This window comes from Roseateles sp. GW821-FHT09G09 (assembly GCF_059415965.1).
Genome location: NZ_JBWKOG010000013.1, coordinates 1 through 115,343, shown reverse-complemented (window position 1 = coordinate 115,343; position 115,343 = coordinate 1). Strand labels below are relative to the sequence as shown.

Genomic DNA, 115,343 nt, shown 5'->3' with positions numbered 1-115,343 from the left:
TCGTCCAGGAAACGCACCGGGTGCTCGACCAGCGTTTCCGCGCCCGGCTGGCGACCACGATCGACCGCGAGGTCCTGGTCTTCCGCGGCCTGACGGAGCAGAGCAAGGCGATGGGCGCGCTGCGGCTGGCGGGACGCGTGGACCAGGACCTGAAGACCGCCGCCCTGCTGACGGACCTGCAGCCCGCCCTGCGCATGCGACCGGCCGCCCACACGCTGGCCGCGATGAACGATCAGCTCGGCGCGGACGTGACCTTCGTCGTCAATCGCCAGGGCATGATCGTCGGCGAATGGAACCGGGGCCTGCAGCGCTCGCCGATGGGCCTGGACGTGACCCACCGCGAGTATTTCCGCGAGGCCATGGCCGGCCGCACCGCGGTGTCCATGGCGCTCAGCCAGTCGACGTCGCGCCGGGCGATCTTCCTGGCGGCGCCCGTCTACCGCGACAGCGAGGCGCGGGGCCCGGTGATCGGCGTGGTCGCGACGCAGTTCTACGGGCCGTCGCTGGACCGCTTCCTGACCGCCCGCCCGGACATCACCTCGCTGATCCTGTCGCCCGACGGCGTGGTGATGGCCTCGACGCGGCCCGAGTGGGCGCTGAACCTGGCCGGCCCCGCCTCGGCGGAGCGCAGCCGCCGGCTCACCGCGGGACTCCGCTACGGCCGGCAGCTGGAGGATCCGTCCCGCACGCCGTCGCTGCCCTTCGATCCCGGCGGCGGCGATGTCGGCAATGTCGCCAATGTCGTCGACAGCGGCGACGTCCGCGGCGCGCGGGACGCGACGATCGACGGCCGGCCGCATGCGGTGGTGTCCCGCGACCTGGGCTGGCGCGACAGCGCCGGACCGTGGCGCATGGTCTTCGTCGCCGATCTGTCGGGCGTGCTCGGCGCGCCGGCGCGGGCGGGCGTGGGCCTGCTGTCCGCGCTGCTGTGTTTCGTCGCGCTCGCCGCGCTGCTGCGCAACCTCGCGGTGCGCAGCGCGCGCCACGCCCAGGAGACCGCGCTGCTGCGCCAGGGCGAGCGCTTCATGGGCCTGATCGAGCACGCGCCGATCGGCGTCGGACTGATCTCGGACGGCGTGGTGAGCATCGCCAATCCGGCGCTGCGGCGCCTGGTCGACGTCGAGGTCGGCCTTCCGTGGCCGGACGCCTACGCCGACGACGCCAGCCGCGACCGCGCGCGGGCCTTGCTGGAGCGCCACGGCTCCGGCAACGACATCGAGCTGCAGATCCTCGATCCCGAGGGGGCGCCCCGCGCCTGCGTGGCGGCGTTCCTGCCGGTGCACTTCGATCGCTCGGGCATGCTGGTGTGGCTGATGGACCTGACCGACCGCCTGTCCGCCGAGCACGAGATCCGCGTCGCGCGCGAGTCCGCCGAGGCCACCACGCGCGCCAAGGCCGACTTCTTCGCCAACATGAGCCACGAGCTGCGCACGCCGATGAACGCCATCATCGGCATGTCCGAGCTGGCGCTGCAGACCGAGCTCGACGCGCGGCAGCGCAACTACGTCGACAAGGCCTGCCGCGCGGCCGAGACCTTGCTCGGGGTCATCGACGACATCCTCGACTTCAGCCGCATCGAGGCCGGCCGGCTGGTCCTGGAGCAGATCCCGTTCGAGCTCGACGAGGTGCTGGCCCACCTGGTGCAGGTGATCGGCCTGGGCCTGGAGGAAAAGGGCGTGGAGCTGCTGCTGAGCGTGCCCGCCGGGTTGCCGCGCACGCTGGTCGGCGATCCCTTCCGCCTCGGCCAGGTGCTGGCCCACATCGGCAAGCATGCGGCGCGCCGCAGCGAACAGGACGAGGTGGTGGTGGCCGTGTCGGTCGTGTCGGTCGTGTCGGTCGTGTCGGCCGGATCAGCTGGATCGGACGCGTCGCCCGCATCGCCCCCGACCGACGCATCGCCGCCGTCCGACGCATCGCCTCTGCCCGACTCATTGCCTCTGCCAGACGCGTCGCCTCCGCCCGACGCGTCGGGCGACGGCGACGCGCCGTCCGGGGGCAGCATCGTGCTCCAGTTCAGCATCCGCGACAGCGGCCCGGCCTTGACGCCGGCCGAGCTGGCCCGGCTGATCCGACGCCCCGCGCAGGCGGAGGCCGACGCCCCCGACCGCGGCGATCTGGCGCTGGCGGTGTGCCGGATGCTGGTGGAGATGATGGGCGGCACGCTGCGCGTCGAGTCGATGCCCGGCGCCGGCCTGACCCTGCACTTCACGGTGCGGCTGGGCGTACCGGCGGAAGCGGTCGACGGGGTCGATGGGGTCGATGGGGTCGATGGGATCGATGGGCACGAAGGGCGCGATGGCCGCCACGTGGGGACCGCGGGGACCGCGGAGACCGCGTCGTCCCTGGCGCTGGCCGTGCTGCGCGGCCGGGCGCTGGTGGTCGACGACAACCGCGTCGCCCGCGAGGTGCTGGCCGCGCTCTGCCAGGGCCTGGGCCTGCAGGTCGAGCAGGCCGCCGACGGCCCGCGCGCGCTGCGGGCGGTGCAGGCGGCGTCCCGCGAGCACCGTCCTTTCGACTGGGTGCTGATGGACTGGAAGCTGCCGGAGATGGACGGTCTGGCCACCGCGGCCCGCCTGTTCGAGGAAGCGTCCCCGGTGCCGCGGATCGTGATGGTGACCGCCTTCGGCAACGACGACGGGCTGTACGAGGCGATGACGGCGATGGCGGCGACCGGGGCGCTGCCCGACGGCCAGCCCCTGCCCGTCCTGGCCAAGCCGGTGACGGCGGCCCTCCTGCGGGACGCGATGGGCGGGGCGGCCACGTCCGGCGCGGTGTCCGACCCCCACGCGCGGCGCGCCGCGACGCGGGCGACGATGGAGTCGCTGGCGGGGGCGCGGCTGCTGGTCGTGGAGGACAACCAGGTCAACCAGGAACTCGCCGAGGAGTTGCTGACCAAGGCCGGCATCGCGGTGACGCTGGCGGGCAACGGCGCGATCGCGCTGGACCTGCTGCAGCGCTCGCCCGACGGGTTCGACGGCGTGCTGATGGACTGCCAGATGCCGGTGATGGACGGCTACGACGCCACCCGCAGCCTGCGCCAGGACCCGCGGTGGCGCGAGCTGCCGGTCATCGCGCTGACCGCCAACACCACCGGCGCCGACCGCGCCCGCATCCTGGCCACCGGCATGAACGACCACATCGCCAAACCGCTGAACGTGGACACGCTGTTCGAGGTCCTGTCGCGCTGGGTGCATCCGGCCGACCCCGCGGCGGTCCCGCCGGACGAGGGCTTCGCGGACACGATGACGCCGGGAGGGATCGCATCGGACGACACCGCACCGGCCCCCGGCGCACGGGCCGGGCAGGCCCGGCCGGGACCGATGATCGCCCCGGCGCTTCCTGTCGTCGACGGCCTGGAATCGCGATCGGGCCTGGCCTCGGCCGCCAACAACGCCGGCCTGTACCTGCGATTGCTGCGGATCTTCCTGCACTCCCAGCAGGACACCGGCGACCGTCTCGCGCAGGCGGCGGCGTCGGACGACGCGGCCGCGCTGGAGCACCTCGCCCATTCGCTGCGCGGCTCGTCCGCGACCATCGGCGCGCTGCCCTTGAGCGAGGCCGCCGCCGCGCTGGAGACCGCCTGCCGCGCCCAGGCGCCGGCGGCGCAGCGCCGCGCACTGACCGGGGCCGTGCGCGCCGCGCTGGACCGCCTGTTGAACGCACTGGGCGAGACCCTGGCCGACGACACCCCGCCGACGATGCCGGGCCCGCTGGACGACCCGTCGCAGCCGGCGGGCGGTCTCCGTCTGGAGGAGCGACTGACGCGTCTGCGGCGCCAGTTGACCGAGCATGACGCCGCCGCGGTGGACACCGCCGAGCGGCTCAAGGAACTGATGGCCAGCGGCCGTCACGGCCTCGACGACCGACGCGCCGCCGCACTGCGCGAGGTCCTGGAAGCCGCCGCGCGTTTCGACTTCGACACCGCGCGCCGCGGTCTGGACGACGACGCGGCCGCTGGCGCCCGATCGATGGAGGAACCCTTGCCATGAGCATCTCAAACGGAGACCCTCGCCCGACGATCCTGATCGTGGACGATTCGCCCGAAGTCCTGTCGCAGCTCTACGAGCTGCTCAAGGAGCGGCATCGCGTCAAGGTGGCGACCACCGGCGACCGCGCGCTGCGCATCGCGGCCGAGGCCCCGCAGCCCGACCTCATCCTGCTGGACGTGCTGATGCCCAACATGGACGGCTACGAGCTGTGTCGCTGGCTCAAGGCGGACGCGGCCACGCGCGACATCCCGGTGCTCTTCCTCACCGCGCGCTCGGATCCCGCGGATGAGAGCCACGGCCTGTCGGTCGGCGCGGTGGACTACATCACCAAGCCGATCAGCCCGCCCATCCTGCTGGCGCGCGTGCGCACCCACCTGCAGCTCAAGGCGACCGCCGACCTGCTGCGCGAACGCGCCGCCCACCTGGAAGCCGAAATCGCCCGATGGGCGGGGGGCGAAGCGCCGACCGATTGAGTCGGCGCGGCGCTCCGGGATAATCGCGCGGTCCTCGGCAACCGCTCCGATCGTCATGCCCTTCCGGCCGCGTCAGGTCTTGCGTTTCCCTGCTTGCGCCGCCTTCGTCGGCGCCGTCTGCCTGTGCGCCGCCGCACACGGGCAACCGCGGCCGGTCACGCCGCGCGGCCCGCTCGACGCGCAGGAACAGAACAACATCGCCGTGTTCCGCAGGCTGTCGCCCTCGGTGGTCCACATCACCACGCTGGCGCAGCAGCGCGACTTCTTCTCCCGCAACGTGACCGAGGTGCCCAGCGGCACGGGCAGCGGCTTCCTGTGGGACGACCAGGGCCACATCGTCACCAACTTCCATGTGATCCGCGGCGCCTCGTCGGCCAAGGTCACGCTGTCCGACCAGAGCGGGTACGACGCGAAGCTGGTCGGCGTCGATCCGGACCGTGACCTGGCCGTGCTGCGCATCGCCGCGCCGCGCGAGAAGCTGTCCCCCGTGCCCATGGGCAGCAGCCGCGACCTGCTGGTCGGGCAGACCGTCTATGCGATCGGCAACCCGTTCGGCCTGGACCAGACGCTGACCCGCGGCATCGTGTCCGCGCTGAACCGCGAGATCGAGTCGATGACGCAGCGCACGATCCGCGGCGCCATCCAGACCGACGCCGCGATCAATCCGGGCAACTCGGGCGGTCCGCTGCTGGACTCGGCCGGGCGGCTGATCGGCGTCAACACCTCGATCTTCAGCCCGAGCGGCGGCAGCAACGGCATCGGCTTCGCGATCCCGGCCGACGAGGTGAACCGCGTCGTGCCGCAACTGATCCGGCACGGCCGCGTGATCCGGCCGGCCCTGGGCCTGACCGCCGGCAGCGAACAGCTGCGCCAGGTCCTGCGCCTGCCCAAGGGCGTCGTGCTGATCGGCCTGCAACCCGGCGGCGGCGCCCAGCGCGCGGGGCTGCAGCCCTTCCTGCGCGGGCGCGACGGCCGCGTCGTGGGCGGCGACGTCATCACCGCCGTCAACGGCAAGCCGGTGGCCGACCTGGACGACCTGCTCGCCGAACTCGAAGAGCGTCAGGTCGGGGACAAGGTCACGCTGACCGTCTGGAACGGCGGCAAGACGCGGCAGGTCCAGGCCCCCCTCACCACCGACTGAACGGCTCCCCCGCTCCCTACCCCAGTTCGCGATAACCCTCCCGCGGCCCCGGTCCGGGCGGCGCGCCTAGACTGCGCGCCCATGCAAGCCCGACTTTCGATCCTCGACCTCGCCTTCATCGTCGAAGGTGGTTCCGCCGCCCAGGCGCTCCACGACAGCGTCACGCTGGCGCAGCACGCTGAACGCCTCGGCTACACGCGCTACTGGGTGGCCGAGCACCACAACATGGACGGCGTCGCCTCGTCGGCCACGGCCGTGCTGATCGGCCAGATCGCGGGCGCGACCTCGACGATCCGCGTCGGCTCCGGCGGGATCATGCTGCCCAACCATGCGCCGCTGACGATCGCCGAACAGTTCGGCACGCTGGCCACCTTGTTCCCGGGCCGCATCGACCTCGGCCTGGGCCGCGCCCCCGGCACCGACGGACCGACGATGCGCGCGCTGCGCCGCCATCTGGCGACCGCGCACGAGGACCGCTTCCCCGAGGACGTGCTGGAGCTCATCAGCTACCTCGCGCCCGAGCAGGAGGGCCAGGTCGTGCGCGCCGTGCCCGGCCAGGGCACCGAGGTGCCGGTCTGGCTGCTCGGCTCCAGCCTGTACGGCGCGCAGCTGGCGGCCTACCTCGGCCTGCCGTTCGCGTTCGCGTCGCACTTCGCGCCGGCGATGCTGATGCAGGCGCTGGAGATGTACCGCGCCCAGTACCGGCCCAGCCCCCGCCATCCGCAGCCCTATGCGGCGGTCGGCCTGAACGTGGTCGTGGCCGACACCGATGCGCAGGCGCAGCGCCTGTTCACCTCGATCCAGCAGCGTTTCCTCGGCATGCAGCGCGGCCAGCGCGGCCTGCTGCCCCGTCCGATCGACAGCATGGACACGCTGTGGACCGCCGGCGAGAAGCTGGGCGTGGAGCGCATGCTGTCGGAGTCCATCGTGGGCTCGCCGCGCACCGTGCGCGAGGGCCTGCTGGCGACGCAGGAGCGTACCGGCGCCGACGAGTTCATCGTCGCGTGCGCGGTGCACGACGCGGCCGCCCGGCGGCGGTCGTACGAGTTGCTGGCGGGGATCGCCGCGGAGACGGGCGCCGCCTGACTGCGCCGCCTGACCGCGGAGACGGCGTGCGGCGTGCGGCTGGCGCAGGCCGCTGACGGCCATCGGGACGCGGATGGCCGCGATGGGGCACCGCGGGACGACGCTGCCATCAATTTCGCGGATGGGTGAGGTGCTTCGGCCTTGAGAGGATGACCGGCTTCACGCTCATGGAGTTCCCGCCGCATGACTCGCCGCATGACTCGCCGCATGACTCGCCGCATGACCCGCCGCGCCCCGTCCGCCCAGTCCTCCCCATGCGCCCCGGCCACGCCGCCGTCCCCGTCGCCAGGCCGGCAGTCGGGGTTCAGCATGATCGAGGCGTCCATCGTCCTGGTCGTCATGACCGTGACCTGGCTGGGCGCGTTGCAGTTCCAGCAGTTCCAGCAGTTCGTCGAGAACGGACGTCATGCGGGGCTTCGCCTCGCCGCCTTGCGTGACGGCGTCGAGCGCTATGCGCGCGATCACGGCGAGGCGCTCTCAGCGATGCTGGCCGTCCCGGCCTGCGTCGATGTCCCCTTGTCCGCCTCCTTGTCGCCGGCCCCCTCGACGGCCATGTCGACGCCTCAGGCGTGCGTGCTGAAGCTCCAGGTCGCAGGTCAAGCCGTCGAGCAGACGGTGGCGGTCAACGCCCTCCAGCCGACCGTCCCGGAGTTGCGCGCCCTGGGCTACGTCGCGCACGACGACCACCTGCCGTTCCCGCACGGCAGCGCCGTCATCGACGGGCGTACCGGCCAGATCGCCGCGCCGCGCTGGGCCGTGTCCGTGCAGTGCCACGGGACCTGCGGGACGGGCGCGGATGCACGCGCCGCGATCCTGCGCGTCACGCTCTACAACACCCAGCCCTTCTTCGCGCAAGACACCCTGCCCTTCGGCTACGGTGCGCAACTGAGGGCGGCGCTGCTCGCGTTGGGGCCCGACGCGCGGGTGTCGCTGCCCGGCGAGTCGCCGCAGAAGGCCGCACAGTTGCGCGGCCGGGGCGCCGACCCCGTTCCCAATCCGCTCAAGGGCGAAAGCGCGGACGTCGGCGTTGCCGGTGTCGTGGCGTCGTCCCGACTGGTCCACCTGGGCAGCGGCGCCGCGACCCGGAGCATCGCCGCGCCCCGGGCCGTCGCCTGCGGCGTTCCCACCGGCGCCAGCGGCCCCGGCGCCAGCGGCGCGGCCTGTCTGGACGGCAGCTCGAAGCCGACGGCGCGCTGGGACTTCAACGACCAGACCCTGGACCAGGTCGGGCAGTTGTCGGTCAACCGCGATGCGTCGGTGGGCGGCCGGGTGAGCGCCGGCGGCCTGCACATCCGCCGGCCTGATCGCGACCCCACCCGTCCGCATGGGCCGCCCGTCGTGCACGTCGAGGGCGGCACGCATTTCGCGGCCGGGGTGGCGATCGGCGACACGCCGCGCCAGGCCGACTGGTCGCAGCCCGGACTGAAGCTCTACGGCGGCATCCTCGCCGTCCAAGGGGGCGGCTATGGGGACTTCTCCGGCCCGGGTGCGGACTCCCGTCAGGGCGGGATCCGCATTCCGGTCCGGCGCCCCAACACCCCCTGCAACGCCCAGGGCCTGCCTGCGAGCATGTCCGGCGGCAACATCGCCCTCTACCAGGACGCCAGGGACATCTACGTGATGGTCTGCCGCAACGGCACGGGCACCGGCGACGGCGTCTGGGTCAAGGCGAAGGCGGGCTGACGCCCCTCAGCCCACCCACTTGCGCGCGTTGCGGAACATGCGCATCCACGGGCTGAACGCGTCGACGTCGCCGCCGGTCCAGCTCATCTGGATGTTGCGGAAGACGCGCTCCGGATGCGGCATCAGCGCGGTGAAGCGGCCGTCGGCCGTGGTCACCGCGGTCACGCCCTGCGGGCTGCCGTTCGGGTTCAACGGGTACTGCTCGGTCGGCTGGCCGTCGCCGTCGACGTAGCGCATCGCGCGCAGCACCTGGTCCGGGTTGCCGCGCTGCGAGAAGTCGGCGAAGCCCTCGCCGTGCGCGACCGCGATCGGCAGGCGGCTGCCGGCCATGCCGGTGAAGAAGATGCTGGGCGAGTCGACGATCTCGACCTGCGCCAGGCGGGCCTCGAACTGCTCGCTGCGGTTGCGCACGAACTTCGGCCAGTCCTGCGCGCCGGGGATCATCGGCGACAGCGCGGCCAGCATCTGGCAGCCGTTGCACACGCCCAGCGCGAAGCTGTCGGAGCGCGCGAAGAAGGCCTCGAAGGCCGCCTTCAGCACCGGGTTGAACAGGATGGAGCGCGCCCAGCCCTCGCCCGCGCCCAGCGTGTCGCCGTAGCTGAAGCCGCCGCAGGCGACGAAGCCCTTGAAGTCCTTCAGGTCGACCGCGCCGGCCTGCAGGTCGCTCATGTGCACGTCGTACGCGTCGAAGCCGGCCTGCGCCATCGCGTAGGCCATCTCGACATGCGAGTTGACGCCCTGCTCGCGCAGGATCGCGACCTTCGGGCGCACGCCGCCGGCGATGAGCGCGGCGGCGACGTCGTCCCGGACGTCGAAGCTCGGGGACCAGTGCAGGCCCTTGCCGGGCGTGCCGGCCAGCGCATGTTCCTGGTCGGCGCAGGCGGGGTTGTCGCGCTCGCGGGCGATGCGCCAGGAGACCTTGTCCCATTCCTGCTGCAGCTCGTTCAGCGGCGCGGCGAAGACCTTCTTCGCGTCGCGCCAGACTTCGGCCTGCTTCGCGTCGTTGGTCTTGCCGACGACGTGCGAGATCTTCGACAGGCCGTGTGAACGCAGCGTCTGCAGCACCGCGTCGCGGTCGCCGGTGGCGACCTGCAGCACGACGCCCAGTTCCTCGTTGAACAGCGCCTTCAGCGTCAGTTCCTCGCGGCGGGCGCTGACCTGCGAGGCCCAGTTCTTGGAGTCGCCCACCTCGGCGCGGCTGTCGCTGATGCCGTCGCCTTCGGTGATCAGCATGTCGACGTTGAGACTCACGCCGCGCTGGCCGGCGAAGGCCATCTCCAGCGCCGCGGCGAACAGGCCGCCGTCGCTGCGGTCGTGGTACGCCAGCAGCTTGCCTTGACCGCGCAGGTCGTTGACGGCGGCGACCAGCGCCTTGAGCAGCGCGGGATCGTCGAGGTCGGGGACCTCGGGGCCGAACTGGTTCAGCGTCTGCGCCAGGATCGAGCCGCCCATGCGCATGCGGCCCTGGCCGAGGTCGACCAGGACGAGCGTCGTGTCGCCGTCGCGCAGCTGCGGCGTCAGCGTGCCCCTCACGTCGGCCAGCGAGGCGAAGGCGGTGATGATCAGCGAGACCGGGGCCGTGACTTGCCTGACCTGCTTGCCGGTGCCCTCGTCCGTCCAGCGCGTGCGCATCGACAGCGAATCCTTGCCGACCGGGATCGAGATGCCCAGCGCCGGGCACAGGTCCATGCCGACGGCCTTGACGGTGTCGTACAGCGCGGCGTCCTCGCCGGGTTCGCCGCAGGCGGCCATCCAGTTGGCCGACAGCTTCACGCGCGACAGCTCGATCGGCGCGGCCAGCAGGTTGGTGATGGCCTCGGCGACGGCCATGCGGCCCGAGGCCGGCGCGTCGACGGCGGCCAGCGGCGTGCGCTCGCCCATGCTCATCGCCTCGCCGGTGAAACCCTGGAAGTCGGACAGCGTGACGGCGACGTCGGCCACCGGCACCTGCCACGGGCCGACCATCTGGTCGCGGTGGTTCAGGCCGCCGACGGTGCGGTCGCCGATGGTGACCAGGAAGCGCTTGCTGGCCACCGTCGGGTGGCGCAGCACGGTGCGCGCGCTGGTCGCGAGGTCGACGCCGTCCAGCGTCAGCGCGCCGCCCGCACGGGCCACGCGCGTCACGTCGCGGTGCATCTTCGGCGGCTTGCCCAGCAGCACGTCCATCGGCATGTCGATGGCGCGCTCGCCGCCGGTGCCGTCTTCCAGCACGAGTTCCCGCTGCTCGGTCGTCACGCCGACGACCGCGAACGGGCAACGCTCGCGCTCGGCCATCGCGGTGAAGAGTTCCAGGCTCTCCGGCGCGATCACCAGGACGTAACGCTCCTGGCTCTCGTTGCACCAGATCTCCTTGGGCGCCAGGCCGCTCTCCTCGAGCGGGACCTTGCGCAGGTCGAAGATCGCGCCCCGGCCGGCGTCGTTCACCAGTTCCGGGAAGGCGTTGGAGATGCCGCCCGCGCCGACGTCGTGCACGGCCAGGATGGGATTGCGCTCGGCCAGGCCCCAGCAGTGGTTGAGGACTTCCTGCGCGCGGCGCTGGATCTCGGGATTGCCGCGCTGGACCGAGTCGAAGTCCAGGTCGGCGGTGTTGGTGCCCGCGGCCATCGAGCTGGCGGCACTGCCGCCCATGCCGATGCGCATGCCGGGGCCCCCCAGCTGGATCAGCAGCGACCCCGCGGGGAAGGCGATCTTCTTGGTCAGGTCCGCGCGGATCGCGCCCAGGCCGCCGGCGATCATGATCGGCTTGTGATAGCCGCGGCGGATGCCGTCCACGTCCTGCTCGAAGACGCGGAAGTAGCCGCCCAGCGCGGGCCGGCCGAACTCGTTGTTGAACGCGGCGCCGCCCAGCGGGCCCTCGGTCATGATCTGCAGCGCGCTGGCGATGTGCGCGGGCTTGCCGACCGGGTTCTTCTCCCAGGGCTCGGACAGGCCCGGCAGGTGCAGGTTGGAGACCGAGAAACCGGTCAGGCCGGCCTTGGGCTTGGCGCCGCGGCCCGTGGCGCCCTCGTCGCGGATCTCGCCGCCGGCGCCGGTGGACGCGCCGGGATGCGGCGAGATCGCCGTCGGGTGGTTGTGCGTCTCGACCTTCATCAGCACGTGGGCCGTCTCGCTGCGCGCCTCGTACTTCGGCGCGCGCCGGTCGCCGGCCGCCATCCAGCGCTCGATCACGTGGCCTTCCATCACCGCCGCGTTGTCGGCGTAGGCGATCACCGTGTGCTGCGGGTGCAGCTTCTCGGTGTTGCGGATCATGCCGAACAGCGACAGCGGCTGCGCCTGGCCGTCGATGGTGAACTGGGCGTTGAAGATCTTGTGGCGGCAGTGCTCGCTGTTGGCCTGCGCGAACATCATCAGCTCGACGTCGCTGGGGTCGCGGCCCAGCTTGGTGAAGGCGGCCACCAGGTAATCGATCTCGTCGTCCGACAGCGCCAGTCCCCAGGCGCCGTTGGCTTCCTCCAGCGCGGCGCGGCCGCGGGCCGACACGTCCACGTGCGCGAGCGGCTGGGCCTGCTTCTCGTCGAACAGGTGCGCGCCGGCCTCGCGCGACAGCAGCACGCTCTCGGTCATGCGGTCATGCAGCAGGTCGGCGCAGGCGAGGACCTCGGCCTCGGTCAGCGCTTTGGCGCCACCGGTCAGGCCGGCGGTCAGGCTGCTCAGCAAACCCGACTTCAGCGTCAGGCGGAACTCGGTGACGCGTTCGACGCGGTGGATCGGCAGGCCGCAGTTGTGGGCGATGTCGGTGGCCTTGGAGGCCCAGGGGCTCAGCGTGCCCAGGCGCGGGGCGACGACGATCAGCGCGCCATCCGATGCGCCCGACGGGCCTTCATAGGCGTCGCCGTAATCCAGCAGCGCGGCCAGCTTGCCCCGGCCTTCGTCATCGAGGGCGGCGTCGGTCCAGACCCAGTGGACATGGCGCGCATGCACCGCGGCGATGCGGTCGCTGACGGCCTGCAGTCGCGCCAGCAGCGCCGCGGCCCGGAAGGACGAGAGGGCATTGCCCCCCTCGAAGTGAATCAGATGCTTGGAGGAGGTGGTGCTGGCCATGGGGTCCCAGGGGGTTTGCGCCGCGCGCGCCGCGACGGTGAGCCCGCCATTCTAGCCAGCGCAGTCGCCCGGCCCGGGTTTACCCCCTCCGCCGCGCCTGCGGGTGTGGCCCGGGGCCCGGGGCCCGGGGCCCGGGGCCCGGGGCCAGGCTCAGCGGCAGTCGGTCAGGCGATCCAGCGCCACATGCAGTTGCTGATCGGCCAGCTTGCCGCGCTGCGGCTGGACCCAGGCGCCGGGTGCGCCGGTGGTCAAGGGCCTCAGGGCCAGGACCTTGACCGGTTCCGGTTGCTCCGGACGCTCGCGGTCCAGCGACCACCAGCCGTCCGGCACGGTGCAGGTCATGCCGACATCGACCGCCGGGGCCGCCACGGCGCCGGTCGCAGCGATGGCCAGAGCGCACGACCCGATGACAGAGGGCCACACGCGGCTGATAACACGAAACTTCACACCAACTCCCTGGAACGTTATTCGAGTGACGGAATGTATCGACGTCCTGCAACGTAATCGCTCTCAAATTCCACCATTCGCCCGTTTTTGTGTCCCCCATTTGTGGGGGGTTGCGCGGCGGCCTCCCGCCCCTGTGGCACCGGGCTCTTCCGATCGGCGGATGGCAGGGGTCATGGCTTGTCGCTACATTGGTCGGTTCTCGGATCCGGCGTGCGCCTTCGACGAAGCGGGCGCACGCGGGTCGTTCATTGACACTGGAGACCACCATGTCCCGCAAGACCCCCATCGAGCTCTACCGCAACATCGGCATCTCGGCGCACATCGACGCCGGCAAGACGACGACGACGGAGCGCATCCTGTTCTACACCGGGGTCAATCACAAGATCGGCGAAGTGCATGACGGCGCGGCGACGATGGACTGGATGGCGCAGGAGCAGGAGCGCGGCATCACGATCACCTCCGCGGCGACGACCTGCTTCTGGAAGGGCATGGACCGCTCGTACCCGGAGCACCGCATCAACATCATCGACACCCCCGGGCACGTGGACTTCACCATCGAGGTGGAGCGCTCGATGCGGGTGCTCGACGGCGCGGTGATGGTGTACGACTCCGTCGGCGGCGTGCAGCCGCAGTCGGAGACGGTCTGGCGTCAGGCCAACAAGTACAAGGTGCCGCGTCTTGCCTTCGTGAACAAGATGGACCGCGTCGGCGCGGACTTCTACCGCGTGCGCCAGATGATGGTGGACCGGCTCAAGGCCAACCCGGTGCCGGTGGTGCTGCCGATCGGCGCCGAGGAGCACTTCAAGGGCGTGATCGACCTGCTGAAGATGAAGGCCATCCTGTGGCACGACGCCACGCAGGGCATGACCTTCGATTACCAGGAGATCCCGCCCGAGCTGAAGGCGCAGGCCGACGAGTGGCGCGAGAAGATGGTCGAGGCGGCGGCCGAGGCCGACGAGGAGCTGATGAACAAGTACCTCGAGACCGGCGAGCTGACCGAGGACGAGATCCGGCGCGCGATCCGCAAGCGCACGATCGCGGGCGAGATCCAGCCGATGCTGTGCGGCACGGCGTTCAAGAACAAGGGCGTGCAGCGCATGCTGGACGCGGTGATCGACTTCATGCCCTCGCCGGTGGACATCCCGCCGGTGCACGGCACGGACGACGACGAGCAGGACACGACCCGCGCGGCCGACGACAACGAGAAGTTCAGCGCCCTCGCCTTCAAGCTGATGACCGATCCGTATGTGGGTCAGCTGACCTTCGTGCGGGTGTATTCGGGCATCCTGAAATCGGGCGACTCGGTCTACAACCCGACGCGCGGCAAGAAGGAGCGCATCGGCCGGATCCTGCAGATGCACGCCAACCAGCGCGAGGAGATCAAGGAGATCCTGGCCGGGGACATCGCCGCCTGCGTGGGCCTGAAGGACGTCACGACCGGCGAGACCCTGTGCGACCCCGAGGCCATCATCACGCTGGAGCGGATGATCTTCCCGGAGCCGGTGATCTCGCAGGCGGTGGAGCCCAAGACCAAGGCGGACCAGGAGAAGATGGGCATCGCCCTCGGACGCCTCGCGGCCGAGGACCCGTCCTTCCGCGTGCGCACGGACGAGGAGTCGGGCCAGACCATCATTTCCGGCATGGGCGAGCTCCACCTGGAAATCATCGTGGACCGGATGAAGCGCGAGTTCAGCGTCGAGGCCAACGTCGGCAAGCCGCAGGTGGCGTATCGCGAGACGGTGCGCAAGGCGGTGACGGACGTGGAAGGCAAGTTCGTGCGCCAGTCCGGCGGCAAGGGCCAGTACGGGCACGTGGTGTTCTCGCTGGCGCCGCAGGAGCCGGGCAAGGGCTTCGAGTTCGTCGACGCGATCAAGGGCGGCGTGGTGCCGCGCGAGTTCATCCCGGCGGTCGAGAAAGGCGTGATCGACAGCCTGCCCAACGGCGTGCTGGCGGGGTATCCGGTGGTGGACGTGAAGGTCACGCTGACCTTCGGCTCGTACCACGACGTGGATTCGAACGAGAACGCGTTCAAGATGGCGGCGTCGCTGGGTTTCAAGGAAGCCTGCCGGCGCGCTAGTCCCGTGATCCTGGAGCCGATGATGGCCGTGGAGGTCGAGACGCCGGAGGACTACGCCGGCACGGTGATGGGCGACCTGTCCAGCCGCCGCGGCATGGTGCAGGGCATGGACGACATGGTCGGCGGCGGCAAGATCATCAAGGCGGAAGTGCCGCTGTCGGAGATGTTCGGGTACTCGACCTCGCTGCGCTCGGCCACGCAAGGCCGCGCGACCTACACGATGGAGTTCAAGCACTACAGCGAAGCGCCGAAGAACGTGGCGGACGCGATCATGACGGCGCGGGCCAAGTAAGCCTCCCGCTGATTCGTTCAAACGGGCGCCCCGACGGGCGCCCGTTTTTCATGGCGGAGCGTCTCGTCGTTGATCGACTACAGCCGCTCGATGTCAGCGATGACCTTGGCGGACACCACCAGCACGCGCACCGGTCTGGCATAGCTCGGGCTGTTCGCGCGCAGCGTGGACAGCAGCGCGTGGGCGACGGCAGGGTCCGCTTCGCGCAGCATCAACAGCGTGGCCCGGCGCGGGCGGAACGCCTCGGCGGGACCCAACGGCCCCTCGCGCCACCAACCGCAATCCCAGGGATCTTGGGCCCGAGCGTCGCGCGCGGCCAAGGACTCGCGCCACAGGAGCTGCAGGCGCCACCCGAGGCCTCGCCAGCGGCCCAGCCGCGCCAACTCATGGCTGCCGTCCAGCTCGCGGGCGGCCCCATTCAGACCGGCGTGCGGCGCGATGCTGGCCACGCGCAACCGCTCGGTCATCCGCGGGAAGGCACCGCCCTCGCACCAAGCTCGAAGCACCGCCAGCAAGGCGGCATCGACCGCGATGGGCGCGTCGGACGCATCGGGCGCGCCGGCTGCGTCGGGCACGCCGGGAGGAGTCATCAGGGCGTCGTCGAAGCGACGGGGCGCTTGCATCAACGACCGTCCGACCGCCCTGCGTTGGCCGAGGCCGCGGTCGGGCTCGGCTGGGGAGACACGCCGATGGGGATGACGCGCACGCCGGAGGCGATGGCTCCGACGTCCGCCGGACGGGCCGCTTGCGGATGCTTCGCCGGCGAGCTCAGGCGGATGACGGAGAACATGTTGACCACGCCCTGGCGCGCTTCGGAGGCGAAGAACAGTCCGGCGATGGCGAGGGTGACGGCGGCGATTGCGGCGACGATCTTCACGGGAGAAATTTTCAGCATGGCCGCGGATCACCCACCGATGATGGTCTTGGCGTAGGTCTCGCGCTGGATCTCGACGACCTCGACCGACACCTGAACGTGGAGTTCCGGTGTGGCGGGGACGCAGGACGCGAGCGCCTTGAGCGCGATCGCGCCCATCTCGCGCCGCGTGTCGTCGCTGCGCCCCGTCAGCACGGAGAGCGTGCCGGCGACGAAGGCGCGGCCGCCTGCTTGCACGCCGACCAGGAATTCTTCCGCCTTGAACGCGCGGCTCTTGATGTCGATTTCATCGAAGTGGCCCGACTCGGCTAGCGCGGCGTTCACGGCGGAGAGACAGCGGCTCACGTCGAGCTCGGCGAGGTTGGCGCTGTGATGAAGGATGAAATGGGGCAAGACGGGTCTCCAGTTGCGCCAATGATAGGGGGCCGGCATCGACGTCCGCCTGGGCACCTCGCTTGCTCGCATGACAGACGCGTCTTCGCGCAAAGCTGAAAGGATCTCCATGAAGTTGGCCGCAGTCTCGATCCCCCTGCTGTCCGTCGTCCTGGCCGCCTGCGACGGCGCGGGCACCTCGACCACACCGGCAGCCCCGCCGCCCGCGTCGTCGACACAAGCGACGTCGACCGCCCCGGCGTCAACGACTGACCCCGGACAAGCCTGGCTCGGCCGCTGGAACGGGCCGGAAGGCACTTACCTGCAGCTGGACGCCACCGGCGGTGGCAGCTATGACGTCCGCATCAAGGACCTGGATGCCGAACGGACGTTCAAAGGGATCGGGCAGGACGGCGCCGTGCATTTCGAGCGGGACGGCAGGAAGGAATCGATCAAGGCCACGGACGGCGACGCCACAGGGATGAAGTGGCTCGCGGGCAAGACGAAGTGCCTGACGGTTCATCCGGGGGAAGGCTATTGCCGGGATTGAGACGGCAATCGTCTTCAGGTCTCACTCAGCGTTCTTCGCAAGTCGGGCGGCGAGCTTCATCAGCGTGGGCACGCGCTTGCGGCCGTGCATGGAACGCAGCCGCACCTTGGCTGCGCCGATGTCGATGCCGGCGCAGGTCACGAACAGCGGCGGGGTTTCCTCTTCCCGCATGACCTCGAATTGCGACGGCAGGCCCGGCAGGCCCTTCTTCGACACACCGACGACGGGGATGCCGCCGCCCAGCGCGTGATACAGGTGTTGGCCGAGGCCCGGCGTATCGTCGGCATCCAGGTGGACGAAGCCGTCGATCAGGATGAGCTCAGGCTCCAGCCTGTGCTCGCGCAGCAGCTGCATCACGCAGGGCAGTTCCCGCAGGTCGAGCTCGCCGCGCACGGCCTTCTCGACGTGGGCGATGCGCGAGACATAGGTCTTGGTCGCTTCCGAGGCGTCCCAGGCGTCGAACGCCACAGCGGCGGCAGTCGCCTCCGCGCCATCGAAGTGAATTGCGACGATGAGTTTCATGCGGGATTATGAGTCGCTCATTTCGGCTCGAGGAACACGTACGCCCGGTCGATGCAGTCATCGGAGCTGTTGGAGGGCTGCCTCGGCCGCGATCGATGCCGTTCCGATGGAGGCCAGGAGTTCCAACGCCGCATCGGGTTGTCGACAGACGTCAACGCTCCGTCTGGACGACATGGACGGTCAGACGGGCCCCCCCGAGCTCCATGCTCTTCGTCCAGACGTGCGTCACGCCGGAAACGGGTTCAAACGCCCCGTCATAGGCACGCTTCACCAGCTCTTTCCTCAAGGCGGGCGAAAGTGACCGCATGGCAGACGACGGGATGGATCCAGCCCACGTCATTGCGAAACCGGTGAAGTTGCTGTGGCTGCCCTGAGCCACGTGGGAGTCGTTCCGATAGCTGACGAGGTAGGTGTAAAGCGGCATGGCAATCTTCAGGTTGAGTCGCGAGCCATGACATGTCGGGCGTCATCGCCCCTTCTTCGAATCGCGCGATCTTAGAGGTGGCATCACTGATCGAAGCCATCGCGCATACTGGTGGCAATGAGCACCGCCCTCCAAGATCAAGCCCGCGCCTTCGCCGTTGCCGCGCACGGCGGACAGATGTACGGAGAGCACCCCTACGTGCACCACCTGGACGCGGTGGCCGCGATCGCCGGGCCTTTCGGCGAGGCCGCCGTCGTGGCCGCGTACCTGCACGACACCGTGGAAGACACGGCAGTGACCCTGACGGACGTGGCCGATCGATTCGGACCGCACATCGCGGCCTGCGTGGCGCTGCTCACCGACCAGCCCGGCGCCAACCGCAAGGAACGCAAGGCGGCGACCTATGCGAAGCTGGCCCAGGTCACCGGGCCTCTGGAACTCGCGTTGATCGTGAAGGCGGCCGATCGGCTGGCCAACGTCAGAGCCTCCGTGAAGGACGGCAACGCGCGCATGCTGGAGGTGTACCGCGGCGAGCATCCGACGTTCCGGCAGGCCGCCTATCGGCCGGGGCTCTGCGATCTGTTGTGGTCCGAACTGGACGCCCTGCTGACATCCGGCCATGACTTCGACAGGCTCGAGGAGACTCGACGGTGAAACTGCTGCTGCTCGGATCCTCGGGCCTGGTGGGAAGCCAAGCACTGCAGCTCGCTTTGGCCAGCGAGGCGATTTCCGAAGTGATCGCGCCGACTCGCAAGCCGTTGCCGCCGGCCGACAAGCTGGTGAATCCTGTCTGCCCGCGACTCGATGACTTCGTTCCGATGCTGGCGTCTTATGGGCCACAGGCGGTGATCTGCGCGCTTGGGACGACTCAGGCCAAGGCCGGATCGAAAGAGGCGTTCCGGCACGTCGATCACGAGCTCCCCGTCGCACTCGGGAAGGCGGCGCACGCCGCGGGCGCACAGACCTTCGCGATCGTGAGCGCCGTGGGCGCTTCCGCGGATTCCAGGTTCTTCTACACGCGGACCAAGGGCGAGATCGAACGCGACATCCAGGCCATCGGGTTCCGATCACTGACGATCTGCCGGCCCAGCCTGATCGGCGGCGAGCGAAATGAAACCAGGCGCGCCGAACATGCGGCGATGGCGCTGATCCGCGTCCTGACGCCGGTGCTGCCGAAGCGCTTCCGCATCAATCCCGCGAGCAGCATCGCGACGGCCTTGCTCAACGCCGTCACGCAGGCAAGGCCGGGGCTCCGTTGGATATCGTCGGACGAGATGAACTGATGGCCGTGTTGAATCAGTCAGACACCCTCTGACCTATTCGGCGGCTGACGAAGTCGCGCAGCGAAACTCGAACAATCAAATGCGGGCTCCGATTTCGCTCGCCAATGGATTTGCTTTCATCACCGCCAGAAGCCTTTTGGCTTCGGCAATCTCCGTTGAAGTCGCCACCTGAACAGCGCGAGCTTGAAGTGCAGCGGTGTCTACATCATTCCCTGCGATTTCCGCGTAGCGCCCCAAGACGACAAGCGCCATGACTGGATCCTTCTTTCCGAGCGTGCCGTCCAGATAATACCCAGCGGTTCGGGAAAATGCTTCCAGAATGCCATTTGAAACGAGCGAGAACAAATATCCTCTCGCCTTTCTCTCAACCGAGGCACGCTGCTCCACCGAAAGGCCCTCTCGCGCGGACAGCAGCGTCTCGGCTTGACCGCCGTAAAGCCACATCGCGTAAAGATCGCCGTGTCCCGCCGCCGCCTCAAGCCAATCAAATGATTCACGCCGCAGCAGACCCCAATCATCGATTGAGTAGGAGGGCAGAGTCTTCAATCCGCGCGCTCTATTGGCCACGGCCATGAACGCTGCGGCTGAGACTGCCAACCCGCCACTCCGAGCCCCGGCAATAAACCTTCCCAAATCGGAGAAAACTTCTGGCTGAAGTCTTTCCGAGGCGATTTTCTGTAACGAGAAATCACTTTCCTTCAATTGAATATCCGTGTCAATTGCAATGGAGAGCAATATACCCACACTCGACACACAATCTATTCGGGCCAGAACTTAGAAAATTAATGTTATCGACTGACAGTCAAAAGCCGGCGGAGCAACAAAAGATAATCAGTTGAGCGAACAAACTGGGCACTTCATCGGATTACCGCAAATAGGCGCCAACTCAATCAAGTCAGTTTCAACGACTTCGACGGGCACCGCCCGGACACTTGCGGCAACTCCGATCCATTGACCGCACGGCCATTCGTCATGTCCTCGCAAACCCGGTCGGGTTTGCGCGTAGGCCGCCTCTATGCTGCCGGCACTCTTCATCCCAGGGTGCCCCATGACGAACAAGATGCTCACGAAGCAGGCCTCGCCGACCACCGTCCTGACCGCTTTCTCCGTCACGCCCGCACGCGCGGGCGTGCTCGCTTTCGGACTCGCGTTGCAAGCCGCCGCATTCGCGGCTGACGCGCCTGTCTCAGCGCCCTCGCCCGCCGCTGCCGCGTCGGCCCCCGCCGCGAAGTGGAACGTCAACCAGCCCCCCGGCGACAAGAAGATCGCCACCATCGACGTGCGCACCGGCACCTGGATGTCGGTCGACGTCAGCCCCGACGGCAAGCAGATTGTCTTCGACCTGCTCGGCGACCTCTACGTGATGCCCGTCGGCGGCGGCGAAGCCAAGGCGCTGACGCATTCGATCGCCTGGGAGATGCAGCCGCGCTTCTCGCCCGACGGCAAACAGATCGCCTTCGTCTCCGACGCCGGCGGCGGGGACAACATCTGGGTCATGAACGCCGACGGCTCCAACGCCCGCGCGATCTCGACCGAAGACTTCCGCCTGCTCAACAACCCCGTCTGGCATCCGGGCGGCAAGTACATCGCCGCCCGCAAGCACTTCACCGGCACCCGCTCGCTGGGCAGCGGCGAGATCTGGCTCTATCACGTCGACGGCGGCAAGGGCCAGCAGCTCAACGAGAAGCCGAACTGGCAGAAAGACCTCGGCGAGCCCGCGCTCTCGCCCGACGGCAAGTTCCTTTACTACTCGCAGGACAGCACCCCGGGCCGCCAGTTCGAATACAACAAGGACAGCACCGGCGAGATCTTCCGCATCTACCGCCAGGACCTCACCGACGGCACCAGCGAAGCCTTCGTCACTGGCCCCGGCGGCGCGATCCGCCCGACGCCTTCCCCCGACGGCAAGTACCTGGCCTTCATCCGTCGCCTGCGCGACGCCACGGGCAGCCGCACCACGCTCTTCCTCAAGGACCTGAAGACCGGTCGCGAGTTCCCCGCCTGGACCGGCATGGAACGCGACCTGCAGGAGTCCTGGTCCGTGCACGGCGTGTACCCCGGCATCGCTTGGATGCCCGATTCCAAGCAGGTTGTCGCGTGGGCGCAAGGCAAGCTGTGGCGCATTGATCCATTCAAGTCCAGCGCCGCGGAGATCCCCTTCCATGTGAAGGACGAGCGCCAGATCACGCCCGCGCTGCGCTTCGCGCATGAGGTCGCGCCCGCCAGCTTCGACTCGAAGATGCTGCGCTGGGTCAAGGTGTCGCCGGACGGCAGGCGCGTGGTGTTCTCCTCCGCCGGCTACCTGTACACGAGCGAGCTGCGCGACGGCCAGCCGGTCGGCGAAGCCCGCCGCCTGACCTCGCAGACGGAACGCTTCGAGTACTTCCCGGCGTTCTCGCGCGACGGGAAGCAGATCGTCTACCTGAGCTGGTCCGACGCGGACCAGGGCCGCGTGCGCGTGCTCGATCTGGCCGGCGGTCGCGACACCGTCGTCACGCCGGAGCCGGGCAAGTACCTGTCGCCGGCGTTCTCGCCGGACGGCAGGACCATCGCGTACCAGAAGGCCAAGGGCGGTTTCCTGACCTCGCCCTGGAACAGCCTGGAGCCCGGCGTCTACGTCGCCGCCGCCGACGGCAAGGGCCAGCCGCGCCGCGTCACCAAGGACGGCGAGGCGCCACAGTTCGGCGCCGACAACGACACGCTCTACGTCACGCGCAAGCAGACGACCGGCGAGGTCGATTCGAATCACCAGCTCATCCGCCTGAACCTGGTCGAGCGCAGCGAGTTCGCCGTCGCCAAGAGCGAGTTCGCAACCCGCTTCACCGTGTCGCCGGACGGCCAGTGGCTCGGCTTCACCGAACGCTTCCACACCTACGTCACGCCACTCGCGCCGGCGGGCAAGCTGCAGACCGTCGGCCCGAAGGCCGAAGCCATGCCGGTGAAGAAGCTCGACGTCAACGCGGGCGATGACCTGCAATGGTCGGGCGACGGCAAGTCGCAGCCGTATGCGCTGCATTACGCGCTGGGCAACGAGCTATTCACCGTGCCGCTGGCGCAGGCGCTGCAGCCGGGCTTCAAGCCGGCGGAGCGCGGCGTGCCCATCAAGCTGACGCTGACCGCCGACAAGCCCAAGGGCCGCATCGCGATCGTCGGCGCGCGCATCGTCACGATGAGCGCGAGCAAGCCCGACGAAGTCATCGAGGACGGCGCGATCCTGGTCGACGGCGACCGCATCGCGGCGATCGGGCCGCGTGCGTCGGTGACGATCCCGGCGGGCACGGAGACGATCCAGGCGGCCGGCAAGACGGTGATCCCGGGCCTGATCGACGCCCACTGGCACGGCACGATGGCCGAGAGCGAGATCGTCCCGCAGCAGAGCTGGATCAACTACGCGTCGCTGGCCTTCGGCCTGACGACGCTGCACGACCCGTCCAACCGCACCAGCGACATCTACACGCAGTCGGAGATGCAGCGCACGGGGCGCGTGGTCGGGCCGCGGATCTTCTCGACCGGCACGGTGCTGTACGGCGCGAAGGCCGATTTCTCCGCGGTCATCAACAGCCTCGACGACGCGCAGACGCATCTGAAGCGGCTGAAGTCGGCGGGCGCGATCAGCGTGAAGAGCTACAACCAGCCGCGGCGCGACCAGCGCCAGCAGGTGCTCGAAGCGGCGCGCGAGACCGGCATGATGGTCGTGCCGGAAGGCGGCTCGCTGTTCCAGCTCAACATGTCGATGGTGGTCGACGGTCACACCGGCGTGGAGCACGCACTGCCCGTGGCCAAGGTCTACGACGACGTGAAGCAGCTGTGGCCGCAGACGCAGGTCGGCTACACGCCGACGCTGAACGTCGCCTACGGCGGGCTGGACGGCGAGCACTACTGGTACGCGCGCACGGACGTGTGGCGCCATCCGATCCTCAGCAAGTTCGTGCCCAAGGCCGTGCTGGAGCCGCGCAGCGTGCGCCGAGAGACGGCGCCGGAAGAAGACTTCAACGTCATCCAGGTCGCCAGGACCGCGACCGAGCTGCAGCGCGCGGGCGTGCCGGTGAACATCGGCGCGCACGGCCAGCGTGAGGGCCTGGGCGCGCATTGGGAGCTGTGGATGATGGGCCTGGGCGGCATGACCTCGCTGGAGGCCATCCGCACCGCGACGCTCAACCCGGCGCGCTACCTCGGCCTGGACAAGGACATCGGCTCACTGGAACCGGGCAAGCTCGCGGACCTGGTGATCGTCGACGGCGACGTGCTGAAAGACATCCGCCAGAGCGACCGCATCAGCCAGGTCATGCAAGGCGGCCGCGTCTTCGCCATCCCGTCGATGAACGAGGTGTGGCCGGCGAAGAAAGCGCGCAAGCCGTTCTTCTTCGACGGCGCCAATGCCAGCGCGCCGGTGGATGCGGCAGCGGCGGGCGTTGAAGAAGGACACGGGCACGGGGACTGACCCCGTTCACGTCGGTCGGCCAAGCGCGGGCTCTCCACGGGGCATGGGGCCTCCCTCCGGGAACCCCAAGCCCCATTCCGGCCCCACACTCACTCGCTGACTCCGGACTGCGATTGACCCCTCAGACCGCACAGGTCGGGTGATGGACTGAGCGGCGAGCGGTTGGGGGGTGTGGGGTCAGGCCTTGCCGGTCGATCCGAATCCGCCCTCTCCGCGCGAGGACGCATCGAAGTCATCGACGACGCGGAAGGTCGGCTGCACCACGGGCACGATCACCATCTGCGCGATGCGTTCCATCGGCTGGATCGTGAACACGTCCTTGCCACGGTTCCACACGCTGACCATCAACTGGCCCTGGTAGTCCGAGTCGATCAGGCCGACCAGGTTGCCCAGCACCACGCCGTGCTTGTGGCCCAGGCCCGAGCGCGGCAGGATCATCGCGGCCAGGCCCGCGTCGCCGATGTGGATCGCCAGGCCCGTGGGCACCAGCACGGTGTCGCCGGGCGCCAGCGTGATCGCCGCGTCCAGGCAGGCGCGCAGGTCCAGGCCGGCGCTGCCGGTCGTCGCGTAAGCGGGAAGATGCTCGGCCATGCGGCGGTCAAGCACCTTCAGATCGATGGTGGTCATGGAGTCAGTCGAAAAGGAAATCGAGGCGTTTGAAGCAGGAAGACCGACGGTCGTCCCCGGCTCAGGCGCCGTAGGTGGTGAGCCGCTGCGCGATCTCGCGCACCAGCTCGCGGGCCAGCGTCAGCTTGTCGGCGCGCGAGAGCTCGCGTTCGCCGCGGGCGTCGACCAAGGTCAGCGCGTTGTCTTCCTGACCGAAGGCCGCCGGGCCGATGTTGGCCACGATCAGCGGCACGTTCTTGCGCTGGCGCTTCTCGCGCGCATGCTTGATCAGGTCCTGGCTCTCCGCCGCGAAGCCCACGCACAGCGGCGGATGCGGCAGCGCGGCGACCGTCGCCAGGATGTCGGGGTTTTCCGCCAGATCCAGCGTGGGCGCGACCGCCTCGCCGGCCTTGGCGTTCTTCTTGATCTTGTGTTCGGCCGTCTGCGCAGGCCGCCAATCCGCCACCGCCGCCGTCGCGACGAACACCTGGTGCGTCGCCGCGCGCGGCAGCACGGCGTCCAGCATCTCGCGGGCGCTCTGCACGTCGATGCGGGTCACGCCGAGCGGCGTCGGCAGATGGACCGGGCCTGCGACCAGCGTCACCTCGGCGCCGGCCTCCGCCGCCGCGCGGGCGACGGCGAATCCCATCTTGCCGCTCGAGCGGTTGGTGATGCCGCGCACCGGATCGATGGCCTCGTAGGTCGGCCCGGCCGTGATCAGCAGCTTGCGACCGGCCAGCACCTTGGGCTGGAAGTGCGAGACCACGTGCTCCAGCAGTTGCATTGGCTCCAGCATGCGGCCGTCGCCGACCTCGCCGCAGGCCTGCTCGCCGGAACCGACGCCCAGCACCTGCGCGCCGTCCGCCCGCACCTGCGCCAGGTTGCGTTGCGTGGCCGGATGCGCCCACATCTCGCGGTTCATCGCCGGGGCCAGCAGCAGCGCGCACTCGTGCGCCCGACGGGCCAGCGCGGTCAGCGACAGCAGGTCGTCCGCGCGGCCTTGCGCCAGCTTGGCGATGAAGTCCGCGCTGGCGGGCGCGATCACCATGACGTCGGCCTCGCGCGTCAGGTTGATGTGCGCCATGTTGTTGTCGGGGCGCGCATCCCACTGGCTGGTGAAGACCGGACGGTTGGACAGCGCCTGCATGGTCACCGGCGTGATGAAGGACTCGGCGGCCTCCGTCATGATGACCTGCACCGTGGCGCCGGCCTTCACGAACAGCCGCGTCAGCTCGGCGATCTTGTAGCAGGCGATGCCGCCGGACAGGCCCAGGAGGATGTGCCGGCCGGCAAGGGAGTTGGATTCGGACATGGGGAAGAACTCTACCAGCGCGACCCTTTTGGCGTGCCCTGAATGCCCTTGCAGGTCCCCCGCGCCTGACCTTCGTCACGCGGGAGTGCCCGCGCCGTCGGCGGTTCGGCCGCAGGCGTCGCGCCGGGTCAGGCCTTGCGTTTGAAGACCAGGTCCCAGACCCCGTGGCCCAGCTTCAGGCCGCGGTGCTCGAACTTGGTGAGCGGCCGGTAGTCCGGCTTGTCGGCGTAGCCGTCCGCGCGCGTGGACGTGTTCTCCAGGTCCGGATCGGCGGCCAGTACTTCCAGCATCTGCTGGGCATAGGGTTCCCAGTCGGTGGCCAGGTGCAGATAGCCGCCCGGCGCCAGGTGTTGCACCAGCTTGGCCACGAACGGCGGCTGCACCAGCCGGCGCTTGTTGTGGCGCTTCTTGTGCCAGGGATCCGGGAAGTAGATGTGCACGCCGGCCAGCGAGCCCTTGGGGATCATGCTGTCCAGCACTTCGACGGCGTCGTGCTGGAGGATGCGGATGTTGGGGATGTCCTGCTCGCCGATCAGCTTGAGCAGCGCGCCGACGCCGGGTTCGTGGACCTCGCAGCCGATGAAGTCGACGCCGGGCAGGGTCTGGGCGATCTGGGCGGTCGGCCCCCCCATGCCGAAGCCGATCTCGAAGACGACGGGCGCCTGGCGCCCGAAGGTCGCTTCGTAGTCCATCGCCTCGGGCTTGAACGGCAGCACGAATTTCGGGCCGAGTTCTGCGAGGGCCTTGATCTGTCCGGTGCCCATGCGTCCTGCGCGAACGACGAAGCTGCGGATACGGGCTTTCGGATGGTTGACGCCTTCGCCCGCTGGCGATTCGCTCGCGTCGTCGCTGTCGATGGAATCGTCGTTGGGGTCGATGGAATCGATGGAATCGGACATGTCGTGGACCAGGGATCGAGGCCCGGAATTCTACCGACCCCCAAGGCCCGATCTCCTCGCTCGTGCGGTCGGAGGGACCCGGTGCCGGCCGAGCGATTTGCGGAACATGTGCAGCGTATGAGGGCGGCCGGCACCGGGTCCCGCAGACCTGCTCGGTCTCAGCCGAGTTCCGCCATGACGAGCGGCGTTGCCGCCCAGGAGGGCGCATCGCCGATGGTGACCGCGGCAAGCACCTGCGCGATGGCGCGGTCGGCCGAAGCTTCATCGGCGGCGTGCACGAAGGCGATCGGATCACCCGCTTCGACGACGTCGCCGAGTTGCGAGAACCGGTCCAGCCCGACGCGCATGTCGAGCGCATCGCCGGGCAGGCGGCGGCCGCCGCCGAGCTCGACGATGACGAGCCCGAGGTCGCGCGTGTTCATGCCGACGATGCGCCCCGCGCGCGGCGCCGGGATCGGACGGACGACCGGGGCTGCCGCGAGATGGGCCTCCGGCTTCTCGAGCAGATCCGCCGGCCCGCCGAGCGCCGCGACCATTTTCGCGAAGCGTTCCGCCGCCGCGCCGCTGTCCAGCGCCGCCTGCAGCTTCACGCGCGCGGACGCCGTGTCGGGCGCGAGTCCGCCCAGCACCAGCATCTCGGCGCACAGCGCCAGCGTGAGCTCATGCGTGCGGGCCTCGCGCGGCCGGCGTCCGGTCAGATAGTCGATGGCGCCGCGCACTTCCAGCGCATTGCCGACTTCCTGCCCCAGCACCTGGTTCATGTCGGTGATCAAGGCCCGCGTGCGCAGGCCCGCGCCGCCGGCCACGTCGACGATGCTCTGCGCCAGCTCGCGTCCGAATGCCGGCGTCGCCGCGAACGCCCCGTTGCCGCACTTGATGTCCATCGCCAGGCCTTGCAACCCGGCCGCGAGCTTCTTGGAGAGGATGCTCGCGGTGATCAGCGGCACGCTCTCGACGGTGGCGGTGATGTCGCGCACCGCGTAGAAGCGCTTGTCCGCAGGCGCCAGATCGCTGGTCTGGCCGATGATGGCGCAACCCAGCGTCCGCACGATGCGGTCGAAGTCGGCCGGCGCCGGCGTCGTCGTGTAGCCGGGGATGGCCTCGAGCTTGTCGACGGTCCCGCCGGTGTGCCCGAGCCCGCGTCCCGCGATCATCGGCACGTAGCCGCCGCAGGCCGCCACCATCGGCGCGATCATCAGGCTCAGCTTGTCGCCGACGCCGCCGCTCGAATGCTTGTCCAGCACCGGCCCCGGCATGTCCGGCCAGCTCAGCACGCGGCCGCTGGTCATCATCGCGCGCGTCAGCGCGACGGCCTCGTCGCGCCCCATGCCCCGCAGGAACACCGCCATCCCGAGCGCCGCCACTTGGCCCTCGCTCCAGCTGCCGTCCACCAGTCCGCGCACGAAGTGCTGGATCTGGGTGGCGTCCAAGGCGCGCCCCTCGCGCTTGGTCCGAATGATTTCCTGCGCCAGCATGATCGCCGCGTCCCTTCGATGTGTTGTCGTTGTTCTTTTCAACACGCGGCGTCGAACGCCGCGTCGTTCAATACGCAGCGCTGACGGTCGCGCTGTCCTGTCCGGCCAGCACCGCCTCGATGTCACTCAGCAGCCCGCTCGCGCCGAAGCGCAGGCGTTGCGGCGTCAGCGCCGCGGCGCCGAGCGCGTCGGTCGCGAGCTGCAGATAAACGCGCGCATCGACCACCGAACGGATTCCCCCCGAGGCCTTGAAGCCCGCGTTGCCCAGACCGCTGCCGGCGATCTCGCGCAGCATCGTCGCGGCCGCTTCGGGCGTCGCCGACACCTTGCTCTTGCCGGTGCTTGTCTTGACGAAATCCGCCCCCGCCATCAGCGCCTGGCGCGTGGCCTCGGCGATGCGCGCGGTGGAGCCGAGCTCGCCCGACTCGATGATGACTTTCAAGGTCAGCGGCCGCGTCGCATGCCGGACTTCGGACAGGAATTCACCGACCTCGGTCGACTGCCCCGCCATCAGCGCGCGGTACGGCAGCACGACGTCCACTTCCTGCGCGCCGGCCTGCGCGATCGCGGCGATCTCCGCCAGCACGCGCGGCAGATCCAGGCTGCCGTCGGGGAAGTTGGCGACCGCGGCGACGCGGATGTCCCTGGGCAGCGCGGCGCGCGCCTGCGCGACGAACTTCGGCCACACGCACACGGCAGCCACGTGGCCACGCGCCGGCGCACCGATCGCACGTTGGCACAAGGCCTCGATGTCGACGGCGGTGTCGCCGTCGTTCAGGCTCGTCAGGTCCAGGCATTGCAGCGCCAGGCGCGCCGCTTGTTCGAGACTCATCTCCGACTTCATCGACTACTCCCTACTGCTCCACCCCGAAGGTCGCGCACGACCGCAGTGCCCCGTTCCGATCGGGGCCATCGGGACGCGGGACGTCCCGATCTTCGCTCTCCGGCCTCAGGCCTTCAGCGATTCCAGCGTCGCCAGCGAGGCCAAGTACTGGCCCAGGTAGGCGGCCGCGCGATCGCCCGAGACCTTGGCCTGCTGCAGCGTCAGCGCGTGCGTCAGGGCTTCGTCCGACATGCCCGCGGCCATGTTCGTGATCAGCGCCAGGCCGGCGACTCGCAGGCCCGCGTGACGTGCCAGGATGGTCTCCGGCACGGTGCTCATGCCGACCGCGTCGGCGCCCCAGGCGGCGAACATGCGGATCTCGGCCGGCGTCTCGAAGTGCGGACCGACGGCCCACACGTACACGCCCTCGGTCAACACCATGTTGTGCTCGCGGGCGACCTTGAAGCCCTGCTGGCGCAGCTCGGCGTCGTAGGCCACGCTCATGTCGCAGAAGCGGTCGCTGCCCGGCAGGCCCGTCAGCGGCGAACGCTGCGGCGCGTTGATGTGGTCCGAGATCAGCATCAGGCTGCCCGGCGGCTGGTGAGAGCGCAGGCTGCCCGACGCATTCGTCAGCACCAGCACCTTCACGCCCCAGGCCTTCAGGCTGCGGATCGCGCCGGCCATGCCGGTGCAGTCGCCGCTCTCGTAGGTGTGGGCGCGGCCGCGCAGCATCGCCACGCGTTGCTGGCCGACACGGCCCACGGCGATCTCGGCCACGTGGCCCTCGACCTTCGGTTGCGGGAAGGCGGGCAGCTGCGCGTACGGCAGGTGCTGCACGTCCTGCAGCTGGTCGACGGCGCCGGACCAGCCCGAGCCCAGCACGACGGCGACTTCAGGACCTTGCTCGCCGAAGGTCGACTTCAGCGTGGCGATGCTGGCGGTGATGGCGGCGTCGAGCTCGGCGCCTTGCAGAGGAAGGGACATGTTCGTTCTCCTGTCGCGGCCGCTCAGGACCGCGTCGATGTCGATGTGATGTCGACGGTTAGGGTTTCAGGTGATCCGGACCGAAGCTGGCGGGCAGCAGCTGCTCCAGGGTCCAGTGCGCGCGCACGCCGGTGGCGTCGCCCGCGATCACGATGAGTTCTTCGGGCCGCGCGAATTCGCGCAGCTTCTGGCGGCAGCCGCCGCAGGGGGTGATGATTTCCGAGCCCGCGCCGGTGACCATCACCGCGCGCGCCACGCGCCCGCCGCCCATGATCATGTGGCCGAGCGCGTTGGTCTCCGCGCACCAGCCTTGCGGGTAGGCGGCGTTCTCGATGTTGCAGCCGGCGTGGATGCGGCCGTGCTCGTCCAGCACCGCGGCGCCGACGAAGTACTTCGAATACGGCGCGTGCGAATGCTGGCGGGCGTCGAGCGCGGCCTTCAGCAGGCGCTCGATGACGTCCGCGGGCAGCGGGATCGCCGCGATCAGGTCCTGGGACGTTGCCATGATCAACGCTCCTTCACGTAGGGCTTGCTGAGCGCCTTGGGCGCGATCGCCTGGCCGATGAAGCCGGCCAGCAGCACCACCGTCAGGATGTAGGGCAGCGCCTGGATGAGCTGCACCGGCACCTCGCCGATGCCCGGCAGCGACACGCCCTGCAGGCGGATCGCGACGGCGTCCAGGAAACCGAACAGCAGGCAGGCGCACAGCGTCGGCACCGGCTTCCACTTGCCGAAGATCATCGCGGCCAGCGCGATGTAGCCGCGGCCCGCGGTCATGTTGGGGGAGAAGGAGGCGTTCTGCGCCAGCGTCAGGTAGGCGCCGCCCAGGCCGCACAGGATGCCGTTGAGCGCCAGCGCGGTGTAGCGCAGCCGCGGCACGGACACGCCGGCGGCGTCGACCATCGCCGGGTTCTCGCCGACCGCGCGCAGGCGCAGTCCGGGGCGCGTGCGCTCCAGGAAGAACCACACGACGATCACCAGCACGAAGGCCAGGTAGACCAGCGCGTTGTGGCTCAGCAGGCCGTGGCCGATGACGGAGGCGACCCAGCTGCCGGGCGTGGGCTCGGCCCACTGCGGCAGCAGGCCGGTGATGCGCTGCCCGGCGCCGATCGGCGGCGTCTGGCCGCCCTGCGCGAACCAGGCGATGCCCAGCACCACCGTCAGGCCGGCGGCCACCATGTTCAGCGCGACGCCGGAGACGACCTGGTCGCCGCGGTGCGTCACCGTCGCGAAGCCGTGGATCATCGACATCGCGATGGCCACGCCGATCGCGGCCAGCAGGCCCAGCGTCGTCGAGTGCGACACGCTGGCCACCGCCGCCGCCGCGAACGCGGCGGACAGCATCTTGCCTTCCAGGCCGATGTCGACGACGCCGGAGCGCTCCGACAGCAGGCCGGCGAGCGCGGCGAACAGCAGCGGCGTGGTGACGCGCAGCGTCGACGCCAGCACGGAGCCGATCAGGACCTCATCCATGGGACTTCCCCTGCGCCGCGCGCTGCTTGCGTGCGAACGCGCCGTAGAGCTTCGCGAACATCGGCGCGCTCACCATCGCCATCGCGCCGGCGAACAGCACGATCAGGCCCTGCACCGTCACCACCATCTCGCGGCTGAAGCCGGGGACCTCGAACGAGACCTCGACGCCGCCCTGGTACAGCGTGCCGAACAGCAGCGAGGCCAGCACGATGCCGACCGGGTGGTTGCGCCCCATCAGCGCCACCGCGATGCCGGTGAAGCCGGCGCCGGCGACGAAGTCCAGCGTCAGCTTGCCCTGCACGCCGGCGATCTCGTTGACGCCGACCAGCCCGGCCAGCGCGCCCGACAGGCCCATCGCGGCCAGCACCTGCCAGCGCGGCTTGATGCCGGCGTAGTGGGCGGCGCTCGGGTTGGCGCCGACTGCGCGCAGTACGTAGCCGGCGCGGCTCTTCCACAGGAACCACCAGACGAAGACGCAGGCCGCGACGGCCAGCAGGATCGACAGGTTCAGCGGCGAGGACGGCCACTCGATGCCGAGCCTGGCCAGCAGCTCATGGACCGCCGGGATGCGCGCCGAATCGGCGAAGGCATCGCTCTCGACCGACATCGAGCCGTTCGGGCGCAGCCAGTTCACGAGCAGGTAGCCGTTGAGGCCGGCCGCGAGGAAGTTGAACATGATGGTCGTGATGACCACGTGGCTGCCGCGCCAGGCCTGCAGGTAGCCGGGCACCGCCGCCCACACCATGCCGAACAGCGCGGCCGCGACGATCGCCAGCGGGATCATGACGAAGCCCGGCAGCTTGGGCGCGAGCCACAGCGACAGCAGCGCCACGCCGATGCCGCCCAGCGTCGCCTGCCCTTCCCCGCCGATGTTGAACAGGCCGCCGTGGAAGGCGACCGCCACCGCCAGGCCGGTGAAGATGAAGGTGGTCGTGTAGTACAGCGTGTAGCCGAGGCCGCGCGCGCTGCCGAGGGCGCCTTCCAGCAGCACCGTCAACGCCTGCATCGGGCTCGCGCCGATCAGCAGCACCACGCCGCCGGCCACCGCCAGCGCGATCAGCAGGTTCCACAGCGGCAGGAGGACCAGGTCCATCCAGCGCGGCATCTGCAAGGCTTGGCTGCTCATGGGGCCACGGCCGCGTCAGCGGCCTTCTCGTGAGTGGGGGACGCGGACATCAGCAGTCCCAGGTTCTTCTCGGAGCACTCGTCGATCGCGAGCTCCCCGGTGATGCGGCCGCCGTTCATGACGATGACGCGATCGGCCAGCGCCAGGATCTCGTCGAGCTCGCTGGACACGACCAGGATCGCGCAGCCCGCGTCGCGCAGGCGGCGCAGCTGGTTGTGGATGAACTCGATCGCGCCGATGTCGACGCCGCGCGTCGGCTGGCCGACCAGCAGCACCGCCGGGCTCTGGCCGATCTCGCGCGCCAGGATCAGCTTCTGCTGGTTGCCGCCGGAGAACTTCGACGAGCCCAGTTCCGCGTTGCGCGGACGGACGTCGAAGCGTTCCATCATCTCCGCGGTCTGCGCGCGCAGGTGGCGCTGGTTCATGCCCAGGCCCATCGGGCCGGCGCGGTAGGCGTCCTGCTCGTGATAGCCGAGCGCGGCCGTCTCCCACGCGGGGAAGTCCAGCACCATGCCCAGCGCATGGCGGTCCTCCGGCACGTGCGCGAGCTTGAGCTCCCGCGCCGTGCGCGGATCCATCCACGCCGCAGGGCGGAAATCGCGGCCCGCGAGGTGCAACGTGCCGGCATCCGGCGCGCGCATGCCCGCCAGGACTTCCAGCAGTTCGCTCTGGCCGTTGCCGGACACGCCGGCCACGCCGACGATCTCGCCCGGACGCAGGACCAGCGTCGCGTTGCTCAGCAGGTGCACGCCGGAGCCGCTGTCGCCGGCGACCGTCAGGCCGTCGGCCTTCAGCACCGGAGCGTCGGACGACGACTTCGCGGCGGCGTCGTCCCGGCCCAGGTTGACCTTGCGGCCAACCATGCTCTCGGCCAGGTCCTCGGGACTGGTCTCGCCGATCGCACAGGTCTTGATCACGGCGCCCGCGCGCATCACGGTCACGGCGTCGCACAGCGCCATCACCTCGCGCAGCTTGTGCGTGATCAGCAGAATGGTGGTGCCGCGCTCGCGCAGGCGGCGCAGCACCTCGAACAGCTGGTCGGTCTCCTGCGGCGTCAGCACCGCGGTCGGCTCGTCCAGGATCAGGATCTTCGCGCCGCGGTACAGCGCCTTCAGGATCTCCAGCCGCTGCATCTCGCCGACCGGCAGGTCGGCGACGGTGGCGTCCAGGCGCACCGTCAGGCCGGTGTCGCGCATCAGCGCTTCCAGCTCCTGGCGCACCTGGCGCTTCGCGCGCGCGAGGAAGAACGCCGGCTCCGCGCCCAGCATCACGTTGTCCAGCGCGGACAGGGTGTCCACCAGCATGAAGTGCTGATGCACCATGCCGATGCCCAGCGCGATGGCCTGCTGCGAGTTGGCGATGGTCACGCGCTGGCCGTCGACCTCGATGTGGCCCTCGTCGGCGTGGTAGTAGCCGTAGAGGATCGCCATCAGCGTGCTCTTGCCGGCGCCGTTCTCGCCGACCAGGCCGTGCACCGTGCCGCGCTCGACGGCCAGGCTCACCGCCCGGTTGGCCTGCACCGCGCCGAAGCGCTTGGAGATCTCGCACAGACGGACCGCGGGCGCGGCGGCGCCGCGTGGGGACTGTGTCATGTCAGGAACGCTCGCTCGCGAGGGGTCAGTTCTTGCAGGCGTTGTCCGCCATGTAGTCCGCGACCTTGATCTTGCCGGCGATGATGTCGGCCTTGTACGCGTCCAGCTTGGTCTTGATCGCGGGCGCGATCAGCTTGGCGTTGTTCGCGTCGACGGCGTACTCGACGCCGCCTTCCTTCAGGCCCAGCACGCTGATGCCGGGCTTCCATTCCTTGAGCACGTTGTAGACGGCCACGTCCACGCGCTTGACCATGGAGCTCAGCATGGTGCCGGGCTGCAGGTGGTTCTGGTTGCTGTCGACGCCGATGGCCAGCTTGCCGGCGTCCTTGGCCGCCTGGTAGACGCCGACGCCGGTGCCGCCGGCCGCGGCGAAGACCACGTCCACGCCCTTGGCGAACTGGGCCTTGGCCAGTTCGCCGCCGCGGGTCGGGTCGTTCCAGGCCGAGGCGGTCGTGCCGGTCATGTTCTTGAAGACCTCGGCCTTCGGATTGGCCGCCTTGGCGCCCTGCTCATAGCCGCATTCGAACTTGCGGATCAGCGGGATGTCCATGCCGCCCACGAAGCCGACCTTGCCGGTCTTGCTGGTCAGCGCGGCCAGCGCGCCGACGAGGAAGCTGCCTTCCTGCTCCTTGAACAGCACCGACTGAACATTGGGCTGGTTGACCTTCTCGTCGATGATGACGAACTTGGTCTTGGGGAAGTCCTTGGCGACCTGGTTCAGCGCCGAGGCCTGGGCGAAACCCACCGAGATGATGGGGCTGGCGCCGCGCTCGGCCATGCGGCGGATCGCCTGCACGCGCTGGGTCTCGTTGCTGATCTCGAACTCGAGGTACTTGCCGCCCGTGTCCTTCTTCCACTGCTCGACGCCGCGGTACGCGGCCTCGTTGAAGGACTTGTCGAACTTGCCGCCCATGTCGAAGATCACCGCCGGGGTGGTCTGCGCGGCCGCCGCGCCGCTCGCCACGGCCAACGACAGGCCGGCGGCGATCGAGAAGACGGTCTGGCTGAACGACAGCGTGGGCGACAGGGAGAACTTCATCATTTGCGGTCTCGATGCAAAGGGTGGGGAGCAGCCGAGCATTCTAAGAAGGCGCGAGTGTAAGCCACGTCAAGGTAAACGCTAAACGTTTGCGGGGGCGGCGGACAAGAACAGAACGCCGTGCCTTTCACCAGTCGAGACAGTCGGCAAGGAGGTGATCCCCACGGCCCGGCGAGGCGGATCGCGGTCATGGCGGGAGAAGCGGCGGGGATCTTCAATTCAGGGCGGCGACGCACGCCGCGTTCCCCCTGGAAGGACTCCCCTTGCTGATTCATCCCCCCCGCTCACGCCGCCGCGCGTGCCTGATCGCCGCGCTGGCCACGCTGGCCACGCTGTCCGCATTACCGTCCAGCGCCGTCGACCACCCGCAGGTCCCGGAGGCTACCCTGTGCGCCGGCGAACCCATGCCCGTGCTCGACACGCCGCACACGCTCCGCTGCGCCCTCGACTTCGGCATCGTCGGCGTCGGCAGCGATGTCACTCAACCACTGTCGGACGCGCTGAAAACGCTCCAGCGCGAGAAGGCACGTCTATTCCTGCCCGCCGGGGCGTATGGCATCAGGGTCAAACTGGACCTGCCGGCCGGCACCGGTCTGATCGGCAGCACGGTCGGCAAGACTCGGCTGATCAACCACAGCGACCCGTGGCTCCTCAGCGCCAATACCAGCACCCTCGGTCTCGGCGGGGATCCAAGATCCGCGGACGACACCCTCGTCCAGAGCCTGCATCTCGAGAACGTCCGGATGCTGGTCTCTCCAGGGGGAGACGTCACCATCCGACGCAACGTCCTGCGAGGCCTCAGCAGCGGGCTGCAACAACTGGTGCTCCACGGCGGCGGCCATCGCGTCATTGAGGAGAATGTCTTCTGGCGCGAATCCTCCACGACAGGCGGCGTCGGCATCGACGTGTTCACCCCGCCTGGCATGGCGTCTCACGGCGGGACGACGATCCGGAACAACCTGATCGGCGCGGTCGACCTCGACAAGCTCAAAGCCGGGCAAGCCGAAGTCGCCACGCAACTCGCGAGGAACGCGATGGACGGACAGGCGCCGGAGAGCCTGGGCCACTACACGACGGCCATCCGGTTGTTCGGGTCGGGCAACACGCACATCGAAGGCAATGTCATTGCGTCCCGCGCGCAGTTCCGGATTCCCCAGCAGCCCCGGCCCCGCTTCTACCCGCTCGCCGTTTTCGCGGCGGCGGACCACCTGACATTGATCGGGAACACCTTCCGCGGCGGCCCGCACAGGGTAGTCGCACTGGCATCCATGTCCGACGTCGATGTCCGGCAGAACATTTTTTTCAACGCAAAGCTGCGTATCGATGCGGTCAATGGACTTCCGACAAAAAGGACGGTCGTTCAGGACAACTGGTTCAGGGGCAAGGGCGTGACAGTGAAGATCGCGGTCAACGGCTCCGGGGAGGACCACACCTCGCCGGACGACCTGTCGATCATCGGCAACGTCGTGACCGCCGTCAGCAGATCCGGCGCCCCGCCGACGTGCGGCTATCGACTGCGGCCGCCGCGGGCCGGCACCAGGAACTTCGCGGTCGAACCCGGACGAGGCCTGAGCTTCGCGACCGCCCCCGTGGTGGGAGAGCCTGCTCCCGCCTGCGTGCGCTGAAGCCTGTTGGCACGGGCGGATTGCCCTCCGCCCTCGGGTTCACCGAACCATCAGCTCGGTTCTGCAGAGGAAGTTGAGAATCACTATCATTTAGAATCTTTCGCTTCGCAAGCCTGCAGGCTCCTCCCGAGATGTCCACGACATGAGCGCCGTCCTCCAAGTTCCCACCCTCGCGCAGGCCGTCATCGGTCAGGCGCATCGCGTCAAGGCGCTGCAGGCACCGGCGCATGCGCCGGAATGGAAACAGATGCTGGAGGAACTGGGCTTCGTTGCCGGCGAGCACGTCGCCGTGCTGGCCCGTGCCATGCCCGGCGCCGATCCGCTGGTGGTGCGCATCGGCCAGTCGACCTTCGCGCTGCGCCGCGCCGAGGCGGCCTGCGTGGAGCTCGAAGGCGCCGCGCCCGGCGGCCTGACGGCCTCGGCTGAAGCAGGCTCGGGTCCGGCGGGAGCCGCCCATGCGTGAGTCCGTCGTCCACATCCATCCGGCCGGGCCGCTGCTCGCGCTGGTGGGCAATCCCAACTGCGGCAAGACGGCCCTGTTCAACCGCCTGACCGGCAGCCGCCAGAAGGTCGCCAACTACGCCGGCGTGACCGTCGAGCGCAAAGAAGGCCGCCTCAAGACCGCCGCCGGCAAGCTGCTGCGCGTGCTGGACCTGCCGGGCACCTATTCGCTGTATCCGCGCTCGCCGGACGAGCGCGTCACCGTCGACGTGCTGGCCGGCCGCGCGCAGGGCGAGAAGCGCCCCGACCTGATCGTCTGCGTGCTGGACGCGACCAACCTGCGCCGCAACCTGCGCCTGTTCCTGTCGGTGCAGCGCCAGGGCCTGCCCTGCGTGGTCGCGCTGAACATGGCCGACCTGGCGCAACGCCGCGGCATCCACATCGACACGCAGAAGCTCAGCACGCTGCTGGGCGTGCCGGTGATCCGCACCGTGGCCACCGACGGCGAAGGCATCGACGACCTGCGCGCGGTGCTGGACGAGCCTGAGCGCTGGCGCACTGAGTCCGTCACCGCGGAAGGCGAGGACACCGCGCGCATCAACCAGATCCTGAAGGCGCTGGGCCTCGACACGCTGCAGGGCGAGCTGCCCAGCGACAAGGTCGACCGCTTCGTGCTGCACCCTGTGCTGGGACCGATCCTGCTGGCGGTGCTGCTGTTCTTCCTGTTCCAGGCGGTGTTCGCCTGGGCCGAGGCGCCGATGGGCTGGATCGAGGCCGGCACCGCGTGGCTGGGCGAGCAGGCCGGCGCGCTGCTGCCCGAGGGCCATCTGCGCAGCTTGGTCGTGGACGGCCTGATCGCGGGCGTCGGCGGCGTGCTGGTGTTCCTGCCGCAGATCCTGATCCTGTTCTTCTTCATCCTGCTGCTGGAGGAGTCCGGCTACCTGCCGCGCGCGGCCTTCCTGCTGGACCGGCTGATGGGCTCGGTGGGCCTGTCGGGCCGCAGCTTCATCCCGCTGCTGTCGAGCTTCGCCTGCGCGATCCCGGGGATCATGGCGACGCGCTCGATCGCGAGCCCGCGCGACCGGCTGGTGACCATCCTGATCGCGCCGCTGATGACCTGCTCGGCGCGGCTGCCGGTGTACGCGCTGCTGATCGGCGCCTTCATCCCGCAGCGCGAGCTGTGGGGCGGCATCGAGCTGCAGGGCCTGGTGCTGTTCGTCCTCTACTTCGCCGGCATCATCGCGGCGATGGCGGTGGCCTGGGTGCTGAAGCGCTTCACGAACGCGGGCCGCCAGGTGCGCCCGCTGATGATGGAGCTGCCCAGCTACCACTGGCCGCATGCGCGCAACGTGGCGATCGGCCTGCTGCAGCGCGCGGAGATCTTCATCAAGCGCGTGGGCGGCATCATCCTGGCGCTGACGCTGCTGCTGTGGGTGCTGTCGACCTTCCCCGGCGCGCCCGAAGGCGCGACCGGCCCGGCGATCGAGTACAGCTTCGCCGGCTACCTGGGCCGCGGCCTGGCGACGATCTTCGAGCCGATCGGCTTCAACTGGCAGATCAGCCTGGCGCTGGTGCCGGGCATGGCCGCCCGCGAGATCGCGGTCAGCGCGCTGGGCACGGTGTACTCGCTGTCGGCCACCGGCGACGAGGCCGCGCAGGCGCTGACGCCGCTGATCGCCTCGACCTGGGGCCTGCCGACGGCGTTCTCGCTGCTCGCGTGGTTCGTGTTCGCGCCGCAGTGCCTGTCGACGATCGCGGCGGTCAAGCGCGAGACCGGCGGCTACAAGATCCCGGCCATCATGCTGACCTACCTGTTCGTGCTCGCCTACGCCGCGTCGTGGGTGACCTTCCACGTGAGCCGCTGGCTGCTGACCTGATGTCGAGATGAGCTCTGACCGAGGTCGACCCGCGCCGGAAACGGCATCGACACACCAGGGCGCCGATCGCATCGATCGGCGCCCTTTGCTTTTGGCAGGCTGTCCGGGCGGGTCGCGCGAAGCTATGCTCGCGCCCCATGATGAATCGCCCCACCCGTCACACCCTTTCCGCGCTGGCCGTGGCCGCGCTGACCAGCCTCGGTGCGCTGTCCGCCGGCACCGTCCTCGCCGCCGACGCACCGAAGCCGACGCGCGGCGTCATCAAGCTCGCGCCGGACCAGACCCTGGACGCCGACACGCGTTTCCAGCGCCTGGCCAACGACTACATCGAGGCGCTCTGGCGCCTGGACCCGGACGCCGCCATCGGCGCCGGCCGATATGAATACGCCGCCGAGCTGCCCGCGCCGGACCGCGCGATGCGCGCCCGCTCGCTGAGCTTCGCGACCGACTGGCTCAAGCGCTTCGAGGCCGTCGATGCGAAGACGCTGAGCGCGGCCGCTCGCACCGACCTCGGCCAACTGCTCAACAAGCTGCGCAGCGACCGCTTCCAGCTGACCGAGCTGCGCGAGTACGAGTGGAACCCGTCCTTCCTCAACATCGCCGGCCCGATCGACTACATCCTCGCCACGGACTACGCGCCGTTGCCGGTGCGGCTGAAGACGATCTCGGCGCGCCTGGCGCAGGTGCCGGCCTACTACCGCGCCGGCGCCGCATTGCTGAAGCAGCCGACGCTGGAACACACGCAACTGGCGATCGACCAGGCGCCGGGCGTGCTGAGCGTGCTGGACGAAGTGGCCAAGGCCGCGCAGGGCGCTGACGCCGCGTCGCTGACCGACGCCGAGCGCAAGCAGCTCGCCGACCGCATCGCCGCGGCGAAGACCGCGGTCGAGGGCTACCGCACGCAGCTCACGCAGCTGCTGGCCGACGGCAAGGCCAGCGGCAAGGCGCGCAGCTTCCGCCTGGGCCAGGCGCTGTACGAGCAGAAGTTCGGCTACGACATCCAGTCGGTGCATTCGGCCGAGCAGATGTACCAGCGCGCGTTGAAGGCGCGCGAGGCGCTGCTGACGCAGATGGCGCAGATCTCCGACCAGCTGTGGACGCCAACCATGGGCGACGCGCCCAAGCCGGAGGACCGTTTCGCCCGCATCGGCGCGGTCATCGGCAAGCTGAGCGAGCAGCACGTCAAGCGCGAGGACTTCGTCAAGGAGATCCGCGCGCAGATCCCGCAGCTGGAGCGCTGGATCACCGAGCACGACCTGCTGACGCAGGACGCGAGCAAGCCGCTGATCGTGCGCGAGACGCCGGTCTACCAACGCGGCGTGGCCGGCGCCGGCATCGAGGCACCCGGTCCCTACCGGCCGCAGGACCGGACCTACTACAACGTCACGCCGCTGGACGACCTGACCACGGAGCAGGCGGAAAGCTCGCTGCGCGAGTACAACCGCTGGATCCTGCAGATCCTCAACATCCACGAGGCGGTGCCGGGGCATTACACGCAGCTGGTGCACGCGAACAAGTCGCCGTCGCTGGTGAAGACGCTGTTCGGCAACGGCGCGATGGTCGAGGGCTGGGCGGTCTACGGCGAGCGGATGATGCTGGAGTCGGGCTACGGCGGGAACGCGCCGGAGATGTGGCTGATGTGGGGCAAGTGGAACCTGCGCAGCGTCACCAACACCATCCTGGACTACAACGTGCACGTGCTGGGCATGACCGAGGCGCAGGCGCTGGACCTGCTGCAGCGCCAGGCCTTCCAGACCGAGCGCGAGGCGCGCGAGAAGTGGCGTCGGGTGCAGCTGACCTCGGTGCAGCTGACGAGCTACTTCAGCGGCTACAGCGACATCATGGAGCTGCGCGAGCAGAGGAAGCAGGCGCTGGGCAAGGACTTCCAGCTGAAGGCCTTCCACGAGCAGTTCCTGAGCTACGGGAACGCGCCGGTGTCGGTGATCGCGGACCTGATGTCGCAGCCGGTGGCGAAGGCGGCGCAATGAGCGACGGCACCGACAGTGGCGGCGGCACCGGAGGTTGCGGTGAAGAAGTCCGGGTCCTTGAGTCTCGCGTCACGGAGCTCGAGATCAAGGCCAGCTTCGCCGAGGATCTCGTCGACCACCTGAACGCGCAGGTCGCGAAGCAGCAGGAGCAGATCGACGCGTTGGTGCGCGAGGTCATGCAGTTGCGCCGGCAGGTGCCCGAAGGGCGCGGCGATGGCTCCGGCGGGCTGCGGGACGAGTTGCCGCCGCATTACTGAGCGAGGCCGCTGGCCCTCACCCCGGCCCTCTCCCGCAAGCGGGAGAGGGAGAAAGAGGCGCCAGCGCTCTCGCGCAGGCAGGAGCAAAACAAAGAGGCGCCGACGCTGCGAGTAGAGCCGGTCGGACTCCCTCTCCCGCTTGCGGGAGAGGGCGGGGGTGAGGGCCAGCAGCGGTAGAAGTACTGAGGCCCTCTTGCTCAGGCCGCCGGACGCGCCGGAATATTCAGTCCGCGCTTGACCGCATCGCGCGCCAGGAAGGCCTCGAGCACGCGCTGCACGTTCTTGAACTCGCTGAAGCCGACCAGATCTCCTGCGCCGTAGAAACCGACCAGGTTGTTGACCCATGGCCAGATGGCAATGTCGGCGATCGTGTACTCGTCGCCCATGATCCAGCCGCGGCCGGTCAGGCGCTGCTCGAGCACACCCAGCAGGCGCTTCGATTCATTGAGATAGCGATCACGCGGACGCTTGTCCTCGAAGTCCTTGCCGGCGAACTTGTGGAAGAAGCCGACCTGGCCGAACATCGGCCCGATACCGCCCATCTGGAACATCACCCACTGCAGCGTCTCATAACGACGTGCCGGGTCTTGCGGAATCAGCTTCCCGGTCTTCTCCGCGAGGTACACCAGGATGGCGCCCGACTCGAACAACGGCAGCGGTTCGCCGCCGGGACCGTCGGGATCGATGATCGCGGGGATCTTGTTGTTCGGGTTCAGCGACAGGAACTCGGGCGTCAGCTGGTCGTCGGTCTGGAAGCTGACCAGGTGCGGCTCGTAGGCCAGGCCCAGTTCCTCGAGCGCGATCGACACCTTCACGCCGTTGGGCGTCGGCAGCGAATAGAGCTGCAGGCGCTCGGGGTGCTGCGCGGGCCACTTCTTGGTGATGGGGAAGCTGGACAGGTCCGTCATGAGAGTTCCGTCTGGATGTTGTGAAGGCAGGATCGACGGACCATTCTCTGCGGCGCCCGAGAGACCTTGCGGGACACGGGTCAATGCGATCCGTGCCCGGTGCGGTCCACGCCCGCCGCACTCAGCGCAGAGGCGCCGCGAACCGGTCCCAGCGCGGCGCCCAATGCCCGGTGATGTCGGCCGAGACGAGCACGCGATGCGCCTGTCCGATGATCAGCCGCCGCGGCACCAGGCCGATGAAGCGCGAATCCTCGCTGTTGTCGCGGTTGTCGCCCATCATGAAGAACTGGTCGGCCGGCACGGCGATCGGGCCGAAGTCGCGCCGCGCGCGCACCTCCGGCAGGAACTGCACGACGCGGCGCTGCCCGCCCCACTCCTCGACCGCGCGCACGCCGCGGACCTCGACGCCGGGCGCGAGCGCCTCGGCCACCTCCTCCACCGGCGCATAGTCCGCCGGCTGTCCGTTGAGGATCAGCCGGTCGGCGCGCAGCTCGACGGTGTCGCCGGGAATCCCGACGACGCGTTTGATCAGCCGCGTGCCGTCGCGCGGCGAGCCGAAGGTGACGACGTCGCCCCGCTGCGGCTCGGCGACGCGGCGCAGCGAGATGTCGGTCAGCGGCAGCTTCCAGTCGTAGGCGACGCGCTCGACGAAGACGACGTCGCCCTCGAGGATGGTCGGTCGCATCGACCCGCTGGGCACCGGGTTCCAGTCCGCGATCGCGGTGCGGAAGAACAGGAAGCCGACGAGGAACAGCAGGAAGCTGCGGTTCTCGCGGAACCAGGCGGCGACGGGCATCTTCATGGGAGCACTCCAAGGTCGGATGACGGCGTCCAGTGTGTCTAGCCACCGGGTCGCGCCGCGACCTCGTGCGGCGACTGGCGGAAATCCGCGCCTGAGTGGCGGCTTCGCCAGCGATCGCCCAGCGCCCACCCCCTGTTCACGCGCTGCTCGCGTGCTGTTCATGCACGATCCGCCCCGGGGACGACGACAGCTTCGCGACAGCCTGACGTTCGGCCGGGCGCCTTCCGGCCTTCATAATTCCGCGCCATGCGCAAGCACCTCCTGCACTTGCTGCTCCCGCTGTTCATGCTGCTCTCGCAGCAGGGCGCGGTATGGCATGGCATCGGTCATCTGACCGGTGCGCGGGGACACGGGCCCGCGACCGCCACGGTCCAGGCCGGTCGCGACGACGTCGCCCATGCCGATCCGGACGACCTGTCCGCCGATCGGCTGTGCGAGGTCTGTCTCGCCTTCGACGACCTGGCCGCCTCGGCCCGCGCCGAGGCGCCGGTGCTCGCACTGGCCGAGGCCGTCCACGTCCAGGCGGCCGCCGCCGAGCGCGTCACGCGCTCGATGCCCGCGCCGCCGCCGCGCAGCCGCGGCCCGCCGCTGGCGATCTGAGCTCGACCTCCTGACCACAGCGCCGTCCGCCCGCGCCTGAACGCTTCAAACGCCTCGAACGTCTCGAACGCCCCGACGCGTGATGGAAGCCTTCGGCGACCGGGCCTCCACGGCTGGCCTGTGCTCGACCGATTTCAGATTGCCAGAGTTCCACCATGACCCATCCTTCTCTGCGCGTGCTCGCGCTGTCCCTGTCGCTTGCCTATCCGCTGCTGCACGCGCTGCCGGCACGCGCCGACGACACCGCCACCGCTGCCCCCGCGTCCACTGTCGCCACGACCAGCACGTTTGATGCGCCCACCGCCGCCGGCGGCACGCCGCTGCCCACCGTCCAGGTCCAGGGCGCGCGCAGCCGCCTCGACGCGGCGCGCAACGGCCTGTCGCCCGACACCGGCAGCACGATCTACAAGTTCGACAGGAACGACATCGCCCGCCTCCCGCAAGGCGACGACACGCCGCTGAACCAGGTGCTGCTGCAGACCCCGGGCGTCGTGCAGGACTCCTACGGCGGCCTGCATGTGCGCGGCGACCACGCCAACCTGCAGTACCGCATCAACGGCGTCGTCATCCCCGAGGCCATCAGCGGCTTCGGCCAGACGCTGGAGACACGTTTCGCCGACAGCATCAGCCTGCTGACCGGCGCGCTCCCCGCTCAATACGGCTACCGGACCGCCGGCATCGTGGACATCACCACCAAAGGCGTGGGCGACGATGACAAGCCCTTCGCCGGCAGTGCCGGCATCACGCTGGGCACGCAGCGATCGCGCGAGCTCGACCTGTCGGTGCACGGCACGCAAGGCCGGCTGAGCTACGAGTTCAGCGGCTCCTTCCTCGGCAATGACCTGGGCATCGAGAACCCGACGCCGTCGCGCGACGCGCTGCATGACCGCACGCACCAGGGCAAGGGCTTCGGCCTGGTGTCCTATCTGCTCGACGACGACAGCCGCATTACCGCGATGGCCGGCGTCACCGACAACCGTTTCCAGATCCCGAACTCTCCGGGACAGTCGACGGCCTTCACGATAGCCGGCACGCCGGACAAGGATTCGAGCACGCTGGACGCGCACCAGCGCGAGCGCAACCGCTTCGCCGTCGTCAGCTACCAGAGCGTGATCGGCCGCGACATCGACTACCAGGTTTCGCTGTTCCACCGCTACACCGACGTCCACTACTCGCCGGACGCGACCGGCGACCTGCAGTACCTCGGCGTCGCCGCCGACATCCTGCGCCGCAACGAGGCCAACGGCGTGCAGGCCGATGCGAGCTGGCGACTCGACAGCGCGCACACGATCCGCTCCGGGCTCTTCGCGCAACGCGAGCACGCCAGCACGGTCAACAACGCGCTGGTCTTCCCGGCCGACGACGACGGCAACCAGACCAGCGGCGTGCCCGTCAGCATCGCCGACAGCGGCCGCTTGAGCGGCCACCTGTGGGGCGCCTACCTGCAGGACGAATGGAAGCTGGACCGCACGCTGACGCTGAACTACGGCGCGCGTTACGACGAGGTCGACACGGTCACCAAGGAACACCAGCTGAGCCCGCGCATCGGTCTGGTCTGGGACGCGGCGCCGACGGTGCGCCTGCATGCCGGCTACGCGCGCTACTTCACCCCGCCGCCGACCGAGAAGATCGACACCACCTCGGTGGCGGCCTTCGCCGGCACGACCAACGCGCTGCCGACGGACGCGGACACGGCGGTGCGCTCGGAGCGGTCGAATTACTACGACGCCGGCGCCGCCTGGCAGGTCACGCCCAAGCTGACGCTGGGCATCGACGGCTACTACCGCGCGGTGCGGCACCTGCAAGACGAGGGCCAGTTCGGCAACGCGCTGATCTACTCGGCCTTCAACTATGCGAAGGGCCGCATCTACGGCGTCGACCTGTCGGCCAACTACAAGGAACGGACCTGGTCCGCCTACGCCAACCTCGGCACCACGAACGCTCGCGCACAGCAGGTCGAGACGGGCCAGTTCAACTTCGAGCAGGACGAACTGGACTTCATCGCCAACCATTGGGTGCACCTGGACCACGAGCAGAAGTTGAGCGCCTCGGCCGGCGTCAACGTGCGGCTGGACGAGGGTTACGCGGTCGGCGCCAGCGCGCTGTTCGGCAGTGGCCTGCGCAACGGCTTCGCCAACACCACCCACCTGCCCTCGTACACCAGCGTCAACGCGGACGTCAGCAAGAAGTTCGATTTCGGCGGCGGCGGTCCGGTGGAGGCGCGGCTGTCGGTGCTCAACCTCTTCGACAAGGGCTACCAGCTGCGTGACGGTTCGGGCATCGGTGTCGGCGCGCCGCAGTACGGACAGCGCCGCACGGTCTACGTGAGCCTGACGAAGGAGTTCTGACCGCTGGAACGACGGCGAGCTCGACAGCTCGCCGCTGATGGCCGTTGATGGCCGTTCATGGCCCGTCGTTGCCGTGCGCCGCCCTGTCGCCTGTATCGGGCGAAGGTGGGGCAGCGCACGGCGAAGACGCTCTGCACGCGGTAGGCTGCGGCGCATGAGTGCCGAGCCCACCGCCTTCCCTCCTCACCCTGACGACGAACCGCTCACTGCCTCGCAGCCGGAGGCGCCGGGGCCCCTTGGAGCGAATGCCGAGCGTGAGGAGGCGATTGAGCGGAAAGGGGCCCCGGCGCCTCTGGCTGACGCTCGGTCGCCGCCGGATGACGCGCCCTCCCCCTCCGACATCTGGAATCGCCGCTACGCCGCACAGCCACTGAGCCAGGACGAAGCCTGGCTGAGCGACTGGCAGCACCGTCTGCCGGGCGTGCGCCGCGCCCTGGACATCGGCTGCGGCGACGGCTGGGAGACGGCCGCGTTGCTGGAGTTGGGCGTCGAGGTCACCGGCATCGACATCTCGGCCGAGGCGCTCGCGCGCTGCCGGTTGCAGTCGCCGCGGGCGCGGCACGTGCTGGCCGATGTGCGTGCGATGCCGATGCTGGCCGATGGCGAATTCGACCTGGCCGTGGCGCAGCTCTCGTTGCACTACTTCGACCGCGGCGACACGCAGCGCGCGCTGTGCGAGATCGCTCGTGTGCTGGCGCCGGGCGGCCGGCTCATCGGATGCGTGAACGCCGAGGACGACTGGCACTACGGCGCGCCGGACGACGCGTCGTCCTGGGCGCTCACGATCGTCGACGGCGTCGCCAAGCAGTTTTTCACCCGCGAGAAGATCGAGGACGTGCTCGCCGCGTGCTTCGACATCGAGCACTTCGACAAGCGCACGCTCAGCCGTTACGGCAAGCCGAAGTCGGTGTGGGAGTTCTTCTGCACGCGCAAGGCGGAGTGAGCTGGGACGCCGTCGAACCCCGCCTCGGTACCATCGTCAAATTTTTCGCTTGCAATTCATTCGCACACTAATTAAAGTTCACTCCATGGCACGCACCACCCCCCCCAAGCAGCAGAAGGCGACCGGCACCGCCGCCCACGCCAACGCCGTCTGCCCGCCGCTGGAGATCGATCAACAGCTCTGCTTCGCGCTTTACTCGACGATGCTGGGGATGAACAAGGTCTACCGCGAGCTGCTGAAGGATCTCGACCTCACCTACCCCCAGTACCTCGTGATGCTGGTGCTGTGGGAACGCGACGGCCTGACGGTCGGCGAGATCGCGGCGCGTGTGTTCCTCGACTCTCCGACTGTGACCCCGCTGCTGAAGCGGCTGGAAACCGCGGGCCTGGTCAGCCGCGACCGCTCGCCGCAGGACGAGCGCCAGGTGCTGATCACGCTGACCACCGCCGGCCGCGCGCTGCGCAAGCGCTCGACGCACCTGCCGCAGTGCATCGTCGATGCCTCCGACTCGGACCTCTCCGAACTGATGGAACTCCGCGACCGGCTGCTCGTGCTCCGCGAACGCATGGCCCGCAAGGCCGGCTGAGCGCCAGTCAGACGAACTCGAACACCGCTTCCCCGCACCATTTGCTTCGCACACAAACAATTAGCAAGCAATTCGAATCCCTGACATCCGATCCCGCAGCACCAACCCCCCTTTCCACCACCCGCTCATCCCATCCAAGAAGGAGCCCACCATGAACGCCATCGCCACCCTCGCCCGCCAATCGCGTCGCCAACTGCTGGTCCTGTCGACGCTGGCCGTCGCCATTGCCGGCGCGGTTGCCACGCCGGCCCTCGCCGCGGAGGCCAAGCCCGCACGCGCCCCGGTCGTCAGCGCGCAACCGTCGGGGTCTTACATCACCACGAAGGACGGCGTGCAGCTGTACTACAAGGACTGGGGCCCGAAGAACGGCCAACCGGTCGTGTTCAGCCACGGCTGGCCGCTGAACTCGGACAGCTGGGAATCGCAGATGATCTTCCTGGCCGACCACGGCTACCGCGTCATCGCCCATGACCGGCGCGGCCACGGCCGCTCCAGCCAGCCCTGGGACGGCAACGACATGGACCACTACGCCGACGACCTGGCCACCGTCATCGAGACGCTGAACCTCAAGAACGCCGTGCTGGTCGGCTTCTCCACCGGCGGCGGCGAAGTCGCCCGCTACATCGGCCGCCACGGCACCTCGCGCGTGGCCAAGGCGGTGCTGATCTCCGCCGTCCCGCCGATCATGGTCAAGTCCGACAAGAACCCCGGCGGCCTGCCCATCGCCGTCTTCGACGGCATCCGCAAGGCGCAGCTGGACAACCGCTCGCAGCTGTACAAGGACATCCCCGCCGGCCCGTTCTACGGCTTCAACCGTCCGGGCGCCAAGGTCTCGCAGGGCCTCGTCGACAACTGGTGGTTCCAGGGCATGCAAGGCGGCCACAAGAACACCTATGACTCGATCAAGGCGTTCTCCGAAACCGACTTCACCGAAGACCTGAAGAAGTTCGACAAGCCCACGCTGATCATCCACGGCGACGACGACCAGATCGTGCCGATCGACGCGGCAGGCCGCGCCTCGGCCAAGCTGATCAAGGGTTCTGAGCTGAAGGTCTACCCGGGCGCGCCGCACGGCCTGACCGACACCCACAAGGACCGCGTCAACGCGGACCTGCTGGCCTTCATCCGCCAGTGACACCTTCGGCTACCCCGGTAGCCCCTTGAAGCGCCGGTCGCCCCGCTCCCGATCAAGGGGCCGGGCGACCGCGGCGCAAGACCCGCCCCCCACCTTCGGGGGAAGTCAGACGCGGGGTTTCGTCTGCCGCTCCGTTTGGTACGCTCGGTGATCTTTCCGATGGCCGGCGCCTTGACGCGCCGGCGCGTGGACCCCGCCGATGCCGATCCCCCTGCCGCCCTCCTCCTTGCTGCCCCATGTCCGCGTGTTCGAACTCCAGGCCAGCGATGAGGACCTGCTCCAACGGTTCTACGAACGGAATCCGCTGTACTTCGAGCAGGTGAACGGCGCCCCGCCCCGCCCCGACGAAGCCCGCGAAGAGATCCGCGACCTGCCTCCCGACGGGTGGAGCTTCAGCGCCAAACGGTTGCTGGGCTACGCGGACGACTCGGGCGAACTGGTCGCGATGGCCTCGCTGGTCTCGGACCTGATGGCCCCCCGCGTCTGGCTGGTCGGACTCTTCATCGTCGCCACCTCGCTGCACGGCTCCGCGGCCGCCCGCGAGATCTATGCGGAACTGGAGCGCTGGATGCTGCGCAACGGCGCCCGGTGGGTGCGATTGGGTGTCGTCGTCGGCAACCACCGCGCGGAGCGCTTCTGGGAGCGCCAGGGCTTCACCGAGGTCCGCCGTCGCGACGGCCTCACGATGGGCCAGCGCGTCAACGAGCTGCGCGTGATGGTCAAACCGCTGGACGGCGGCCGGGTCGACGACTACCTGGCGATGGTGCCCCGGGACCGGCCCGGGGAACCCTGAACAGCACAAGGGGCCCTCGCGGGCCCCTCGTCATGCTGCGTGTGGCTCGCGGGCCGACTCACTCGCCCACTTATTCGCCGAGGTAGGCCGCGCGGACCTTCGGGTCGTTGAGCAGCGTCCTGCCGTCGCCCTGCATCGTGATCGCGCCCGACTCCATCACGTAGCCGCGGTTGGCGAGTTCCAGCGCGCGGCTGGCGTTCTGCTCGACGAGCAGCACCGTCACGCCCTGCTTGTGGATGTCGTTCACGACCTCGAAGATCTTGTCGACCATGATCGGCGACAGGCCCATCGACGGCTCGTCCAGCAGCAGCAGCTTGGGGCGCGCCATCAGCGCGCGGCCCATGGCCAGCATCTGCTGCTCGCCGCCGGACATCGTGCCGGCGAGCTGGTTGCGACGCTCCTTGAGCCGCGGGAACAGGCCGAAGACCTTCTCGATGTCGGCCTCGATCTCCTTGTCCTTGCGGATGAACGCGCCCATCTGCAGGTTCTCGGTGATCGTCATGCGGGTGAAGGTGCCGCGGCCTTCGGGCACCATCACCAGGCCCTGCTTGGCCAGGTTCCATGCGCCCTGGCCCTTGATCGAGCGGCCCATGAACTTCACGTCGCCGACGTTGAGCGGCTGCAGCCCGGTGATGGCCTTGAGCGTGGTGGTCTTGCCCGCGCCGTTGGCGCCGATCAGCGAGACGAGCTCGCCCTGGCGCACGTCGAAGTCCACGCCCTTGACCGCCTGGATCCCGCCGTACGCGACCTTGAGGCCCTCGACCTGGAGGAGGATGTTGTCTGCCATCTTTTCGATTTCCATGGGTCGGGTCAGGGGGCCGCGTGGGCTTCTTGCGCGGCGTTGGCGCCGAGGTAGGCCTCGATCACCTTGGGGTTGCGCTGCACTTCCGCCGGCGTGCCGGAGGCGATGAGCTTGCCGTAATCCAGCACCGACACGCGGTCGCACAGGCCCATCACCAGCTTCACGTCGTGCTCGATCAGCAGGATGGTGCGGCCGTCGTTGCGGATGCGGTCGATCAGCTCGCGCAGCACGACCTTCTCGGTCGCGTTCATGCCGGCGGCGGGTTCGTCCAGCGCGATCAGCTTGGGATCGGTCGCCAGCGCGCGGGCGATCTCGAGCCGGCGCTGGTCGCCGTAGGACAGCGTGCGCGCCTTGAAGTCGGCATGCCGGCCGATGCCGACATAGTCCAGCAGCTCGCGGGCGCGGGCGGTGATCTCGGCCTCCTCCTTCTTGAAGCCCGGCGTGCGCAGCACCGCGCCGATCAGGCCCGAGTGCGTGCGCACGTGGCGCCCGACCATCACGTTCTCCAGCGCCGTCATGTCCGAGAACAGCCGGATGTTCTGGAAGGTCCGCGCGATGCCGGTCTTGGCGACCTGGTGCACGGCCTGCGGCTTGTAGGGCTGGCCGCCCAATTCGAAGCTGCCGCCGTCGGGCACGTACAGCCCGGTGATCACATTGAAGAAGGTCGTCTTGCCGGCGCCGTTGGGACCGATCAGGCCGTAGACCTGGCCCTGCTTGATCTCGATGCCCACATCCGACAGCGCCTGCAGACCGCCGAAGCGCTTGGACGCGCCGGCCACTTTCAGTACGGTTTCAGTCATTGGTTCTTGCTCCTGGCGCGGGTCAGGTGGCGTTGATCGCATTGCCGGCGTTCGCGGGCGGCTGCGCGCCCGGCGGCAGCGGCCGGGACTTGCCGTGCTCAGGCGACGGCCACAGGCCGCGCGGACGCATCAGCATGATCACGATCATGGCCAGCGCCACCAGCAGCTGGCGCAGGATGGACGCGTCCAGGCGGCCGTCGGTCATCTCCTGCAGCGGGCCGGCGACGTAGCGCAGCACTTCCGGCAGCGCGGCCAGCAGCAGCGCGCCCAGGATCACGCCCGGGATGTGGCCGATGCCGCCCAGCACCACCATGGCGACGATCATGATCGACTCCTGCAGGCTGAACGATTCCGGCGACACGAAGCCCTGGAACGCGCCGAACATCGAGCCCGACACGCCGCCGAAGGTGGCGCCCATGCCGAAGGCCAGCAGCTTCATGTTGCGGGTGTTGATGCCCATGGCCTTGGCCGCGATCTCGTCCTCGCGAATGGCCATCCAGGCGCGGCCGATGCGGGAGTTCTCGAGCCGGTAGCAGATCAGCACCGAGCCGACCACCAGCGCCAGGAACAGGTAGTAGTACATCGACACCGAGTTGACGGCGAAGCCGAGGATCTCGTGGTTCTGGCTGAACTCGAAGCCCCAGAAATGGACGCCGTCGATCTGGCCGATGCCGCGCGGGCCGTTGGTGATGTTCAGCGGATATTCCATGTTGTTCAGGAACACCCGGATGATCTCGCCGAAGCCCAGCGTCACGATGGCCAGGTAGTCGCCGCGCAGCTTCAGCGTCGGCGCGCCCAGCAGCACGCCGAAGACGCCGGCCAGCAGCGCCGCCAGCGCGATGGCCAGCAGCAGCGGCAGGTGCAGCCCGTTGGGGAAGGCCGCGGCGATGTGCTCGAAGTTCTCCGCCAGGTGCGGGCTGTTGAGCAGGGCGAAGAGATACGCGCCCACCGCGTAGAACGCGACGTAGCCCAGGTCGAGCAGGCCGGCGTAGCCGACGACGATGTTCAGGCCCAGGGCCAGCAGCACGTACAGCAGCGCCAGGTCGATGATGCGGACCGGGCCGTTGCCGAATTGCTGCGCGAACAGCGGCAGCACCAGCAGCAGCACGCCGGCGATCAGGAAGGTGATCAGCTTGGAGGATTTGGTCTGGAACATGGGGGGCTCCTCAGGCGCGATCGGCGACGCGTTCACCCAGCAGGCCGGACGGCCGCAGGGTCAGCACCAGGATCAGCGCGATGAAGGCGAAGATGTCGGAGTAATGGCTGCCCAGCACGCCGCCGGTCCAGTCGCCGAGGTAGCCGGCGCCGATCGCCTCGATCAGGCCCAGCAGCACCCCGCCGACCATCGCGCCGGCCAGGTTGCCGATGCCGCCCACCACCGCGGCGGTGAAGGCCTTCAGGCCCGGCAGCACGCCCATCGTGTGCTGCGCGGTGCCGTAGTTGGCGGCCCACATCAGGCCGGCCACCGCGGCCAGCGCGGCGCCGATGATGAAGGTCAGCGAGATCACCGCGTCAGGCTTCACGCCCATCAGCGAGGCCACGCGGGGGTTCTCGGCGGTGGCGCGCATCGCGCGGCCCATCTTGGTATGGTTCACCAGGAACAGCAGGCCGCCCAGGATCACGACCGTGGTCACCAGGATCACGATCTGCGTCACCGTGATCACGGCGCCGCCGAGGTGGATCGGATCCGCCGGCAGCAGCTGCGGGAAGGGCTTGGGGTTCGGCTTCCAGATGATCATCGCCAGCGTCTGCAGCAGCAGCGACATGCCCATCGCGGTGATCAGCGGCGCCAGTCTGGGCGCGTTGCGCAGCGGCCGGTAGGCGATCTTCTCGATCGTGTAGTTGAGCAAGGTGCAGATCACGACCGCGCAGACCAGCGCGATCAGCATCAGCGCCCAGCCGGGCAGGCCCAGCGACGCCAGCGCCGTGACCACGGTCCAGCTGACGAGCGCCCCCACCATCAGCACGTCGCCGTGCGCGAAGTTGATGAGGTTGATGATGCCGTAGACCATCGTGTAGCCCAGTGCGACGAGGGCATACATGCTCCCCAGCACCAGGCCGTTGATGATCTGCTGAAAAAGTATCTCCATAAGGCCCCAGCATGTAGTTGGACACGGCTCGCACCGCGTGACGGCGCTTCGGGGTGCAACCCCCGTGCCAAGCAATCCGTTTCGAGGGTATTCACCGACAAGGCCACATCCGTGCGCGCGAGTCGACGTTGTGTTCCCAGTCTCGGCGACGCAACGAGGTGCGGAAATCCGCACAAACCGCCTAGCCAGCCGGGCGATTCCTCGCCAGTCACAAAAAAGCCGTCGTGCCGGGTGCAAGGCATGCGCCAAGTTGGGCACACTGAGCGTCGATTTTTCGTCTCCCATGCCCTCGGTCGCCTCCTCCACCTTCGCCCCGACATCGGTCCGCCAGCGGCTGGCGCATTTCCTCGGCCGGCCGACCTTCTACCTGTACCTCACCGGCGTGCTGATGCTGCTGGGCCTGCTGCTGGGCCACCGCTTCAGCGAACGGGCCAGCCTGGACCAGCTGAGCGCGCTGGCGACCGAACGCCTGGAGCTCTACGCGTCCAACCTGCAGACCGAGCTGGGCCGCCACGCCTACCTGCCCAGCCTGCTGGCCATCGACGGCGACGTGGCCCGGCTGATCGAGCATCCCGACGACGAAGCCCTGCGCAAGGCCGCCAGCCTGCTGCTGGCGCGGGTCAACGTGCGGGCGGGGACGACGCAGATCTTCGTGGCCGATCCCGACGGCCGCGTGCTCGCCGCGAGCGAGCCGCTGACCCCGCCGCTGCGCCTGCAGCAGGCCATCGAGCAGGACCGCCACCACTTCTTCGCTTCGGACGCCGGCCAGTCGGGGCTGAGCGGCTCGACCAACTTCTTCCTGCTGCATCCGCTGCGACGCAACCAGCAGCTGCAGGGCGTGATCGTCGTGAAGCTCAACCTGGCGCCGTTGGAGGCGACCTGGGTGGACCTCGGGCTGCGCTCGCAGGGGGAACGCATCCTGGTCTCGGACGACCAGGGCGTGGTGATCATGAGCTCGGTCGAGGACTGGCGCTACGCGGTGCTGAACCGCGCCGACCCGTCCGAGCGCGACCGGCTGCAGGCCAGCGCGCGTTACCCGCGGCTCGGGCCGGACCTGGGCCTGCCCGGCGCGCTGGAGGCCTACAACAGCCTGCTGGTGCGGGCGCCGGCGCCGGCCAGCACGACGCTGCTGGCGCAGGAGCGGCAGCTGCTGCCGCTGGGCGTGCGCCTGCTCGCCCTGTCCGACCTGTCGGAAGTGCGGCGACAGGCACGGCTGGCCGCGTGGAGCGGCGCGGCCTTCGGCGCGGCGATCGGCATGCTGCTGCTATACCTCGCGTCGCGGCGGCGCGCGCTGCGGCAGCTCTTCCACGCGAAGACCGAATTGCAGAACGCGCATGCGCAACTGGAGCTCATCGTCGACGAGCGCACGGCGGAACTCCGCCAGACCAACGAAGAATTGCTGGACCAGATCGCGCAGCGCCGGCAGGCCGAGGGCGAGCTGCTGCAGACCAGCAAACTGGCCGTGCTGGGGCAGATGTCGGCCGGCCTGTCCCATGAAGTCAACCAGCCGCTGACGGCGCTGCGCGCGCTGGCACGGAATTCGCAAAGGCTGCTGGAGGCCGGCCGCACGCAAGCGGTCGCGGACAACCTGCAGACGATGGACGACATGGTCGAGCGGATGGGTCAGATCACGCGCCAGCTCAAGAGCTTCGCCCGCAAGGCGGAGCCGTCGCGCACGGCGGTGTCGCTGCTGGCGAGCGTGAACAACGCGCGACTGCTGCTGGAGCACCGCACGCGCCAGCTGGACCTGCCCGTCGAGGTCGACGTGCCGGCGGGGCTGCGCGTCAGCGCCGAATCCAACCGGCTGGAGCAGGTGCTCGTGAACCTGCTGGCCAACGGCATCGACGCGATCGCGTCGGAGCCGCCGCACGAGGGTCACGAGCGCCGGCTGCGCGTCGCGGCGGTGCCGGCGGACGATGGCCGGCGCGTGCGCGTGCAAGTGCTGGACACCGGGCCGGGGCTCAGCGAATCCCTGCTGCCGCGGCTGTTCGAGCCGTTCTTCACCACCAAGCCCGCCGGCGAAGGCCTGGGGCTGGGGCTGGTGATCTCTTCAAAAATCGTCCACGAGTTCGGCGGCGCGCTGCGGGCGCAGCGGCTGGACCATGGCATGTGTTTCGAGTTCGACCTGGAGGTCGACACCTGGCAGGCCGAGGAGGGGCAGTATGTTTGAGGGCTACAAGGTGGTGTTCGTCGAGGACGACCTGCCGGTGCGGGTCAGCCTGACCCAGACGCTGGAACTCGAGGGGCTGGCGGTGGTGCCCTGCCGCTCGGCCGAGGAGGCGCTGCCGCACGTGCAGCCCGGCGCGCAGGTCATCGTCATCACCGACGTGCGCCTGCCCGGCATGGACGGCCGTGCGCTGCTGGCGCACGTGCAGGCGACCGATCCGCAGATCCCGGTGATCCTGATCACCGCGCACGGCGACGTGAACATGGCCGTGCAGGCGATGCGCAACGGCGCCTACGACTTCATCGAGAAGCCCTTCGCGCCCGAGCGGCTGCTGGACACGGCACGTCGCGCGCTGGACCTGCGCCTGATCCGCCATTCGGCCGACGAGCTGCGCGCGCAGCTGTCGGCGGCCAGCGGCATCGAGGCGGCGCTGCTCGGCAAGTCAGGCGCGATGCAGCAGCTGCGGCGCCAGGTGCTCAACCTGGCCTCGACCTCGGCCGACGTGATGATCCTCGGCGAGACCGGCACGGGCAAGGAACTGGTCGCGCGCTGTCTGCACGACCAGAGCCCGCGCCGCGATCGCAATTTCGTCGCGATCAATTGCGGCGGACTGCCCGAGGCGCTGTTCGAGAGCGAGCTCTTCGGCCACGAGTCCGGCGCGTTCACATCGGCGGGCAAGCGGCGCATCGGCAAGATCGAACATGCCAACGGCGGCACGCTGCTGCTCGACGAGATCGAGACCATGCCGGTCGCGCTGCAGATCAAGCTGCTGCGCGTGCTGCAGGAACGCCGGGTGGAGCGGCTCGGCTCCAACGAGGAGCAGGTCATCAACGTCCGCTTCATCGCGGCCAGCAAGGCCGACCTGAAGGAGATGGGCGAGCGCGGACAGTTCCGCAGCGACCTGTACTACCGGCTCAACATCGCCACGCTGGTGCTGCCGCCACTGCGCGAGCGCCGCGAGGACATCCCGCTGCTGTTCGAGCACTTCGTCGCCCAGGCCTGCAAGCGCTACGAGCGCGAGGCGCCGGAACTGACGCCCGAGAAGCTGCGCGAACTGATGGCCCACGACTGGCCGGGCAACGTGCGCGAGATCCGCAACGCGGCCGACCGCTTCGTGCTGGCGCTCGACGACCTCGACTCCTCGGCCGCGATCCAGGCCGTGCCCAACCTGGCGCTGGCGCGCCAGATGGAAATGGTCGAGAAGGCGCTCATCGAGCAGGCGCTGCGCCGCTCAGGGGGCAAGGTCCCGGCAGCGATGGAACTGCTCGGGACACCGCGCAAGACCCTCTACGACAAGCTGCACCGGCACGGGATCCAGCTCGACGATTTCCGCTGACTGCTGAGACCCCGCGCGCTACGCGCGCCCCTCACCGCTACCCGCTCCCTCAAGCGGGAAAGGGGACAAGAGGAGCCAGCGCAACTAATGAAGCCGGTCGTACTCCTGTCCCGCAAGCGGAAAAGGGGCAAGAGGCGCCAGCGCAACGAGTGGCACCGGTCGGACTCCCTCTCCCGCTTGCGGGAGAGGGCTGGGGTGAGGGCCAGCGGCGGTGGAAGTACGGGAACCCGCTTCCTTCCCCCTCTCTGGGTCCGTATGGGAGAAAGATTTTCCCGGCTCCGCCGCGAAAACCCTTCCCCCATACACCGACACAGCACCGTCCTTCGACGGATGCGCACCGAGGTGTTCGGGGGAGAAGCGGTGTGCGCCGTGCGCCTGGCTTCAGGCCGCCTGACGAGTGGCCTGCGACGCGCGGTCCAGCACTTCCTTCAACTGGTCAATGGTCGCCGGCTTGACCAGATAGGCACTCGCGCCGCGACGGATCGCCTCCGCCGCATCACCAGGATCCGAGGTCCCCGTCAGCATCACGACCGTCATCGGTCCTTGCAGCAAGGCCTCGGTCAGGAAATCCATCCCCTGCCCGTCCGGCAGCGCGCGGTCCAGGATCAGCACGTCCGGCCGGTGTTCAGCGATGCGCTGACGCGCCTCCCGCAAGGTCCCGGCAGTGGCGGCGGAGTAGCCCTCGAGTTCGAGAAGGATGCCCAGCGTTTCGCTGGACTCAAGGTTGTCGTCGACGATGACGGCGTGGGGAGGCATGGGAAACCCTGCGGAAAGAGGTCCACGGAGGAAGGCCGGCGAACGCGGCAGAGCCGACGCGCGACGGGCGTGCGATAGGGCGACCCGGCAAATGGCGTGCCTCCCCCGCCCCCTCCCCCTCTGAAGGACGGTCGGACATTCTTGCCGGAAACCCCGGAGGACGCCGGCCCCCTCGTCCTTAGGGGGCGGGACGGATGTTTGCCCTGCGCCTTTCTGACCATAATCCGCGCCTTCGCGGAACGCACTTGCGCAAAGGCTGCAGCACAGACCCGAGCCGCGCTGCGCATCCGCCTTGCTCCCGAGCGACATGACGACGACCGACGCCACGATCGACACCGACCTGCTCCCCCGCCTGCGCCGCAGCACGGGGCCGCTGCACGACGACATCGAGGCACTGCTGCGGCTGGAAGCGCCAATGCCGCTGATGCGCTACGGCCGCATCCTGCGCGGCTTCCACGAATTCCTGCAGCTCTGGGAACCCCGCGTGCGCCAGGCACTGCCGGAGCGCCTGCGCCCCTGGTTCGACGCCCGGGTGCGCTCGCCCTTCGCGGCGCGCGACCTGGCCGCGCTCGGATTGCCCGAGGACGGCGCGGACGCCGCGATGCGCGCCTCGGCCCTCGCGGCGCAGCGCGACCTGCGGCTGGACTCGCCGGCGGCGGCGATCGGCTCGCTCTACGTCATCGAGGGGTCGGCGCTGGGCGGCCAGGTGTTGACGCCGAAACTGCTGGCCGCGCACGGCCTGACCCCCGAGCACGGCACGGCCTACTTCCACGGCTTCGGCGCGCGGACCGGCACGATGTGGCGGGAGTTCCGCCGGCTCGCCCAGGCCGAGGCCGGCGGGGAGGAAGACGACCGCGCCGCCGCCTGCGACGCGGCGGTGGACACCTTCCGCGCGTTGACGGCGACCTTCGCGACGGTCGATGCGCCGGATCCGGCAGGGGCGCCCCGCGCCGACGCCGCCGCCGCCCCGTCACCGCCGAGGTCGTCATGAACACCGACGCGCTGTCGATCTCCCCGACGGACCTGCAGATCGCGCAGTGCGCGAGCGAGCCGATCCGCGTGCCCGGCGCGATCCAGCCGCACGGCTGGCTGGCCGCCGTCGACTGGCGCGGCGGCGGCCTGGTCGCGTTCAGCGAGAACTGGTCGACCCTGCTGGCGTCCACGCCGGAGATGCTGCCCGCACGCATCGAAGGCGCACTCGACGCCGTCAGCGGCGTGCGCCCGTGGCTGGTCGACGGCGAGGGCCCCGTCTCCTGCGGGACGCTGACGATCGGCGATCGGCGCCTGCATGTGTCGGGCCACCGCATCGGCGAACTCGCCTACCTGGAACTCGAGACGGAGACCGCGGACGCCGGCAACCGCGCGCCGATCTACAGCCTGGCGCGCCACCTGGTGCCGATGATGCAGCGCACCGCCGCGGTGACGGAGCTGTGCCGCGTCGTGGTTGCGGAGATGAAGCGGCTGACCGGCTTCGGCCGGTGCCTGGCCTACCGCTTCGATGCCGACGGCCACGGCGAGGTGCTGGCCGAAGCGATCGACCCCGGCTATGACGCCTACGCCGGCCACCGCTTCCCGGGCTCGGACATCCCGCCGCAGGCGCGCGAGCTCTACCGCATCAACCACATCCGGCTGATCGCCGACGCGCACTACGAGCCGGTGCCGGTGCGCTTCGTCGACGGGCGTGACGGCACGGCGCTGGACCTGTCGCAGGCCGCGCTGCGCAGCGTGTCGCCGGTGCACCTGGAGTACATGCGCAACATGCGGACGCTGGCGTCGATGTCGGTGTCCATCATCGTCGGCGGCAAGCTGTGGGGCCTGGTGTCCTGCCACGACCACGGTCCGCGCCAGCTGTCCTGGCAGACGCGCATGGCCTGCGAGCATCTGGGACAGCTGCTGTCGCTGCAGATCGAGGCCAAGGAAGAGAACGAGCAGGTCACCGAGCAGTTGCGGCTGCGCCAGCTGACGCTGGCGATCGTCTCGCACCTGTCCGACAGCGACGCCACGCTGCAACGCCTGGTGGAAGAGCCGGGCCCGCTGCTGCGGCTGGCGCGCGCCACCGGCGCGGCGGTGATCCTCAACGACAGCTGCTGGGCGGTGGGCGAGACGCCGGACCAGGAAACGCTGCTGGCACTCGGACAGTGGCTGGGCAACCGCGTGGACCAGGTCTGGCACAGCGACCGCCTGCCGGTGGAGGCCGCGTCGCTGGGCGATGCCTCCGGCAATCCGCTGGGATCGACGGCGGGGCTGCTGGCGATCTCGATCTCCAAGCTGCACCGGCATCACATCGTCTGGTTCCGACCCGAGATCGTCCAGACCATCGTCTGGGCCGGCGACCCGCGCAAGGAATCATCCACCGGCGAGGACTCGCGCCTGCATCCACGCCGCAGCTTCGCGAGCTGGAAGGAGCACGTCAGCGGCCGGTCCCTGCCCTGGACGCCGGGCGAAGTGCACGCGGTGCAGGAATTGCGACAGGCCTTGATCGGCATCGTGTTGCGCCGCGCCGAGGAGATGGCCGAAGTCGCCATGGAACTGGGCCGCGTGAACAAGGAGCTGGAAGCCTTCTCCTACACCGTGTCGCACGACCTGCGCGCGCCGATGCGCCACATCGCCGGCTTCGTGGATCTGGTGCTGGAGATGGAGGGCGAGGCGCTGTCGGAGCGGTCCCGCCGCTACCTGGCCCACGTGAAGGAGGCCTCCGCCCACGCCGGCCAACTGGTGGACGCGCTGCTGGACTTCTCGCGCATGGGACGCTCCGCGATCAAGCTCGGCTCGATCAACACCGGCGACCTGATCGACGACCTGATCGCGGAACAGACCACCTTGACCAAGGACCGCCACATCGAGTGGACGGTGCAGCGACCGCTGCCTCGCCTCTGGGGCGATCCGGTGCTGATGCAGGTCGCCCTACGCAACCTGATCTCCAACGCCGTCAAGTACACGCGGCCGCGCGATCCGGCGAAGATCGAGATCGCGGTCATCGAGAACGCGCGCGGCGTCGGCCTGAGCATCTCGGACAACGGCGTGGGCTTCCAGATGAAGTACGCCAACAAGCTGTTCGGCGTGTTCCAGCGGCTGCACCAGAGCGACGCCTTCGAAGGCACCGGCATCGGCCTGGCCAGCGTGCGCCGCATCGTCGAGCGCCACGGCGGCGAGATCGAGGCCTGGGGCGAGGCCGACCGCGGCGCGCGCTTCAGCTTCACCCTGCCGACGCGGGCGATGCAGGAAGCGCTGGCCGCGGCACCCGAAGCCCACGCCGGCGCCCCGCCCCCCGATCCCGCGATCGCGGCGGCGCTGCAGCGCCCCGCGTCCACCGACAACGCCCTTTTCTGACCCGTTCACCCCTGAATGCCATGCTCAAGCCCATCCTGCTGGTTGAAGACGACGCCCGAGACCTCGAACTGACCTTGGTCGCCCTGGAACGCAGCCAGCTCGCCAATGAAGTGATCATCGTGCGCGACGGCGCGGAGGCCTTGGACTACCTGAACCGCGAAGGCGTCCACGCGGACCGCGCCGAGGGCAATCCGGCGGTGGTCCTGCTGGACCTCAAACTGCCCAAGGTGAACGGGCTCGAAGTGCTGAAGGCGGTGCGCGCCACAGAGCGGCTCAAGAGCATCCCGGTGGTGATGCTGACCTCGTCGCAGACCGAGTCGGACGTGATCCACAGCTATGAACTGGGCGTGAACGCGTATGTCGTCAAGCCGGTGGAGTTCAAGCAGTTCGTCGCGGCGATCGCGGACCTGGGCGTCTTCTGGGCCGTGCTCAACGAGCCGCCGCCGGGATCGCTGCGCGCCACACGCCGCTACGAATGAACGCATGACTGAATCGTCACCGCCGCCAAGCGACGCGGGTGCACCGCCGCTGGAAATCCTGCTGCTGGAGGATTCGACCTTCGACGCCGAGTTGCTGCTCGCGTCGCTGGAGACGACGCATCCGCGCGCGCGGGTGACCTGGGTGAAGGACGAGCCGCAACTGCTCGGGGCGCTGGAGACCCAGCGCTTCGACCTGATCCTGTCCGACTACCAGTTGCCGGGCTTCACCGGCGCGGAAGCGCTGACGCTGGCGCAGCGGCTGGCGGCGGGCACGCCGTTCATCTTCGTGTCGGGCGTGATCGGCGAGGAGAACACGGTGGAGCTGCTCAAGCGCGGCGCCACCGACTACGTCATGAAAGGCCGGCTGACGCGGCTGCCGGTCGCGATCGACCGCGCGCTGCGCGAGGTGCGCCAGCGCGAGGCGCAGATCCAGGTCGAAGCGCAGCTGCGCGAGGCCGACGCGCTGTATGCGCGGGTGGTCGATTCGCTGCAGGACCATGCGGTGATCCTGCTGGACACCGAGGGCCGCATCCGCGACTGGAACCGCGCGGCGGGCACGATCTTCGGCCACGCGCTGGACGCCGTGCGCGGCATGTCCGCGGAGATCCTGCTGACGCCGGAGGACCGCGCGGCGGGCGTGCTGGAGAACGAGCTGGCGCTGGCGCTCACGCAGGGCGCGGCGCGCGACGACCGCTGGCTGATGCGTCAGGACGGCACGCGGCTGCGCGCCGAAGGCGTCGTGACGCCGCTGTTCAGCGCGTCGGGCGTCACGACCGGCTTCTCCAAGATCATCAAGGACTCGACGCCGGCCTACGAGGCGCAGCAGGCGCTGCGTCAGGGCAAGGAAGAGGCGGAGCGCGCCAACGAGCTCAAGGACCAGTTCCTCGCGGTGCTCTCGCACGAGCTGCGCTCGCCGCTGAGCGCGATCACGGGCTGGGCGGACATCCTGACCAACTTCTCCGACGCGCATCCGCTGCTGGGCAAGGCCGCGGCGGTGATCCGGCGCAACGCGCAGCTGCAGGCACGGATGATCAACGACCTGCTCGACATGAGCGCGGTGGTCGCGGGCAAGCTGATGCTGCAGACGATGCCGATGGACCTGGCGGCGCTGGCCGCCGACTCGGTGCTGGGTGCGCTGCACGAGGCGCAGGGCAAGGGCGTCGCGCTGAACTGCCATGCGACGCAGCCGGTGTGGATCCCCGGCGACGCGCAGCGCCTGTCGCAGGTGCTCACGAACCTGATCGGCAACGCCATCAAGTTCACCGAGAGCGGCGGCAGCGTCGACGTGCACGTCGAGGTCGAAGACGGCTGCGCGCTGCTGCGCGTGCGGGACACGGGGCGCGGCATCTCGCCGGAGTTCCTGCCCTTCGTCTTCGACCGGCTGCGGCAGGAGGACGGCTCGAAGACGCGCAAGGTGGGCGGCCTGGGCCTGGGCCTGGCGATCGCGCGCGCGATCGCGCAGCTGCACCAGGGCCGCATCAGCGCCGAGAGCCCGGGACCGGGCGGCGGCTCGGTCTTCGAGCTGCGCCTGCCGCTGCTGAAGGACCAGGCGCCGCCGCCGCCGCCCTGCGCGGAGCCGGTCGACCTGTCGGAAGACACGCTGTCGGGCGTGCGGGTGCTGCTCGTCGACGACGAGGAGGACGCGCGCGAGGTCGGCCAGGTGGCGCTGAGCCGCCTGGGCGCGAAGGTCAGCGTGGCGACGAGCGCGGCGGAGGTGTTGTCGCGGCTCGAGGACGGTGAAGAGCGCTACGACCTGCTGGTGTCCGACATCGGGATGCCGGAGATGGACGGGCGCTCGCTGATCCGCGCGGTGCGTCGGTTGCCGGGAGGCAGTCCCGAGCAATTGCCGGCCGTGGCGCTGACGGCATTCGCGATGGTGGCCGATCGCCAGGAAGGGCTGTCCGCCGGGTTCCAGGGCTATGTCGCGAAACCGATCGAATTGGCGGCGCTCACGCGCGCGATCCAGGTCGCGCTGGGACGCAAGGCGGGCGCGGACTGAGGGAGTGCGTCATCGAGCGTGGCGGCCAGGACATCGCGCAGGATGTCGGGAAAGAGACGCAGCTCAAACGCTGACCGCCCGCAGATCCGCCCGGCGCCGCGCGATCCGCATTAGGTAAATACCCTCGGAAGCGGGACATCGCACTTGAACCGACCTGCCGCGCTCGTTACCATCCGGTGAAAATGGTACCGGTACCAATCCGAGTGCCTTGAGGGCTGCAGGCGGTGAGGGCCGCCTGGGCCCGGACACCCAACCCGCCCCCGACAGGCCAGCCGGCGCAGACCGGCCCTCGACACGATCCGGAGACAACATGCAGTTATCCCTCTCCTCCTCGGCCGCGTCCGGCATCGGGCGCACGCGCTTCGGCGTGCTGGCGATGATCTTCGCCGTGACCGTCCTGAACTATGCGGACCGCGCCACCGTCGGCGTCGCCGGCCCCGTCCTGTCCAAGGAACTGGGCATCGACGCGGTCCAGATGGGCTTCATCTTCTCGGCCTTCAGCTGGTCCTATGTGCTGGGCCAGTTGCCCGGCGGCTGGCTGCTCGACAAGTTCGGCGCCAAGCAGGTCTACGCCTGGAGCATCCTGCTGTGGTCGCTGTTCACGATGCTGCAGGGCAGCGTGCACCACATGGGCATGGACGCGATGCTGTTCGGCCTGCCGCTGGCGGTGTCCTCGCTGTTCCTGATGCGGCTGATGGTCGGCCTGGCCGAGTCGCCCTCCTTCCCCGCCAACGGCCGCATGGTGGCCGCGTGGTTCCCGGTGAAGGAACGCGGCACGGCATCGGCGATCTTCAACTCCGCGCAGTACTTCGCCACCGTGCTGTTCGCGCCCATCATGGCGTGGATCGTGCACGCGATCGGCTGGTCCGAGGTCTTCTACTTCATGGGCGCGCTGGGCATCTTGATGAGCGTCGTGTGGATGCGCACCATGCACAACAGCCCCGCCGAGCACCCGACCATCACAGCCGCCGAGCGCGAGCACATCGAGTCCGGTGGCGCGCTGCTGTCGGGCGACGGCAAGGCGAAGGAATCATCGGGCCCCAAGCTCGGCTACCTCAAGCAGCTGCTGGGCAACCGCATGCTGATGGGCGTCTACATCGCGCAGTACTGCGTGAACGTGCTCACCTATTTCTTCCTCACCTGGTTCCCGATCTACCTGGTCAAGGAACGCGGCATGTCGCTGCTCAATGCGGGCATCGTCGCGGCGCTGCCGGCGATCTGCGGCTTCGCCGGCGGCGTGCTGGGCGGCGTGATCTCGGACTGGCTGCTGCGCCGCGGGCATTCGCTGACCTTCGCCCGCAAGCTGCCGATCGTGGTCGGCATGCTGCTGTCGACGTCGATGATCGCGTGCAACTACGTGGGCATCGAGGCCGTCGTCGTCGGCATCATGGCGCTGGCCTTCTTCGGCAAGGGCCTGGGCGCGCTGGGCTGGGCGGTCGTGTCGGACACCTCGCCCAAGGAGATCGCCGGCCTGTCGGGCGCGCTCTTCAACACCTTCGGCAACGTCGCCGGCATCGTGACGCCGATCGTGATCGGCTACATCGTGCAGACGACGCGATCGTTCAACGGCGCGCTGGTTTTCGTCGGCGCGCACGCCCTGATCGCGGTGGCGAGCTACCTGCTGATCGTCGGCGAGATCAAGCGCGTCGAGTTGAAGCCCGTCTGAACGACCCAGGACACGACCATGATCACCTCCCCGCTGACCATCCAGATGCACGAGGCCGACAACGTCGCCATCGTCGCCAACGACGGCGGACTGCCCGAGGGCACGGTGCTGCCTTCCGGGCTGGTGCTGCGCAACGCGGTGCCGCAGGGCCACAAGGTCGCGCTGGTCGACCTGCCGGCCGACACGGCGGTGCGGCGCTACAACGTCCCGATCGGCTACGCGCTGCAGGACATCCCCGCCGGCAGCTGGGTGCACGAGCGCCTGCTGCGCATGCCGCCGGCGCGCGAGCTCGAGGGCCTGCCGATGGCCACGGTGAAGGCGCCGGTGCAGGCGCCGCTGGAGGGCTACACCTTCGAGGGCTTCCGCAACGCGGACGGCTCGGTGGGCACGCGCAACATCCTGGCGATCACGCAGACGGTGCAATGCGTGGCGGGGGTGGTCGAGTTCGCGGTCGACCGCATCAAGCGCGAGCTGCTGCCGAAGTACCCGAACGTCGACGACGTCGTCGGCCTGGCGCACACCTACGGCTGCGGCGTCGCGATCGACGCGCCGGACGCGGTGATCCCGATCCGCACGGTGCGCAACATCAGCCTCAACCCGAACTTCGGCGGCGAGGTGATGGTCGTCAGCCTGGGCTGCGAGAAGCTGCAGCCCGAGCGGCTGATGCCGCCGGGCGTGATCCCGATCACCGATCAGCGCGGTGAAGCCATCGCGCCGGAGGCGCTCGACGTCGTCTGCCTGCAGGACGCGAAGCACGTCGGCTTCATGTCGATGATCGACTCGGTGATGACGCAGGCGGCCTTCCACCTGGAGCGCTTGAACCGGCGCCAGCGCGTGACGGTGCCGGCGTCGGAGCTGGTGGTCGGCGTGCAGTGCGGCGGCAGCGACGCGTTCTCGGGCGTGACCGCGAACCCGACCGTGGGCTTCTGCGCCGACCTGCTGGTGCGCGCGGGCGCGACGGTGATGTTCAGCGAGAACACCGAGGTCCGCGACGGCATCGCGCAACTGACCTCGCGCGCGAGCTCGCCGGAGGTGGCCGAGGCGATGGTGCGCGAGATGGCCTGGTATGACGCCTACCTCGAGCGTGGCAGCGTCGACCGCAGCGCCAACACGACGCCGGGCAACAAGAAGGGCGGGCTGTCCAACATCGTCGAGAAGGCGATGGGCTCGATCGTCAAGAGCGGCAGCTCGGCGATCTCGGGCGTGCTGTCGCCGGGCAGCAAGCTAACGCGCGAGCAGCGCGGGCTGATCTACGCGGCGACGCCGGCCAGCGACTTCATCTGCGGCACGCTGCAGCTGGCCGCGGGAATGAACCTGCACGTCTTCACGACGGGCCGCGGCACGCCCTACGGCCTGGCGGAATGCCCGGTCATCAAGGTCGCGACGCGCAGCGACCTGGCGCGCCGCTGGCACGACCTGATGGACATCAACGCCGGCCAGATCGCCGACGGCGAGAAGTCCATCCAGGAAATGGGCTGGGAGATGTTCCGGCTGATGCTGGACGTGGCCTCGGGCCGCAAGACCTGGGCGGAGCAGCACAAGCTCGCGAACGCGCTGGTGCTGTTCAATCCGGCGCCGGTGACTTGAAGAAAATTCTTCCTCTCCCGCTTGGGGAGGAGCTACTGCCGAGGACCGGCCGCCTATCCCAGCGCCGTCACCAGTTCCGCCGCCGCCGTCAGCAGGATCGTGTCCGACCGCAGGGGTGGAGACGGGTCCACCGGCACCCACAGCGGCTGCCGGCGCCAGCCCAGGCGTCGCAGGCGGAAGCCCGCCCGCACGAGCGCCGCGACCACGCGCGGCAATTCGCTCCGCAGCGCCGTCAGCACGTGCTCCTGCTCGGCCAGGACAGTGAGCGACAAGGCCGCGCGCGTGCCCTGCAGCTGCAGACCGACCGCCTCGCCGCGCCAGCGCAGCAGCAGGCTCAGCGCGGGCTCGTCACCGCCCGGCGGCGACGCGGCGGGCGCATGCAATGCATCGTTGCGACGGGCCGGCGAGCCCGCAGCGCACGGCAGTCCCGCGACATCGTCCGCATCACACCCTTTGCGTCCTTCGCGCCCTTCGCGCCGAACCCAGTAGGCAAGCGGCAGCAGCCAGAGCGGCTCACCACCCGGTCCCACGGGCACCTGGCCGTGCGCCAGCGCCAGCGTCCAGGCCGACACCAGCCCGGCCGGCGTGCGCGTCGGCGGCGCCTCGACGATCGCCGTCAACAGCTGCCGGCGCCATAACGCCAGGTCCACCCGCAAGGCGGACAGCTGGCCCCAGGCGCTGGGCATCGCCCCATCGCCACGCCCCCCGGACGCGGTGGCCGCCCCGACGTTGGCGGGATCCCGCCGGCGCTCGATCACTTCGAGTTCCATCCTCGGCACCACCGATCGCACGCGCAGCAGCACCTGGTCGCCCGGCAGCAGGTCGTCCAGCGGCGGCTCGATCAGCGTCATGATCTCGCCGCTGTCGAGCGACTCCAGCCGCCATCCGGATCCGCCACCGCCGCGGTCACCGCCGCCGGACAGACGCAGCACGGCGCCGGGCATCAGGCCGCCGGCATCGCGCAGCGTCGCCTGGAGCCGCCCGGTGGGGCGGATGGCGCTGACGCCGCCGACCTGGCCCGCATTCGAAGTCGATCCCGCCATGTGCCCCCCGCCTCGTTCTGCCGTCCGGTGCCGCTGGAAAAGGAAAGGGCCGGACGTTGTCGTCCAGCCCTCGCGTCGATGTCGTCGGGCGCGCCGCGCGGCGCGCCCCGCGGTCATCAGCCCAGCAGCGACATGACCAGGCCGGACATGCTGTTGCTCTGCTTGAGCATCGCCGTGCCCGACTGCATCAGCATCTGCTTGGTCGTCATCGTCGACGATTCGGCCGCGTAGTCCGTGTCCATGATCCGGCCCTTGGCGGCGGCCGTGTTGGTGCTCATGTTCTGCAGGTTGTTGTAGACGTGGTCCAGGCGGTTGGCCGCGGCGCCGAAGGAGGCGCGCAGTTCACCGACCTTGTCGATCGCGCCGCCGATGGTCGTCAGCAGCGTGTTCGTCGTGGCCGACAGTTCGGTACCGGCGGCCGGCGTGGCAGCGTACTGCGTCGACACGGTGCCCAGCGCGGTCGTCAGGGCGGTCAGCTGCGTGCTGACGTCCACCGACATCGATTCACCGGCGGAGGCGCCGATCTGGAAGCTCATCGCGGCGGACATCTTGCCCAGCGTGCCGTCGATGGTCGTGCCGTCCGAGAACAGCTGCGTGCCGCCGAAGGACGTGTTCTTGACGATGTTGGTCAGTTCGGTGCCGAGCGCGTCGTACTCGCCCTGCATCGCGGTCTTGTCGGTCGCGGTCGAGGAGGCCGAGAAGGCTTCCGTGGCCAGGTCCTTCATGCGCAGCAGGATGTTGCTGACTTCGTTCAGCGCGCCTTCGCCGGTCTGCAACATCGAGATGCCGTTCTGCGTGTTGCGCTGGGCCACGGCCATGCCGCGGGTCTGGGCGTCCAGACGCGTGGCGATCTGCAGGCCGGCGGCATCGTCCATCGCGGAGTTGACGCGGAAGCCGGTGCCCAGACGGGTCATCGACGTGGCCAGGCTCTTCTGCGTCGAGCTCAGCGAGTTCTGGGTCGACAGGGCCGAAGCATTGGTGTGCAGGCTCAACATGGTGTTCGCTCCTAGAGAGTGTGGGCAAGCGCCGGGGCGCTTCGTTGATCGAAGGGCTTGAGCTGCCCTCCCACTCACAGGACGACCGGGGGGTCCGGGGACTTAAATGCGAGCTTGAAAAAACTTCTACCTCACCTCGTACATGTAGCGCCGCGTGAGCGGCACCGGGGCCGGGCCACCATCCCGCTTGCTGGCCAGGATCTGGTACAGGCCCAGCTCACCCGTTTCGAACTCGAGCGCCGAGGCCGCCATGTACAGCCGCCAGATCCGGTAATGCGCCTCGTCCACGTACTGCAGCGCCTGGTCGTGGCCCTCCTCCAGCTTCGCGACCCAGGCGCGCAGCGTCTTCGCGTAATGCATGCGCAAGGCCTCGACATCCTGGAGCTCGAACTGCTGCTGTTCCATCACCCGCATCACGTTGCTCGCCCGGTCCAGCTCGCCGTCCGGGAACACGTAGCGGTTGATGAACTTGGACGACAGCGCCTGCCCCCATCCGTCCTCCTCATGGGTGATGCCATGGTTGAGGAACAGCCCCGCCGGCTTGAGCAGGCGGTTCACGCTCGCGAAATAGGTCGGCAGGTTCTTCAGGCCGACGTGCTCGAACATGCCGACGCTGGAGATCTTGTCGAACTGCCCCGTCATGTCACGGTAGTCGCACAGGCGCACCTCCACCTGCCCCTGCAGCCCGGCCGCGGCGATGCGCTCCCGGGCCAGCGCCAGCTGACGTTCCGACAGCGTGATGCCGGTGGCCTTCACGCCGTAATGACGCGCCGCATGCATCACCAGGGCGCCCCAGCCGCAGCCGATGTCCAGCAGCGCCTCGCCCGGCTGCAGCCGCAGCTTGCGGCAGATGTGGTCCAGCTTGGACCACTGCGCCTGCGCCAGCGAGGTGTCGTCCGTCTCGTAGTAGGCGCAGGAATAGACCATCGCCGGGTCCAGCCACAACGCATAGAAGTCGTTGGACAGGTCGTAATGGAAGGCGATGGCGGCCTTGTTCTCGGCGCGGGTGTGGCGGCGCACGCCGTCGGCGCGCAGCTCCGCGTCGGTCGCCGGCGGGATCGGCGCCAGCAGGCGCACGGCCAGGCGCAGGCGGTCGCTCCAGGACAGCGTCAACGCCGGCAGGTGGTCCCTGAGCTGCAGCGCGGTGAAGAAGTCGCCTTCGACGTCGATCTGGCCGGTGAAATAAGCCTCGGCGAAGCGCAGCGGGTCGCGGCCGAGCAGCAGGCGCCGCAGCGCGGTGGGATCGTTCAGGACCAGCGTGAACTCGGCCGGCTGGTGCGCCTGCCGGCCCAGTCGCGTCGCCCAGTGCCCCAAGCGCAGGCCCATGCTGCCCGGATAGGCCGAGAACAGGCGCTGCAGCAGCGTGAGACCGGCGGGCGGCAGCGGCGGCGCGCCGGCGGCCTCGGGGATCGACTCGACCGCCGGGGACGCGGCGCTCGACGTCGGCGACAACAGTTCCTGATCCATGGATTCCTCGTCCGCAAAGCCACGAAAGCATGTTGGTCGGAAGCGCCTCGGGGTCAGTTCTTGTCCGTTCCTGTCAGATCGTGTCGGCCCGGGTGCTGGCGGCCTGGAAGCCCTCGGAAGATATTAGCCAATGCCCCACGCCCCGCCCGGACTGGGGGCATTGGCGCAATCCGCGTGCCCGTCCCTCCTACCGGGTGGGGAGACGGGCCTCCGGACGGAGGACGTTGCGCCCTCGCACAAGCTCGCCCGAAGGAGTCATCACAAGGCCGCCGCCCGAGGCCACAATCAGCCCCGATACCCGCTACGTCATCCCCGAAGAGAAACCGTCCCGCCTCCTCGACCGCCAGGAGCGCGCCAGGACCCCACGCCAAGGAGTCAGCCATGCCCCATGCATTCGCCAACACCGTCGCCAGCTTCAAGACCGCGTCCGGCAAGAGCGGCCAGTACTACTCGCTGCCCGAGCTGGCCAAGCGCTTCCCCAACGTGAACCAGCTGCCGGTCTCGATCCGGCTGGTGCTCGAGTCGGTGCTGCGCAACTGCGACGGCAAGCGCGTGACCGCGGAGCATGTCGAGCAGCTCGCCAACTGGCAGCCCAACGCGTCCCGCAACGAGGAGATCCCCTTCGTCGTCGCCCGCGTGGTGCTGCAGGACTTCACCGGCGTGCCGCTGCTGGCCGACCTGGCCGCGATGCGCAACGTCGCCGAGGCCCAGGGCAAGGATCCCAAGACGATCGAGCCGCTGGTGCCGGTCGACCTGGTCGTCGACCACTCGATCATGATCGACCACTTCGGCAGTCCCAAGGCGCTGGACCTGAACATGAAGCTCGAGTTCGAGCGCAACCGCGAGCGCTACGAGTTCATGAAGTGGGGCATGCAGGCCTTCGACACCTTCGGCGTCGTCCCGCCCGGCTTCGGCATCGTCCACCAGGTCAACCTCGAGTACCTCGCCCGCGGCGTGCACAAGACGGGCAGCGGCAAGGACACCGTGTACTACCCCGACACGCTGGTCGGCACCGACAGCCACACGACGATGATCAACGGCGTCGGCGTGGTGGGCTGGGGCGTCGGCGGCATCGAGGCGGAGGCCGGCATGCTCGGCCAGCCGGTCTACTTCCTGACGCCGGACGTCGTCGGTTTCGAACTGTCGGGCCGCCTGCGCGAGGGCGTCACCGCCACCGACCTGGTGCTGACCGTCACCGAGATCCTGCGCAAGGCCAAGGTGGTCGGCAAGTTCGTCGAGTTCTTCGGCGAGGGCACGGCCTCGCTGTCCGTCCCGGACCGCGCCACCATCGGCAACATGGCGCCCGAGTACGGCGCGACGATGGGCTTCTTCCCCGTCGACGAGCGCACGATCGACTACTTCAAGGGCACCGGCCGCACGGCCGACGAGATCGAGGCCTTCGAGAGCTACTTCCGCGCGCAGGGCCTGTTCGGCGTCCCCAAGGCGGGCGACATCCGCTTCAGCCAGGTGGTCTCGCTGGACCTGGGCACGGTCGTGCCCTCGCTGGCCGGCCCCAAGCGCCCGCAGGACCGCATCGTCATCACCGACCTGGCCAAGACCTTCGCCTCGCTGTATTCCAAGCCGATCGCGGAGAACGGGTTCAACCAGCCGGTCGACAAGCTGCCCAAGGCCTTCCCGCTCGGCGGGTCTCAGAAAGGCCTGGAGATCTTCAACGGCGACGTGCTGATCGCCGCGATCACGTCCTGCACCAACACGTCCAACCCGAGCGTGATGCTCGCGGCCGGCCTGCTGGCCAAGAAGGCGGTCGAGGCCGGCCTGACGGTCCAGCCGCACATCAAGACCTCGCTGGCGCCGGGTTCGCGCATCGTCACCGAGTACCTGCAGAACGCCGGCCTGCTGCCCTACCTGGAGAAGCTGGGCTTCTCCGTGGCCGCCTACGGCTGCACGACCTGCATCGGCAACGCCGGCGACCTGACGCCCGAGATCAACGAGGCCATCACCGGCAACGACCTCATCTGCGCCGCGGTGCTGTCGGGCAACCGCAACTTCGAAGCCCGCATCCACCCCAACATCAAGGCCAACTTCCTGGCCAGCCCGCCGCTGGTGGTCGCGTATGCCATCGCCGGCAACGTGACGCGCGACCTGATGACCGACCCGGTCGGCCTGGGGACCGGCGGCAAGCCGGTGTACCTGGGCGACATCTGGCCCACGAGCGACGAGATCCACGCCCTGTTGAAGCTCGCGCTCAACCCCGACGCGTTCCGCGCCAACTACGGCAAGGTCAAGGCCGAGCCCGGCAAGCTGTGGGAGCGGATCAAGGGTAGCGCCGGCCAGGTCTACGGCTGGCCCAAGAGCACCTACATCGCGCAGCCGCCCTTCTTCGGCAAGTTCACGCAGATCCCCGAAGCGCAGGAAGTCGGCGTCAAGGGCGCGCGGATCATGGCGCTGTTCGGCGACTCGATCACCACCGACCACATCTCCCCGGCCGGCGCCATCAAGGAGGTCTCGCCCGCCGGCGCCTACCTGAAGGAACAAGGCGTGCTCAAGGCCGACTTCAACAGCTACGGTTCGCGCCGCGGCAACCATGAAGTCATGATGCGCGGCACCTTCGCCAACGTCCGGATCAAGAACCTGATGATCCCGGCCAAGCCCGACGGCGCACGCGAGGAAGGCGGCCTGACGCTGTTCCAACCGGGCGGCGAGAAGATGTTCATCTACGACGCCGCGATGCGCTACATCGCCGCCGGCACCCCGACGGTGATCTTCGCCGGCGAGGAGTACGGCACCGGCTCCAGCCGCGACTGGGCGGCCAAGGGCACGCAGCTGCTGGGCATCGGCGCGGTCGTGGCCAAGAGCTTCGAGCGCATCCACCGCTCCAACCTGGTCGGCATGGGCGTGCTGCCGCTGCAGTTCCGTCCGGGCGACTCGTGGGAGTCGCTGGGCCTGAAGGGCGACGAGGTCATCGACATCCAACTCGGCAGCGAGATCAAGCCGCAATCCGAAGCGACGCTGGTGATCCGGGCCGCCGACGGTGGCGTGCCGGAGCGCCGCATCCCGCTGATCCTGCGCATCGACACCCCCATCGAGGTGGAGTACTACCGCCACGGCGGCATCCTGCCCTACGTGCTGCGCCAGTTGCTGGCGGCGTGATGCTGGCCGCGTGATGGGCCGCGGACCGGACGGCCACCGCCCGGTCGCGCGCGCTGATCCGCCCCTGAAGGAAAACCTCGGGTCCGCTGTCGAAATCGGCTGATCCCGAACGTCATGAGGGTGAGACGAGCCAGTCGCCGATGCGTCGACTGGCGGGTCCACCCTCTTCCATTTTCAGGACTGCATCAGGAGATCGACATGCGATTCATGGTCATCGTCAAGGCGGACGAACGCAGCGAAGCGGGCGAGATGCCCAGCACCGAACTGCTTGCCGCGATGGGCGCCTACAACGAGGAGCTGGTCAAGGCCGGCGTGATGCTGGCCGGCGAGGGCCTGCACCCGACGAGCAAGGGGGCGCGGGTGCGTTTTTCCGGCAAGGAGCGCAAGGTCATCGACGGTCCGTTCGCCGAGACGAAGGAGCTGGTCGCCGGCTACTGGATCTGGCAATGCGCATCCCTGGAAGAGGCGATCGAATGGGTCAAGAAGTGCCCCAACCCGCAGATGGGCGACTCGGACATCGAGATCCGCCGGATCTTCGAAGCCGAGGACTTCGGCGAGGCGTACACGCCCGAACTGCGTGAGCAGGAAGATCGCCTGCGCGCCCAGATCGAGCAGCAGCAGTAAGGCGAAAAGGCAGAAACCCGCCAAACGAAAGCCCCACCCCGCACGCCACGCCCTCACGATGGAGGACGTCAGCGGCTGCGAGTGGGGCCGGAATGCTGCAGGGGGTTCCCGGAGGGATGCCCCCTGCTGCGTGGAGAGCCCGCGCTTGGCCGCACGGGGTTGGGCGGTCTCCCGGACGCGCCCGCCCTCTCCCTCAACGCACGATCACTTCCCCGCCGGCGGCGTGGTGGTGGTGGTGGTCGCAGGCTTCTTCGCCGCCGGCTTCGCGGCCGCCTTCGGCGCTGCCTTCGCAGGCGCCGCGGCCTGATCGACTTCCTTGGAAGCCGCCGTCGAACCGCCCGACACACCCAGCCGACCGCCAGCGCCCAGGCCGCCCTTCACCTGCTGCGCCTTGTAGTTGCGCAGCGCCTTCACCATCTGGTTGTACGAATCCGCAAACGCCGTGACGACGACCTTGCCCGCCGGCGTCTTGCCATACGCGCCGCCGGCGATCGCGGCGTTGCCGAAGAAGCTGGCGCCGCCGAAGCCGAAGTCGAAGTTCTTGGCCGTGCCTTCCGCAGCCGAGATCTGCACGCCGGAGCGGTTGTCGACCAGCAGCAGCGTCGTCGACGCCTCGTTCTGGCTGACGTTGGCCGCCACCGCGGTCAACAGGCCGATCGCGCCGGTCCCGATGCCGCCGCCGCCGCCGCCGGTCTTGCCGGAGAACTGGATCTCGGGGCTCATCGTGTAGTCGGCGGCGACCATCTGGCCCTGGCCGAAGTTGCTGCCGGCGCGCGTTTCACCCGACTGCATCAGGGCGCGCTCGCGCTCCATGTTGGCGAAGGCCTTGCCGCGCTCGACGATCACGAAGCAATTGGACTGCTGCACCATCAGGCGCAGCACCGGCACGGTCGATCCCAGCTGGCGCTCGCGCAGCTGCGACCACCACGGCGCGTTGTTGTCCTCGAAGATCGTCAGCGTGCCCAGCGTCTCGTCGCAATGCTCGAGCTGGCTGTTCTTGTTCTCGGCGGTCGCGCCGCCGGCGGCGCCGGAGACGGTGCCCTTGTTCTCGCCCATCGTCGGCGCGGTGGCCAGGCAGCCGGCCAGCAACAGCGGGGACAGCATCAGGGCGGACTTCAGCACCGCGCTGGACGACGGAACAAGGCGGGGAACAAGGCGAAGGGTGGCAAGCATGGAATCCTCCAGGTTTTCTAACGACGTCTGGAACGACGTCTCACAACGAGCGACGACAAGGACGCGGGTGACGAGGGAAGCGCTCCGACCGGATCGGACCGGACGGCGCCAGGGAAATCAAGCGCTGGGCGGCGACGGTCAGTCCAGGGGCGTGGCCGGCGCGACGCCGTAATAGCCGCCGACCGGCTGGCCATGCGGATTGCCGATCCAGATGCTGGTGCCGAAGACATCGCTGCAGCCGCCCCAGGCGATCTCGAACGCGCGCGCCTCTTCGTTGCGGGTCTGCGCGTAGACGGACACGGTGGAGTCCGAGGGACCGATGGTGTAGCAGACCCGCGCCCAGACCGGACGCGGCGACGACGAGACGACCGAGGCTGCGCCTTCGGCGTCGCCGTTGGAGGCCTTGGCCACCCATTTCGTACCGCGGGACGGCCCCGGGTTGTAGCTGAACACGTAGGGCACCTGGGCGACCGCCGCGAGCGACGCGGCGAGCAATCCGGCAACCATCAGGCCTCTGGCCATCATTCGTTTTCCCCTTGCCTGTGTACCGAAATCAAACGATTTCAAAGGAATGTCGCGGATTGTTAGACGTCGCTTTTGAAAAAGCGAGGCCCCCATCGTGGTGGATTGCCCGGAACCGGGACGGGTGAACCCGGATCGATGACCATCGTCATCCTGCCTGTTCCACAGGCCGCACGTTCCGGGGCTGTCGGACACCGGACGGCAAGACCCGTCCCCCGCATCGCGAGCATCGGCGCGGGTTGCGGCGAAGCGGCGCGAAGGCCGATGCCATCGGCGTGGCGCTCGCGGCGGGGGATTGCGGGGGGTTGCGGGGCGCGGTCGGCGCGCCCGTCGCGGTCAGCCCGACGCGTTGGCGCGCGGGCGCCACTCGCCGTGGCGATGACTTAGGTCATCTGGTGTTGTAGGGATGGCGAATCCAGGGGCTTCGACTATGCGTCGGCCCTCGTCGCGTCCCTACGTCCCGTCCCTTCATCCCGGCCTTGTCGGCGGCTAGACGTCGAGGTCCAGGCCCCGCTCCTGCGCGAAGAGTTTCAGCGCCGGCATCAGCGCGCCGATCTTCTCGGCGACGGCATCGCGGACGGTGTCCACCATCACCTGTGTCTGGCGTTCGATCTCGATGTGCAGCGACGCGCCCTCGCCCTTGTCGGCGAAGGTCGTCATGCGCAGTGTCTCGGGGATCAGCCAGACCTCGAACCAGCCCGAGCCGTCGGCGTGGCGGCCGGCCTCGGCCACCGTCAGGCTGGCGCCGTTCACGGCGATGTAGCCCTTGGCGAAGATGTAGCGCATCCACGGCGCCGGAACGGCGATGCGGATCACGTGGTTGTTGGCGGGGCGGCGGATTGCTTCCACCGTCGCCATGAAGTCGACGTGGCCCGACAGCGGATGGCCGCCGATCTCGGCACCCTCCTTCGCGGCGCGCTCGACGTTGAGCCGGCCGCCGACGCCGAGCTGCCCCAGCGCCGTCAGGTTCAGGCTTTGCAGCATCACGTCGAAGTCCGCTCCGTGATCCCCCTTCAGGGCGGTCACCGTCAGGCACACGCCGTCGCAGGCGACGGACGCGCCGATCTCCAGGTCCTGGCAGAAGCCCTCGGGGAAGTCGAGGGTGAAGCTGCGCAGCCCCTCCTTGTCGGTGATGGCGGCGACCTGCGCGATGCCTTGAACGATGCCGGTGAACATGGCGGGCCTCCGATCAGCGCGTTGCCGCGTGCGACGCGAACAGCTCGGGCGAGAACCCCAGGCTGAGACGACCGTCGTCCCATTCGACGACCGGGCGCTTGATCACGCTGGGCTGCTCCACCATCAGCGCGGCGGCGCTGGCCGCATCGGTGACGCCGGCCTTGGCGCCGTCGTCCAGCTTGCGCCAGGTCGTGCCGGCGCGGTTCAGCACCTTGTCCCATCCCAGTTCGGCCATCCACTGCGGCAGTCGGGCCGCGGGCACGCCCTGCTTCTTGTAGTCGTGGAACTGGTACGCGAGGCCCTGCTCGTCGAGCCAGGCGCGGGCGCGCTTCACGGTGTCGCAGTTGGGGATGCCGTAGAGGGTGATCATGGGAACGAGGGGGCGCCAGCGGGCGTGGAAGGAAGGCGGCACGCTACCATGAAGCGGATGATCCCCTGGCTCGACGATGACTCTCTGGACTTCCCGCCGACCCGCGGCGCGCTGGGGCCGCGCAGCGACGCTCCGGGACTGCTCGCGGCCGGCGGCGACCTGAGACCCGCCCGCCTGCGCGCGGCCTATGCGCGGGGGATCTTCCCCTGGTATGGGGAAGGCCAGCCCATCCTCTGGTGGACCACCGACCCGCGCATGGTCCTGCGGACGGCGGACTTCAAGCTCTCCCGCTCGCTGCGCAAGACGGTGGCGAAGTTCATCCGCACCCCGGGTTGCGAGATCCGCGTCGACCATGCCGCCGAGACCGTGCTCAAGGCCTGCGCCAGCACCTCGCGCGAGGGCCAGGACGGCACCTGGATCGTGCCCGAGATGCAGCAGGCCTACCTGCGGCTCGCGCGCGAGGGGACGGTGCATTCGGTCGAGACCTGGATGGACGGCGAACTCGCCGGCGGGCTGTACGGCGTCAACCTCGGCCGCATGTTCTTCGGCGAGTCGATGTTCATGCGCAGGACCGATGCCTCCAAGATCGCGCTGGCCGCGTTGATCTGCCTGTGCCGGGAGTTCGACATCCCCTGGATCGACTGCCAGCAGCAGACGGCGCACCTCGCCTCGCTGGGCGCGGCGCCGGTCGCGCGCGACGCGTTCGAGGCGCACCTCGCCGCGCACACCGGCCTGCCTCCACCGGGGGATTGGACCTATCATCGTCGCCTGTGGGCCCACCTGGGCTTGACCGATGCCTTGAGCGCCCCGCTGAACGACCCGCCCTGAGCCCCAGAGTCCCCGCCCGTGACGCACCCCAAGGAACTCCCGCTGGCCGAGCTGCAGTTCTATGCGACTGCGCCCTACCCCTGCAGCTACCTCAGCGACCGCCAGGCGCGGTCGCAGGTCGCCACGCCCAGCCATCTGATCCACGCCGACGCGTATTCGAGCCTGGTGGCCGCCGGCTTCCGGCGCAGCGGCATGTTCACTTACCGCCCCTACTGCGACGGCTGCAAGGCCTGCGTGCCGATGCGCATCCCGGTGGCGGACTTCCACCCCAACCGCAGCCAGCGCCGCGCCTGGACGCAGCACCAGGCGCTGCAGGCCCGCGTCATGCGGCTGGGCTACAGCGACGAGCATTACCAGCTCTACCTGCGCTACCAGGCGGGCAGACACAGCGGCGGCGGCATGGACCACGACAGCGTCGACCAGTACACGCAGTTCCTGCTGCAGAGCCGGGTGAACTCGCGGCTGGTGGAGTTCCGCGAGCCCGACGGCGCGCTGAAGATGGTCTCCATCCTGGACATCCTGGGCGACGGGCTGTCGGCGGTCTACACCTTCTACGAGCCCGAGGCCAACGTCAGCTACGGCACCTACAACGTGCTGTGGCAGCTGCGCCAGACCCGCGACCTGAGCCTGCCGCACCTCTACCTGGGCTACTGGATCGCGCAGAGCGACAAGATGGCCTACAAGGCCCGCTTCCTGCCGCACGAACTGCTGCGCGACGGGCACTGGTCGCGCGTCGAGCGCTGAGCGCTGAACGCTGAACGCCGCCGCGGTCGGGAGACCGCGCGGCAAGAATTGGTCCCACACTGGTTTTTACGCACCCGCTCACCGGTCGTACCGGTTTTCCCTGCCATTTGCACCAATTGACGTCCCTACACGTCATTGACGACACAATTACGACACGTTACGCGGCTCCTGCGGGTTAACCTGAATGATATGGATGCTAGTGGTATCTACATTGCATACCACTATGAGATCAGCAGCGGTATTGGTCTCCTAGACGCCGCGGTTGCACACCGCACGCCGTCCGCCGGGTTTGACCCGCGGACCGCACGTCGACAAGCCAGGGAGTGACTGCCATGTCTGCACGCGCCTTTTTCCGTACCGCCGACCGCACTGCCATCCGCACCAGCGTCCGCGCCACCGGGCCCACCCCGGCCGCGGCGCCGCTGATCCGCCCCGCTGCCCCCGAGTGGCCGGCCTGACGACCGTCCGAGCCGGTCCCGGCGGCCGAGCCCGAGCGGCCGCCGCCTTCGCCGGTTGAACCGACCGGCGCTTTTTCTTCCCGAGCCCCGACCGTTCCCGCCGCGCTGCCTCCGCAGTCGCCCGGCGCGGCGGCGCTCATCCCGCGTCGTTCCCGCAGTCCCCTCAGTTCCCGAACACAACGACCCCGCACGACAACACACGACAACCCGTCAGGAGCCCCCCCGATGAGACAACGTCCCTGCGCCCGACCCCACCCGATGCTGCCGTGGCTGATGCCGATGCTGCTGGCCTTCGCCGGCAGCTCCGCGATGGCCTACGACTGCACCGGCGTCGCCGAGTGGAACGCCGCCACCGCGTACGGCGGCAATGCGATCGTCAAGCAGACCAGCACCGCCTACCAGGCGAAGTGGTGGACGCAGAACAACCCGCCGGCGACGAACGCCGGCCAGTGGGACGTGTGGAAGGTGCTGGGCGCCTGTGACGGCGGGGGCGGTGGCGGCACGAACAAGCCGCCGACGGTCGCGCTGAGTTCGCCCGGCGCGGGCGCCTCGCCCACCGCGGGCGACACGGTCACCCTGGCCGCGACCGCCGCCGACAGCGACGGCACCGTCGCGAAGGTCGGCTTCTACGTCAACGGCGCGCTGGTCGCCGAGGACACCACCGCGCCGTTCAGCATCGCGTGGACCGCACGGGCCGGCGTGGCCGACATCACTGCCCGCGCCACCGACGACAAGGGCGCGACCACCGAGAGCGCCGCCGTGCGCATCACCGTGCAGGGCCAGGTCACCGGCGACGAGCGCTGCCGGCCCGAGGGCCTGACCACCACCGCCGGCACCGCGCCCGCCTACTGCAAGGTCTACGACGACCAGGGCCGCGAGAAGATGGGCGCCGACAAGCCGCGCCGCATCATCGGCTACTTCACCAGCTGGCGCACCGGCAAGACCGGCCAGCCGGCCTTCCTCGCGCACCAGATCCCGTGGGGTCAGGTCACGCACATCAACTACGCGTTCGCGCATGTGGACGCGGCCAACAAGCTCTCGGTCGGCAACACCGCCGACGCGGCCAACCCCGCCACCGGCCTCACCTGGCCCGGCGTCGCCGGCGCGGAGATGGACCCGGCCTACGCCTACAAGGGCCACTTCAACCTGCTCAACAAGTTCAAGAAGCAGTACCCCACCGTCAAGACGCTGATCTCGGTCGGCGGCTGGGCCGAGACGGGCGGCTTCTACACGATGACGACCAACGCGGACGGCTCGACCAACACGGCCGGCATCACCGCGTTCGCGGACTCGGCGGTGGCCTTCCTGCGGCAGTACGGGTTCGACGGCGTCGACATCGACTACGAGTACCCGACCAGCATGAACAACGCCGGCAACCCGGTGGACTTCGCCATCAGCAACGCGCGACGCGGCGCGCTGATGAAGAACTACGTCGTGCTGATGCGCACCTTGCGCGCGAAGCTCGACGCGGCCAGCCAGTCCGACCAGCGCCACTACCTGCTCACGATCGCGGCGCCCTCCTCCGCCTACCTGCTGCGCGGGATGGAGGCCTTCCAGGTCACTCAGTACCTGGACTACGTGAACATCATGAGCTACGACCTGCACGGGGCGTGGAACCAGTTCGTCGGCCCGAACGCGGCGCTGTACGACGACGGCAAGGACGCCGAGCTCACCGCGTGGAGCTACTACAGCGCCACGCAGTACGCGCGCATCGGCTACCTCAACACCGACTGGGCGTACCACTACTTCCGCGGCGCGATGCCGGCAGGCCGCATCAACATCGGCGTGCCGTACTACACCCGCGGCTGGCAGGGCGTGACCGGTGGCACCAACGGCCTGTGGGGCCAGGCGGCGTTGCCCGACCAGAGCAAGTGCCCCGCCGGCACCGGCGGCGGCACCGTGCAGAAGTGCGGCAACGGCGCCGTCGGCATCGACAACCTCTGGCACGACCTGGACGTCTCCGACAAGGAAGTGCCCGCCGGCTCCAACCCGATGTGGCATGCGATGAACCTCGCCTCCGGACGCCCGGGCAGCTACCTCGCGGCCTACGGCCTGAATCCGGCGACGAATCCCGCCGACCAGCTGACCGGCACCTACGTCCGCAACTACGACGCGACCCTGGTCTCGCCGTGGCTGTGGAACGCGCAGAAGAAGGTCTTCATCAGCACCGAGGACGACCAGTCGCTGGGCGTGAAGGCGCAGTACGTGGCCGATCGCGGCATCGGCGGCGTGATGTTCTGGGAGTTCGCCGGCGACTACGCCTTCGACACCGCCCGCAACGAGTACTTCATCGGCAACACGCTGACGACCACGCTCTACAACAAGCTCAAGACCGCGCCGGCCTACGGCAACCGCCTCACTTCGGCGGCGCTGCCGGCGGAGACGCTGGACATCGGCTATGCGCTGGGCAGCTTCGCGCTGGGCGACAGCAACTACCCCATCACGCCCAAGCTCACGCTGACCAACAACAGCACGACGACGCTGCCCGGCGGCACGGAGTTCCAGTTCGACGTTCCCACCGCGATTCCGGCGACGGTGACGGACCAGAGCGGCTTCGGGCTCACCGTGATCAGCAACGGTTCCAACCCCGCGGGCAACAACGTCGGCGGACTGAAGAACGACTTCCACCGCGCCAGCTTCAAGCTGCCGTCGTGGCAAAGCCTGGCCCCCGGCGCCAGCGTGACGCTGACGATCAACTACTTCCTGCCGTCGACGATGCCCAGCAACTGGACCGTCACCGTCAACGGCCGCAGCTACGCGCTGGCGCAGGAAGCGCGGCGCGGCGCGGTGCCGGCCGCGGCAACTGCGGCAACTGCGGCGGCGGCGGCCAAGACCGCCGCGAAGACTTCGGCCGCGCGATGAACGACATCGGCGCCGGCCTCCCGGACCTCCCCACCACCACCCTTTGACCCACAGGAGTTCGACATGAAGAGACAGATGGTCCGCCTCGGCGGAATCGCCCTGGCCGCAGCGATGGCCGCGGGCACCGCGCACGCCTACGACTGCACCAACGTGCCCGAATGGTCGGCGTCCGCCACCTACACCGGCACCTCCAACAGCTTCGCCAAGCAGAACAACGTCGCCTACCAGGCGAAGTGGTGGACGCAGAACGAAGCGCCCGCCACCCATTCCGGCCAATGGGACGTGTGGAAGTCGCTGGGCGCCTGCACCGGCGGCGGCACCGACACCACGCCGCCGACCGTGCCCTCGGGCCTGAGCTCCAGCGGCATCACCAGCAGCAGCATCACGCTGAGCTGGGGCGCCTCCACCGACGCGGGCAGCGGCGTCAACAACTACGAGCTGCTGCGCGGCGGCTTGCTGATCGCCTCGCCGACGGCGACCAGCTACACGGACAGCGGCCTCTCGGCCGGCACCGCGTACAGCTACCAGGTCCGCGCGAAGGACAAGGCGGGCAACGTCTCCGGGCTGAGCAGCACGCTGCTGACCAGCACCGCCAGCAACGGCACCTGCGCGTCCGCGCCGGCCACGCCCTCGGGCCTGAGCTCGCCGTCCAAGAGCGCCACCAGCGTCAACCTGGCCTGGAACGCCGTCGCCGCCGGCCCGAACTGCACGGTCCAGTACCGCGTCAACCAGGGCGCGACGCAGGTCGCGCAGGGCGCGGCCACCAGCGCCAGCGTCACCAACCTGACGGCCAACACGAGCTATACCTTCACGGTCTCGGCTTTCAACCAGGCCGGTTCCTCGCAACCGTCGGCGCCGATCACGGTCAAGACCGACACGCAGACCGCCGGCGACAAGGTGCTGCTGGGCTACTTCGCGCAGTGGGGCATCTACGGCCGCAACTACCACGTGAAGAACATCGACACCAGCGGTTCGGCGGCCAACCTGACGCACATCAACTATGCGTTCGGCAACGTGCGCAACAACGTCTGCGAAGTCGGCAAGATCATCCCGAGCAACGAGTCCACCGGTGAGGGCGGCGACGCGTTCGCCGACTACGGCAAGTCCTACGGCGCCGACCTGAGCGTCGACGGCGTGGCCGACACCTGGGACCAGCCGCTGCGCGGCAGCTGGAACCAGCTCAAGAAGCTCAAGGCCAAGTACCCCAAGATCAAGGTGCTGATCTCGCTGGGCGGCTGGACCTGGTCGCGCGGCTTCTCGAGCGCGGCGCGTCCCGAGAACCGGGTGAACTTCGTCAAGAGCTGCGTGGACGCCTACATCAAGGGCAATGTGCCGGTGAGCGACGGCGCGGGCGGCCCGGGCGCGGCGGCCGGCGTGTTCGACGGCATCGACCTCGACTGGGAGTACCCGAACGCCTGCGGCCTGGCCTGCGGCACGGCCGAGGATCGCGCGAACTTCACCGGCCTGCTGGCCGAGTTCCGCAAGCAGCTCGACGCGGTGCGTCCGGGCCTGCTGCTGTCGATCGCGTCGGGCGCGGGCGTGGACAAGGTGCGGGCCTATGACCCGGACCAGATCCATCCGTACCTGAACTTCATCAACGTGATGACGTACGACTTCCACGGCGGCTGGGACACCATCACCGGGTTCCACTCGGCGCTGTACGCGCCGGCGAACGACCCGTCCACCGGCGACGTGAAGAAGTACAACACCAACGACGCGATGCAGGCCTTCCTGGACAAGGGCGTCCCGGCCTCGAAGCTGAACGTCGGCATCGGCTTCTACGGCCGCGGCTGGACCAACGTCCCCAACGTCAACAACGGGCTGTACCAGACCGGCACGCCGGCCCCGGGCACCTACGAGGCGGGCAACGAGGACTACAAGGTCCTGAAGAACCTGCAGGGTTACACCAGCCGGATCGACGACGTCAGCAAGGCGCAGTGGATCTACAACGGCTCGACCTTCTGGAGCTTCGACACGCCGGCCACGATCGCCATCAAGATGGCCTACGTGAAGTCCAAGGGCTTCGGCGGCGCGTTCTTCTGGGAGTTCTCGGGTGACGATCCGACGGCCTCGCTGTCCAAGGCGATGGGCGCCGGCCTGAAGTAAGGCTTGAAGTAAGGCTTGAAGTAAGGCCTGAAGCCGGTCAGCCCCCTCGGAGGCGGTGTCAGCCGCCCCCTGAGAGGGGTCACGAGCCCCCGCGCGGTCCTCCGTGCGGGGGCTCATTTTCATCCCGCTTCCCGCCGGCGGGCCCTCCGGCGGCCCTCCTGCCAGGCCGTGGCAGCTACCCCCAGGATCGCGATTGAATACTGTACGTTCATCCAGTATTCTCAACTTCCCATTCAGTCGTCGAGCCACCGAGGTACCCGTCATGCGCCGCTACGAAGTCATCCTGGAACGAGTCATGGTCCCCTACCACCAGCGCGAGCTGGCCTGCCTCATCGCCATGCAGGTGCTGGACGCCCGCCTGGGCGGTCCCGCGGGCGTGGTGGACGCGTTCAACGCCGCGGGGGCGGTGACGGGCGGGGATCCACGCTGGTCGGTGCCTGAATCGGCGTCCCGGGCCGACGTCGCCGCGGTGAAGCGCTGGCGTCGCGCCACGGAGGCCGCGCTCGACGCCATCGAGCAAGGCTTCGCGCATGTCTTCGTGGGCATGTCGGCGCAGGAGATCGCGCTGGCCCGCGCCGATGAGTGCCTCAGCATCGTGCCCCATGCGATGGAGGCGCCGACCCGCCTGCTGTCCGAGGCCCGCGTCGGTCTGCCGTGGTCCGCGACGGCCGCCGTCATGGTCAGCGCGGCCGCCCAGGCCGCGATCGTGCCGCCGGTCGCGATGCTGACGCACATGCCGACGCTGGCGCACGCGGCGATGCTGGCGCGATGACACGCCGATGCTGGCTCGATGCTGGCTCGATGCCGGCCCGCTGACGCGCGTCAGGCGCGCCCCGCAGGTTCCGCGGGTTCGGATATTTCGATGAGGTTGAGGTCGGGGTCGCGCACGTAGACCGAGCGGATCTTGCCCGTCGCCCCGGTACGCATCACCGGCCCTTCGACGATGGCGACCTGCAGCGCGTTCAATCGGTCGATCACCTGATCCAGCGGGATGGCCGCGATGAAGCACAGGTCCAGCGCGCCGGGCACCGGCGTGTGCGCCTTGGGCTCGAACTCCCGGCCCTTCACATGCAGGTTGATCTTCTGCCGGCCGAAGAGAAAGGCCTGGCGCGTCACCGGCGGCGTCCCGCCCACGAAGCTCTCCAGGCGCATGCCCAGCACCTCGGTGTAGAAGCGGATGCACGCCGCCTCGTCGGCGGTGGTGAGGACCAGGTGGTCGAGGTGATCGATCAAGGCAGGCTCCCGTCGGACGACAACGCCGGGATTCTGCCTGCCTCCCCGCGGCCGGCCCTCAACTGGCGCGGAACACCAGTTCCCTGATCCGCGCCAGCCGCGGCGCCACCACCGGCACCGTCAGCATCGTGGAGCCCACCGCCATCAGCAGCAGCGCGGTGAAGGTCTCGCTGGTGATGATCTGCTTGTCCAGCAGGACGTTGGCGAAGATGATCATGATGAGCGCCTTGGTTTGCAGCAGCCAGCCGATGATGCCGGCCTCGCCGGGCGCCCATCGCAGGAGGCGTCCGGCCATGTGCGTGCCCAGCAGCTTGCCGCTCACCGACGCCGCCAGCAGCAGCGCGGCCGCGGCGAACACCATGCCGCCCTCCAGTCCCCATTGCGTCCGCAGGCCCGTGCTGAGGAAGAAGACCGGCATGATCACCAGCAGCACGTGATGGCGCAGCGCGTCCATCTGCTGCTGCTCGAACCATTCCGCATCCATCACGACACCGGCCAGGAAGGCCCCGACCATGTAGTGCAGCCCCGACCAGTCGGCGCCGAACGCGATGACCGCCAGCCAGATCAGGCCCACGTACCAGCGGTCCCGCGCGGGAATCGCGCGCATCAGGCGCCGGAAGAGCACCGTCGCCACGGCGAACGCGGCCAGGAACAGCCCCTGCTTGCCCACCCGCGACCAGTCCATCAGGATCACCGCCAGCACGCCCCAGATCAGGATGTCGTCCAGGCTGGCGTAACGGAGGATGCGTTGGCCGATCGGCTGGCGCAGGATCTCCAGCTTCTCCATCAGCAGGATCAGGATGGGCAGCGCCGTCACCGCGCAGGCCATGCCGACCCCGACGACGAACTGCCACGTCCGCGCCTGCGGGCCCATCCACTGCGATCCCATCCCCAGCAGCACCATCGCCGCCGCCGACCCGAACACCATCGGCACGCCCAGCGCGAGTCCGGCGGTGATGCCGCTCTCCACGCGAAGGGCCCAGGCCTTCTTCAGGTCGAGCTCGATGCCGGCGATCCACACGAAGATCATCACCGCCCACCAGGCCACGCCGTTGAGCGACTGCACGACCGAGGGGTTGAAGACGAACTGGTAGTACTCGGGGAAGGCCCGGCCCAGCACGCCCGGACCGAGCAGGATGCCGGTGATGATCTGCACCACGACCAGCGGGGCGAAGTAGTCCGTGCCCCCCAGTCGCCAGACCAGGTAGGGGACGGTGAAGATGATCGCCATGGCGATCAGGAAGATCTCGGTGGTGCTCATGGGCGGCTCCGCTGCGCTGCCCGCCGTCCGGTGCGCCCAGGCGCCCGGCCGATCGATGACAACGTTGTCTCTCGGGATTCCGATTGTGGGGGGCAAGCCCCCGCAATCACCGCCCTCGCTTTCCCTATGCTTTTATGAAAGCGGTTTCAGTGAATTTCACTGCGGCAGTCCGGCGCCGGCAATAGGGGCTCTCCCGCTGGTCGCGGCGATCAGGCCCAGCACGCGGCCCGGCTCGGCGCCGACCATGTCCCAGGTGAAGCGCCATTCCCAATTGCCGCCGAGCACGCCGGGGATGTTCATCCGGTGCTCGCTGCCCAGGCCGAGCACGTCCTGCAGCGGATAGACCGCCACGTTGGCCACCGAGTTCGCGCAGGCGCGGATCATGGCCCAGTGGAGGTCGTGGTCATCGGCGGGCAGGTAGGCGGCGGCATAGGCGCGCTCGTGGGCGCTGGCCTGGTTCCACCAGCCGCGCACCGTGTCGTTGTCGTGCGTGCCGGTGTAGCAGACGGCCGCGCGCGGCCAGTTGTGCGGCAGGAACTCGTGCCCGCCGTCGCCGCCGAAGCCGAACTGCAGGATCTTCATGCCGGGGTACGCGAGCGCGTTGCGCAGCTCGTGCACGTCGGGCGTGATGAAGCCCAGGTCCTCGGCGACGATGGGCAGCGTGCCCAGCGACTTGGCGATCGCGTCGAACAGCGCCTTGCCCGGGCCGGTCTTCCAGACGCCGCGCGTGGCGTCGGGGCTGTCAGCGGGGATCTCGTAATAGGCCGCGAAGCCGCGGAAGTGGTCGATGCGGAACACGTCGGCCGAGCTCAGCATGCGCTTCACCCGCGCGGTCCACCAGGCGAAGTGCTCGTGGGCCATCTTGTCCCAGCGGTACATCGGATTGCCCCAGCGCTGGCCGGTGGCCGCCATCGCGTCCGGCGGCACGCCGGCGACGACGGTGGTCTGGAAGTTCTCGTCGAACTCGTAGAGGTCGGGCCGTGCCCAGCAGTCGGCGCTGTCGTGCGCGACGAAGATCGGCAGGTCGCCCATGATGTGGACGCCGCGTGCATTCGCGTAGGTCTTCAGCGCGCCGACCTGGACGTCGAAGTTCCATTGCACGAACTGCCAGAAGCCGACCTCGTCGGCGTACTGCTCGCGCGCGGCGACCAGCGCGTGCGGCTCGCGGGCGGCCAGGTCACGCGGCCACTCCCACCACGCCTGGCCGTTGCGCGACGAACGCACCGCCATGAACAGCGCGTAGTCCGGCAGCCAGTCCCGTTGGGATTCGCACCAGAGTTCGTAGGCGGCGCGGTCCGTCGCCGACGCCTTCGCGAAGAAACCGGCCGCGGCGGCGCGCAGCTGCTGTTCGCGCCACGGGAGGACCTTCGCGTACTCGACGCGCTTCGCATCGAAGCCGCCTTCCGGCAGCACCGGCGCCGCGAGCCAGCCCTTCTCCACCAGCGGCTCGAACGCCACCATCCACGGATTGCCGGCGAAGGCCGACACGCCTTGGTAAGGACTCTCGCCGGGGCCGATCGGCGTGCTCGGCAACCACTGCCAGATGGCTTGGCCGGCCGATTGCAGCCAGTCGACGAAGTGGAAGGCCTCGGGGCCGAAATCGCCGGCGCCGTGGGGACCGGGCAGCGAGGTGATGTGCAGCAGCACGCCGGATTGGCGCTTGTTGAGATCGATCGTCATGGTGTCGCTCGAGGGGTCAGTATTCGAAGTATCAGGACAGCGAGGGCGCTGCGATGCACAGCAGCAGGCAACGCGCCGGCGCGTTGAGCGCATCCTCGCTCAACGGCGCCGGGGCGAGTTCGCCGCTGCTGTCGATCAGCAGGCGCCAGGGCCCGACACCCTCGCCTGCCGCGGGCAACGCGACGCGGGTCGGCGTCGCCGCGGGGTTGACGATCAGCAGCAGCTGTTCGCGGCTGTCGCTCAACAGCGCGGTCAAGGCGAATTGTCGGTCGTCGCACCAGTTGTGCTCGCGCATCTCATGCCCGTCGGGATGGAACCAGCGCAGCGTGCTCGCGCCCGGCGCCGATCCAGCCGATCCGGTTTCAGGCGCGCGGCCCGCCACGGCGAACCACTCGGCATGACGCAGCACCGGATGCGCCCGCCGCAGCCGCGCCAGCTCGGCGGTGAAGGCGATGAGCGTGTCGTCGGCGTCCGGCCAGTCGAGCCAGCCGATCTCGTTGTCCTGGCAGTACGCGTTGTTGTTGCCGCCCTGGCCGTTGCCGAACTCGTCGCCCGCGTACAGCATCGGCGTGCCTTGCGACAGCAGCAGCGTCGCGAGCATCGCGCGCCGCGCGCGCTCACGGGCGTCGCGGATGGCGGGATCGTCGGTCGGCCCTTCGACGCCGAAGTTGCCGCACAGCTCGCCGTCGCGGCCGTCGCGGTTGTCTTCGCCGTTGGCCTCGTTGTGCTTGCGGCCGTGGCTGACGAGGTCGTTCAGCGTGTAGCCGTCGTGCACCGCCAGGAAGTTGATCGAGGCGAGCGGCGAGCGCTGTCCCGGCTCACCGCACGGTCCCGTCGGATGGAAGACATCGCTGGACGCGCCGAAGCGCCGCGCGAACTCGCCCCGCGTGACGGCCTTGCCGTCCGGTCCGTGGCCGAGCCAGAACCCGCGCGCGCCGTCGCGGAACTTGTCGTTCCACTCCATGAAGCGGCCGGGGAATCGTCCGAGCTGATAACCGTCCGGACCGGCGTCCCAGGGCTCGGCGATCAGGTGCACCTGCGACAGCAGCGGATCCTGCCGCAGCGCCGTGTAGAACGCCGCCTGCGGATCGTGCCCCGCGGCCGTGCGCCCGAGCACCGGCGCGAGGTCGAAGCGGAAGCCGTCCACGCCCATGTCGCCGACCCAGAAGCGCAGCGAGTCCAGCACCAGCTGCGCCACGCGCGGATGCTCGACGTTGACGGTGTTGCCGCAGGCGGTGAGGTTCTCCATCCGCGAGGGATCGTCGGCCTGCAGGCGGTAGTAGCTCTTCTGGTCGAGCCCGCGCAAGGACAGCGTCGGGCCCCATTCGTTGCCCTCGGGCGTGTGGTTGTAGACCACGTCGAGCACCACCTCGAGCCCGGCGTCGTGCAGGGTCCGGACCATCGCGCGGAACTCCGCGGCGACCGCGGCCGGATCGTCGCGCGCGGCGGCGGACGCGAGCCGCGGATCCGGCGCGAAGAAGCCCAGCGTGTTGTAGCCCCAGTAGTTGCGCAGGCCGGTGCCGAAGAGGTGCGGCTCGTCGACGGCGAACTGCACCGGCAGCAGCGACAGCGTGGTCACGCCCAGCCGTTTGAAGTGCGCGATGGCCGCCGGATGCGCGAGCGCGGCGTAGCTGCCGCGCAGCGCCTGCGGGATCTGCGGATGGCGCATCGAGAAGCCCTTCACATGGACTTCGTAGAGCACCACGTCCTGCGGCGCATGGCGAGGCGCGTTGGCACGCGGACTCGGGCCGGCGGGCGCCGCGGCGACACGCGCCTTCAGCGCGGTGGCGCCGTTGTCGCGCTCGTCCAGTGCCATGGGCCCGTCGGGGTGTCCGAAGGGATAAGCGTGGTCCTCGGGCAGGTTGCGGAACTCGCCGACGATCTCGCGGGCGTACGGGTCCAGCAGCAGCTTGCCGGCGTTGAAGCGATGGCCCTCGCGCGGCGCATGCGGGCCGTGCGCGCGCAGGCCGTAGAGCTGCCCCGCCTTCGCACCGGGCAGGAAGCCGGTCCACACGCCGTCGACGGGGCCGTGCAGCGCGTGGCGCGCCAGTTCGGTGGTGCCGGCGTCGTCATACAGGCACACCTCGACGCGGGTCGCGTGCGCCGAGAACACTGCGAAGTTGACGCCGCCGTCGCGGACGGTGGCGCCCAGCGGCTCATGGCGGCCGGGCATCAGTGCCCGTGCCGCCGCCGACAAGGCGACGGGGGATGCGCTCTGCGAATCATTCGGCGATGCGGACAGGTCGGAAGGAGCGCTCATTCGAAACGTCGTTGAAAGGTCGTCGCCGGCTCAGGCCGGCACCAGGAAGATCGTCGCCAGCGGCGGCAGGGTCAAGGTGATGACGGGATCATCGTCCGGCGCCGATGCCGGCGCGCCGGTCGCAACCCCGCGGCCACCGTAGAGGGCCGCGTCGGTGTTCAACACCTCGCGCCAGGCGCCGCCATGCGGCATGGGCAGCCGGTAGCCGATGCGCGTCACGGGCGTGAAATTGCAGACGGCGACGACGCTGCCCCGTTCCGTTCCGGCGCCGCCGCGGCGGACCCAGGCGAAGACCGAGTGCGCCACGTCGTCCTCCACCAGCCACTCGAACCCGTCGCGCTCGCTGTCGAGCCGATGCAGCGCGGGCCAGTCGCGATAGAGCCGGTTGAGATCGCCGACCAGGCGCTGGACGCCGGCATGGCGCGGATCCTCGAGCAGCGCCCACGGCAAGGCGCGCTCGAAGTTCCATTCGTCGCGTTGCGCGAATTCCTGTCCCATGAACAGCAGCTTCTTGCCCGGGTGCGCCCACATGAAGCCGAAGTACGCGCGCAGCTGGGCGAAGCGCTGCCAGTCGCCGCGGGCGACGGCCCCGCTCCCATGGCCCTCGGCGCCATCCGCGCCATCAGCCCGTTCAGTCCCTTCAGCGCCGGGCATCTTGCCCAGCAGCGAGCCCTTGCCATGGACCACCTCGTCATGCGACAGCGGCAGCTGGAAGTTCTCGCTGAAGGCGTAGACGAGGCCGAAGCTCATCTTCTCGTGGTGCCACGATCGGTGGATGGGCTGCTCGCGCATGTAGCGCAGCGTGTCGTTCATCCATCCCATGTTCCATTTGTAGTGGAAGCCCAGGCCGCCGACCGAGGTCGGCGCGGACACGAGCGGGAACGCGGTCGACTCCTCGGCGATCGTGATCACGCCGGGCGCTTCGCAGCCGAGCAGTTCGTTGAGGCGCTTGAACAGCGCGATGGCCTCGAGGTTCTCCGTGCCGCCGTGGATGTTGGGGATCCACTCGCCGTGCGGACGCGAGTAGTCGCGGTACAGCATCGACGCGACCGCGTCGACGCGCAGGCCGTCGATGCCGTAGCGCTCGGCCCAGAACAGCGCGGCGCCGCACAGGAACTGCCGGACCTGCGGCTTGCCGAAGTCGTAGATCAGCGTCTGCCAGTCGCGATGCCAGCCCTCGCGCGGGTCGGCGTATTCGTAGAGCGGCGTGCCGTCGAACTTCGCGAGGCCGTGCGGATCCTCGGGGAAATGCGCCGGGACGAAATCGAGCAGCACGCCGAGGCCGGCCGCGTGGCACGCATCGACGAAGCGGTGCAAGCCGTCGGGAGCGCCCAGCCGCGCGGTCGGCGCATGCAGGCCCAGGGTCTGGTAACCCCACGAGCCATCGAAAGGGAACTCGGTGATCGGCATCAGCTCCACGTGCGTGAAGCCGAGCCCGGCCACGTACGGCGGCAGCTCGCGCGCGAGGAAGTCCCAATCCGGAAACGCGGCACTGCCGCCATGGTCCCCGCCGTCGTCCCCGCCGTCGCGGACCTCGTCTCGACGCCAAGACATCGCATGCACCTCGTACACGCTGATCGGCGCGTCGCGGCGGTTGAGCGCCGCGCGGCCTTCGGGCAGCGCATGCGGCGCAGGCAGGCCCTCGACGATGCTCGCGTTGTCCGGCCGCAGTTGCGCGCGGAACGCGTAGGGATCCGCCTTCAGCGGCAGCACGGTGCCGTCCGGCCCGGTGATCTCGTACTTGTAGAACTGGCCGCGTGACGCGCCCGGCACGAAGACTTCCCAGATGCCGGCGTCGAGCCAATCCGGCTCGTCCCGCGTCGCACAGCGCCGCATCGGATGCGCCGCGCCCGACCACCCGTTGAAGTCGCCGACGACGGCGACCCGCGACGCCTGCGGCGCCCACACGGCGAAACGGACCCCCGACTCGCCCGCCATGACGACGGGATGCGCACCCAGCCACAGCCAGGGGCGCGGATGCTCGCCGCGCGCGAGCAGCGCGAGGTCGGCGTCGGGCAGCAGCGTCGTCATCGGCGGCAGTCCGCGACCCGTGCGTCAGCCCAGGCTCTTGACCGACCAGACGCGCTCGACGTATTCCTCGATCGTGCGGTCGGACGAGAACATCCCCATGCCGGCGATGTTCAGCGCCACGCGTTCGGTCCACGCGGCCTGATTGCGGAACAGCGCGTCGACCTCGCCCTGCGCGCGCAGGTAGTCGGCGAAGTCCGCCATCAGCAGGTACTGGTCCTCGCCGAGCAGCTTGTCGATCAGCGTGCGGTAGCGGCCCGGGTCGCCCTGTGAGAACTCGCCGCGCGCGATCGCGTCGATGACGTCGAACAGCGCCGGGTTCTGCTCGACGACGCGGCGCGGCTCGTAGCCGGCCCGCCGCAGCGCCTCGACCTTCTCCGTCTTCAGGCCGAAGGTGAACATGTTGCGCTCGCCGAAGGCCTGCGCCATCTCGATGTTGGCGCCGTCCCAGGTGCCGATCGTCAGCGCGCCGTTGAGCGCGAACTTCATGTTCCCCGTGCCCGACGCCTCGGTGCCGGCGGTGGAGATCTGCTCGGACAGGTCGGCGGCCGGGATGACGAGCTCGGCCATCGAGACGCCGTAGTTGGGCAGGAAGACCAGCTTGAGCCGGTCGCCGACGCGCGGGTCGCCGTCGATGACGCGGGCGACGTCGTGCGCGAGCTCGATGATGGCCTTCGCCGCCACGTAGGCCGACGCGGCCTTGCCCGCGATCACCACCGTCCGCGGCACCCAGTCCGCCGTCGGGTTCGCGACGATCGCCTGGTAGCGGCTGATGACGTGGAGCAGGTTCAGCAGCTGGCGCTTGTATTCGTGGATGCGCTTGATCTGGACGTCGAAGAGACTGTCGATGTTGATCGTCACGCCGAGTTCGCGCTGGACGTGCGCGGCCAGCCGCTGCTTGTTCCCGCGCTTGACGGCGCGCAGCGCCTCGCCGAGGCCCGTGTCGGCGGCCAGCGGGCGGAGCTGCGCCAGCTCGTCCAGGCGCCGGCGCCAGCCGGTGCCGATGCGCTCGTCCAGCAGCGCCGACAGGCCCGGATTCGCCTGCTGCAGCCAGCGGCGCGGCGTCACGCCGTTGGTGACGTTGTGGAAGCGGCACGGGAAGATCCGCGCGTAGTCCGCGAAGATGGTCCTCACCATCAGGTCCGAGTGCAGCGCCGCCACGCCGTTGACGCGGTGCGAGGCGACGATGCTCAGCGCGGCCATGCGCACGCGGCGCTCGCTGCCGCGGCCGTCGCCTTCGTCGATCAGCGACACGCGACGCAACAGGTCGACGTCGCCGGGGAAGCGCAGCTTCACGGACTCCAGGAAGCGGTGGTTGATCTCGTAGACGATCTCGAGGTGGCGCGGCAGCAGCTGCTCGAACAGGCGGACCGGCCAGGTCTCCAGCGCCTCCGGCATCAGCGTGTGGTTGGTGTAGCTGACCGCCTCGCGCGTGATCGCCCAGGCCTCGTCCCAGCCCAGGCCGTGGTCGTCGAGCAGCAGCCGCATCAGCTCCGCCGGCGCCAGCGCCGGATGCGTGTCGTTCAGATGGATCGCATTGGCGCGGCCCAGGTTCGCGAGCGTGCCGGTCTCGCGCAGGTGGCGTGCGATCAAGTCCTGCATCGACGCGCTGACCAGGAAGAACTCTTGCTTCAAGCGGAGCCGGCGGCCGGCCTCGGTGCTGTCGTCGGGATAGAGCACCCAGTTGAGCGCATCCGCCGCGACGCGATGCGCGGCGGCGCCGTGGTGGTCGCCGCGGCAGAAGGCGTCGAAGTCGATCGGCGCCGCGGCCTGCGCGTGCCACTGGCGCAGGGTCGACACGCGCTCGCCATGGTGCGCCGGAACGATGAAGTCGAAGGCCTGCGCAATCAGGTGCTCGGTCGGCCACCAGCGGCGCGAGCCGCTGGGATCGACCTCGACGTGGCCGCCAAAACCGACCGGGTAACGGCACTCGGGGCGCGCCACCTCCCACGGATTGCCCAGCGCCATCCAGTCGTCAGGCGACTCGACCTGGCGGCCGTCCCGGATGCCCTGCGCGAACATGCCGTACTGGTAACGCAACCCGTAGCCGAAGGACGGCAGGCCCAGTTCCGCGAAGGAATCGAGGAAGCACGCGGCCAGGCGGCCGAGGCCGCCGTTGCCGAGCGCGGCATCGCTTTCGCGCTCCAGCACGTCGGGCAAGGACTGACCCTCCCCGGCCTGCGCCGCGAAGGCCGCGCGCAGGGGCTCCTCCAGCTTCAGCGCCGCGAGCGCGTTGCCCAAGGCACGGCCCATCAGGAATTCCATCGACAGGTAATGCACCCGGCGCACGTCGGCCGCGGCGCCACGCGCCGCGTCGGCGGCCTGGGTCGAGGCCCAGCGTCGGTCCAGCACTTCGCGGCAGGCACCGGCGGCGGCGCGCATCATCGCGTGCAGCTCGGCGCTCGTGGCGCGGGCCCCTGCGGGCGTCACGGCCGTGGCGGATGCGACCGCGGCGGCGGCCACAGCGGCAGGGCTGGCCAGGGGGCGTTCACGTCGCAGCGCCTGCTCAAAGGCGGCGACCCGGTCGAGAGAGTCGGTCGTCATGGAGCGAAGTATCCATCAAGGCGTTCGAATTCTTGTAGTTTCACTACATCGGGTAATCCCGAGTTTGACTGCAAGTCGTTGATTACATGTGATTCGTCTGATCGTCACCGGGTGTAGCCGCGTTGTGAATCGCCAATCAGACATGTATATTCTCTACAAACAAGGAGACACCCCGTGGCGGACGTGAAGCTGCAAGCCGTGGCCAAGGCCTATGGCGAGACCAAGATCCTGCATGGCATCGACCTGGAGATCCGGGACGGTGAATTCATGGTCTTCGTCGGACCCTCGGGCTGCGGCAAGTCCACGCTGCTGCGCACGATCGCGGGGCTGGAGGACATCACCGGCGGCGAGCTGCGCATCGGCGGCCGGCTGGTCAACGACGTGCCGCCGGCGGAGCGCGGCATCGCGATGGTGTTCCAGAGCTACGCGCTCTATCCGCACATGAACCTCTACGACAACATGGCGTTCGGGTTGAAGCTGGCGAAGGTGCCCAAGGACGAGATCGAACGCTCGGTGCGCTACGCCGCGCGCATCCTGCACATCGAGCACCTGCTGGAACGCAAGCCCAAGGACCTGTCGGGCGGCCAGCGCCAGCGCGTGGCCATCGGCCGCGCGATCGTGCGCAAGCCCGAGGTCTTCCTCTTCGACGAGCCGCTGTCCAACCTGGACGCCGCGCTGCGCGTGCGCATGCGCTACGAGTTCGCGAAGCTGCACGAGGACCTCAAGACCACGATGGTCTACGTCACCCACGACCAGGTCGAGGCGATGACGCTGGCGGACCGCATCGTCGTGCTGAGCGCCGGCACCATCGAGCAGGTGGGCACGCCGCTGGAGCTCTACGAACACCCGGACAACCTCTTCGTCGCCGGCTTCATCGGCAGCCCGAAGATGAACTTCATCGAGGCCGAGGTCGTGACGGCCGGCGCCGACCATGCCACGGTGCGACTGGGCGATGGCGCCATGATCCGCACGCGCGTCGACGCCTCACGCGCCAAGGCCGGCGACAAGGTCACGCTGGGCCTGCGGCCGGAACACTTCGAGGTCGGCGGCGACGCCAACCTGATCGCGAGCACCGTCACCTTCGTCGAGTCGCTGGGCGGCGTGACGCATGCGTACTGCGCCTACCCGGGCGTCGAGGACGCGCTGACCTGCGAATTCGACGGCAGGACGCGCGTGCGCGCCGGCGATACCTTGCAGCTGCATCTGCCGCCAGACCTCTGCTACCTGTTCGACGCCCAGGGCCTGGCATTCAAGCGGCTCGGAGCGGCGGAATGACGGGACGCTTCATGGCCCGCGCTTCCCGCACGGCCTCCCGGGGAGTCCTGCGCTCGGCGCTGGCGCGCGGCGCGTTCTCCGCTTTCGCGGCCGTCGCGCTGCTCGGCGGCTGCGAGAAGGTCGCGGCGCAGACGGCGCCCAAGCTGCTGGTCTGGATCAACGGCGACAAGGCCTACAACGGCCTGCAGAAGGTCGGCGACGCGTTCGAGCGCGAGTCCGGCGTGAAGGTCGTCGTCGAGCATCCGGTCGACGCGCCCGAGAAGTACACGCAGGCCGCCGGCGCCGGGAAGGGCCCGGACGTCTTCTGCTGGCCGCACGACCGCGTCGGCGAGTGGGCCAAGGCGGGGCTGCTCACGCCGGTGCAGCCGCGCCAGGCGCTCTACGACGAGGTCGAGCCCGCCGCCTGGCAGGCCTTCCGCTACCAGGGCCGCCTCTGGGGCTACCCCATCGCGATCGAGACGACCGGACTGATCTACAACAAGGCGCTGGTGAGCAGGCCGCCCGCGACCTGGGATGACGTGATCGCCGTCGACAAGCAACTGCGCCAGCGCGGCAAGCACGCGATCCTGTGGGACTACAACAAGAGCTTCTTCACCTGGCCGATGTTCGCGGGCGCCGGCGGCGTGATCTTCGAGCGTGACGCGCAGGGCGACTTCGACGCGCGGCAGGTCAAGGTCAACAACGACGGCGCGCTGGCTGCGGGCCGGATGCTGGAGCGCCTGATCACCGACGGCGTGATGCCGCGCGGCGCGCGGTATTCCGAGATGGAATCGGGCTTCGCGCGCGGCGAGGTCGCGATGATGATCTCCGGCCCCTGGGCCTGGGAGAACGCGCGCAAGGCGGGGATCGACATCGGCGTCGCGCCCATCCCGGCGGTGGTCGCGGGCAAGCCGTCCAAGCCCTTCGTCGGGGTGCTGGGCTGCATGATCTCGGCGCCGTCGAAGAACAAGGACCTCGCGCGCGAGTTCATCGAGCGCCACCTGATGCGGCCCGCGTCGCTGCAGGTGCTCGACGCCGACGTGCCGATCGGCGTGCCGGCCAACAAGGCCTTCTACCTGCAGCTGTCGGTGAACCCGCTGATCCGCGCCAGCATGGAGAACGCCCGCGCCGGCGAGGCCATTCCCAACATCCCCGAGGTGGGACGCTTCTGGACCGCGATGGACGCGGCGCTGGAGGCGATCACCAACGGTCTGCAAAGCCCCAAGGACGCGCTGGACGGCGCGTCCGGCCGGATGCTGCTGAAGCAATGAACGCCACCACCGCATCGACGTCGACGCTGGCCGCCACGCTGCCGGGCTCGCCGCTGTCCGAGGCCTACACGCGCCGGCCGCCCGGCGCGCTGGACCGGCTCGCCCAGGCGCTGTACTGGCCGACGATGGCCGTGATCGCGCTGGGGGCGCTCTACCTCGTCTTCATGCTGTACGCGGCGGGACTGACGAGCTGGGCGCTCGGCGTGCTGCTGCTCTTCGGCACGGGCTTCGCGGTCTACCTGTCCAAGGCCGGTTTCGCCTACCGCTACCTCTTCCCCGGCGTCGCCGGGATGCTGCTGTTCATCGCGTTCCCGCTCGCGTACACGACGCAGATCGGCTTCACCAACTACTCGTCCGCCCACCTGCTGAGCCAGGAGCGCGTGCGTGAGTTCCTGCTGGACCAGCACGACACGGCGCTCGAGGCCGTGCGCGACTACAGCGTGCACGGCGCGGGCAGCGACTTCCGCGTGGTGCTGCGCGACCCGGCCAGCGGCGCGGCGCAGTTCGTGTCGCCGCCGCTGGCGCTGCGCCAGGGGGACAAGCCGCTCGACGTGGCCATGCAGCCGACCGGACCGGCCGATGCCACGCTGGGCCCGCCGCTGACGCTCAAGGAGCTCGTGGCCCATCGACAAGCCCTCTCACAGTTGCGCCTGAAACTGCCCGAGCCCACGGGCAATGCCGCGGTGTTGCGGTATCTCGGACTGCGTGAGTTCGGCCCGATCCGCCCGCACTACGAGGAGCAGCCCGACGGCGCGCTGAAGCGCGTCGCCGACGGTGCCGTCTTCCGCCCGGACGCGAGCACCGGGTACTACGAAGGCCAGGGCGCGGTGGCGGGCACGCACCTCGCGCCCGGCTACAAGGTCATGGTCGGCGCGCAGAACTACAAGCGCATGCTGTTCGACGCGGAATTCCGCGGCCCCTTCCTGTCGATCTTCGGCTGGACGGTGGTGTTCTCGCTGCTGACGGTGGTCTTCGCGACGGCGATCGGCATGATGCTGGCGGTGCTGCTGAACTGGGAGGACCTGCGCTACCGCACGGCCTACCGCACGCTGCTGTTCCTGCCCTACGCGGTGCCGGGCTTCATCTCGATCCTCGTGTTCAAGGGCCTGTTCAACCAGAACTTCGGCGAGATCAACGCGATCCTGGACGCGCTCTTCGGCGTGCGGCCGGCGTGGTTCGCGGACCCGTCGCTGGCGCGCACGATGCTGCTGATCGTCAACGTGTGGCTCGGCTACCCGTACGTGATGATCCTGTGCACGGGGCTGCTGAAGGCGATCCCGTCCGACCTGTACGAGGCCTCGGCGCTCGCGGGCGCGGGACCGCTGACCAACTTCTTCAAGATCACCGCGCCGCTGATCATCAAGCCGCTGTCGCCGCTGCTGGTCTCGGCCTTCGCGTTCAACTTCAACAATTTCGTGCTGATCGCGCTGCTGACCGACGGGCGGCCGGACTACCTGTCCACCAAGATCCCCGCCGGGCAGACCGACATCCTGGTCAGCTACACCTACCGCATCGCCTTCCGCGACTCGGGGACCGACTTCGGACTGGCCGCAGCCATCTCGACGCTGATCTTCGTGCTGGTCGCAGGGATGTCGCTGCTGAATCTGCGCCTGATGCGCAACGCCAACCGCTGAGGACCGCACCATGGCCATCGTTCGAGGCAAGCAGGCGCGCTGGCGCGTCGTCGCGGCGCATGTGATGCTGTGGATCTTCCTGGCGGTCACGCTGTTCCCGCTGCTGGCGGTGGTGTCGATCTCGCTGCGGCCGGGCAACTTCGCGACCGGCAGCCTGATCCCGACGACCATCAGCCTGGAGCACTGGCAACTCGCGCTGGGCATCCCGTACCAGGCGGCGGACGGCTCGCTGGTGCAGCCGCCCTTCCCGGTGCTGACGTGGTTGTGGAACTCGATCAAGGTGGCGACGATCTCGGCGGTGCTGATCGTGGCGATCTCGACGACCGCGGCCTACGGCTTCGCGCGGCTGAGATTCCCGTTCAAGGCCAGCATCCTGAACAGCATGCTGCTGCTGCAGATGTTCCCGGCGGTGCTGGCGCTGGTGGCGATCTACGCGATCTTCGAGACCATCGGCACGTTTGTGCCGTGGCTGGGCATCGAGACGCACGCGGGCGTGATCGTCGCCTACCTGGGCGGCGTGGCGACGCACATCTGGACCATCAAGGGTTACTTCGAGACCATCCCCGTGGAGATCGAGGAGAACGCCAAGGTAGACGGCGCGTCGCCCTGGCAGGCGTTCCGGCTGGTGCTGCTGCCGATGGCGGTGCCCATCCTGATGGTGGTGTTCGTGCTGGCCTTCATCGGCTGCATCATCGAGTACCCGGTGGCGTCGGTGCTGCTGCGCGAGGAGTCCAACCTCACGCTGGCGGTGGGGTCGAAGTACTTCCTGCACGACCAGCGCTTCCTGTGGGGCGACTTCGCGGCCGCGGCCGTGCTGTCGGGCCTGCCGATCACGGCGGTGTTCCTGCTGGCGCAGCGGTGGATCGTGTCGGGGCTGACGGCGGGTGGGGTGAAGGGCTGAGCGCATCGCGCCATCGCGGATGGCGCAGCAAATCGGGTGTCGCGAGCCGTTGAGGCTTCGCCAAGCCCCGTGCGCATCGCAACACGTTTCAAGCGTGCGCATCGCTTCACGTAACTTTGCGAAACGCGCCAAGCCTTGCGGCGCAAGGGCCCTCACGCGGCCTTGACGACGAGTGACACGGATCCGTCATGCGTGATTTCTAGAGTGCGCGGCGTTTCGAACGGTCTCCTCCCGGAGCGTTCGAGCACAGCCATCGCCACCACTCCAGGACTCCCATGCGACCCAGCAAATCCACCGCGCTGAACGTCTCGCTCACCCTCGTTGCCGCGGCCATCCTGGCCGCCTGCGGCTCCGACAACGACACCCCGTCGACCAGCGTCACGATCAACGGCGTCGTCACCGCCACCAGCTTCACCGCCGGCAGCGCCACCGATCCCACGATCGCCCCCGCCTACTACGTCGGCGCCAAGGTCTGCGTCGACACCAACGGCAACGGCGTCTGCGACACCACCGAGACCCCGGTCGTCACCGACGCCAAGGGCCACTTCTCGCTGACCCTGCCGGCCAACGCCGCGCTGATCGCCGACATCGGCACCGACGCCACCCTGTCCACCACCGGCGCCAAGGTCGCCAGCCGCGACGTGCTGCGCGCGTCGCTGGACCAGGTCATGGAGCAGGCCGGCAACGTCGTCATCAGCCCGCTGTCGTCGGAAGTGCAGCGCCTGGTCGAAGCCAACGGCAGCAGCTACGCCGTCGAGAAGCAGATCGTCGCCACGCGCATCGGCGTGTCGCTGGCCAACGTGCTGGCCGACGCGAGCACCGTCACCGGCGCCGATCAGGCCGCCCTGCTGGCCGAAGCCAAGGCCCTGGACAACCGCTTCACCTACGCGATCACCAAGCTCGACCGCGGCGACCTGTACCCCGACGCGCTGGCCGCCCCCGGCGGCGACCCGCGCCTGGCCGGCGCCGCGAACGTGAGCGCCGCCACCGCGCCCACCGGCACCGACGCGCGCACGAAGATCACCTTCGCGCAATCGCAGCAGGCCGCGTTCGCGCTCGAAGGCGTGCCGCGCTACGACCACATCTTCATCGTGATGCTGGAGAACAAGGCCACGCTGTCGATCAAGGGCTCGCCGTGGGCGCCCAAGATCAACGCGCTGCTCGCGTCCGGCAACCAGCTGACCAGCTACTACGCCACCGGCAACCCGTCCGAACCGAACTACACGGCCCTCGGCGGCGCCGACGACTTCGGCATCACCGACGACAGCCAGTGGAACTGCGACGCCACCGGCGCCAATGCGGTCCAGGATCTGCCCGTGCCCGACAAGACCCAGCCGGGTCTGGCGAGCTCGCCGTTCGCCGCCAGTTGCACGCAGACCGCCGCGGTCAACCACAACATCGTCGGCAAGCCCAACCTGTTCAACGCGATCACGGCCGCCGGCATGACCTGGCGCACCTACAGCGAGTCGATGAACCCGGGCCAGGACTTCCGCACCGACTCCGTCGCCGACGCCGCCGTCACGGCCGCCGACAACGTCTACGCGCCCGGCACGATCAACGGCAACACCGTCGCGGTCGGCACCGCCGGCCTGACGCTGCCGATGCCCGCCGGGCTGTACAAGACCAAGCACCATCCGGGCATGGCCTACCAGAACGTCCGCAGCGCGCCGGAGTTCAAGTACAGCAACCGCACCATGGGCGGCGGCCAGTGGGACGCCAACATGAAGGCCAGCAGCGCCTACGCCGTGCCGGCCAACTACGACGTCGACCAGCTCGGCACCGACCTGGCCAGCGGCAAGGTGGGCACGCTGAACTTCCTGGTCCCCGACCAGTGCGACGACATGCACGGCATCAGCGTCATCGGCAAGCTGGCCAACGGCACGACCGCCACGGCCAGCGACTGCGGCAGCGTCGCCAACAACGTGGCGCAGAGCTCGGCGGCCAACATCATCACGCGCGGCGACAACTACGTCGACGCGCTGGTGAAAAAGATCCAGGCTTCGGCGTTGTGGAAGAACCCGGCCAAGCGCGTCGCCATCGTGCTGATGTTTGACGAAGGCAACGCGACCTCGGGCTTCAACTCGTGCTGCGGTTGGAACGTGTCCAACAGCGCGGTGTCCAAGCCGGTGGTCGTCGATGCGAAGACCGGCGCGGTCACCGTCGACGCCAGCGTCAACAACTACACCAAGGGCAACCGCGGCCACGGCGAAAGCATCTTCGGCATCCTGACCAACCAGGCGGACGCGCCCAAGGGCGTGTCGGACGGCGATGCCTACAGCCACTTCTCGTTCGTGCGCACGCTGCAGGACATGTTCCAGCTGGCCGACCCGGCGGTGGACGCGTCGTACATGAACCGCTCGAAGTACACCGAGAAGTTCATCGCGGCCAACATCCTCAACCTGCCTGAATACGCCGGCAGCGCCGACACTCACTTCGACTCCGTGCGCGCGATCAACCATGCGTGGAAGGCCCCGGCCAACTACACGCAGAAGCAGTCGGCCGACGTGAACACCGCCGCGCAGATCGGCGCCGACACGGTCCAGACCAACGTCTGGGCGTTGAAGAAGTGATCGCCGTCCTCCGCGCCAGCGTGGCGCTCGGATTCGGCCTGCTGCTGGCCGGCTGCGGGCCGTCCGGCAGCGCCGACACCGGGAGCGCCGCGTCCGGCGCGGAGGCGGCCTCCTCCGCCGGCACCGCGCTGAACCCGGTCACGACGCTGAGCCCCGCCGCGCAGGTCGGTCAGAAGATGTTCTTCGACGCGACGCTGTCGGGCTCCGGCCGCATGGCCTGCGCCACCTGCCACGATCCGAAGAACGCCTACGGCCCGCCCAACGACCTGTCGGTGCAGCTCGGCGGTCCCGAGCTGAAGAGCGCCGGCCTGCGCGCCGTGCCGTCGCTGCGCTACAAGGACGCGACGCCGCCCTACGCGGACCTGCTCGACAACCCCGATGGCGTCAGCGTGCCCGGTCCCGGCGGCGGCTTCGCCTGGGACGGCCGCGCGGCGACGCTCGCCGAGCAGGCGGGCCTGCCGCTGCTGGACCCCAACGAGATGGCCAACGCCAGCGCCGCCGACGTCGTGAAGAAGCTGCAGGCCGGCCCGTATGCCGAGCAGTTCCGGCAGGCCTTCGGCGCGACGATCTTCGACAACGCGGACCAGGCCTTCGCCGCAGCCGGCAAGGCGCTGCAGGCCTTCCAGCTGGAGGACGTGAGCTTCCATCCGTACTCCAGCAAATTCGACCTCTACATCGGCAACAAGATCGGCGGCGTGCTGACCGCGGCCGAAGCGCGCGGCCTGAAGGTCTTCGCCGATCCGAACGGCGGCAACTGCGCGTCGTGCCACTACCAGGGCGCCGGCCTGAACGGCAGCACGGCGATCTTCACGGACTTCTCCTACGAGGCGATCGGCGTGCCGCGCAACGCCGCGATCCCGGCCAACGCGGACACGAGCTACGCCGACATCGGCCTGTGCGGCCCGCTGCGCACCGACCACGCACCGGTCAAGGGCAACACCTTCTGCGGCATGTTCAAGTCGCCGACGCTGCGCAATGTGGCGACGCGACACAGCTTCTTCCACAACGGGATCTTCCATTCGCTGGAGCAGACGATCCGCTTCTACAACACGCGCGACACGATGCCCGAGCTCTGGTATCCGACCGACGGCGGCACGCCCAAGGCGACGCCGGATCCCGACTTCCCGACCTATGGCCTGATCACCACGCAGTACCTCGGCGGCAAGGTGCGCAAGTTCGACGATCTGCCGAAGCCCTTCGTCGGCAACATCGACACGCAGATGCCGCTGGACGGCCGCGCGGCGCACAGCAAGCCGCCGATGTCGGAGCAGGACATCGCCGACCTGCTCTGCTTCCTGAACACGCTCAACGACAAAGACACCCAGCCGGCGAAAGCGCTCGCGGCCGGTTCCTGCACGTCGTGATGACCTCCTCCGAATCACCCCTGCCTCTCCTCCGCATGATTTCCGTTTCCGCACCCCATCGCGTTCCTCATCGCGTTCCTGATCGGCCGACACGCGTGGCTGGCCTTGCCGCCTCGGCGCTTGCGCTGTCCCTGCTCGCGGCCTGCTCCAGGCCCGTGGAGCCGGCCAGCGCTGCTGCCTCGGTCGAACCAACCGCCGATCACTTCGTCGCGAGCATGCAGGACTACCTCGCCAAGCGTGGCGACCTGTGCCTGGCCAAGAACGAATGGCCCATCGACCTGACCCAGCGCGAGATCGACGCCGGCGCGCGCAACGCGCTGCAGCTGCCGGTGCTGGAGCGCCTCGGACTGGCGAGCTCGACCGTGGCCGAGGTCGACGTCAAGGACGACAACGAGGTCTCGCATCACATGAAGGTCCGTCGCTACGCGCTGACCGAGACCGGCAAGCAGTTCTACGTGACGCGCGAGCAGCCGCGTCCCGACGGCGGCAGGGAGACGCGCGGTGACTTCTGCGCCGCGAAGCTCAGCCTGGACAAGGTCGTACATTGGGAACTGGGCGGCGAAGGCAAGGACCGGCACGCGGTCGTGAGCTACACCTACCGGGTGAAGGCCGCGCCGTGGACCGGCGATGCCGAGCTGCAGAAGGTCTTCCCCGTCGTCGCGCAGGTGATCCGCGGCGCGGGCAGCGCGCAGCTGCAGGAGACGTTCAAGAAGACGGAGACCGGGTGGGTCGCCGTCGACCTGCTTTGAGGCAGGCGGCGACATGACGACCGTCGTGCGTTTTCCTCCTGCGTTGGGGGACTGGGTTCGCCAGCACCTGGACAACGGCGTGGCGCCGGGCGAGTTGCGCAGCGCGCTGCAGGAGCGCGAGATCGCGGCCGAGGCGGCACAGGCGATCGTGGAGGCGTTCGTGCGCGCGCGGCGAGGCGAGCGCGCGATGCCGGTGGATCAGGTCGAGCTTCCGCCCGCTCCGACGTCGATGGGAAGCTCGCCGGCGATGGGGACGTCGACGGGAATGTCGATGCCATCGGCGATCGACGGCGCCCCGCCCGATCGATACGAGACGCCGCGCTTCCGCCCGGGCACGTCGATCGAGACGGGTGACCGCGTTGTACGCATCGCCGCGCGCGCCGAGCGACCGATGCTCGCCGTGCTCAACAGCGTCTTCAGCGCCGACGAATGCGAGGAAGTGATCGCCCTGGCCCGAGGCCGGCTTCGGCCGTCGACGCTCGTCGACCCGCGCACCGGGCGCGACGTCGTGAGCGGCTTGCGAAGCAGCCTCGGCATGTTCTTCCGCCCAGCAGAGACGCCGCTGATCGCGCGCCTGGACCGGCGCATCGCGGAGATCATGAACCTGCCGGTCTCACACGGTGAAGGGTTGCAGATCCTGCATTACCCCGAGGGGGCAGGCAGCGCGCCGCACTACGACTTCCTGGTGCCGTCGAATCCGGCGAATCAGGCGTCGATCGCGCGCAGTGGGCAGCGCGTGAGTACGCTGGTCACCTACCTCAACGACGTGCCAGCGGGAGGCGAGACGGTGTTTCCGGCGGCGGGCTGGGCGGTCTCCCCGCAACGAGGGAACGCCGTCTACTTCGAATACGCCAACTCGCACGGCGAACTGGACCACGCGTCACTGCATGCCAGCAGCGCGGTCACGCGCGGCGAGAAGTGGGTGGCGACGAAGTGGATGCGGGAGCGGGTTTTCGTGAGCGCGTGAGTCGGCGCGTCTTCCGAGGGGTCAAGCCTTGCGCGCCACCCGCAGCCTTCGCATCACCGGCTCGTTGAGCTGCTTCGTCAGCGCATTCCACTTCGCGCTGACCTTGTCGATCTTCGCCAGCAGCGGCTGCGCGGTCGCATCGTCGCCGCGGCCTATCGCCCAGATCGCGTATTCCGCCCAGGCTTCGACACTGCCAAAGCGTTCCGACGCGGACTCGAATTCCGCGCGAGCCTCCGCAGAACGGTCCAGCGCCGCGAGCGATCGTGCCGTCAGCAGTGACACCGCCTCGGCGCGGAAGTCGGCCTTCTCGGCTCGCATCGACGCCAGGTGCTCCAGCGCCTGTGCCGCTTGACCCGCCGCGAGGAAGGCGCGAGCCGCGCCGAGCCGGATCTCCAGGTCCTTCGCGAACGGGCCGCGCAGGCAGGCCTGGAACTGCTCGGCGGACTGCGCCGCCTCGCCGGCATTCAGCAGCGCGGTGGCCAGGCGCATCTGGTTCTGCGCGGTCGGGGTCTCGTCGAAGGCGACACGCGCCTCACGCAGTTCCCGGCCCGGATCCAACGCGCGACCGGCTGCGCGCATGGCGCGCTTGGCGCTGCGCTCGACCCGCGAGTGCGGCACCACGAACACCAGCAGGTAGACGAGGCTGCCCAGCAGCGGGAATGAGAACAGGATGATCAGCCAGTACAGCTGTCCCCCGTTGCGCACGACGTGAACGGCGCAGAACAGCGCCAACAGGATGTGAACACCCAATCCGACGAATGGCATCGCCTTTTCCTCCCGAGTTCGATCGCCTTGCCGGCTGTTTTTTGCGACGGCGATTCTGCCTTCGGGAGATGAAGGCGCCAAGATGGCAGAAGGTAACTGTTCAGCGCTTCGGCGGTGGGGCGCGATCGTCGCGGGCGTCGCGGTCCTGCTGCTCGTGATGCGCGCGATCAACGTCGCCGTCACCTTCCGGCCCCTTCTGACCGGTCTCGCCGACGCGATGGTCCTCGTCGTCGTGCTCGAGCCCGCCGTGCAGGCCGGGCGGGAAGTCTCGGGGAGAGCGCGGTGCGTTCATGCGGGCCTCCTGAAGTGGCCGCCCGATCTTAGCCATGGGGCCGCGGCCCTGACGACGACTCAGATTCGTCCACTTCAGCAGTGTTCCCAGAAGCGCTCGTTCCAGGGACGGAGGTCCAATTCGCTTGTCCACGCGGACTTCGGCTGCCGATGGAGGAACAGCAGCGTCTCCGCGATGTGGTGGGGCTCCGATTGGGGGTGCGATCGTCCTTCCTGCTCCCGGATGTCGGCATCGATCATGACGTGAGCCACGTGGACGCCGCGGGGCCACATCTCGCGCGCGAGCACCTGAGCCAACCCACGCTGCCCGAATTTTCCTGCAACGAGGTTCAAGTGCCCTGCCCGCCCAATGATGGACGAGGTCGAACCGATCAGCAGCAGCGTGCCGTGCCCCGCCTCCGCCATCGCGCGGCATGCTTGGCGCGAGACCAGGAAGGCGCCGAAGCAGTTGTGGCGCAGTCCTTCCTCGAAGGCAGGCACCTCGATGTCGTTGATCGTGCCGGGGCCGAAGCTTTGCAGCGCATAGATCACCAGCGAAGGGGCGCCGAACTCCCGCTTGAATTGAGAGAAAGCCTGGTCGACGGATGTCTCCAGCGTGACATCGCAGGCATAGGCGCGATGGTGGCGGCCGCCTCCCGGCAATTGATCCAGCAACCCTTGCAAGCGCCCGGCATTGCGCGACACGACGCCGAGCCGAAAGCCTTCAGCGTCCAGTCGCTCCATGAGCGCCTCGCCCAGCCCAGGCCCGACGCCGAACAGCAGCGCACCGGGCGGCGTCGAGGCTTCGGCAGGCCGCTCATTCGACGCCAAGGGCTGTCGCGGCGTGCCGGCATCCAACGCCGGTCTGCCGGTTCTCCTCGTCCTTGACCTGACGAGCCGCGTCGACTTCCCCCATTGGAAGGTCAACATGAGCGGACCCATGGCCACCCTGCGCTGAATCTTCAGCGCCCTCCAGATCGTCGTGAGCATGATTTTTTTTCGCTCCATCCCTGACGACCTCAGCCTAGCGAACCGACCCGGTACACGCCACGCTCAATCGAGGGGAAGACGACGTTCCGTCGAGGAAATGCGTCAAACGACATCCCGGCAGCGCGCGCCGAAAACGACAAAGGCGCCTCGCGGGCGCCTTCGATTCGGAATCAGGGGCCGGCTCAGTGCACCAAGCCGATCCATTCGCCGCGACGCTGATAGGCGTCGAACAGCGCTTGCGCGGCCGCCTGCAGCTGCGCGTCGCCGCGGGCATACGCCGTGTTCAGGCGTTCCAGCGCGTAGAGGCGGTCGTACAGCATGCGGGTCGGTTGCAGGGTCAGGCCTTGTCCAGCCATCAGGTCCTGCAGCGCGTACAGCTCGTCCATGCCGGCCGAACCGGCCACCGTCAGGCCGAGATCCGGCACCAGTCCCCAGGGAGCCTGGGCGGATTCGGGCATCAGGTGCGGCGGGATGGCGGTGGTGTGCATGGCGGCCTCGGAACGATTCATGTCGGCGTGGGAGGATCATGAATCGAGCCGCCAAGAACTTGAGCGGGAAAAGCGGGGTGTTTTCCGGCCAGTTCGTCGGATCAGGGTCGCGGCTTGGCGATGAAACCCGACAGGTCCGTGCACCAGACGGCCGCCGGCACGTCGAGCTCATTGAGCGCCAGGACGTCGACCCGCGCATCGGTCAGCATCTTGGCCGAGGCCGCGTTGAGGCCGATTTGGTGGTCCTTCTTCTCCAGGTAGACCACGCGCTGGATGCCGACCTGGATGATGGACTGCACGCAGCGCGGGCACGGGTACTGGGTCGTGTAGATGGTGCTGCCGGTCAGCGGCAGCACGACGCAGTTGAGGATCGCGTTGACCTCGGCATGGACGATGTAGCTGTGGCGCGAGTTGGCCGGATCGGCGTCGTCGTCGGACCAGTACGCGGGATCGTTGTCGTCGCAGCCGCGCGGCAGGCCGTTGTAGCCCACGCCGACGATCTTGTAGTCCGCGCTCGCGATGCAGGCGCCGTTGCGCTTGCGGCTGTCCTTGGAGCGGGCGCCGGCCAGCAGGGCCACGCCCATGAACATCGAATGCCAGTCGATCAGCGGTTGGTTGTCCATGACGAAGGGAACGCGAAGGTCCAGGAAGGCGGAGAAGTGTAGTGGAGCCGCCGCCGCGACCTGGCCGCTCAATTCGCGTCGAGTGGGGGCCTCACTTCGCGACCGTCACCCCCTTGTTCGCCAACGCATCCGCGCGCTCATTCCCCGGATCGCCGGCGTGCCCCTTGACCCAGCGCCAGTCGACCGTGTGCAGCTTGCGCAGCGCGTCCAGGCGCTGCCACAGGTCGGCGTTCTTCACCGGCTTGCCGTCGGCCGTCTTCCAGCCGCGGCGCTGCCAGCCCGAGATCCACTCGGTCATGCCCTTGCGCACATATTCGCTGTCCGTGTAGATCACGATGTTGCAGCTGCGCTTGAGCGAGGTCAGCGCCTCTATCACCGCCGTCAGCTCCATGCGGTTGTTCGTGGTGTTGCGCTCGCCGCCGAACAGCTCCTTCTCGTGGTCGCCGCTCTTGAGCCACGCGCCCCAGCCGCCCGGACCCGGATTGCCCTTGCAGGCGCCGTCCGTGTAGATGACGACAGGCGGCTTGGCGATCTTCGGCGCGGCGGGAGCGGGAGAGGCAGAGGATTCGGTATCGGTCATGAAGCAGTCGGAAAGGAATGGGGAACGTCGACGTCAAGTCGGCTCATGTGCGGACCATGTACGGACCATGTGCGGATCAAGTGGCGGCCACGTGGAGCTCAATCGACCTCGACGTCGTCGCAATGATGATGGTGATGATGGACCGCCGCCACCGCCGGCGCGGTCTTGGCGGTGCGCTTCTTGCCGCGCGCCAGCCCGATCAGCCGCATGCCGTGCACGCGCTTGACCGCGATGACGCCGTACAGCGCGCCCAGCACCGTCCACCACTTGCCGCCGGGCTTCTCGATCCATTGCCAGCGCGCCAGCCAGGCATCGCTCAGCAGCGGCGGCCGGTAGCAGCCGAACTGCGCGCGCTCGACCTCGAACGACAGCAGCCGCAACCAGTCGCGCAGCCGCCAGTAACCCAGGTACTCGCGCTCCTCCGGCAGGTAGAGCCGCGGCGGACGGCCCAGCATGCGACCGTTGACGCGGGCGAGATTCTGCCTCACCGCCCACAGGCTGGCCGGGTTCAGACCGAGGATCACGACGCGTCCCTCGGGACGCAGCACGCGCTCGACCTCGCGCAGGCAGCGGTGCGGATCGGCGGCCTGCTCCAACGTGTGCGGCAGCAGCACCAGGTCCAGGCTGTTGGCCTCGAACGGCAAGGCGTCGAACTCGCAATAGACCGCGGCGCGACCCGCGCCGTTCAGGCCCGGGGCCAGTTCGGCCTGGGGCTCGGGCTGGTACTCCAGCGGATGCGCGATCACGCCCTGCCGCGGCGGCCCGGCGACGCCGTCCTCGAACGGCCCGTGGTTCAAGGCCAGCCAGCGGTTGGTCATCCGGTTGGTGCGCAGGCCCTGCAGCTGCGGGAAACCGAGCTGCAGCGCGTGATACCCGAACCAGTCGATCACGGCCGCGTCGATGAAGCGCTGTTCCCACGCCAGCAGGTAGCGCCCGGCGGGCGTGCGCAACCAATGCGCGAACTCCGCCGCGGCGGTGTCCGGCCGGAAGTGCGCCTCTACAATCGGCGACTTCCCGGCGCCGTCGTCGCTTGTGTCGTTGTCATGGCCCGGAGTCTTCATCGCTGGGACCTGATCCCCTTGCCTGCATGAACCTGGTCGCCGTTCCCGCCTTCTCAGACAACTATCTCTGGCTGCTGCATGACGGCCGGTCGGCACTCGTGGTCGATCCGGGCGACGCCGCACCGGTGAAGGTGGCGCTGCGTTCGCTGGGACTGGACCTGCGAGGCATTCTAGTGACCCATCACCATGCCGATCATGTCGGCGGGCTGCGCGAATTGATGCCCTTGCTGACCGAGGGCGCAAAGGTCTGGGGGCCGGCTGGTGAATCCATGCCGGTGCCCGTCGAACCCTTGAGCGAAGGCGACCGCTTCGAACTCCTTGGCCAGGTTGTCGACGTGCTCGACGTCCCCGGCCACACCGCCGGTCACATCGCTTTCGTGCTGAAGCACCCGACCGACGGCGGCGCGCCCATCCTCTTCTGCGGCGACACGCTGTTCTCCGCCGGCTGCGGCCGGCTCTTCGAGGGCACGCCGGCGCAGATGCACGACTCGCTGTCCAAGCTGGCGGCGCTCCCCGGGGACACCCGCGTTTGCTGTGCGCACGAGTACACCTTGTCGAATCTGCGATTTGCTCGCACAGTCGAGCCCCAGAACGAGGCGGTCGCGCGCCACGAGGCCTGGTGTCTGGCCCGGCGCGAGCAGTCGCTGCCCACCCTGCCCTCCACCATCGCCGTGGAGCTCCAGATCAACCCCTTCCTGCGCTGCGAGCACGCCGACGTCCGCGAGGCCGCCCAGCGCCACGATCCGAGCGTCACGTCGCAGCCGGCCTCCGTCCTGGCCGGCCTGCGTCAATGGAAGAACGAATTTCGCTGAGCCTCCGATGCATCGACACCAGAATCCGACCCGCCTGACGTCCCGTTCTTCCCGCGCCGCGACCGGCGCGGATGCCGCCTCCGCCACCCCTTCCGCCGCCGCCGGCAAGCGCCCCGCGCTGACGCTGATCGCCGCGCTGCTGCCGCTGGTGCTGGCCGCCTGCGCGACGAACGCGCCGCGGGCCGACAACCAGGAAGCGCAGGCGGTCGCGCAGCAGACGGTGCAGGCGGTCGAGTCCGCGGCCTCCGCCGTGCCTTCGCCGGCCACGCCGGTGGCGCGCGTCGCCACGGCGCCGGAAGAGAAGCTGGACGTGCTGCTCGAGGACAACCTGAACCCCGGCGAGAAGGTCGACCTCGACGCCCCGAAGACGCACGTCGACCTGTGGGCGCGGATGCGCGCCGGCATGGCGATGCCCGAGCTCGACAACGACCTGGTCCGCAAGGCCGAGGACTGGTACAGCAGCCGGCCCGACTACGTCGCGCGCATGACCGGCCGCGGCAGCCTGTACCTGTACCACGTGGTCGAGGAAGTCCAGAAGCGCGGCATGCCGATGGAGCTGGCGCTGCTGCCCTTCGTCGAGAGCGCGTTCCGCAACGACGCGCAGTCCAGCGCGAAGGCCGTCGGCATGTGGCAGTTCATGCCCGCCACCGGCCGCGACTTCGACCTGAAGCAGAACATCTTCCGCGACGATCGTCGCGACGTGCTCGCCTCGACCAAGGCGGCGCTGGACTACCTGCAGCGCCTGAACAAGCTGTTCGACGGCGACTGGCAGCTGGCGCTGGCCGCCTACAACTGGGGCCAGGGCAACGTCAGCAAGGCGGTGGCGCGCAACCAGAAAGCCGGCCTGCCGATCGACTACGACAGCCTGCGCATGCCCGACGAGACGCGCTACTACCTGCCCAAGCTGCAGGCGGTGAAGAACATCGTGATGCGGCCCGAGGCCTACGGGCTGCAGCTGCCGGCGGTGGCGAACCATCCGTACTTCCTGTCGGTCAACATCGACCGCGACATGGACGTCACGCGCGCCGCGCAGCTCGCCGAGCTGGACGAGGAGACCTTCCGCCAGTTCAACCCGTCGATGAACAAGCCGGTGATCCTGGCGGCCAGCAGCGGCCAGCTGCTGCTGCCCTATGACAACGCCAGCACCTTCGTCGCCAACCTCGAGAAGCACCGAGGCCCGCTGGCGTCGTGGACGGCGTGGGTCGTGCCGAAAACGATGAAGCCGGCGGACGCGGCCAGGCAGGTCGGCATGAGCGAGACCGGCCTGCGCGAGATCAACCGCATCCCGGCGCGGATGCTGGTGACGCAGGGCTCGACGCTGCTGGTGCCGCGCACCGCGTCGCGCGACCAGGACGTGTCCGAGCATCTGGCCGACAACGCCCGCATCGGCTTCGCGCCCGACGTGCCCCCGATGCGCCGCGTCACGCTGAAGGCCAACAAGGGCGACACGGTGGCGAGCGTCGCGCGCCGCTACCGGCTGGGCACGACCCAGCTGGCGCAGTGGAACCGCGTGAGCACCAAGGCCACGTTCAAGCCGGGTCAGCAGGTCGTCGCGTATGTGCGCGAGGGTCAGCAGCTCGCGGCGGTGGAGCCGTCCGCCGCTTCCTCGAAGTCTTCCGCCACGGCGAGCAAGTCCTCGAAGTCGGGCAAGGTCACCAAGATCGCGTCGAGCGCGGCGAACAAGCCGGCCAAGGCCAGCGCGAAGACCCGCAGCGCCAAGGTCGCCGCCAGCGATGGCAAGGGCGGCCGCACCGTGGCCACCAAGACCGCCCTGCGCTGACCGCAGCCCTCACCCCAGCCCTGTCCCGCAAGCGGGAGAGGGAGCAAGAAGCGCAGCCTCCGCGAGTGGAGCCGGTCGGACTCCCTCTCCCGCTTGCGGGAGAGGGTGGGGGTGAGGGCCAGCGGCGGTGGGAGTACGGGACTGCTTCAGCCGAAGAAGAGCGCCACCGAGATCGCCGTGCCGACGGCCCACGAGAGGCTGCGCAGGTTCGGCTGATCGGCGATGTAGAGCCCGACGTACACGACGCGCGTGATGACGAACGCGATCGCCAGCAGATCGATGCGCGACTGCGCATGCTGCATCTGCTGCGCCGCCAGCACCCCGGCGATGAACAGCGGCAGCGCTTCGAAGCTGTTCTGCTGCGCCGCGTGGGCGCGCGCCTGCCAGCCGGTCTGCCGACTCAGCCACGCCCTCGGATCATGGTTGTCGAAACCCCCGTCGCGACGCCGCTTCCCCATGCCGCGCGACTTGGCGATCCACGCGCACAGCAGCGGCATGAGGCAGGCGACGATCAGGCAGTCGTTGGCGATGGTCATGGGCGCTCCCGCGCGTCGTCGAGGATTGCAGATCGGCCGCCCGCAGGCAGCCGCTCATCAGGTCGACCGCCTATCCACCAACGCATGCGCGATGGTGCCCAGGTCGACGTATTCCAACTCGCTGCCCACCGGCACGCCCCGCGCCAGCCGCGTGCTGCGCAGCCCGCGCGCGCGCAGCGCCTCGGCCAGCACGTGCGCGGTCGCCTCGCCTTCGGCGGTGAAGCTGGTGGCGAGGATCACCTCCTCCACCTGCCCGTCCGCCGCCCGCGCCAGCAGCTGGTCGACGCCGATCTCGCGCGTCGACACGCCGTCCAGCGGGCTGATCCGCCCCTGCAGCACGAAGTAGTAGCCGAAGTAGGACGCCGTGCGCTCCATCGCGGCCTGGTCGGCCGGCGACTCCACCACGCACAGCAGCCGCGCATCGCGCTGCCGGTCCGAGCAGATCGGGCACAGCGGCGCCTCGCTGAAGGTGTGGCACCGCTCGCAATGACGCACGTTGGTCGTTGCGGCCTGCAGCGCGCGGGCCAGCGCATCGGCGCCGGCGCGGTCGTGCTGCAGCAGGTGGTAGGCCATGCGCTGGGCCGACTTCTGGCCCACGCCGGGCAGGCGCCGCAGGGCCTCGATCAGTTGCTCGAGCGCGGTCACCGCAATCCGATCCAATCGATGATCAGAACGGCGATCAGAACGGGAACTTCATGCCCGGGGGCATCGGCATGCCGGCGCTCAGCTTGGCCATCTTCTCGGAGCTGACCTGCTCGGCGCGGCGCACGGCGTCGTTGAACGCGGCGGCGACGAGGTCTTCCAGCATGTCCTTGTCATCGGCCAGCAGGCTGGGGTCGATGGCGACGCGCTTGACGTCGTGCTTGCAGGTCATGGTGACCTTCACCAGGCCGGCGCCGGACTGGCCTTCGACCTCGATGTTGCCGAGCTCGTCCTGCGCCTTCTTCAGGTTGTCCTGCATCGCCTGCGCCTGCTTCATCAGGCCTGCGAGTTGACCCTTCATCATGATCGTGATTCCTTGTTCAGAGATTCGAAGGATCGGCGGAGGGCCGATCCGGAGATGACCCGGAGGTCGATGCGATGGGCACGATTGTCGCCCACGGCGCGCGCCTGCGCTGGCGCCTCATCGCGGGTCCGGCCGTCGGCGACCGCCTCGTCAGACGGACTCGTCAGACGGACTCGTCAGACGGGCTTGATCGAGCCGGGCAGGATCCGCGCCGTCTTGAACTGCGCAAGCAGCTGCTGGACTTCCGGATCGCCCAGGATGATGGACTCGGCCTGCCGCTGGCGGGACCGCGTCGCCTGCGTGTCGCGCAGCGCCGGCGAATCGGTGGCGCGGCCGGCCTCGATGTCGACCCGCACCGGCTTGCCGGCAAAGCCGGCGAGCACCGACTGGAGCTTCTCCAGCAGACCCGGTTGGCGCAGCGATTCGCGCTCGACGCGGAAGCGCCAGCGTTGCGGCTCGACGGACTCGTCGATCTCCAGGCACTCGGCCTGCAGCGCCAGCTCGCGCGCCAGCGCGTTCAGGCCGAGCTGGGGCACGATGGCGTACCAGCGCTCGCCCAGCGCCGTCGGCACCAGCTCGACCTCTTCGATGGCGGTCGAGACGTAGATGCCGCCGCCGTTGCCGCTGCCGCCGCCGGATTCGGCGGACGACGGCATCGGATCGTCCATGTCGGGCATCGACATGCCGACGGACGCCTCCTCGTCGGACGGCGGCGGCACGTCCATCCAGGGCGGCGGGCCGTTGTCGTCATGCGGCGGGGACAGGTCCTCGGGCTCTTCGGCATCGGACTCGACCTTCACGACGGGCGGCGGCCCGGCGCGCGGGCGGAGGCGCTCGCTGAATCGGGTGGCCGGCGCGCCCGCCTGCGCGGCGCGCAGCGGGCCCGACGGCGTGGGAG

95 protein-coding genes and 1 pseudogene (1 of these 96 running past the window's edge) are annotated in these 115,343 nt (G+C 69.1%); 46 read left to right on the top strand and 50 right to left on the bottom strand.

Going from position 1 to position 115,343, the window contains the following annotated elements; translation table 11 throughout:
- From AC07O8_RS26075 to AC07O8_RS26055, 5 genes and pseudogenes are all read left to right on the top strand, one after another.
- Positions 1-3,989: the 3' portion of a response regulator gene (locus AC07O8_RS26075; RefSeq protein ID WP_495050835.1), read on the top strand. The gene continues 88 nt to the left of window position 1, outside the view; the window shows 3,989 of its 4,077 coding nt (coding positions 89-4,077); its start codon lies off the left edge, out of view; it ends in the stop codon at positions 3,987-3,989.
- Positions 3,986-4,429: pseudogene (locus AC07O8_RS26070) on the top strand (response regulator); the annotation flags it as partial. The gene AC07O8_RS26075 and the pseudogene AC07O8_RS26070, both read left to right, overlap by 4 nt.
- A gap of 88 nt (positions 4,430-4,517) precedes the next feature.
- Complete coding sequence (locus AC07O8_RS26065; RefSeq protein ID WP_495050834.1) at positions 4,518-5,603, top strand: S1C family serine protease; 1,086 nt, start codon at positions 4,518-4,520, stop codon at positions 5,601-5,603.
- Positions 5,604-5,684: 81 nt separating this feature from the next.
- Positions 5,685-6,689: an LLM class flavin-dependent oxidoreductase gene (locus tag AC07O8_RS26060; RefSeq protein ID WP_495050833.1), complete on the top strand. Its 1,005-nt coding sequence runs from the start codon at positions 5,685-5,687 to the stop codon at positions 6,687-6,689.
- Positions 6,690-6,908: 219 nt separating this feature from the next.
- A complete protein-coding gene (locus AC07O8_RS26055) occupies positions 6,909-8,372 on the top strand; it encodes a type II secretion system protein (RefSeq protein WP_495050832.1) in 1,464 nt (487 codons plus the stop codon).
- Between the two features lie 6 nt (positions 8,373-8,378).
- Here the strand turns inward: AC07O8_RS26055 and purL are convergent, their stop codons facing one another.
- Both purL and AC07O8_RS26045 read right to left on the bottom strand, forming a co-directional pair.
- On the bottom strand, positions 8,379-12,413 hold the full coding sequence (gene purL, locus AC07O8_RS26050) for a phosphoribosylformylglycinamidine synthase (protein WP_495050831.1): 4,035 nt from the start codon (positions 12,411-12,413) through the stop codon (positions 8,379-8,381).
- A gap of 150 nt (positions 12,414-12,563) precedes the next feature.
- Positions 12,564-12,755, bottom strand: coding sequence for a hypothetical protein (locus tag AC07O8_RS26045; RefSeq protein WP_495050830.1), 192 nt, complete (start codon positions 12,753-12,755; stop codon positions 12,564-12,566).
- Positions 12,756-13,126: 371 nt separating this feature from the next.
- Here AC07O8_RS26045 and fusA point away from each other — a divergent pair, with 371 nt between their 5' ends.
- Positions 13,127-15,229 (top strand): elongation factor G, encoded by a 2,103-nt coding sequence (gene fusA / locus AC07O8_RS26040; protein WP_495050829.1) that lies wholly within the window; start codon positions 13,127-13,129, stop codon positions 15,227-15,229.
- A 77-nt stretch (positions 15,230-15,306) separates the two neighbouring features.
- On the opposite strand, the gene AC07O8_RS26035 is transcribed toward fusA, so the two are convergent.
- Genes AC07O8_RS26035 through AC07O8_RS26025 form a run of 3 tightly spaced genes read right to left on the bottom strand, consistent with a single transcriptional unit; the run spans position 15,307 to position 16,496 of the window.
- Positions 15,307-15,852 carry a hypothetical protein gene (locus AC07O8_RS26035; RefSeq protein WP_495050828.1) on the bottom strand — a complete coding sequence of 182 codons (546 nt, stop codon included), beginning with the start codon at positions 15,850-15,852 and terminating at the stop codon, positions 15,307-15,309.
- A complete protein-coding gene (locus AC07O8_RS26030) occupies positions 15,852-16,124 on the bottom strand; it encodes a hypothetical protein (protein ID WP_495050827.1) in 273 nt (90 codons plus the stop codon). The genes AC07O8_RS26035 and AC07O8_RS26030 overlap by 1 nt, the downstream gene beginning before the upstream one ends.
- 9 nt (positions 16,125-16,133) lie before the next feature.
- The gene (locus AC07O8_RS26025; RefSeq protein WP_495050826.1) at positions 16,134-16,496 is read right to left on the bottom strand and encodes a 5-carboxymethyl-2-hydroxymuconate Delta-isomerase; all 363 of its coding nucleotides are present in this window, start codon (positions 16,494-16,496) and stop codon (positions 16,134-16,136) included.
- A 109-nt stretch (positions 16,497-16,605) separates the two neighbouring features.
- Here AC07O8_RS26025 and AC07O8_RS26020 point away from each other — a divergent pair, with 109 nt between their 5' ends.
- Complete coding sequence (locus AC07O8_RS26020; RefSeq protein ID WP_495050825.1) at positions 16,606-17,025, top strand: hypothetical protein; 420 nt, start codon at positions 16,606-16,608, stop codon at positions 17,023-17,025.
- A 21-nt stretch (positions 17,026-17,046) separates the two neighbouring features.
- On the opposite strand, the gene AC07O8_RS26015 is transcribed toward AC07O8_RS26020, so the two are convergent.
- Together AC07O8_RS26015 and AC07O8_RS26010 are read right to left on the bottom strand one after the other, a co-directional pair.
- A complete protein-coding gene (locus AC07O8_RS26015) occupies positions 17,047-17,547 on the bottom strand; it encodes an endonuclease V (protein ID WP_495050824.1) in 501 nt (166 codons plus the stop codon).
- Between the two features lie 151 nt (positions 17,548-17,698).
- Positions 17,699-17,971, bottom strand: a complete 273-nt coding sequence (locus tag AC07O8_RS26010) for a hypothetical protein (RefSeq protein ID WP_495050823.1) — start codon at positions 17,969-17,971, stop codon at positions 17,699-17,701.
- Between the two features lie 117 nt (positions 17,972-18,088).
- On the opposite strand from AC07O8_RS26010, the gene AC07O8_RS26005 reads away from it, so the two are divergent.
- Both AC07O8_RS26005 and AC07O8_RS26000 read left to right on the top strand, forming a co-directional pair.
- Positions 18,089-18,625, top strand: a complete 537-nt coding sequence (locus AC07O8_RS26005) for an HD domain-containing protein (protein ID WP_495050822.1) — start codon at positions 18,089-18,091, stop codon at positions 18,623-18,625.
- Positions 18,622-19,254, top strand: coding sequence for an NAD-dependent epimerase/dehydratase family protein (locus tag AC07O8_RS26000; protein WP_495050821.1), 633 nt, complete (start codon positions 18,622-18,624; stop codon positions 19,252-19,254). Before AC07O8_RS26005 ends, AC07O8_RS26000 begins: the two co-directional genes overlap by 4 nt.
- A gap of 75 nt (positions 19,255-19,329) precedes the next feature.
- Here AC07O8_RS26000 and AC07O8_RS25995 read toward each other — a convergent pair whose 3' ends face one another.
- Positions 19,330-19,998, bottom strand: a complete 669-nt coding sequence (locus AC07O8_RS25995; protein WP_495050820.1) for a hypothetical protein — start codon at positions 19,996-19,998, stop codon at positions 19,330-19,332.
- 304 nt (positions 19,999-20,302) lie between these two features.
- Between AC07O8_RS25995 and AC07O8_RS25990 the strand changes: the two genes are divergently transcribed.
- Positions 20,303-23,695: an amidohydrolase family protein gene (locus tag AC07O8_RS25990; RefSeq protein WP_495050819.1), complete on the top strand. Its 3,393-nt coding sequence runs from the start codon at positions 20,303-20,305 to the stop codon at positions 23,693-23,695.
- 177 nt (positions 23,696-23,872) lie between these two features.
- Here the strand turns inward: AC07O8_RS25990 and dut are convergent, their stop codons facing one another.
- The 11 genes from dut to AC07O8_RS25935 form a co-directional block, all read right to left on the bottom strand.
- Positions 23,873-24,322: a dUTP diphosphatase gene (gene dut, locus AC07O8_RS25985; RefSeq protein WP_495050818.1), complete on the bottom strand. Its 450-nt coding sequence runs from the start codon at positions 24,320-24,322 to the stop codon at positions 23,873-23,875.
- Positions 24,323-24,383: 61 nt separating this feature from the next.
- Positions 24,384-25,613 (bottom strand): bifunctional phosphopantothenoylcysteine decarboxylase/phosphopantothenate--cysteine ligase CoaBC, encoded by a 1,230-nt coding sequence (gene coaBC / locus AC07O8_RS25980; RefSeq protein WP_495050817.1) that lies wholly within the window; start codon positions 25,611-25,613, stop codon positions 24,384-24,386.
- Positions 25,614-25,741: 128 nt separating this feature from the next.
- A complete protein-coding gene (gene trmB / locus AC07O8_RS25975) occupies positions 25,742-26,524 on the bottom strand; it encodes a tRNA (guanosine(46)-N7)-methyltransferase TrmB (protein WP_495050843.1) in 783 nt (260 codons plus the stop codon).
- A gap of 146 nt (positions 26,525-26,670) precedes the next feature.
- A complete protein-coding gene (gene deoA / locus AC07O8_RS25970) occupies positions 26,671-27,990 on the bottom strand; it encodes a thymidine phosphorylase (protein ID WP_495050842.1) in 1,320 nt (439 codons plus the stop codon).
- A gap of 64 nt (positions 27,991-28,054) precedes the next feature.
- Positions 28,055-28,819: a deoxyribose-phosphate aldolase gene (gene deoC, locus AC07O8_RS25965; protein ID WP_495050816.1), complete on the bottom strand. Its 765-nt coding sequence runs from the start codon at positions 28,817-28,819 to the stop codon at positions 28,055-28,057.
- Positions 28,820-28,936: 117 nt separating this feature from the next.
- Positions 28,937-29,794: a purine-nucleoside phosphorylase gene (locus AC07O8_RS25960; RefSeq protein WP_495050815.1), complete on the bottom strand. Its 858-nt coding sequence runs from the start codon at positions 29,792-29,794 to the stop codon at positions 28,937-28,939.
- Positions 29,795-29,852: 58 nt separating this feature from the next.
- Positions 29,853-30,299 (bottom strand): cytidine deaminase, encoded by a 447-nt coding sequence (locus AC07O8_RS25955; RefSeq protein ID WP_495050814.1) that lies wholly within the window; start codon positions 30,297-30,299, stop codon positions 29,853-29,855.
- A gap of 2 nt (positions 30,300-30,301) precedes the next feature.
- Positions 30,302-31,267: an ABC transporter permease gene (locus AC07O8_RS25950; protein WP_495050813.1), complete on the bottom strand. Its 966-nt coding sequence runs from the start codon at positions 31,265-31,267 to the stop codon at positions 30,302-30,304.
- The gene (locus tag AC07O8_RS25945) at positions 31,260-32,393 is read right to left on the bottom strand and encodes an ABC transporter permease (RefSeq protein WP_495050812.1); all 1,134 of its coding nucleotides are present in this window, start codon (positions 32,391-32,393) and stop codon (positions 31,260-31,262) included. Before AC07O8_RS25945 ends, AC07O8_RS25950 begins: the two co-directional genes overlap by 8 nt.
- The gene (locus tag AC07O8_RS25940; protein ID WP_495050811.1) at positions 32,390-33,985 is read right to left on the bottom strand and encodes an ABC transporter ATP-binding protein; all 1,596 of its coding nucleotides are present in this window, start codon (positions 33,983-33,985) and stop codon (positions 32,390-32,392) included. Before AC07O8_RS25940 ends, AC07O8_RS25945 begins: the two co-directional genes overlap by 4 nt.
- A gap of 25 nt (positions 33,986-34,010) precedes the next feature.
- Positions 34,011-35,027, bottom strand: coding sequence for a BMP family lipoprotein (locus tag AC07O8_RS25935; RefSeq protein WP_495050810.1), 1,017 nt, complete (start codon positions 35,025-35,027; stop codon positions 34,011-34,013).
- A gap of 260 nt (positions 35,028-35,287) precedes the next feature.
- Between AC07O8_RS25935 and AC07O8_RS25930 the strand changes: the two genes are divergently transcribed.
- The 5 genes from AC07O8_RS25930 (at position 35,288) to AC07O8_RS25910 (ending at position 41,212) form a co-directional block, all read left to right on the top strand.
- On the top strand, positions 35,288-36,649 hold the full coding sequence (locus tag AC07O8_RS25930; RefSeq protein WP_495050809.1) for a hypothetical protein: 1,362 nt from the start codon (positions 35,288-35,290) through the stop codon (positions 36,647-36,649).
- 142 nt (positions 36,650-36,791) lie between these two features.
- Positions 36,792-37,112 carry a FeoA family protein gene (locus AC07O8_RS25925; RefSeq protein ID WP_495050808.1) on the top strand — a complete coding sequence of 107 codons (321 nt, stop codon included), beginning with the start codon at positions 36,792-36,794 and terminating at the stop codon, positions 37,110-37,112.
- The gene (gene feoB, locus AC07O8_RS25920) at positions 37,105-38,967 is read left to right on the top strand and encodes a ferrous iron transporter B (RefSeq protein WP_495050807.1); all 1,863 of its coding nucleotides are present in this window, start codon (positions 37,105-37,107) and stop codon (positions 38,965-38,967) included. Before AC07O8_RS25925 ends, feoB begins: the two co-directional genes overlap by 8 nt.
- A 137-nt stretch (positions 38,968-39,104) precedes the next feature.
- The gene (locus AC07O8_RS25915; protein ID WP_495050806.1) at positions 39,105-40,955 is read left to right on the top strand and encodes a DUF885 domain-containing protein; all 1,851 of its coding nucleotides are present in this window, start codon (positions 39,105-39,107) and stop codon (positions 40,953-40,955) included.
- On the top strand, positions 40,952-41,212 hold the full coding sequence (locus AC07O8_RS25910; RefSeq protein WP_495050805.1) for a SlyX family protein: 261 nt from the start codon (positions 40,952-40,954) through the stop codon (positions 41,210-41,212). Before AC07O8_RS25915 ends, AC07O8_RS25910 begins: the two co-directional genes overlap by 4 nt.
- 197 nt (positions 41,213-41,409) lie before the next feature.
- On the opposite strand, the gene AC07O8_RS25905 is transcribed toward AC07O8_RS25910, so the two are convergent.
- Together AC07O8_RS25905 and lepB are read right to left on the bottom strand one after the other, a co-directional pair.
- On the bottom strand, positions 41,410-42,120 hold the full coding sequence (locus AC07O8_RS25905) for a glutathione S-transferase N-terminal domain-containing protein (protein ID WP_431102705.1): 711 nt from the start codon (positions 42,118-42,120) through the stop codon (positions 41,410-41,412).
- Between the two features lie 121 nt (positions 42,121-42,241).
- Positions 42,242-42,922 carry a signal peptidase I gene (gene lepB / locus AC07O8_RS25900; RefSeq protein WP_495050804.1) on the bottom strand — a complete coding sequence of 227 codons (681 nt, stop codon included), beginning with the start codon at positions 42,920-42,922 and terminating at the stop codon, positions 42,242-42,244.
- 246 nt (positions 42,923-43,168) lie between these two features.
- Between lepB and AC07O8_RS25895 the strand changes: the two genes are divergently transcribed.
- The 6 genes from AC07O8_RS25895 (at position 43,169) to AC07O8_RS25870 (ending at position 49,327) form a co-directional block, all read left to right on the top strand.
- The gene (locus AC07O8_RS25895; protein WP_495050803.1) at positions 43,169-43,522 is read left to right on the top strand and encodes a DUF2946 family protein; all 354 of its coding nucleotides are present in this window, start codon (positions 43,169-43,171) and stop codon (positions 43,520-43,522) included.
- A 155-nt stretch (positions 43,523-43,677) separates the two neighbouring features.
- Positions 43,678-45,870, top strand: a complete 2,193-nt coding sequence (locus AC07O8_RS25890) for a TonB-dependent receptor (RefSeq protein ID WP_495050802.1) — start codon at positions 43,678-43,680, stop codon at positions 45,868-45,870.
- A gap of 154 nt (positions 45,871-46,024) precedes the next feature.
- Positions 46,025-46,813, top strand: a complete 789-nt coding sequence (locus tag AC07O8_RS25885) for a class I SAM-dependent methyltransferase (protein WP_495050801.1) — start codon at positions 46,025-46,027, stop codon at positions 46,811-46,813.
- Between the two features lie 85 nt (positions 46,814-46,898).
- Entirely contained in the window at positions 46,899-47,399 is a 501-nt protein-coding gene (locus AC07O8_RS25880; protein ID WP_495050800.1) for a MarR family winged helix-turn-helix transcriptional regulator, read from the top strand.
- Positions 47,400-47,550: 151 nt separating this feature from the next.
- On the top strand, positions 47,551-48,534 hold the full coding sequence (locus AC07O8_RS25875; RefSeq protein WP_495050799.1) for an alpha/beta fold hydrolase: 984 nt from the start codon (positions 47,551-47,553) through the stop codon (positions 48,532-48,534).
- 199 nt (positions 48,535-48,733) lie between these two features.
- Complete coding sequence (locus AC07O8_RS25870) at positions 48,734-49,327, top strand: GNAT family N-acetyltransferase (protein WP_495050798.1); 594 nt, start codon at positions 48,734-48,736, stop codon at positions 49,325-49,327.
- Between the two features lie 70 nt (positions 49,328-49,397).
- Here the strand turns inward: AC07O8_RS25870 and AC07O8_RS25865 are convergent, their stop codons facing one another.
- Genes AC07O8_RS25865 through AC07O8_RS25850 form a run of 4 tightly spaced genes read right to left on the bottom strand, consistent with a single transcriptional unit; the run spans position 49,398 to position 53,019 of the window.
- Positions 49,398-50,114, bottom strand: coding sequence for an ABC transporter ATP-binding protein (locus tag AC07O8_RS25865; protein WP_495050797.1), 717 nt, complete (start codon positions 50,112-50,114; stop codon positions 49,398-49,400).
- 23 nt (positions 50,115-50,137) lie between these two features.
- Positions 50,138-50,929 carry an ABC transporter ATP-binding protein gene (locus tag AC07O8_RS25860; protein WP_495050796.1) on the bottom strand — a complete coding sequence of 264 codons (792 nt, stop codon included), beginning with the start codon at positions 50,927-50,929 and terminating at the stop codon, positions 50,138-50,140.
- A 22-nt stretch (positions 50,930-50,951) separates the two neighbouring features.
- A complete protein-coding gene (locus AC07O8_RS25855; RefSeq protein WP_495050795.1) occupies positions 50,952-52,085 on the bottom strand; it encodes an ABC transporter permease subunit in 1,134 nt (377 codons plus the stop codon).
- Positions 52,086-52,095: 10 nt separating this feature from the next.
- Positions 52,096-53,019 carry a branched-chain amino acid ABC transporter permease gene (locus tag AC07O8_RS25850; RefSeq protein WP_495050794.1) on the bottom strand — a complete coding sequence of 308 codons (924 nt, stop codon included), beginning with the start codon at positions 53,017-53,019 and terminating at the stop codon, positions 52,096-52,098.
- 283 nt (positions 53,020-53,302) lie between these two features.
- Between AC07O8_RS25850 and AC07O8_RS25845 the strand changes: the two genes are divergently transcribed.
- A complete protein-coding gene (locus AC07O8_RS25845) occupies positions 53,303-55,189 on the top strand; it encodes a sensor histidine kinase (RefSeq protein WP_495050793.1) in 1,887 nt (628 codons plus the stop codon).
- A complete protein-coding gene (locus AC07O8_RS25840; protein ID WP_088403805.1) occupies positions 55,182-56,522 on the top strand; it encodes a sigma-54-dependent transcriptional regulator in 1,341 nt (446 codons plus the stop codon). Before AC07O8_RS25845 ends, AC07O8_RS25840 begins: the two co-directional genes overlap by 8 nt.
- A 381-nt stretch (positions 56,523-56,903) precedes the next feature.
- On the opposite strand, the gene AC07O8_RS25835 is transcribed toward AC07O8_RS25840, so the two are convergent.
- Positions 56,904-57,278, bottom strand: a complete 375-nt coding sequence (locus AC07O8_RS25835) for a response regulator (protein WP_495050792.1) — start codon at positions 57,276-57,278, stop codon at positions 56,904-56,906.
- A 307-nt stretch (positions 57,279-57,585) separates the two neighbouring features.
- Between AC07O8_RS25835 and AC07O8_RS25830 the strand changes: the two genes are divergently transcribed.
- The 6 genes from AC07O8_RS25830 (at position 57,586) to garD (ending at position 66,339) form a co-directional block, all read left to right on the top strand.
- Complete coding sequence (locus AC07O8_RS25830; RefSeq protein ID WP_495050791.1) at positions 57,586-58,269, top strand: biliverdin-producing heme oxygenase; 684 nt, start codon at positions 57,586-57,588, stop codon at positions 58,267-58,269.
- A complete protein-coding gene (locus tag AC07O8_RS25825) occupies positions 58,266-60,608 on the top strand; it encodes an ATP-binding protein (RefSeq protein ID WP_495050790.1) in 2,343 nt (780 codons plus the stop codon). Before AC07O8_RS25830 ends, AC07O8_RS25825 begins: the two co-directional genes overlap by 4 nt.
- 20 nt (positions 60,609-60,628) lie before the next feature.
- Positions 60,629-61,087, top strand: coding sequence for a response regulator (locus AC07O8_RS25820; RefSeq protein ID WP_495050789.1), 459 nt, complete (start codon positions 60,629-60,631; stop codon positions 61,085-61,087).
- A 4-nt stretch (positions 61,088-61,091) separates the two neighbouring features.
- Positions 61,092-63,086 carry an ATP-binding response regulator gene (locus tag AC07O8_RS25815; RefSeq protein ID WP_495050788.1) on the top strand — a complete coding sequence of 665 codons (1,995 nt, stop codon included), beginning with the start codon at positions 61,092-61,094 and terminating at the stop codon, positions 63,084-63,086.
- Between the two features lie 310 nt (positions 63,087-63,396).
- Positions 63,397-64,752 (top strand): MFS transporter, encoded by a 1,356-nt coding sequence (locus tag AC07O8_RS25810; protein ID WP_495050787.1) that lies wholly within the window; start codon positions 63,397-63,399, stop codon positions 64,750-64,752.
- A gap of 18 nt (positions 64,753-64,770) precedes the next feature.
- Positions 64,771-66,339, top strand: a complete 1,569-nt coding sequence (gene garD, locus AC07O8_RS25805) for a galactarate dehydratase (protein ID WP_495050786.1) — start codon at positions 64,771-64,773, stop codon at positions 66,337-66,339.
- Positions 66,340-66,392: 53 nt separating this feature from the next.
- Here garD and AC07O8_RS25800 read toward each other — a convergent pair whose 3' ends face one another.
- From AC07O8_RS25800 to AC07O8_RS25790, 3 genes are all read right to left on the bottom strand, one after another.
- Positions 66,393-67,382, bottom strand: a complete 990-nt coding sequence (locus tag AC07O8_RS25800; RefSeq protein ID WP_495050785.1) for a hypothetical protein — start codon at positions 67,380-67,382, stop codon at positions 66,393-66,395.
- A 116-nt stretch (positions 67,383-67,498) separates the two neighbouring features.
- On the bottom strand, positions 67,499-68,377 hold the full coding sequence (locus AC07O8_RS25795; protein ID WP_431104533.1) for a flagellin N-terminal helical domain-containing protein: 879 nt from the start codon (positions 68,375-68,377) through the stop codon (positions 67,499-67,501).
- Positions 68,378-68,503: 126 nt separating this feature from the next.
- Positions 68,504-69,844, bottom strand: a complete 1,341-nt coding sequence (locus AC07O8_RS25790) for a class I SAM-dependent methyltransferase (RefSeq protein WP_495050784.1) — start codon at positions 69,842-69,844, stop codon at positions 68,504-68,506.
- A gap of 381 nt (positions 69,845-70,225) precedes the next feature.
- Between AC07O8_RS25790 and acnA the strand changes: the two genes are divergently transcribed.
- Both acnA and AC07O8_RS25780 read left to right on the top strand, forming a co-directional pair.
- A complete protein-coding gene (gene acnA, locus AC07O8_RS25785; protein ID WP_495050783.1) occupies positions 70,226-72,955 on the top strand; it encodes an aconitate hydratase AcnA in 2,730 nt (909 codons plus the stop codon).
- 198 nt (positions 72,956-73,153) lie between these two features.
- Positions 73,154-73,579: a YciI family protein gene (locus tag AC07O8_RS25780; protein ID WP_495050782.1), complete on the top strand. Its 426-nt coding sequence runs from the start codon at positions 73,154-73,156 to the stop codon at positions 73,577-73,579.
- Positions 73,580-73,783: 204 nt separating this feature from the next.
- On the opposite strand, the gene AC07O8_RS25775 is transcribed toward AC07O8_RS25780, so the two are convergent.
- The 4 genes from AC07O8_RS25775 to AC07O8_RS25760 form a co-directional block, all read right to left on the bottom strand.
- Positions 73,784-74,752: a CsgG/HfaB family protein gene (locus tag AC07O8_RS25775; protein ID WP_495050781.1), complete on the bottom strand. Its 969-nt coding sequence runs from the start codon at positions 74,750-74,752 to the stop codon at positions 73,784-73,786.
- A 138-nt stretch (positions 74,753-74,890) separates the two neighbouring features.
- Positions 74,891-75,277, bottom strand: coding sequence for a hypothetical protein (locus AC07O8_RS25770; RefSeq protein ID WP_495050780.1), 387 nt, complete (start codon positions 75,275-75,277; stop codon positions 74,891-74,893).
- Positions 75,278-75,763: 486 nt separating this feature from the next.
- Positions 75,764-76,450, bottom strand: a complete 687-nt coding sequence (locus tag AC07O8_RS25765; RefSeq protein ID WP_495050779.1) for a riboflavin synthase subunit alpha — start codon at positions 76,448-76,450, stop codon at positions 75,764-75,766.
- Between the two features lie 13 nt (positions 76,451-76,463).
- On the bottom strand, positions 76,464-76,820 hold the full coding sequence (locus tag AC07O8_RS25760) for an ArsC family reductase (RefSeq protein WP_495050778.1): 357 nt from the start codon (positions 76,818-76,820) through the stop codon (positions 76,464-76,466).
- Between the two features lie 57 nt (positions 76,821-76,877).
- Between AC07O8_RS25760 and aat the strand changes: the two genes are divergently transcribed.
- The 5 genes from aat (at position 76,878) to AC07O8_RS25735 (ending at position 84,590) form a co-directional block, all read left to right on the top strand.
- The gene (gene aat / locus AC07O8_RS25755) at positions 76,878-77,648 is read left to right on the top strand and encodes a leucyl/phenylalanyl-tRNA--protein transferase (RefSeq protein ID WP_495050841.1); all 771 of its coding nucleotides are present in this window, start codon (positions 76,878-76,880) and stop codon (positions 77,646-77,648) included.
- A gap of 18 nt (positions 77,649-77,666) precedes the next feature.
- Positions 77,667-78,392 carry an arginyltransferase gene (locus AC07O8_RS25750; RefSeq protein ID WP_088405548.1) on the top strand — a complete coding sequence of 242 codons (726 nt, stop codon included), beginning with the start codon at positions 77,667-77,669 and terminating at the stop codon, positions 78,390-78,392.
- A 683-nt stretch (positions 78,393-79,075) separates the two neighbouring features.
- Positions 79,076-81,712, top strand: a complete 2,637-nt coding sequence (locus AC07O8_RS25745; protein ID WP_495050777.1) for a chitinase C-terminal domain-containing protein — start codon at positions 79,076-79,078, stop codon at positions 81,710-81,712.
- A gap of 63 nt (positions 81,713-81,775) precedes the next feature.
- Positions 81,776-83,818 (top strand): glycosyl hydrolase family 18 protein, encoded by a 2,043-nt coding sequence (locus AC07O8_RS25740; RefSeq protein ID WP_495050776.1) that lies wholly within the window; start codon positions 81,776-81,778, stop codon positions 83,816-83,818.
- A gap of 262 nt (positions 83,819-84,080) precedes the next feature.
- The gene (locus AC07O8_RS25735; RefSeq protein ID WP_495050775.1) at positions 84,081-84,590 is read left to right on the top strand and encodes a hypothetical protein; all 510 of its coding nucleotides are present in this window, start codon (positions 84,081-84,083) and stop codon (positions 84,588-84,590) included.
- Positions 84,591-84,640: 50 nt separating this feature from the next.
- Here the strand turns inward: AC07O8_RS25735 and AC07O8_RS25730 are convergent, their stop codons facing one another.
- The 6 genes from AC07O8_RS25730 to AC07O8_RS25705 form a co-directional block, all read right to left on the bottom strand.
- Positions 84,641-85,051: a VOC family protein gene (locus AC07O8_RS25730; RefSeq protein ID WP_495050774.1), complete on the bottom strand. Its 411-nt coding sequence runs from the start codon at positions 85,049-85,051 to the stop codon at positions 84,641-84,643.
- Positions 85,052-85,109: 58 nt separating this feature from the next.
- Complete coding sequence (locus AC07O8_RS25725) at positions 85,110-86,312, bottom strand: cation:proton antiporter (protein ID WP_495050773.1); 1,203 nt, start codon at positions 86,310-86,312, stop codon at positions 85,110-85,112.
- Between the two features lie 156 nt (positions 86,313-86,468).
- Complete coding sequence (gene malQ / locus AC07O8_RS25720; protein WP_495050772.1) at positions 86,469-87,992, bottom strand: 4-alpha-glucanotransferase; 1,524 nt, start codon at positions 87,990-87,992, stop codon at positions 86,469-86,471.
- 31 nt (positions 87,993-88,023) lie between these two features.
- Complete coding sequence (gene glgX, locus AC07O8_RS25715; protein WP_495050771.1) at positions 88,024-90,252, bottom strand: glycogen debranching protein GlgX; 2,229 nt, start codon at positions 90,250-90,252, stop codon at positions 88,024-88,026.
- Positions 90,253-90,282: 30 nt separating this feature from the next.
- Positions 90,283-92,283: a 1,4-alpha-glucan branching enzyme gene (glgB, locus tag AC07O8_RS25710; RefSeq protein ID WP_495050770.1), complete on the bottom strand. Its 2,001-nt coding sequence runs from the start codon at positions 92,281-92,283 to the stop codon at positions 90,283-90,285.
- Between the two features lie 24 nt (positions 92,284-92,307).
- Entirely contained in the window at positions 92,308-94,824 is a 2,517-nt protein-coding gene (locus AC07O8_RS25705; RefSeq protein WP_495050769.1) for a glycogen/starch/alpha-glucan phosphorylase, read from the bottom strand.
- 174 nt (positions 94,825-94,998) lie between these two features.
- Between AC07O8_RS25705 and AC07O8_RS25700 the strand changes: the two genes are divergently transcribed.
- From AC07O8_RS25700 to AC07O8_RS25665, 8 genes are all read left to right on the top strand, one after another.
- Positions 94,999-96,099, top strand: coding sequence for an ABC transporter ATP-binding protein (locus AC07O8_RS25700; protein WP_495050768.1), 1,101 nt, complete (start codon positions 94,999-95,001; stop codon positions 96,097-96,099).
- Positions 96,100-96,110: 11 nt separating this feature from the next.
- Positions 96,111-97,349 (top strand): maltose/maltodextrin ABC transporter substrate-binding protein MalE, encoded by a 1,239-nt coding sequence (malE, locus tag AC07O8_RS25695; RefSeq protein WP_495050767.1) that lies wholly within the window; start codon positions 96,111-96,113, stop codon positions 97,347-97,349.
- The gene (malF, locus tag AC07O8_RS25690) at positions 97,346-98,983 is read left to right on the top strand and encodes a maltose ABC transporter permease MalF (RefSeq protein ID WP_495050766.1); all 1,638 of its coding nucleotides are present in this window, start codon (positions 97,346-97,348) and stop codon (positions 98,981-98,983) included. The genes malE and malF overlap by 4 nt, the downstream gene beginning before the upstream one ends.
- A gap of 10 nt (positions 98,984-98,993) precedes the next feature.
- Complete coding sequence (malG, locus tag AC07O8_RS25685) at positions 98,994-99,884, top strand: maltose ABC transporter permease MalG (protein WP_495050765.1); 891 nt, start codon at positions 98,994-98,996, stop codon at positions 99,882-99,884.
- Between the two features lie 275 nt (positions 99,885-100,159).
- Positions 100,160-102,454, top strand: coding sequence for a phosphoesterase (locus AC07O8_RS25680; RefSeq protein WP_495050764.1), 2,295 nt, complete (start codon positions 100,160-100,162; stop codon positions 102,452-102,454).
- Positions 102,454-103,818, top strand: coding sequence for a cytochrome-c peroxidase (locus AC07O8_RS25675; RefSeq protein WP_495050840.1), 1,365 nt, complete (start codon positions 102,454-102,456; stop codon positions 103,816-103,818). The genes AC07O8_RS25680 and AC07O8_RS25675 overlap by 1 nt, the downstream gene beginning before the upstream one ends.
- A gap of 95 nt (positions 103,819-103,913) precedes the next feature.
- On the top strand, positions 103,914-104,567 hold the full coding sequence (locus AC07O8_RS25670; protein WP_495050763.1) for a hypothetical protein: 654 nt from the start codon (positions 103,914-103,916) through the stop codon (positions 104,565-104,567).
- 79 nt (positions 104,568-104,646) lie between these two features.
- Positions 104,647-105,534 carry a 2OG-Fe(II) oxygenase gene (locus tag AC07O8_RS25665; RefSeq protein WP_495050762.1) on the top strand — a complete coding sequence of 296 codons (888 nt, stop codon included), beginning with the start codon at positions 104,647-104,649 and terminating at the stop codon, positions 105,532-105,534.
- Positions 105,535-105,555: 21 nt separating this feature from the next.
- On the opposite strand, the gene AC07O8_RS25660 is transcribed toward AC07O8_RS25665, so the two are convergent.
- From AC07O8_RS25660 to AC07O8_RS25630, 7 genes are all read right to left on the bottom strand, one after another.
- Positions 105,556-106,299, bottom strand: coding sequence for a hypothetical protein (locus AC07O8_RS25660; protein WP_495050761.1), 744 nt, complete (start codon positions 106,297-106,299; stop codon positions 105,556-105,558).
- Between the two features lie 100 nt (positions 106,300-106,399).
- The gene (locus AC07O8_RS25655) at positions 106,400-106,591 is read right to left on the bottom strand and encodes a hypothetical protein (protein WP_495050760.1); all 192 of its coding nucleotides are present in this window, start codon (positions 106,589-106,591) and stop codon (positions 106,400-106,402) included.
- A 74-nt stretch (positions 106,592-106,665) separates the two neighbouring features.
- Positions 106,666-107,559, bottom strand: coding sequence for an SDR family NAD(P)-dependent oxidoreductase (locus AC07O8_RS25650; RefSeq protein WP_495050759.1), 894 nt, complete (start codon positions 107,557-107,559; stop codon positions 106,666-106,668).
- A 182-nt stretch (positions 107,560-107,741) separates the two neighbouring features.
- Positions 107,742-108,047: a hypothetical protein gene (locus AC07O8_RS25645; protein ID WP_495050758.1), complete on the bottom strand. Its 306-nt coding sequence runs from the start codon at positions 108,045-108,047 to the stop codon at positions 107,742-107,744.
- A gap of 101 nt (positions 108,048-108,148) precedes the next feature.
- Positions 108,149-108,670 (bottom strand): deoxycytidylate deaminase, encoded by a 522-nt coding sequence (locus AC07O8_RS25640; protein ID WP_495050757.1) that lies wholly within the window; start codon positions 108,668-108,670, stop codon positions 108,149-108,151.
- Positions 108,671-108,761: 91 nt separating this feature from the next.
- Complete coding sequence (rnhA, locus tag AC07O8_RS25635) at positions 108,762-109,250, bottom strand: ribonuclease HI (protein ID WP_495050756.1); 489 nt, start codon at positions 109,248-109,250, stop codon at positions 108,762-108,764.
- Between the two features lie 98 nt (positions 109,251-109,348).
- Positions 109,349-110,311, bottom strand: a complete 963-nt coding sequence (locus AC07O8_RS25630) for a class I SAM-dependent methyltransferase (protein WP_495050755.1) — start codon at positions 110,309-110,311, stop codon at positions 109,349-109,351.
- 26 nt (positions 110,312-110,337) lie between these two features.
- On the opposite strand from AC07O8_RS25630, the gene gloB reads away from it, so the two are divergent.
- Together gloB and AC07O8_RS25620 are read left to right on the top strand one after the other, a co-directional pair.
- The gene (gene gloB / locus AC07O8_RS25625) at positions 110,338-111,123 is read left to right on the top strand and encodes a hydroxyacylglutathione hydrolase (protein ID WP_495050754.1); all 786 of its coding nucleotides are present in this window, start codon (positions 110,338-110,340) and stop codon (positions 111,121-111,123) included.
- A 7-nt stretch (positions 111,124-111,130) separates the two neighbouring features.
- On the top strand, positions 111,131-112,903 hold the full coding sequence (locus tag AC07O8_RS25620) for a transglycosylase SLT domain-containing protein (protein WP_495050753.1): 1,773 nt from the start codon (positions 111,131-111,133) through the stop codon (positions 112,901-112,903).
- A gap of 146 nt (positions 112,904-113,049) precedes the next feature.
- Here the strand turns inward: AC07O8_RS25620 and AC07O8_RS25615 are convergent, their stop codons facing one another.
- From AC07O8_RS25615 to AC07O8_RS25600, 4 genes are all read right to left on the bottom strand, one after another.
- A complete protein-coding gene (locus AC07O8_RS25615; RefSeq protein ID WP_495050752.1) occupies positions 113,050-113,439 on the bottom strand; it encodes an MAPEG family protein in 390 nt (129 codons plus the stop codon).
- Between the two features lie 57 nt (positions 113,440-113,496).
- Positions 113,497-114,090 carry a recombination mediator RecR gene (recR, locus tag AC07O8_RS25610; protein ID WP_495050839.1) on the bottom strand — a complete coding sequence of 198 codons (594 nt, stop codon included), beginning with the start codon at positions 114,088-114,090 and terminating at the stop codon, positions 113,497-113,499.
- Positions 114,091-114,118: 28 nt separating this feature from the next.
- Positions 114,119-114,445, bottom strand: coding sequence for a YbaB/EbfC family nucleoid-associated protein (locus tag AC07O8_RS25605; RefSeq protein ID WP_067274950.1), 327 nt, complete (start codon positions 114,443-114,445; stop codon positions 114,119-114,121).
- A 176-nt stretch (positions 114,446-114,621) separates the two neighbouring features.
- The coding region (locus AC07O8_RS25600; RefSeq protein ID WP_495050751.1) for a DNA polymerase III subunit gamma/tau C-terminal domain-containing protein at positions 114,622-115,343 on the bottom strand (722 nt) is incomplete at its 5' end.

Coding starts and splice junctions, on each gene's coding strand:
- AC07O8_RS25795 (WP_431104533.1), bottom strand. CDS start 68,377: ATGTTGAGCCTGCACACCAATGCTTCGGCCCTGTCGACCCAGAACTCG.
- AC07O8_RS25775 (WP_495050781.1), bottom strand. CDS start 74,752: ATGCTTGCCACCCTTCGCCTTGTTCCCCGCCTTGTTCCGTCGTCCAGC.
- AC07O8_RS25910 (WP_495050805.1), top strand. CDS start 40,952: ATGAGCGACGGCACCGACAGTGGCGGCGGCACCGGAGGTTGCGGTGAA.
- malE (WP_495050767.1), top strand. CDS start 96,111: ATGGCCCGCGCTTCCCGCACGGCCTCCCGGGGAGTCCTGCGCTCGGCG.
- acnA (WP_495050783.1), top strand. CDS start 70,226: ATGCCCCATGCATTCGCCAACACCGTCGCCAGCTTCAAGACCGCGTCC.
- AC07O8_RS25850 (WP_495050794.1), bottom strand. CDS start 53,019: ATGGAGATACTTTTTCAGCAGATCATCAACGGCCTGGTGCTGGGGAGC.
- AC07O8_RS26015 (WP_495050824.1), bottom strand. CDS start 17,547: ATGAAACTCATCGTCGCAATTCACTTCGATGGCGCGGAGGCGACTGCC.
- AC07O8_RS25735 (WP_495050775.1), top strand. CDS start 84,081: ATGCGCCGCTACGAAGTCATCCTGGAACGAGTCATGGTCCCCTACCAC.
- AC07O8_RS25855 (WP_495050795.1), bottom strand. CDS start 52,085: ATGTTCCAGACCAAATCCTCCAAGCTGATCACCTTCCTGATCGCCGGC.
- AC07O8_RS25645 (WP_495050758.1), bottom strand. CDS start 108,047: ATGCACACCACCGCCATCCCGCCGCACCTGATGCCCGAATCCGCCCAG.
- AC07O8_RS25905 (WP_431102705.1), bottom strand. CDS start 42,120: ATGACGGACCTGTCCAGCTTCCCCATCACCAAGAAGTGGCCCGCGCAG.
- AC07O8_RS25935 (WP_495050810.1), bottom strand. CDS start 35,027: ATGATGAAGTTCTCCCTGTCGCCCACGCTGTCGTTCAGCCAGACCGTC.
- AC07O8_RS25725 (WP_495050773.1), bottom strand. CDS start 86,312: ATGAGCACCACCGAGATCTTCCTGATCGCCATGGCGATCATCTTCACC.
- AC07O8_RS25925 (WP_495050808.1), top strand. CDS start 36,792: ATGAGCGCCGTCCTCCAAGTTCCCACCCTCGCGCAGGCCGTCATCGGT.
- AC07O8_RS25790 (WP_495050784.1), bottom strand. CDS start 69,844: ATGGATCAGGAACTGTTGTCGCCGACGTCGAGCGCCGCGTCCCCGGCG.
- AC07O8_RS25960 (WP_495050815.1), bottom strand. CDS start 29,794: ATGTCCCTTCCTCTGCAAGGCGCCGAGCTCGACGCCGCCATCACCGCC.
- AC07O8_RS25940 (WP_495050811.1), bottom strand. CDS start 33,985: ATGACACAGTCCCCACGCGGCGCCGCCGCGCCCGCGGTCCGTCTGTGC.
- AC07O8_RS25770 (WP_495050780.1), bottom strand. CDS start 75,277: ATGATGGCCAGAGGCCTGATGGTTGCCGGATTGCTCGCCGCGTCGCTC.
- AC07O8_RS25810 (WP_495050787.1), top strand. CDS start 63,397: ATGCAGTTATCCCTCTCCTCCTCGGCCGCGTCCGGCATCGGGCGCACG.
- AC07O8_RS25885 (WP_495050801.1), top strand. CDS start 46,025: ATGAGTGCCGAGCCCACCGCCTTCCCTCCTCACCCTGACGACGAACCG.
- AC07O8_RS25835 (WP_495050792.1), bottom strand. CDS start 57,278: ATGCCTCCCCACGCCGTCATCGTCGACGACAACCTTGAGTCCAGCGAA.
- AC07O8_RS25840 (WP_088403805.1), top strand. CDS start 55,182: ATGTTTGAGGGCTACAAGGTGGTGTTCGTCGAGGACGACCTGCCGGTG.
- AC07O8_RS25760 (WP_495050778.1), bottom strand. CDS start 76,820: ATGATCACCCTCTACGGCATCCCCAACTGCGACACCGTGAAGCGCGCC.
- malG (WP_495050765.1), top strand. CDS start 98,994: ATGGCCATCGTTCGAGGCAAGCAGGCGCGCTGGCGCGTCGTCGCGGCG.
- AC07O8_RS25780 (WP_495050782.1), top strand. CDS start 73,154: ATGCGATTCATGGTCATCGTCAAGGCGGACGAACGCAGCGAAGCGGGC.
- glgB (WP_495050770.1), bottom strand. CDS start 92,283: ATGACGACGCTGCTGCCCGACGCCGACCTCGCGCTGCTCGCGCGCGGC.
- AC07O8_RS25640 (WP_495050757.1), bottom strand. CDS start 108,670: ATGGACAACCAACCGCTGATCGACTGGCATTCGATGTTCATGGGCGTG.
- purL (WP_495050831.1), bottom strand. CDS start 12,413: ATGGCCAGCACCACCTCCTCCAAGCATCTGATTCACTTCGAGGGGGGC.
- AC07O8_RS25655 (WP_495050760.1), bottom strand. CDS start 106,591: ATGAACGCACCGCGCTCTCCCCGAGACTTCCCGCCCGGCCTGCACGGC.
- AC07O8_RS25950 (WP_495050813.1), bottom strand. CDS start 31,267: ATGGATGAGGTCCTGATCGGCTCCGTGCTGGCGTCGACGCTGCGCGTC.
- AC07O8_RS25915 (WP_495050806.1), top strand. CDS start 39,105: ATGATGAATCGCCCCACCCGTCACACCCTTTCCGCGCTGGCCGTGGCC.
- fusA (WP_495050829.1), top strand. CDS start 13,127: ATGTCCCGCAAGACCCCCATCGAGCTCTACCGCAACATCGGCATCTCG.
- feoB (WP_495050807.1), top strand. CDS start 37,105: ATGCGTGAGTCCGTCGTCCACATCCATCCGGCCGGGCCGCTGCTCGCG.
- gloB (WP_495050754.1), top strand. CDS start 110,338: ATGAACCTGGTCGCCGTTCCCGCCTTCTCAGACAACTATCTCTGGCTG.
- AC07O8_RS25860 (WP_495050796.1), bottom strand. CDS start 50,929: ATGACTGAAACCGTACTGAAAGTGGCCGGCGCGTCCAAGCGCTTCGGC.
- AC07O8_RS25845 (WP_495050793.1), top strand. CDS start 53,303: ATGCCCTCGGTCGCCTCCTCCACCTTCGCCCCGACATCGGTCCGCCAG.
- AC07O8_RS25820 (WP_495050789.1), top strand. CDS start 60,629: ATGCTCAAGCCCATCCTGCTGGTTGAAGACGACGCCCGAGACCTCGAA.
- deoC (WP_495050816.1), bottom strand. CDS start 28,819: ATGAGTCTCGAACAAGCGGCGCGCCTGGCGCTGCAATGCCTGGACCTG.
- garD (WP_495050786.1), top strand. CDS start 64,771: ATGATCACCTCCCCGCTGACCATCCAGATGCACGAGGCCGACAACGTC.
- AC07O8_RS25650 (WP_495050759.1), bottom strand. CDS start 107,559: ATGCTCACGACGATCTGGAGGGCGCTGAAGATTCAGCGCAGGGTGGCC.
- AC07O8_RS25630 (WP_495050755.1), bottom strand. CDS start 110,311: ATGAAGACTCCGGGCCATGACAACGACACAAGCGACGACGGCGCCGGG.
- malF (WP_495050766.1), top strand. CDS start 97,346: ATGAACGCCACCACCGCATCGACGTCGACGCTGGCCGCCACGCTGCCG.
- AC07O8_RS25830 (WP_495050791.1), top strand. CDS start 57,586: ATGACGACGACCGACGCCACGATCGACACCGACCTGCTCCCCCGCCTG.
- AC07O8_RS25765 (WP_495050779.1), bottom strand. CDS start 76,450: ATGTTCACCGGCATCGTTCAAGGCATCGCGCAGGTCGCCGCCATCACC.
- aat (WP_495050841.1), top strand. CDS start 76,878: ATGATCCCCTGGCTCGACGATGACTCTCTGGACTTCCCGCCGACCCGC.
- AC07O8_RS26010 (WP_495050823.1), bottom strand. CDS start 17,971: ATGCCGCTTTACACCTACCTCGTCAGCTATCGGAACGACTCCCACGTG.
- AC07O8_RS25880 (WP_495050800.1), top strand. CDS start 46,899: ATGGCACGCACCACCCCCCCCAAGCAGCAGAAGGCGACCGGCACCGCC.
- AC07O8_RS25660 (WP_495050761.1), bottom strand. CDS start 106,299: ATGCCATTCGTCGGATTGGGTGTTCACATCCTGTTGGCGCTGTTCTGC.
- AC07O8_RS25870 (WP_495050798.1), top strand. CDS start 48,734: ATGCCGATCCCCCTGCCGCCCTCCTCCTTGCTGCCCCATGTCCGCGTG.
- AC07O8_RS25815 (WP_495050788.1), top strand. CDS start 61,092: ATGACTGAATCGTCACCGCCGCCAAGCGACGCGGGTGCACCGCCGCTG.
- AC07O8_RS26035 (WP_495050828.1), bottom strand. CDS start 15,852: ATGCAAGCGCCCCGTCGCTTCGACGACGCCCTGATGACTCCTCCCGGC.
- AC07O8_RS26045 (WP_495050830.1), bottom strand. CDS start 12,755: ATGACCTGCACCGTGCCGGACGGCTGGTGGTCGCTGGACCGCGAGCGT.
- AC07O8_RS25800 (WP_495050785.1), bottom strand. CDS start 67,382: ATGGCGGGATCGACTTCGAATGCGGGCCAGGTCGGCGGCGTCAGCGCC.
- AC07O8_RS25825 (WP_495050790.1), top strand. CDS start 58,266: ATGAACACCGACGCGCTGTCGATCTCCCCGACGGACCTGCAGATCGCG.
- AC07O8_RS26055 (WP_495050832.1), top strand. CDS start 6,909: ATGACCCGCCGCGCCCCGTCCGCCCAGTCCTCCCCATGCGCCCCGGCC.
- AC07O8_RS25890 (WP_495050802.1), top strand. CDS start 43,678: ATGACCCATCCTTCTCTGCGCGTGCTCGCGCTGTCCCTGTCGCTTGCC.
- coaBC (WP_495050817.1), bottom strand. CDS start 25,613: ATGTCCGAATCCAACTCCCTTGCCGGCCGGCACATCCTCCTGGGCCTG.
- lepB (WP_495050804.1), bottom strand. CDS start 42,922: ATGAAGATGCCCGTCGCCGCCTGGTTCCGCGAGAACCGCAGCTTCCTG.
- AC07O8_RS26030 (WP_495050827.1), bottom strand. CDS start 16,124: ATGCTGAAAATTTCTCCCGTGAAGATCGTCGCCGCAATCGCCGCCGTC.
- AC07O8_RS25740 (WP_495050776.1), top strand. CDS start 81,776: ATGAAGAGACAGATGGTCCGCCTCGGCGGAATCGCCCTGGCCGCAGCG.
- AC07O8_RS25895 (WP_495050803.1), top strand. CDS start 43,169: ATGCGCAAGCACCTCCTGCACTTGCTGCTCCCGCTGTTCATGCTGCTC.
- AC07O8_RS25605 (WP_067274950.1), bottom strand. CDS start 114,445: ATGATGAAGGGTCAACTCGCAGGCCTGATGAAGCAGGCGCAGGCGATG.
- AC07O8_RS25615 (WP_495050752.1), bottom strand. CDS start 113,439: ATGACCATCGCCAACGACTGCCTGATCGTCGCCTGCCTCATGCCGCTG.
- AC07O8_RS25875 (WP_495050799.1), top strand. CDS start 47,551: ATGAACGCCATCGCCACCCTCGCCCGCCAATCGCGTCGCCAACTGCTG.
- AC07O8_RS25745 (WP_495050777.1), top strand. CDS start 79,076: ATGAGACAACGTCCCTGCGCCCGACCCCACCCGATGCTGCCGTGGCTG.
- AC07O8_RS25620 (WP_495050753.1), top strand. CDS start 111,131: ATGCATCGACACCAGAATCCGACCCGCCTGACGTCCCGTTCTTCCCGC.
- malQ (WP_495050772.1), bottom strand. CDS start 87,992: ATGACGATCGATCTCAACAAGCGCCAATCCGGCGTGCTGCTGCACATC.
- AC07O8_RS25865 (WP_495050797.1), bottom strand. CDS start 50,114: ATGGCAGACAACATCCTCCTCCAGGTCGAGGGCCTCAAGGTCGCGTAC.
- AC07O8_RS26065 (WP_495050834.1), top strand. CDS start 4,518: ATGCCCTTCCGGCCGCGTCAGGTCTTGCGTTTCCCTGCTTGCGCCGCC.
- AC07O8_RS25680 (WP_495050764.1), top strand. CDS start 100,160: ATGCGACCCAGCAAATCCACCGCGCTGAACGTCTCGCTCACCCTCGTT.
- AC07O8_RS25990 (WP_495050819.1), top strand. CDS start 20,303: ATGACGAACAAGATGCTCACGAAGCAGGCCTCGCCGACCACCGTCCTG.
- glgX (WP_495050771.1), bottom strand. CDS start 90,252: ATGAGCGCTCCTTCCGACCTGTCCGCATCGCCGAATGATTCGCAGAGC.
- AC07O8_RS25955 (WP_495050814.1), bottom strand. CDS start 30,299: ATGGCAACGTCCCAGGACCTGATCGCGGCGATCCCGCTGCCCGCGGAC.
- dut (WP_495050818.1), bottom strand. CDS start 24,322: ATGACCACCATCGATCTGAAGGTGCTTGACCGCCGCATGGCCGAGCAT.
- AC07O8_RS26020 (WP_495050825.1), top strand. CDS start 16,606: ATGAAGTTGGCCGCAGTCTCGATCCCCCTGCTGTCCGTCGTCCTGGCC.
- AC07O8_RS26005 (WP_495050822.1), top strand. CDS start 18,089: ATGAGCACCGCCCTCCAAGATCAAGCCCGCGCCTTCGCCGTTGCCGCG.
- AC07O8_RS25945 (WP_495050812.1), bottom strand. CDS start 32,393: ATGAGCAGCCAAGCCTTGCAGATGCCGCGCTGGATGGACCTGGTCCTC.
- rnhA (WP_495050756.1), bottom strand. CDS start 109,250: ATGACCGATACCGAATCCTCTGCCTCTCCCGCTCCCGCCGCGCCGAAG.
- AC07O8_RS26060 (WP_495050833.1), top strand. CDS start 5,685: ATGCAAGCCCGACTTTCGATCCTCGACCTCGCCTTCATCGTCGAAGGT.
- AC07O8_RS25705 (WP_495050769.1), bottom strand. CDS start 94,824: ATGACGACCGACTCTCTCGACCGGGTCGCCGCCTTTGAGCAGGCGCTG.